Origin of the sequence: Thalassobacillus devorans (assembly GCF_011761345.1) — a bacterium.
GTDB classification, from domain to species: Bacteria; Bacillota; Bacilli; order Bacillales; family Halobacillaceae; genus Thalassobacillus; species Thalassobacillus devorans.
The window spans coordinates 1-115343 of the sequence record NZ_JAASRY010000004.1 but is presented as its reverse complement, the minus strand read 5'-3'; the positions used below and the strand labels follow the sequence as shown (position 1 = coordinate 115343).

At 41.3% G+C, this 115343-nt stretch carries 114 protein-coding genes, 7 tRNA genes and 2 riboswitches (1 of these 123 running past the window's edge); of the genes, 93 read left to right on the top strand and 28 right to left on the bottom strand.

Annotated features, from left to right (window positions below; translation table 11 throughout):
- Positions 1-209, top strand: partial view of a hypothetical protein gene (locus FHS45_RS13725; RefSeq protein WP_062446768.1) — the 3' portion only. The gene continues 199 nt to the left of window position 1, outside the view; only the last 209 of its 408 coding nucleotides appear in the window; the start codon falls outside the window, past its left edge; it ends in the stop codon at positions 207-209.
- A gap of 38 nt (positions 210-247) precedes the next feature.
- On the opposite strand, the gene ispG is transcribed toward FHS45_RS13725, so the two are convergent.
- The gene (gene ispG / locus FHS45_RS13720) at positions 248-1342 is read right to left on the bottom strand and encodes a flavodoxin-dependent (E)-4-hydroxy-3-methylbut-2-enyl-diphosphate synthase (RefSeq protein ID WP_062446766.1); all 1095 of its coding nucleotides are present in this window, start codon (positions 1340-1342) and stop codon (positions 248-250) included.
- Positions 1343-1528: 186 nt separating this feature from the next.
- On the bottom strand, positions 1529-1900 hold the full coding sequence (locus FHS45_RS13715; protein ID WP_062446763.1) for a type IV pilus assembly protein FimV: 372 nt from the start codon (positions 1898-1900) through the stop codon (positions 1529-1531).
- Between the two features lie 125 nt (positions 1901-2025).
- Between FHS45_RS13715 and FHS45_RS13710 the strand changes: the two genes are divergently transcribed.
- Positions 2026-2670: an NfeD family protein gene (locus FHS45_RS13710; protein ID WP_062446760.1), complete on the top strand. Its 645-nt coding sequence runs from the start codon at positions 2026-2028 to the stop codon at positions 2668-2670.
- A gap of 24 nt (positions 2671-2694) precedes the next feature.
- Here the strand turns inward: FHS45_RS13710 and FHS45_RS13705 are convergent, their stop codons facing one another.
- On the bottom strand, positions 2695-3186 hold the full coding sequence (locus FHS45_RS13705; RefSeq protein WP_062446757.1) for a DUF1189 family protein: 492 nt from the start codon (positions 3184-3186) through the stop codon (positions 2695-2697).
- Between the two features lie 194 nt (positions 3187-3380).
- On the opposite strand from FHS45_RS13705, the gene FHS45_RS13700 reads away from it, so the two are divergent.
- The 16 genes from FHS45_RS13700 (at position 3381) to phoU (ending at position 15782) form a co-directional block, all read left to right on the top strand.
- Complete coding sequence (locus tag FHS45_RS13700; RefSeq protein ID WP_062446755.1) at positions 3381-5015, top strand: Na/Pi cotransporter family protein; 1635 nt, start codon at positions 3381-3383, stop codon at positions 5013-5015.
- Positions 5016-5369: 354 nt separating this feature from the next.
- Positions 5370-5441 (top strand) — tRNA-Asn (locus FHS45_RS13695).
- An 8-nt stretch (positions 5442-5449) separates the two neighbouring features.
- Positions 5450-5526, top strand: a tRNA-Met gene (locus FHS45_RS13690).
- A gap of 29 nt (positions 5527-5555) precedes the next feature.
- Positions 5556-5631 (top strand) — tRNA-His (locus FHS45_RS13685).
- Between the two features lie 3 nt (positions 5632-5634).
- A tRNA-Ile gene (locus FHS45_RS13680) sits at positions 5635-5711 on the top strand.
- Positions 5712-5720: 9 nt separating this feature from the next.
- Positions 5721-5813 (top strand) — tRNA-Ser (locus tag FHS45_RS13675).
- Between the two features lie 66 nt (positions 5814-5879).
- A tRNA-Phe gene (locus FHS45_RS13670) sits at positions 5880-5952 on the top strand.
- A 248-nt stretch (positions 5953-6200) separates the two neighbouring features.
- Positions 6201-6812: a superoxide dismutase gene (locus FHS45_RS13665; protein WP_062446753.1), complete on the top strand. Its 612-nt coding sequence runs from the start codon at positions 6201-6203 to the stop codon at positions 6810-6812.
- Between the two features lie 101 nt (positions 6813-6913).
- Positions 6914-8191 carry an MFS transporter gene (locus FHS45_RS13660; protein ID WP_062446750.1) on the top strand — a complete coding sequence of 426 codons (1278 nt, stop codon included), beginning with the start codon at positions 6914-6916 and terminating at the stop codon, positions 8189-8191.
- An 81-nt stretch (positions 8192-8272) separates the two neighbouring features.
- A complete protein-coding gene (locus FHS45_RS13655) occupies positions 8273-10420 on the top strand; it encodes a peptidoglycan D,D-transpeptidase FtsI family protein (protein WP_062446748.1) in 2148 nt (715 codons plus the stop codon).
- 155 nt (positions 10421-10575) lie between these two features.
- Entirely contained in the window at positions 10576-11481 is a 906-nt protein-coding gene (locus FHS45_RS13650; protein WP_062446746.1) for a phosphate ABC transporter substrate-binding protein PstS family protein, read from the top strand.
- 134 nt (positions 11482-11615) lie between these two features.
- Positions 11616-12536 carry a phosphate ABC transporter permease subunit PstC gene (pstC, locus tag FHS45_RS13645; protein ID WP_062446744.1) on the top strand — a complete coding sequence of 307 codons (921 nt, stop codon included), beginning with the start codon at positions 11616-11618 and terminating at the stop codon, positions 12534-12536.
- A complete protein-coding gene (gene pstA / locus FHS45_RS13640) occupies positions 12536-13423 on the top strand; it encodes a phosphate ABC transporter permease PstA (RefSeq protein WP_062446742.1) in 888 nt (295 codons plus the stop codon). The genes pstC and pstA overlap by 1 nt, the downstream gene beginning before the upstream one ends.
- Positions 13424-13443: 20 nt before the next feature.
- Positions 13444-14250, top strand: coding sequence for a phosphate ABC transporter ATP-binding protein PstB (pstB, locus tag FHS45_RS13635; protein WP_181949551.1), 807 nt, complete (start codon positions 13444-13446; stop codon positions 14248-14250).
- Positions 14251-14335: 85 nt separating this feature from the next.
- Entirely contained in the window at positions 14336-15094 is a 759-nt protein-coding gene (pstB, locus tag FHS45_RS13630; protein WP_062446739.1) for a phosphate ABC transporter ATP-binding protein PstB, read from the top strand.
- A 28-nt stretch (positions 15095-15122) separates the two neighbouring features.
- Positions 15123-15782, top strand: coding sequence for a phosphate signaling complex protein PhoU (phoU, locus tag FHS45_RS13625; RefSeq protein ID WP_062446736.1), 660 nt, complete (start codon positions 15123-15125; stop codon positions 15780-15782).
- Positions 15783-15865: 83 nt separating this feature from the next.
- Here the strand turns inward: phoU and FHS45_RS13620 are convergent, their stop codons facing one another.
- Together FHS45_RS13620 and FHS45_RS13615 are read right to left on the bottom strand one after the other, a co-directional pair.
- Positions 15866-16339: a hypothetical protein gene (locus FHS45_RS13620; protein WP_062446734.1), complete on the bottom strand. Its 474-nt coding sequence runs from the start codon at positions 16337-16339 to the stop codon at positions 15866-15868.
- Positions 16336-16647 carry a hypothetical protein gene (locus FHS45_RS13615; protein WP_062446732.1) on the bottom strand — a complete coding sequence of 104 codons (312 nt, stop codon included), beginning with the start codon at positions 16645-16647 and terminating at the stop codon, positions 16336-16338. Before FHS45_RS13615 ends, FHS45_RS13620 begins: the two co-directional genes overlap by 4 nt.
- 184 nt (positions 16648-16831) lie before the next feature.
- On the opposite strand from FHS45_RS13615, the gene rpmG reads away from it, so the two are divergent.
- From rpmG to FHS45_RS13585, 6 genes are all read left to right on the top strand, one after another.
- Positions 16832-16981 carry a 50S ribosomal protein L33 gene (gene rpmG, locus FHS45_RS13610; protein WP_028783218.1) on the top strand — a complete coding sequence of 50 codons (150 nt, stop codon included), beginning with the start codon at positions 16832-16834 and terminating at the stop codon, positions 16979-16981.
- A 445-nt stretch (positions 16982-17426) separates the two neighbouring features.
- Positions 17427-17984: a 5-formyltetrahydrofolate cyclo-ligase gene (locus FHS45_RS13605; RefSeq protein WP_062446730.1), complete on the top strand. Its 558-nt coding sequence runs from the start codon at positions 17427-17429 to the stop codon at positions 17982-17984.
- Positions 17985-18019: 35 nt separating this feature from the next.
- Positions 18020-19030, top strand: a complete 1011-nt coding sequence (locus tag FHS45_RS13600; protein ID WP_062446728.1) for a ThiF family adenylyltransferase — start codon at positions 18020-18022, stop codon at positions 19028-19030.
- Between the two features lie 104 nt (positions 19031-19134).
- Positions 19135-20103 (top strand): L-lactate dehydrogenase, encoded by a 969-nt coding sequence (locus tag FHS45_RS13595; RefSeq protein WP_148350149.1) that lies wholly within the window; start codon positions 19135-19137, stop codon positions 20101-20103.
- A gap of 52 nt (positions 20104-20155) precedes the next feature.
- Complete coding sequence (locus FHS45_RS13590; protein ID WP_157620209.1) at positions 20156-20332, top strand: hypothetical protein; 177 nt, start codon at positions 20156-20158, stop codon at positions 20330-20332.
- Between the two features lie 216 nt (positions 20333-20548).
- Positions 20549-22099, top strand: coding sequence for a rhomboid family intramembrane serine protease (locus tag FHS45_RS13585; RefSeq protein ID WP_062446724.1), 1551 nt, complete (start codon positions 20549-20551; stop codon positions 22097-22099).
- Here the strand turns inward: FHS45_RS13585 and FHS45_RS13580 are convergent.
- Entirely contained in the window at positions 22084-22959 is an 876-nt protein-coding gene (locus FHS45_RS13580) for a hypothetical protein (protein WP_062446721.1), read from the bottom strand. The genes FHS45_RS13585 and FHS45_RS13580 overlap by 16 nt on opposite strands.
- 85 nt (positions 22960-23044) lie before the next feature.
- Between FHS45_RS13580 and FHS45_RS13575 the strand changes: the two genes are divergently transcribed.
- The 8 genes from FHS45_RS13575 (at position 23045) to FHS45_RS13540 (ending at position 31651) form a co-directional block, all read left to right on the top strand.
- Positions 23045-24094: a M42 family metallopeptidase gene (locus FHS45_RS13575; RefSeq protein WP_062446718.1), complete on the top strand. Its 1050-nt coding sequence runs from the start codon at positions 23045-23047 to the stop codon at positions 24092-24094.
- A 60-nt stretch (positions 24095-24154) separates the two neighbouring features.
- The gene (locus tag FHS45_RS13570; RefSeq protein ID WP_062446715.1) at positions 24155-25609 is read left to right on the top strand and encodes a spore germination protein; all 1455 of its coding nucleotides are present in this window, start codon (positions 24155-24157) and stop codon (positions 25607-25609) included.
- A gap of 75 nt (positions 25610-25684) precedes the next feature.
- Positions 25685-25897 carry a YqgQ family protein gene (locus FHS45_RS13565; protein WP_062446713.1) on the top strand — a complete coding sequence of 71 codons (213 nt, stop codon included), beginning with the start codon at positions 25685-25687 and terminating at the stop codon, positions 25895-25897.
- Position 25898: 1 nt separating this feature from the next.
- Complete coding sequence (locus FHS45_RS13560) at positions 25899-26858, top strand: ROK family glucokinase (RefSeq protein WP_062446712.1); 960 nt, start codon at positions 25899-25901, stop codon at positions 26856-26858.
- Positions 26859-27164: 306 nt separating this feature from the next.
- The gene (locus FHS45_RS13555) at positions 27165-29087 is read left to right on the top strand and encodes an LTA synthase family protein (RefSeq protein ID WP_062446710.1); all 1923 of its coding nucleotides are present in this window, start codon (positions 27165-27167) and stop codon (positions 29085-29087) included.
- Between the two features lie 99 nt (positions 29088-29186).
- On the top strand, positions 29187-30059 hold the full coding sequence (locus FHS45_RS13550) for a M14 family metallopeptidase (RefSeq protein WP_062446708.1): 873 nt from the start codon (positions 29187-29189) through the stop codon (positions 30057-30059).
- A 123-nt stretch (positions 30060-30182) separates the two neighbouring features.
- The gene (locus tag FHS45_RS13545; protein ID WP_229717883.1) at positions 30183-30851 is read left to right on the top strand and encodes an ABC transporter ATP-binding protein; all 669 of its coding nucleotides are present in this window, start codon (positions 30183-30185) and stop codon (positions 30849-30851) included.
- A gap of 11 nt (positions 30852-30862) precedes the next feature.
- Positions 30863-31651, top strand: coding sequence for an ABC transporter permease (locus FHS45_RS13540; RefSeq protein WP_062446705.1), 789 nt, complete (start codon positions 30863-30865; stop codon positions 31649-31651).
- A 46-nt stretch (positions 31652-31697) separates the two neighbouring features.
- Here the strand turns inward: FHS45_RS13540 and FHS45_RS13535 are convergent, their stop codons facing one another.
- Complete coding sequence (locus tag FHS45_RS13535) at positions 31698-31862, bottom strand: DUF2759 domain-containing protein (RefSeq protein WP_082412085.1); 165 nt, start codon at positions 31860-31862, stop codon at positions 31698-31700.
- A gap of 172 nt (positions 31863-32034) precedes the next feature.
- Between FHS45_RS13535 and FHS45_RS13530 the strand changes: the two genes are divergently transcribed.
- Positions 32035-32661: an MBL fold metallo-hydrolase gene (locus FHS45_RS13530; protein ID WP_062446703.1), complete on the top strand. Its 627-nt coding sequence runs from the start codon at positions 32035-32037 to the stop codon at positions 32659-32661.
- A 157-nt stretch (positions 32662-32818) separates the two neighbouring features.
- Entirely contained in the window at positions 32819-33904 is a 1086-nt protein-coding gene (locus FHS45_RS13525; protein ID WP_062446700.1) for an SAM-dependent methyltransferase, read from the top strand.
- Between the two features lie 46 nt (positions 33905-33950).
- Here FHS45_RS13525 and FHS45_RS13520 read toward each other — a convergent pair whose 3' ends face one another.
- From FHS45_RS13520 to comGA, 10 genes are all read right to left on the bottom strand, one after another.
- Positions 33951-34190 carry a DUF2626 domain-containing protein gene (locus FHS45_RS13520; protein ID WP_062446698.1) on the bottom strand — a complete coding sequence of 80 codons (240 nt, stop codon included), beginning with the start codon at positions 34188-34190 and terminating at the stop codon, positions 33951-33953.
- An 88-nt stretch (positions 34191-34278) separates the two neighbouring features.
- Complete coding sequence (locus FHS45_RS13515; RefSeq protein ID WP_166761418.1) at positions 34279-34959, bottom strand: helix-turn-helix transcriptional regulator; 681 nt, start codon at positions 34957-34959, stop codon at positions 34279-34281.
- A 294-nt stretch (positions 34960-35253) separates the two neighbouring features.
- A tRNA-Gln gene (locus FHS45_RS13510) sits at positions 35254-35325 on the bottom strand.
- A 68-nt stretch (positions 35326-35393) separates the two neighbouring features.
- Entirely contained in the window at positions 35394-35699 is a 306-nt protein-coding gene (locus tag FHS45_RS13505) for a hypothetical protein (RefSeq protein WP_166761417.1), read from the bottom strand.
- A gap of 37 nt (positions 35700-35736) precedes the next feature.
- A complete protein-coding gene (locus FHS45_RS13500) occupies positions 35737-36162 on the bottom strand; it encodes a competence type IV pilus minor pilin ComGF (RefSeq protein WP_062446694.1) in 426 nt (141 codons plus the stop codon).
- On the bottom strand, positions 36143-36475 hold the full coding sequence (locus FHS45_RS13495) for a hypothetical protein (protein ID WP_062446692.1): 333 nt from the start codon (positions 36473-36475) through the stop codon (positions 36143-36145). Before FHS45_RS13495 ends, FHS45_RS13500 begins: the two co-directional genes overlap by 20 nt.
- Positions 36465-36902, bottom strand: coding sequence for a competence type IV pilus minor pilin ComGD (comGD, locus tag FHS45_RS13490; protein ID WP_062446690.1), 438 nt, complete (start codon positions 36900-36902; stop codon positions 36465-36467). Before comGD ends, FHS45_RS13495 begins: the two co-directional genes overlap by 11 nt.
- A gap of 9 nt (positions 36903-36911) precedes the next feature.
- Positions 36912-37223, bottom strand: coding sequence for a competence type IV pilus major pilin ComGC (gene comGC / locus FHS45_RS13485; RefSeq protein WP_062446688.1), 312 nt, complete (start codon positions 37221-37223; stop codon positions 36912-36914).
- Positions 37224-37239: 16 nt separating this feature from the next.
- Positions 37240-38298, bottom strand: coding sequence for a competence type IV pilus assembly protein ComGB (gene comGB / locus FHS45_RS13480; RefSeq protein WP_062446685.1), 1059 nt, complete (start codon positions 38296-38298; stop codon positions 37240-37242).
- Positions 38261-39265 carry a competence type IV pilus ATPase ComGA gene (gene comGA / locus FHS45_RS13475; protein ID WP_062446683.1) on the bottom strand — a complete coding sequence of 335 codons (1005 nt, stop codon included), beginning with the start codon at positions 39263-39265 and terminating at the stop codon, positions 38261-38263. The genes comGB and comGA overlap by 38 nt, the downstream gene beginning before the upstream one ends.
- 104 nt (positions 39266-39369) lie before the next feature.
- Between comGA and FHS45_RS13470 the strand changes: the two genes are divergently transcribed.
- Complete coding sequence (locus FHS45_RS13470) at positions 39370-39861, top strand: shikimate kinase (RefSeq protein ID WP_062446681.1); 492 nt, start codon at positions 39370-39372, stop codon at positions 39859-39861.
- A 51-nt stretch (positions 39862-39912) separates the two neighbouring features.
- Positions 39913-40086 carry a YqzE family protein gene (locus FHS45_RS13465; protein ID WP_082412084.1) on the top strand — a complete coding sequence of 58 codons (174 nt, stop codon included), beginning with the start codon at positions 39913-39915 and terminating at the stop codon, positions 40084-40086.
- Between the two features lie 24 nt (positions 40087-40110).
- Here FHS45_RS13465 and FHS45_RS13460 read toward each other — a convergent pair whose 3' ends face one another.
- Positions 40111-40917 (bottom strand): YqhG family protein, encoded by an 807-nt coding sequence (locus FHS45_RS13460; protein ID WP_062446679.1) that lies wholly within the window; start codon positions 40915-40917, stop codon positions 40111-40113.
- Positions 40914-42557, bottom strand: a complete 1644-nt coding sequence (locus tag FHS45_RS13455) for a DEAD/DEAH box helicase (protein ID WP_062446677.1) — start codon at positions 42555-42557, stop codon at positions 40914-40916. Before FHS45_RS13455 ends, FHS45_RS13460 begins: the two co-directional genes overlap by 4 nt.
- 164 nt (positions 42558-42721) lie before the next feature.
- A riboswitch (glycine riboswitch) is annotated at positions 42722-42812 on the top strand.
- A 281-nt stretch (positions 42813-43093) separates the two neighbouring features.
- Here FHS45_RS13455 and gcvT point away from each other — a divergent pair.
- The 3 genes from gcvT to gcvPB are packed head-to-tail and all read left to right on the top strand — an operon-like array spanning position 43094 to position 47028.
- Entirely contained in the window at positions 43094-44197 is a 1104-nt protein-coding gene (gcvT, locus tag FHS45_RS13450) for a glycine cleavage system aminomethyltransferase GcvT (protein WP_062446675.1), read from the top strand.
- A 25-nt stretch (positions 44198-44222) separates the two neighbouring features.
- Positions 44223-45572 carry an aminomethyl-transferring glycine dehydrogenase subunit GcvPA gene (gcvPA, locus tag FHS45_RS13445; RefSeq protein ID WP_062446673.1) on the top strand — a complete coding sequence of 450 codons (1350 nt, stop codon included), beginning with the start codon at positions 44223-44225 and terminating at the stop codon, positions 45570-45572.
- Positions 45565-47028 (top strand): aminomethyl-transferring glycine dehydrogenase subunit GcvPB, encoded by a 1464-nt coding sequence (gene gcvPB / locus FHS45_RS13440; protein ID WP_062446671.1) that lies wholly within the window; start codon positions 45565-45567, stop codon positions 47026-47028. The genes gcvPA and gcvPB overlap by 8 nt, the downstream gene beginning before the upstream one ends.
- Positions 47029-47094: 66 nt before the next feature.
- On the opposite strand, the gene FHS45_RS13435 is transcribed toward gcvPB, so the two are convergent.
- Positions 47095-47466 carry a rhodanese-like domain-containing protein gene (locus FHS45_RS13435; RefSeq protein ID WP_062446668.1) on the bottom strand — a complete coding sequence of 124 codons (372 nt, stop codon included), beginning with the start codon at positions 47464-47466 and terminating at the stop codon, positions 47095-47097.
- A gap of 676 nt (positions 47467-48142) precedes the next feature.
- On the opposite strand from FHS45_RS13435, the gene FHS45_RS13430 reads away from it, so the two are divergent.
- The 3 genes from FHS45_RS13430 (at position 48143) to FHS45_RS13420 (ending at position 52321) form a co-directional block, all read left to right on the top strand.
- Positions 48143-50710, top strand: coding sequence for a vitamin B12-dependent ribonucleotide reductase (locus FHS45_RS13430; protein WP_062446665.1), 2568 nt, complete (start codon positions 48143-48145; stop codon positions 50708-50710).
- A 174-nt stretch (positions 50711-50884) separates the two neighbouring features.
- A complete protein-coding gene (gene mntR, locus FHS45_RS13425; protein ID WP_062446661.1) occupies positions 50885-51313 on the top strand; it encodes a transcriptional regulator MntR in 429 nt (142 codons plus the stop codon).
- A gap of 117 nt (positions 51314-51430) precedes the next feature.
- Positions 51431-52321 (top strand): patatin-like phospholipase family protein, encoded by an 891-nt coding sequence (locus FHS45_RS13420; RefSeq protein WP_062446659.1) that lies wholly within the window; start codon positions 51431-51433, stop codon positions 52319-52321.
- Between the two features lie 16 nt (positions 52322-52337).
- Here FHS45_RS13420 and FHS45_RS13415 read toward each other — a convergent pair whose 3' ends face one another.
- Together FHS45_RS13415 and FHS45_RS13410 are read right to left on the bottom strand one after the other, a co-directional pair.
- Positions 52338-52733 carry an SA1362 family protein gene (locus FHS45_RS13415; RefSeq protein WP_062446656.1) on the bottom strand — a complete coding sequence of 132 codons (396 nt, stop codon included), beginning with the start codon at positions 52731-52733 and terminating at the stop codon, positions 52338-52340.
- A 33-nt stretch (positions 52734-52766) separates the two neighbouring features.
- The gene (locus FHS45_RS13410; protein ID WP_062446654.1) at positions 52767-53711 is read right to left on the bottom strand and encodes a DUF1385 domain-containing protein; all 945 of its coding nucleotides are present in this window, start codon (positions 53709-53711) and stop codon (positions 52767-52769) included.
- A gap of 147 nt (positions 53712-53858) precedes the next feature.
- Between FHS45_RS13410 and FHS45_RS13405 the strand changes: the two genes are divergently transcribed.
- From FHS45_RS13405 to FHS45_RS13270, 28 genes are all read left to right on the top strand, one after another.
- Entirely contained in the window at positions 53859-54368 is a 510-nt protein-coding gene (locus FHS45_RS13405; RefSeq protein WP_062446650.1) for a YqhR family membrane protein, read from the top strand.
- A 72-nt stretch (positions 54369-54440) separates the two neighbouring features.
- Positions 54441-54884: a type II 3-dehydroquinate dehydratase gene (aroQ, locus tag FHS45_RS13400; RefSeq protein WP_062446648.1), complete on the top strand. Its 444-nt coding sequence runs from the start codon at positions 54441-54443 to the stop codon at positions 54882-54884.
- Between the two features lie 2 nt (positions 54885-54886).
- On the top strand, positions 54887-55948 hold the full coding sequence (locus tag FHS45_RS13395; protein WP_062446646.1) for a M24 family metallopeptidase: 1062 nt from the start codon (positions 54887-54889) through the stop codon (positions 55946-55948).
- Between the two features lie 29 nt (positions 55949-55977).
- A complete protein-coding gene (gene efp, locus FHS45_RS13390; protein WP_062446644.1) occupies positions 55978-56535 on the top strand; it encodes an elongation factor P in 558 nt (185 codons plus the stop codon).
- A gap of 343 nt (positions 56536-56878) precedes the next feature.
- Entirely contained in the window at positions 56879-57847 is a 969-nt protein-coding gene (gene spoIIIAA, locus FHS45_RS13385) for a stage III sporulation protein AA (protein WP_166761416.1), read from the top strand.
- The gene (spoIIIAB, locus tag FHS45_RS13380; protein WP_062446638.1) at positions 57792-58304 is read left to right on the top strand and encodes a stage III sporulation protein SpoIIIAB; all 513 of its coding nucleotides are present in this window, start codon (positions 57792-57794) and stop codon (positions 58302-58304) included. The genes spoIIIAA and spoIIIAB overlap by 56 nt, the downstream gene beginning before the upstream one ends.
- Before the next feature lie 17 nt (positions 58305-58321).
- Positions 58322-58528: a stage III sporulation protein AC gene (gene spoIIIAC / locus FHS45_RS13375; RefSeq protein WP_028783177.1), complete on the top strand. Its 207-nt coding sequence runs from the start codon at positions 58322-58324 to the stop codon at positions 58526-58528.
- Between the two features lie 6 nt (positions 58529-58534).
- On the top strand, positions 58535-58924 hold the full coding sequence (spoIIIAD, locus tag FHS45_RS13370; protein WP_062446637.1) for a stage III sporulation protein AD: 390 nt from the start codon (positions 58535-58537) through the stop codon (positions 58922-58924).
- A gap of 26 nt (positions 58925-58950) precedes the next feature.
- A complete protein-coding gene (spoIIIAE, locus tag FHS45_RS13365) occupies positions 58951-60117 on the top strand; it encodes a stage III sporulation protein AE (protein ID WP_062446636.1) in 1167 nt (388 codons plus the stop codon).
- Between the two features lie 12 nt (positions 60118-60129).
- Positions 60130-60735: a stage III sporulation protein AF gene (spoIIIAF, locus tag FHS45_RS13360; protein WP_062446634.1), complete on the top strand. Its 606-nt coding sequence runs from the start codon at positions 60130-60132 to the stop codon at positions 60733-60735.
- Positions 60728-61348: a stage III sporulation protein AG gene (gene spoIIIAG / locus FHS45_RS13355; RefSeq protein ID WP_062446632.1), complete on the top strand. Its 621-nt coding sequence runs from the start codon at positions 60728-60730 to the stop codon at positions 61346-61348. The genes spoIIIAF and spoIIIAG overlap by 8 nt, the downstream gene beginning before the upstream one ends.
- 15 nt (positions 61349-61363) lie before the next feature.
- Complete coding sequence (locus FHS45_RS13350) at positions 61364-61912, top strand: SpoIIIAH-like family protein (RefSeq protein ID WP_062446630.1); 549 nt, start codon at positions 61364-61366, stop codon at positions 61910-61912.
- A 239-nt stretch (positions 61913-62151) separates the two neighbouring features.
- Complete coding sequence (gene accB / locus FHS45_RS13345; protein ID WP_062446628.1) at positions 62152-62664, top strand: acetyl-CoA carboxylase biotin carboxyl carrier protein; 513 nt, start codon at positions 62152-62154, stop codon at positions 62662-62664.
- 13 nt (positions 62665-62677) lie between these two features.
- A complete protein-coding gene (accC, locus tag FHS45_RS13340; RefSeq protein ID WP_062446626.1) occupies positions 62678-64033 on the top strand; it encodes an acetyl-CoA carboxylase biotin carboxylase subunit in 1356 nt (451 codons plus the stop codon).
- 19 nt (positions 64034-64052) lie between these two features.
- On the top strand, positions 64053-64451 hold the full coding sequence (locus FHS45_RS13335) for an Asp23/Gls24 family envelope stress response protein (protein ID WP_062446623.1): 399 nt from the start codon (positions 64053-64055) through the stop codon (positions 64449-64451).
- A gap of 761 nt (positions 64452-65212) precedes the next feature.
- The gene (nusB, locus tag FHS45_RS13330; RefSeq protein ID WP_062446621.1) at positions 65213-65593 is read left to right on the top strand and encodes a transcription antitermination factor NusB; all 381 of its coding nucleotides are present in this window, start codon (positions 65213-65215) and stop codon (positions 65591-65593) included.
- A 20-nt stretch (positions 65594-65613) separates the two neighbouring features.
- Positions 65614-66468, top strand: coding sequence for a bifunctional methylenetetrahydrofolate dehydrogenase/methenyltetrahydrofolate cyclohydrolase FolD (gene folD / locus FHS45_RS13325; protein ID WP_062446619.1), 855 nt, complete (start codon positions 65614-65616; stop codon positions 66466-66468).
- A 14-nt stretch (positions 66469-66482) separates the two neighbouring features.
- Positions 66483-67832, top strand: coding sequence for an exodeoxyribonuclease VII large subunit (gene xseA / locus FHS45_RS13320; protein WP_062446617.1), 1350 nt, complete (start codon positions 66483-66485; stop codon positions 67830-67832).
- Positions 67825-68061 (top strand): exodeoxyribonuclease VII small subunit, encoded by a 237-nt coding sequence (locus FHS45_RS13315; RefSeq protein ID WP_062446610.1) that lies wholly within the window; start codon positions 67825-67827, stop codon positions 68059-68061. Before xseA ends, FHS45_RS13315 begins: the two co-directional genes overlap by 8 nt.
- Positions 68061-68945, top strand: a complete 885-nt coding sequence (locus FHS45_RS13310; protein ID WP_062446609.1) for a polyprenyl synthetase family protein — start codon at positions 68061-68063, stop codon at positions 68943-68945. Before FHS45_RS13315 ends, FHS45_RS13310 begins: the two co-directional genes overlap by 1 nt.
- 699 nt (positions 68946-69644) lie before the next feature.
- Positions 69645-70244, top strand: coding sequence for a hypothetical protein (locus FHS45_RS13305; protein ID WP_062446608.1), 600 nt, complete (start codon positions 69645-69647; stop codon positions 70242-70244).
- Positions 70245-70264: 20 nt separating this feature from the next.
- The gene (gene dxs, locus FHS45_RS13300) at positions 70265-72157 is read left to right on the top strand and encodes a 1-deoxy-D-xylulose-5-phosphate synthase (protein WP_062446607.1); all 1893 of its coding nucleotides are present in this window, start codon (positions 70265-70267) and stop codon (positions 72155-72157) included.
- Between the two features lie 4 nt (positions 72158-72161).
- Positions 72162-72986 carry a TlyA family RNA methyltransferase gene (locus FHS45_RS13295; RefSeq protein WP_062446606.1) on the top strand — a complete coding sequence of 275 codons (825 nt, stop codon included), beginning with the start codon at positions 72162-72164 and terminating at the stop codon, positions 72984-72986.
- Between the two features lie 158 nt (positions 72987-73144).
- Complete coding sequence (gene ahrC / locus FHS45_RS13290) at positions 73145-73594, top strand: transcriptional regulator AhrC/ArgR (protein ID WP_062447998.1); 450 nt, start codon at positions 73145-73147, stop codon at positions 73592-73594.
- Positions 73595-73661: 67 nt separating this feature from the next.
- Complete coding sequence (gene recN / locus FHS45_RS13285) at positions 73662-75404, top strand: DNA repair protein RecN (RefSeq protein WP_062446605.1); 1743 nt, start codon at positions 73662-73664, stop codon at positions 75402-75404.
- Positions 75405-75564: 160 nt separating this feature from the next.
- Complete coding sequence (spoIVB, locus tag FHS45_RS13280; RefSeq protein WP_371872040.1) at positions 75565-76857, top strand: SpoIVB peptidase; 1293 nt, start codon at positions 75565-75567, stop codon at positions 76855-76857.
- A gap of 293 nt (positions 76858-77150) precedes the next feature.
- On the top strand, positions 77151-77930 hold the full coding sequence (gene spo0A, locus FHS45_RS13275; RefSeq protein ID WP_062446604.1) for a sporulation transcription factor Spo0A: 780 nt from the start codon (positions 77151-77153) through the stop codon (positions 77928-77930).
- 296 nt (positions 77931-78226) lie between these two features.
- Positions 78227-79573 (top strand): aspartate kinase, encoded by a 1347-nt coding sequence (locus FHS45_RS13270; RefSeq protein WP_062446598.1) that lies wholly within the window; start codon positions 78227-78229, stop codon positions 79571-79573.
- Between the two features lie 42 nt (positions 79574-79615).
- Here FHS45_RS13270 and FHS45_RS13265 read toward each other — a convergent pair whose 3' ends face one another.
- From FHS45_RS13265 to FHS45_RS13255, 3 genes are all read right to left on the bottom strand, one after another.
- Positions 79616-80383 carry a 3'-5' exonuclease gene (locus FHS45_RS13265; RefSeq protein ID WP_062446596.1) on the bottom strand — a complete coding sequence of 256 codons (768 nt, stop codon included), beginning with the start codon at positions 80381-80383 and terminating at the stop codon, positions 79616-79618.
- Positions 80383-82293 (bottom strand): DUF294 nucleotidyltransferase-like domain-containing protein, encoded by a 1911-nt coding sequence (locus FHS45_RS13260; RefSeq protein WP_062446594.1) that lies wholly within the window; start codon positions 82291-82293, stop codon positions 80383-80385. Before FHS45_RS13260 ends, FHS45_RS13265 begins: the two co-directional genes overlap by 1 nt.
- A 209-nt stretch (positions 82294-82502) precedes the next feature.
- Positions 82503-82727, bottom strand: coding sequence for a DUF2627 domain-containing protein (locus FHS45_RS13255; protein ID WP_062446592.1), 225 nt, complete (start codon positions 82725-82727; stop codon positions 82503-82505).
- A 158-nt stretch (positions 82728-82885) separates the two neighbouring features.
- On the opposite strand from FHS45_RS13255, the gene FHS45_RS13250 reads away from it, so the two are divergent.
- The 8 genes from FHS45_RS13250 to FHS45_RS13215 all read left to right on the top strand — a co-directional run bounded on the left by FHS45_RS13250 (position 82886) and on the right by FHS45_RS13215 (position 92975).
- The gene (locus tag FHS45_RS13250; RefSeq protein WP_062446590.1) at positions 82886-84955 is read left to right on the top strand and encodes a sigma-54 interaction domain-containing protein; all 2070 of its coding nucleotides are present in this window, start codon (positions 82886-82888) and stop codon (positions 84953-84955) included.
- Between the two features lie 108 nt (positions 84956-85063).
- Positions 85064-85969 carry a phosphate butyryltransferase gene (yqiS, locus tag FHS45_RS13245; protein WP_062446588.1) on the top strand — a complete coding sequence of 302 codons (906 nt, stop codon included), beginning with the start codon at positions 85064-85066 and terminating at the stop codon, positions 85967-85969.
- A gap of 12 nt (positions 85970-85981) precedes the next feature.
- Complete coding sequence (gene bcd / locus FHS45_RS13240; RefSeq protein ID WP_062446587.1) at positions 85982-87076, top strand: branched-chain amino acid dehydrogenase; 1095 nt, start codon at positions 85982-85984, stop codon at positions 87074-87076.
- Positions 87077-87106: 30 nt separating this feature from the next.
- Entirely contained in the window at positions 87107-88195 is a 1089-nt protein-coding gene (gene buk / locus FHS45_RS13235; RefSeq protein WP_062446586.1) for a butyrate kinase, read from the top strand.
- A gap of 15 nt (positions 88196-88210) precedes the next feature.
- The gene (lpdA, locus tag FHS45_RS13230) at positions 88211-89632 is read left to right on the top strand and encodes a dihydrolipoyl dehydrogenase (RefSeq protein WP_062446585.1); all 1422 of its coding nucleotides are present in this window, start codon (positions 88211-88213) and stop codon (positions 89630-89632) included.
- Between the two features lie 18 nt (positions 89633-89650).
- Positions 89651-90643 carry a thiamine pyrophosphate-dependent dehydrogenase E1 component subunit alpha gene (locus FHS45_RS13225; protein ID WP_062446584.1) on the top strand — a complete coding sequence of 331 codons (993 nt, stop codon included), beginning with the start codon at positions 89651-89653 and terminating at the stop codon, positions 90641-90643.
- Positions 90644-90656: 13 nt separating this feature from the next.
- A complete protein-coding gene (locus FHS45_RS13220) occupies positions 90657-91640 on the top strand; it encodes an alpha-ketoacid dehydrogenase subunit beta (RefSeq protein ID WP_062446583.1) in 984 nt (327 codons plus the stop codon).
- A gap of 18 nt (positions 91641-91658) precedes the next feature.
- The gene (locus FHS45_RS13215; protein WP_062446582.1) at positions 91659-92975 is read left to right on the top strand and encodes a dihydrolipoamide acetyltransferase family protein; all 1317 of its coding nucleotides are present in this window, start codon (positions 91659-91661) and stop codon (positions 92973-92975) included.
- 240 nt (positions 92976-93215) lie between these two features.
- Here the strand turns inward: FHS45_RS13215 and FHS45_RS13210 are convergent, their stop codons facing one another.
- Positions 93216-94268, bottom strand: a complete 1053-nt coding sequence (locus FHS45_RS13210) for a homocysteine S-methyltransferase family protein (protein WP_062446581.1) — start codon at positions 94266-94268, stop codon at positions 93216-93218.
- Positions 94269-94695: 427 nt separating this feature from the next.
- Positions 94696-94806, bottom strand: a riboswitch (SAM riboswitch).
- A 163-nt stretch (positions 94807-94969) separates the two neighbouring features.
- Here FHS45_RS13210 and FHS45_RS13205 point away from each other — a divergent pair.
- The 6 genes from FHS45_RS13205 (at position 94970) to FHS45_RS13180 (ending at position 101259) form a co-directional block, all read left to right on the top strand.
- Positions 94970-95407, top strand: coding sequence for a BrxA/BrxB family bacilliredoxin (locus tag FHS45_RS13205; RefSeq protein ID WP_166761427.1), 438 nt, complete (start codon positions 94970-94972; stop codon positions 95405-95407).
- A 260-nt stretch (positions 95408-95667) separates the two neighbouring features.
- The gene (locus FHS45_RS13200) at positions 95668-96585 is read left to right on the top strand and encodes a proline dehydrogenase family protein (RefSeq protein WP_062447991.1); all 918 of its coding nucleotides are present in this window, start codon (positions 95668-95670) and stop codon (positions 96583-96585) included.
- A gap of 34 nt (positions 96586-96619) precedes the next feature.
- The gene (gene pruA / locus FHS45_RS13195) at positions 96620-98167 is read left to right on the top strand and encodes an L-glutamate gamma-semialdehyde dehydrogenase (protein WP_062446577.1); all 1548 of its coding nucleotides are present in this window, start codon (positions 96620-96622) and stop codon (positions 98165-98167) included.
- 202 nt (positions 98168-98369) lie between these two features.
- The gene (locus FHS45_RS13190; protein WP_229717879.1) at positions 98370-99653 is read left to right on the top strand and encodes a PucR family transcriptional regulator; all 1284 of its coding nucleotides are present in this window, start codon (positions 98370-98372) and stop codon (positions 99651-99653) included.
- A gap of 94 nt (positions 99654-99747) precedes the next feature.
- On the top strand, positions 99748-100701 hold the full coding sequence (locus FHS45_RS13185) for an aromatic acid exporter family protein (RefSeq protein WP_062446575.1): 954 nt from the start codon (positions 99748-99750) through the stop codon (positions 100699-100701).
- A gap of 45 nt (positions 100702-100746) precedes the next feature.
- Positions 100747-101259, top strand: coding sequence for a L,D-transpeptidase (locus tag FHS45_RS13180; RefSeq protein ID WP_062446573.1), 513 nt, complete (start codon positions 100747-100749; stop codon positions 101257-101259).
- A 56-nt stretch (positions 101260-101315) separates the two neighbouring features.
- Here FHS45_RS13180 and prli42 read toward each other — a convergent pair whose 3' ends face one another.
- Positions 101316-101426 (bottom strand): stressosome-associated protein Prli42, encoded by a 111-nt coding sequence (gene prli42 / locus FHS45_RS13175; RefSeq protein ID WP_229717878.1) that lies wholly within the window; start codon positions 101424-101426, stop codon positions 101316-101318.
- A 239-nt stretch (positions 101427-101665) separates the two neighbouring features.
- Between prli42 and FHS45_RS13170 the strand changes: the two genes are divergently transcribed.
- The 6 genes from FHS45_RS13170 (at position 101666) to FHS45_RS13145 (ending at position 108844) form a co-directional block, all read left to right on the top strand.
- Positions 101666-103330, top strand: coding sequence for an acyl-CoA mutase large subunit family protein (locus FHS45_RS13170; protein ID WP_062446571.1), 1665 nt, complete (start codon positions 101666-101668; stop codon positions 103328-103330).
- Between the two features lie 15 nt (positions 103331-103345).
- Positions 103346-104167: a methylmalonyl-CoA epimerase gene (gene mce, locus FHS45_RS13165; RefSeq protein ID WP_062446569.1), complete on the top strand. Its 822-nt coding sequence runs from the start codon at positions 103346-103348 to the stop codon at positions 104165-104167.
- A 6-nt stretch (positions 104168-104173) separates the two neighbouring features.
- Entirely contained in the window at positions 104174-105721 is a 1548-nt protein-coding gene (locus tag FHS45_RS13160; RefSeq protein WP_062446566.1) for an acyl-CoA carboxylase subunit beta, read from the top strand.
- A 96-nt stretch (positions 105722-105817) separates the two neighbouring features.
- The gene (locus FHS45_RS13155; protein ID WP_062446564.1) at positions 105818-106945 is read left to right on the top strand and encodes a M20/M25/M40 family metallo-hydrolase; all 1128 of its coding nucleotides are present in this window, start codon (positions 105818-105820) and stop codon (positions 106943-106945) included.
- Between the two features lie 158 nt (positions 106946-107103).
- Complete coding sequence (locus tag FHS45_RS13150; protein WP_062446562.1) at positions 107104-108357, top strand: DNA polymerase IV; 1254 nt, start codon at positions 107104-107106, stop codon at positions 108355-108357.
- Positions 108358-108517: 160 nt separating this feature from the next.
- Positions 108518-108844 (top strand): CHY zinc finger protein, encoded by a 327-nt coding sequence (locus tag FHS45_RS13145; RefSeq protein ID WP_062446560.1) that lies wholly within the window; start codon positions 108518-108520, stop codon positions 108842-108844.
- 116 nt (positions 108845-108960) lie between these two features.
- Here FHS45_RS13145 and ppc read toward each other — a convergent pair whose 3' ends face one another.
- The gene (gene ppc / locus FHS45_RS13140) at positions 108961-111720 is read right to left on the bottom strand and encodes a phosphoenolpyruvate carboxylase (RefSeq protein ID WP_062446558.1); all 2760 of its coding nucleotides are present in this window, start codon (positions 111718-111720) and stop codon (positions 108961-108963) included.
- Positions 111721-112026: 306 nt separating this feature from the next.
- Between ppc and FHS45_RS13135 the strand changes: the two genes are divergently transcribed.
- From FHS45_RS13135 to FHS45_RS13125, 3 genes are read left to right on the top strand one after another with little or no spacing between them, the layout of a single operon-like run.
- Positions 112027-112416 (top strand): GntR family transcriptional regulator, encoded by a 390-nt coding sequence (locus FHS45_RS13135; protein WP_062446556.1) that lies wholly within the window; start codon positions 112027-112029, stop codon positions 112414-112416.
- Positions 112409-113308 (top strand): ABC transporter ATP-binding protein, encoded by a 900-nt coding sequence (locus tag FHS45_RS13130; RefSeq protein WP_062446554.1) that lies wholly within the window; start codon positions 112409-112411, stop codon positions 113306-113308. Before FHS45_RS13135 ends, FHS45_RS13130 begins: the two co-directional genes overlap by 8 nt.
- Entirely contained in the window at positions 113286-115220 is a 1935-nt protein-coding gene (locus FHS45_RS13125; protein WP_062446552.1) for a DUF6449 domain-containing protein, read from the top strand. The genes FHS45_RS13130 and FHS45_RS13125 overlap by 23 nt, the downstream gene beginning before the upstream one ends.
- Positions 115221-115343 lie beyond the last annotated feature (123 nt).

Sequence of the window (115343 nt, the reverse complement as noted above, 5' to 3'; positions counted from 1 at the left end):
AAATGCAAACAGAAGTGAAATCCGGTATGGGCTGGTTAGCATTAATCCTTGCTGGATTGTCTCTATTTTTTGCTCCCATCCTTTTAGGAGGAGCAGGGATTGTACTTGGTTTCATCTCCAGAAAACGAGGGGCAGAAACCTTGGGAAATACAGCTATCTTCATTGGTGTGGCGTCCATCCTCTTGTCCCTGTTCTTCAGCCCGTTTTAGTATAATAAAAAAAGTGAGCCCGTTTGGGCTCACTTTTTTTATGCTTCCTGTTTTTGCTTTTTGTAATGTTCTTCCGCTAGTTTATCGACTTCTTTTTTCAATTCTTCAACCATAATATCCTCTGGTACTTTTCGGATGATTTCGCCATGACGGAACAATAATCCTTCTCCTCGCGCACCGGCAATACCAATATCCGCTTCACGTGCTTCACCAGGTCCATTGACTGCGCAGCCTAATACAGCTACTTTTATAGGGGCTTTAATGGTTTGAATATATTCTTCAACTTCATTTGCAATGGAAATCAAATCAATTTCAATCCGTCCGCAAGTAGGACAGGAAATAAGAGTAGCTGCATTAGCAGCAAGGCCAAATGATTTGAGCAGTTCACGACCGACCTTCACTTCTTCTACAGGGTCCGCACTAAGAGAAATTCGTAGTGTACTGCCAATACCTTTGCTTAAAATAGCTCCTAAACCTGCAGCACTTTTGACAGTGCCGGCAAATTGCGTGCCGGATTCTGTGATTCCTAAGTGGAGTGGATATTTGATCGCTTCCGCAGCTTTCGTGTATGCTTCGATTGCCAACTGAACATCGGATGCTTTTAGAGAAACGATGATGTCATGAAAATCAAGGTCTTCAAGAATCTTGATATGATGTAAGGCACTTTCCACCATTCCATCAGCGGTTGGATAGCCATATTTCTTCAAAATATGCTTCTCTAAGGAACCAGCATTGACCCCAATTCGAATAGGGATTCCTTTTCTCTTAGCAGCATTTACTACGGCTTCCACCTTTTCCCTGCGACCGATATTACCAGGGTTGATTCGGATTTTATCTGCTCCACCCTCAATGGCTTTTAAGGCCATTTTATAATCAAAGTGAATGTCGACAACAAGAGGGATGTTAATGCGTTTTTTAATTTCCGGGATGGCGTCAGCAGCTCGATCATCCGGACATGCAACCCTTACAACTTGACAGCCGGCTTCTTCCAGGCGATGTATTTCATTTACGGTAGCCTCTACATCATGCGTTTTGGTGGTGGTCATGGATTGTACTACTACCTGGTCTGATCCACCAATTATCAAATCGCCGACTCTGACTGGCCGGGTATCTTTTCTATGCGTAATTGCCATAAGTGAAACGCTCCTTTGTTTGTTCACATTGAAGAGTAATCCTCTATCCTTCAAGAAAGTTTACCTTTATCAATGGAATTAAGTCAAAGACTTTCGTAGTAATCTACCGGCGACAAGCCGGATTACTATAACACCATCCTTTATTATAAGGCCTAAAGTTTAAAATGAGAAGTAAGATTACTTAGATTATCTTTCTGCCTGTTCATTTTCGTATAAGGGAAAGTAATAAACTTTATCGATAGAGAGAGAAGAAGGCTCAGTCCCCGGATTCAATTGTTGAAAGTCATGAAGCATATCTTCTATAGAATGGTGATAGTCCCCGTTGTGGAGCTGTTCCATAATAGAAAGGACCGTATCGCCAGTTTTCACCTTCACTGGCACTTGCTGTTCGTAACGGAGCGGTGGATCGAGAATTTCAGCTTGTGAAGGCGGAGGGGGCTCAATACTTGCAGGCTTTTTTTCGGTTTCAGGTCGCACTATTGTTGTGCCAACAGTCAAGTCTTTGTATAAACTAACTAAAAGCAGTAAGATAAAGATAAATAAACCGAACTTTTTCATACAACAGGCCACCCCCAAAGAAGATATATATGTACTATTCGCCTTTGAATAAAAAGTTTCCTTGTTTGAAACAAAATTAAAGTTGGTTCGTATATATCTATATAGTATGGAGAGGGCGTGATGAAGTGGGAATTTTACAATATGATTGGGTCAGCTTTGTTATTACATTCTTAGGGACCTTATTTTTGATTGGGGAGTTGCTTGTCAATGCACGTGGAATCTTTGGAATTGTAGGTTTAGGGTTCATCACCGTTTATTTTTATTCCTTTCTTTCCCCAAGCATGTTTATTATTATGATGTTCATTTACCTGATTGGTCTTATTTTGATTATTATAGATGGCAAACTTATTAATGATGGGACCTTGGCTACCATCGGTGGGGTTTGTATGATCATTGCTGTCGGTTTCAGCTCTCCTAACTGGGTGGCCGGACTGTACGGAATAATAGGGGTAATATTGGGTTCTGCAAGCTCCTTGTTTTTCTTAAAAGCATTTAAGCGTAGAGATATGTGGTCCAAAATAACCTTAATTGACCAGTTATCAACAGAAGCAGGCTATAATACAATGAATGAAACGTATCGCAACCTGCTGAATGAGGAAGGGATTGCACAGACGGATATGCGTCCGGTTGGCACCATAAATATAGACGGGAAAAATTATAGTGCCGTTTCTAATGGACAGTGGATAGAACGTGGAGCTTCTATTATTGTGGAAGCCGTCGATGGTACGAAAATTTTAGTAGCAAAGAAAATAAATGAAGAGAAAACATAATGACCCGCCTTTTCCATAGGCGGGTCATTTCATGTTCGGCAGATAACGCATACTTACAAAAAGAAGAACAATGCTGGCAAGGAAATATAACCATGCGATTTGGGATGCGGACCATATAAAAGATTCGATCATGACTAATAGAAGGGTCGGTGCTGTAATTGCAAGGGTGCTCATATTCCACAGCTGCTTGAAATCTGTCCGTTTATTTACAACTGTTTTGTAAATCAGTCCGATACCTGCCAATATACTTGCAGTACAGAATAATAAGAAAGAAATCAGTAAATAGATAAAAGGCAGGAAGATGATAGTAAAAACCCCGCCGGAGATTCCTTTCATGATACTTCCTGACTCACCCCCAAAGAGTGTTGTCAATAACATACTGATGAGTACAGGAAAAAGTACGATTAAACTGAGAAAAAACAGATAGCCAATTGCCTTTCCTATTGGTTGGAATCGAAAAGCACTGACCAGTTTGAAATGATAACAGCTTTTTATAAGTAGTTGGGTTTTACTCATGAACCATTCTCCTTTATACCTTCTAATAGTAAATCAGCTATTCAAAGAGGACAAGAAAATTATAAGTTCCCGTTTGTAAATTTAATGTTAAATTTCGTGTATTCCCTTTACAAATGTTTCGCAGGTCATTAATAATGGTAGAGGTGTTTTAAAGAGAAACAAAACTTTGGATGAAAAGAAGGGGTGGACAACCGTTGGAAATCGATGTTCAACAAATGATATTTGAATTTATCGGCGGTCTGGGAATATTCTTGTTTGGTCTGAAATACATGGGAGACGGTCTGCAAAAATCCGCAGGTGATCGATTGAGAGATTTACTCGATCGCTTTACCTCCAATCCATTTATGGGGGTTCTTGCAGGTATTGTAGTAACCATTCTTATTCAGACAAGTACAGGTACAACTGTACTTACTATAGGACTGGTTAATGCTGGTTTCATGACATTCAGGCAGGCGATTGGTGTTATTATGGGTGCCAATATCGGTACAACTGCAACTGCTTTTATTATTGGATTGGAAATTAAAGCATATGCTCTACCGATTGTGGCATTAGGAGCCATTTTATTATTCTTTTTCAAAAATAAACGTATCTCCTATATTGGACAATCAGTATTTGGGTTTGGTGCGTTATTCTTAGGTCTTGACATTATGGAAGGTGGAATGAAGCCACTTCGTTCCATGGAAGTATTCCAGGAGTTAACTGTAAGCATGAGTGAAAATGCAATTCTTGGTGTTGTTATTGGTACTGTCTTTACGGTGATTGTCCAAAGCTCAAGTGCAACGATTGGTGTATTACAGGGTTTATTTGCTCAAGGGGCAATGGACTTAAATGCAGCTTTACCAGTATTGTTCGGGGATAATATTGGTACAACCATCACTGCTGTACTTGCTTCTATCGGTGCTAGTATCGCAGCGAAACGTGCAGCAATGATCCACGTTATTTTCAATGTTGTAGGTACGACCATATTCTTAATAATTCTACCGTTATTTGAGATGTATGTTCGTTATTTAAGGGATGTTTTATCTTTAAATCCAGAGATGACGATTGCGTTTGCCCATGGTTCATTTAACATTACGAATACAATTCTGCAGTTCCCGTTGATTGCTGTTCTAGCATGGATAGTTGTTAAATTGATTCCTGGTGATGACACTGTGATGGATTTCAAACCACAGCATCTTGATCCAATCTTTATAGATCAGTCACCTTCTTTAGCACTTGACCAAGCGAAAGAAGAGGTCTTGAAAATGGGTGAATTATCATATAAAGGGCTGGAAGAGACAAGCAATTACTTGAATAATCAGAAGCCAAAACATGCAGAGGTAGCACTTCAGCTTGAAGATGCGCTGAATAATCTGGATAGAAAGATAACAGATTATCTTGTGCAGTTATCTGTTGCACCATTAACTGATGAAGATAGCCGGAAGCATTCCGCCCTTCTAGATTCAGTCAGAGATTATGAACGAATCGGGGACCATTTTGAAAACATTGTTGAATTAATTGATTATAAAATTTCGAATAAAGTTGATTTGACGGGTCAGGCACAAGAAGATCTTAATGAAATGTTCAACTTGACGGCTATAACTGTTAAACAGGCAACCAAAGCCTTAGAAACTATGGATCGTGAAGAAGCTTTAGCAGTTGTGCAAAAAGAGGATCAAATTGACCAGATGGAAAGAAACTACCGTAAGAAGCACATCCTGCGTTTGAATGAAGGTTTATGTACTGGACAAGCAGGTATTGTGTTTGTTGATATTATCAGTAACCTGGAGCGTATTGGAGATCACGCAGTAAATATCGCCGAGGAAGTTTTGGGTGAAGAGGACCAATAAGACAAGCAGCGCGCCTTCGGGCGCGCTTTTATCTTTAAAAAAGCCCTTGAAAGCATGAGAGGAACGTGCTATATTATTTCTGTTGCTTTTAAATCCAGCATATTTTCTTGGTTGACACCCATAAGAATACATGATATATTATATTTCGTCGCTTCCACAAAGCAAGCCACTTTCATAATCCTATTGGAAGCAATACATACTTTATTCCACCGTAGCGAAGCCGTGAACTTGTTTCTTCTCTGGAGGCTTTGCGAGGAGTTCAACACAACTTATTAGGTAACGAGTATTAAGATAAGGGTTGAACAACGAGCATAAAAACTTGGTTATTATCCAATGAAATACTATTGACATTATTCCACCGTAGCTCAGTGGTAGAGCAATCGGCTGTTAACCGATTGGTCGTAGGTTCGAATCCTACCGGTGGAGCCTTCAATGTCGGCGTAGCTCAGCTGGCGAGAGCGTACGGTTCATACCCGTAAGGTCGGGGGTTCGATCCCCTCCGCCGACACCATACATATTAAAACTATATACATTCACATGGCGGTCGTGGCGAAGTGGTTAACGCACCGGATTGTGGTTCCGGCATACGTGGGTTCGATCCCCACCGGTCGCCCCATGTGGACCCTTAGCTCAGCTGGTTAGAGCTATCGGCTCATAACCGATCGGTCGCAGGTTCGAATCCTGCAGGGTCCACCATTTTTTTGCGGAGGAGTACCCAAGTCTGGCTGAAGGGAGCGGTCTTGAAAACCGCCAGGGGCTTCACGGCCCGCGGGGGTTCGAATCCCTCCTCCTCCGCCATTTTTTAATAAGTGGAAAAAAACCGTCAGTGCACTGATTATCAATTAACTGAATAATAACCATTATGGCTTGGTAGCTCAGTCGGTAGAGCAACGGACTGAAAATCCGTGTGTCGGCGGTTCGATTCCGTCCCAAGCCACTTTCTGGAATTGACTACAAATGCTGCTGTAAACGCAGCATTTTTTTATACCTTTCGAAGGGAGATATGTTTGAATAGGCTTCGTTTAGGTAACATTATATATGCAGCGTGTATATAAAAGATAAATAAGAATATGCATAATATTTGCAACACTTCAGATGCTTTGGTACATTTGCAATAGAGGCTTAAAAGTAGTAATACTGCTTACAAGCACTTATGTACATATTCTAAAAAGGAGGAATTTCATTATGGCTAAATTTGAACTACCTGAACTACCTTACGCTTATGACGCACTAGAACCACACATCGACAAGGAAACAATGAACATCCACCACACGAAACACCATAACACCTATGTTACGAAGTTGAACAATGCATTGGAAGGTCACCAGGATTTAGAAAGTAAATCCTTGGAAGATCTCATTGGCAACCTGGATGCTGTACCTGAAGACATTCGTACTGCTGTTCGTAACAATGGCGGTGGACATTCAAACCACACTTTATTCTGGCAAATCATGTCTCCAAACGGTGGTGGAGAGCCATCAGGAGATCTAGCTAACGCTATTAACGAAAAGTTTGGAAGCTTCGAATCCTTTAAAGAAGAATTCGAAAAAACAGCAACAGGTCGTTTTGGTTCTGGTTGGGCATGGTTAGTCGTTAATAACGGCAACCTTGAACTCACTGATACGTTGAACCAGGATTCCCCGATTATGGAAGGTAAAACTCCTGTATTAGGATTGGACGTATGGGAGCATGCGTACTATCTTAAGTATCAAAACAAGCGTCCTGATTATGCAAAAGCATTCTGGAACGTAGTTAATTGGGAAGAGGTTTCTAAACGCTACGAAGAAGCAAAATAATGATAAAACTAAGCGCGGGCCAAGGGTCCGCGCTTTTTTCATGTGCATATCTCCACTCTGTTTGCAGACACTAAGGACTGACAGTAAAGGAGATTGGAGATATGAAAAAATTATTACATTCCCTCTTAGGGCCGACAGAAGTGAATAAAGACTTACTGCTATTGCTGTTGATAGGCGGACTTTACTCGTTAGGAATATTTTTGTCGAATACTTTTGTAAACGTTTATCTTTGGAAACAATCCAGTGAATATACTGCTATCGCAATGTATAACTTAAGCATCTATATACTGCAGCCGGTGACTTTCATCATTGCTGGAAAATTTGCGAAAAAGGTAGACCGTGTAGTTGTTTTACGTGCAGGGGTTATTTTTTTATCCTTGTTCTTTTTGACGGTCTTGATCGTAGGCGAAAAAGCTGCCAGCTTTAATATATTGCTTGGCGGTTTATTGGGCATTGGTTATGGATTTTACTGGCTTGCTTTTAATGTACTTACCTTTGAAATTACGGAACCGGATACCCGCGATTTTTTTAATGGTTTCCTTGGTTTGCTTCAGTCATTTGGCGGTATGGTTGGCCCCATATTAGCCGGGCTGATTATTGCCAATATGGCTGCATTTACGGGGTACACGGTGATCTTCACCATTTCATTTGTTTTGTTTATTTGTGCAGTTGTTACCAGTTTCTTTCTGCAACGTCGAAAAGCCAAAGGTAACTTTTCTTTTCAACGAATTTTCCAGGAGAGAAAAAGTAATAAAAATTGGGGAAAGATATTACACGCTCATGTATTCCAAGGGCTGAGGGAAGGGACTTTTTTATTTGTCATTTCCATTTGGGTTTATATCGCTACCCAAAGTGAGCTTTCTTTAGGAATGTTTAACCTTGTATATTCCGGAAGTGCATTTGTCCTTTATTTTCTGGCAACCAAGTGGATAAAACCGCGAATGAGGAAATGGGCAATATTCGCAGGAGGGGTTTCCTTATACCTTGCCCTTTCAATATTATTGATTAATGTCAATTTCACTACATTGTTGATTTACGCGGCTGTGATCGGAATTTCCTATCCGATTCTATATGTGCCTTATATTTCGCTGACTTATGATGTGATCGGAAAATCTTGGAAAGCAGCGGAGATGCGGATTGAATATATTGTGGTGCGTGAATTGTTCTTAAATGCCGGAAGGGTAGCTTCGATTCTTATATTTCTACTTGGGATAACTTTGTTTTCTCCCGAACGAGCGATTCCTTTCATCTTGCTTCTGGTAGGGTCTGGACATTTCTGGATCTACTTTTTCGTAAAAGGGATTGATCTTAGAAAAGAAGAAGAGTCAGAAAGTGCGTATGTTACTGATACAACTATGACAACAAGTAAAAACCCATAATTATCCCTATTGGCAACTATTTTAATATGGTGGAAAATGTTATAATAGTTGGGTGAATTTTGATAGGTAAGGGGGAGGACGATGGGGAAAAACAAAAAGAAAAAATCGCATCTTCCTTTAAGAATGAATATTTTATTCTTTGTGATTTTTTTACTATTCGCTTCGTTGATACTTCAGTTGGGCGTGGTTCAAATTTTATATGGAGAAGATGCTCAGGAAGAAATCAACCGAACAGAAAATACAACGATTCATACACCGGTGCCGAGAGGGAAAATGTTTGACCGTTATGGTCGTGTGATTGTTGATAATGAACCACTTTACTCGATTACTTATACCCCTCCTAAAGGGGTACAACCGATGGACCGACTTGCGCTTGCAGAAGATTTGGCAGAGTTTATCAGTATGGGGGATGAGGAAGAATTAAAAAAAATTGTCCGTGAACGTGACTTGAAAGAATATTTTTACCTGCTGAATGAAGAAGAAGTCAGAGAGCGGGTCTCACAAGAAGAAACAGAAGATTTATCTGGGGGAGAAGAATACCAGCTTATGCTGGATCGGATCACAGAAGAAGAAATAGATTCTATCCCATTCGAAAAATACCAGTTGATCGCAATAAAGAAAGAACTCGATCAAGCTTCTGCTTTGGCTCCTCATATAATTAAAAATGAAGATATAACCATTGAAGAATATGCATCAGTGGCGGAGCACCTGAATCAGCTTCCTGGAATAAACGTAACATCAGACTGGAACAGGAAGTATCCGTATGAAGGCACCTTCCGTAATTATATTGGAAGTATCACTAATGCTGAACAGGGGATTCCGAGAGCGAACCAGGATTATTATTTATCCCTTGATTATAGTCGTAATGACCGTGTTGGAAAAAGCGGCCTGGAAGAAAAGTATGAAAGTATATTAAGAGGATCAAAAGAAAAAATTCGTTATGAAACCGATAAGAGAAATAACATTGTAAATACCGAGGTGGTCAGAGAGGGGTCACGTGGTGATGATCTTGTTCTATCGATTGATATAGAACTCCAGCAGCAGGTGGATGAGATCGTAAAGAAGCGGTTGAAAGAAGAGATCGCCCGTCAACCTTATAAAAATCGGTTTCTCGAAGATGCTATGGTTGTTATGATGGATCCTAATACAGGTGAGGTTCTGGCGGTATCTGGAATGTACTACAACCGGGACAGGGAATCCGGTGAACCTGAAGTGGTCGATCATTCCTATAAAGCTATCCAGGCCCAGCATTTACCAGGGTCCACTGTGAAAGGCGCAACCGTTTTGATGGCACTGCAGGAAGGTGTCATGAAACCTGGGGAAACAATCTATGACAGGACACTGCGGATTAAAGGAACAAAAGATAAAAGTTCTTATAGGAATCTAGGGCCGGTAAGTGATGTTACTGCATTACAAAAATCTTCAAACGTCTATATGTTTTTGGCTGGGATTCGTATTGGTGGAGATACTTATATACCAAATGAACCGCTTGGGTTCAAGTCAGGGACATATGAAAAGTTTCTTTATTACTTCAACCAGTTCGGACTTGGTGTATCGACGGGGATTGACATGCCTTCAGAAGCTGTAGGAGTAGTAGGGCAAAACCCGGGGCCTGGTACTCAAATTGACTTGTTGATTGGTCAATATAACTCTTATACCACCATGCAGCTTGCACAATATGTCTCCACTATAGCGAATGATGGTTACCGGGTACGTCCACACCTGGTGAAAGAGATTCGTGAGCCATCAAATGACACGGAGCAACTGGGTCCGGTCAGAGAAAATATTAATACGACTGTATTGAATCGCATCGAAATGGACCAGGAATACATTGATCGTGTGAAGTTAGGTTTTCAATATGTCTTTCAAAAACAAGGTGGAACAGCATATGGGTCATATAACGATGTAGATTATAGTCCTGCCGGTAAAACAGGTACAGCAGAAAACATCGTAGTAGAAGAGGGTATTAATGGAGAAAAAGAACTTATCGATACTGAAAACTTGACGATGGTCGGTTATGCTCCTCATGACAATCCGGAAGTTGCTTTTTCAGTAGTAGTGCCCAATGTCGGCAAAGGTGTCAGTTCATCTATAAACAAAGACATTACAAAAGACATCCTCGATGCTTATTTCGAACTGAAAAAAGAACGCAGCGAGAAAGGGATAGAAGATGTTAATGAGAATCTCAATGAAGAAGAAGCTGAGGTGTCTGACAATTACGAAGAGTAATACCTAAATGGTATTGCTCTTTTTTTTGCGGCAAAATTTTATGATTTACACAATCTTTACAACAGCTTCATTCCAGTTTAAAAGTCTCGCTTTATTATTGAACATGTAGTTGGCCAAGCCAACCAAAAATAACAACCGATGTAGGGGGAAAAGAAATGAAGACTTTCAAGGTATTTGGATTACTATTTACACTAGTACTAATGATTGGGGTTCTCGCAGCCTGTGGAGGTTCTGGCGAAAATAACGAGCAAGCAGGAGGAGATTCCGGTGAATCATCCGGTTCTATCATTGTAGGCGGTTCAAGCGCTATGCAGCCTTTGATAGGAGCTGCTGCAGAACAATTCATGTCTGAAAACCCTGAGGTACAAATTGAAGTTCAGGGTGGAGGAAGCGGTACAGGCTTGAGTGAAGTAGCTTCCGGAAACTTTGACATCGGTAATGCTGACTATTTTGCTGAATCAAAAGATGATATTCCAGCTGATGAACTGGTCGATCATAAAGTTGCGGTAGTTGGAATGACTGCTGCCGTTCATCCGGAAGCAGGAGTAGATAACCTGTCAAAAGAAGACTTAAAAAAGGTTTTCACCGGGGAAGTTAAAAACTGGTCAGAAGTTGGCGGAAATGATCAAGAAATCACCCTTGTAAATCGTCCAGATGGTTCTGGCACCCGGGCTACGTTCAATGAGTTCGGTCTTGATGGAAAAACACCTGCAGAAGGAATTACAGAAGACTCTTCTAACCGAGTGAAACAAATAGTTGCAGATACACCAGGAGCTATCGGCTACTTGGCGTTCTCCTACTTTGATGATGAAGGAACAGTAACGCCGTTATCCATTGATGGTGTGGAGCCTAGTGACGAAAATGTGCAAACTGGAGAATTCCCTATTTGGGCTTACCAGCACAGCTATACCAAAGGTGAACCAGAAGGACTTACCAAAGAGTTCCTCGATTATATGATGAGTGAGGATATTCAAAATAATCTTGTGCCTGCACAAGGGTATATTCCAGCTACAGAAATGAAAGTGGAACGCGACGCTGAAGGAAACGAGACAGACAAATAAATAAAAGTATTTATTTTATAAGGGGATCCTAAGGGTTGATTAAGGGCATGGATTGCGAAAGGGAAAGTACGATCTTTCCTGAAAAGCAGAATGCCCGATCAACCCCTTTCCCGTGATTTTAGGAGGTTTATGTTATGTCCAAAGCCCAGAATAATGAGGCAGTGACGCATAGATTATTGAAAAAAAACCGTTCTTCGGCAAAAAGAAATGAAAGAACGGGTAAGATAATAGTTTTTACTAGTGCAGCAATAATTATTGCAGCGACCATAGCAATAACCCTATTCCTCGGTTATAAGGGGCTAAAAACATTTTTTGTGTTTGATATAGATATTTGGAACTTCCTGACTAGTACAACTTGGGATGGAACGTCCGAGAGTGGAGCATTTTCTTTCATTTTCGGTTCCTTCGCGGTAACTTTTCTGGCGGCATTATTTGCAGCGCCGATTGGAATAGGCAGTGCTATATTTATGACGGAGATTGCAAAAAAGTGGGGGCAAAAGGTATTACAGCCTGTAATTGAAATATTGGTAGGAATTCCATCTGTAGTATATGGACTTATTGGTGTCACTGTCATTGTCCCTTTGATAAGGAATCATATCGGGGGATTAGGATTTAGTTTATTGGCAGGAATGATCGTCGTTGGCGTTATGATCCTGCCAACGATCACTAGTATATCTGCAGATGCAATCAAAGCTATTCCAATTGATATCAAGGATGCAGCTTATGGCCTTGGTGCGACAAGGTGGCAAACTATTTACAAAGTAATTATCCCGGCAGCACTTCCGTCATTGATGACTGCCATCGTATTTGGAATGGCCAGAGCTTTTGGGGAGGCATTGGCAATCCAAATGGTCATCGGTAATGTAAAAGGACTTCCTGATTCTATTACCGATCAAGCAGCGACCTTGACTTCTATTATTACACTGGACATGCCCCATACCACGTATGGAAGTGTCCATAACAGTCTGTTGTGGTCACTAGGTCTTATACTGCTGGTTATGTCCTATGTGTTCATCATTATTATCCGAGTCGTATCCTCAAGGAGGAAAATATAATGAACAGGCGTATTACCAATAAATTAGCTACTATAGTTTTTGTTTTATGTGCAGCAATCATGAGCATCACCCTTGTTTATCTACTGGGATATATATTGACGAGTGGGCTATCCTATGTGGATATGGATTTTTTGACTTCCAATTCTAGTTCTTTTCAAGAAGGAGGAGGAATAAAAAATCAGCTATGGAACTCCTTCTATATACTTGTAGTAACGATGATTTTTTCTGTTCCACTTGGTGTGCTCGGTGGTATTTATCTAGCTGAATATGCTAAACCTGGCAAACTTACTAATGTCATACGAACCAGCGTTGAGGTACTTTCTTCTTTGCCATCTATCGTGGTAGGGATGTTTGGTTTGTTGGTATTTGTACAATACGCCGGGCTGGGCTATTCGATAATTGCCGGAGCCCTCGCTCTGACGGTATTCAATTTGCCAATTATCGTTAGGGTTACAGAAGACTCATTACGAGCAATTCCTGTAAAACAAAAGAATGCCAGTCTGGCTTTAGGGATCACCCATTGGCATACGGTTAAAACAGTATTAGTACCTGCGGCATTTCCGGGCATTCTTACCGGTGTGCTTCTTTCAGCAGGTCGAGTTTTTGGTGAAGCTGCAGCTTTGTTATTTACTGCAGGTTTATCGACACGTAACCTTGACTTCGGAACTTGGGATCCGTTTGATTCTACTTCACCATTGAACCCATTCCGTTCTGCTGAGACGTTATCTGTTCATATCTGGAAGGTGAATTCCCAGGGAATCATGCCCGATCTTGATGCAATTGCAAATGGGTCGGCCGCTGTCTTGATTATATTTGTATTGATTTTCAATGTTACCGCTCGCGTAATTGGAAATATGATATTCAATAAAATCACCGGGTCAAAATAAGGATGGTGAAAAGAATGGACATGGTCGAAAATAATATGAAAACGAAGCCATTAGATAAGAGCAAAGAAATTAACTCAGTCCCCTTGCTTCAATTAGATGAATTAAGCGTATATTATGGCGAAAACCACGCTGTTAAAAATGTCTCTATGCCAATTGAAGAAAACAAGGTCACAGCTTTTATAGGGCCATCAGGCTGTGGGAAATCGACTTTACTTCGTACTATCAATCGTATGAACGACCAAATTAGCATTGCCCGTTATGAAGGCAATATTGAATATGAGGGATTAAACTTATTAGAAAAAAATATTGATGTGGTTGCCTTAAGAAAAGAGATAGGTATGGTCTTTCAAGAACCAAATCCTTTTCCTAAACCAATCAAGGAGAATATCACACATGCTTTGAAATTCATGGGAATGAAGAAAAAGGACATGGAAGAAGTTGTTGAAAATTCTCTAAAACAAGCGGCTATTTGGGACGAGGTCAAAGACAGGCTTAAAAGTTCTGCTTTATCGTTATCTGGGGGACAGCAGCAAAGGTTATGTATTGCCAGAGCTTTGGCATTGAAGCCGAGGGTATTGTTATTGGATGAACCAACCTCGGCATTGGATCCTATATCCAGTGCAAAAGTAGAGGACCTGATCATCGAATTGAAAAAGCATTACACGATCGTAATTGTAACGCACAATATGGAACAGGCAGCTAGAATTTCTGATAATACAGCCTTTATGTATAATGGGGATCTTGTAGAATTTGGAAACACATCCCAATTGTTCACTAATCCAAAAGAAAAAAGAACAGAGGACTATATTTCAGGGAAGTTCAGCTGATTCAGTCCCACATTCTACGTCCCGGAAGTTTTAATTATATAATACCCTTTTTGTAAAAGGGAATGGTGTAAAGGAATGAAATAGCATGGACAAGTATTCTTATGAAGTTGAAAATATGAATTTGTGGTATGGAGAACACCAGGCTTTATATGAAATCAATATGAAAATTCCTAAAAACAAAGTTACAGCGATAATTGGTCCTTCTGGTTGTGGAAAATCCACCTTTCTTAAGGGTTTAAATAGAATGGTAGAGATGGTACCTGGAGTCAAGGTAGCTGGAAAAATCAAGTATAATGGAGAAGACATTCTCAACCCGAACTACCATCCAGAGGAACTACGTACAAAAGTCGGGATGGTTTTCCAGCACCCCAACCCTTTTCCGAAGTCTATTTATGAAAATGTGGCTTTTGGGGCTAAAATTCAAGGTATCCGGAATAAGTCTAAATTAGAGGGTTTGGTTGAGAAAAGTCTAAAACGTGCTGCAATTTGGGATGAAGTCAAAGATCGTTTGAACACGAGCGCAACCGGATTATCGGGTGGTCAACAACAGCGTATATGTATCGCTCGGGCAATTGCAAATGAACCTGATGTCATATTAATGGATGAACCTACTTCTGCACTTGATCCGATCTCCACGCTTAGAGTGGAAGAATTAATTCAACAGTTAAAAGAGCATTATACCATTATTATCGTAACTCATAACATGCAGCAGGCTTCTAGAGTATCTGACAAAACTGCCTTCTTCTTAAATGGTGAATTGGTTGAGTTTGATGACACGGATCGTATCTTTTCTAATCCTGGTGATAAACGTACAGAAGATTATATCTCAGGCAGGTTCGGTTGATTATAATTTGGAAGGGGAATATTTAACTATGCCTACTCGTGGACATTTTTCAGAGGAATTGAAAGACTTGAAAGCTGATATCAGGACGTTAGCCGAAGATACTAAACATGCCTTGCAAAAAGCAATAACAGCTTTGCATAACAGCGATGTTAAACAAGCGCATCAAATTATTGAAGAAGATAAAAGAATCGATAAAAAAGAGGAAGAAATCAATGAAAGAGTAATGATATTGATCGCCAAACAGCAGCCGGTGGCTACTGATCTCCGTAGATTAATTATCGCCATTAAAATTACAACTGACCTGGAAAGAATGGCTGATCATGCCAAGAATATATCTAAAGCCACGATTCATTTAGGTGAAGATCACCCTATTTCCATTCACCCCTCTATAAAAGAAATGGCAGAAGTGGCATTTGATATGGTAGATATCGCCAACAAAGCATATGAACATGAGGATATATCTTTTGCCCATAAGCTTTCTGAAATGGATGATATCGTGGATAAAAAGTACGGGGAAATGATCAAAGAATTGCTGGAGTTAACTGCCAATAATCCCGACCAAATCCAATATTTAATGCAGATGGCTTTTTCAGCTCGTTACATTGAACGTTTTGCTGACCATATCACTAACATTGGGGAAGAAATATTCTTTCTTATTAAAGGGAGATCTTATGATTTGAATGAATAACAAAGAGAAGGGCTGTATCTCATTGATACAACCCTTTTTTCTGGCTTGAATCTTCATGCTCTTTCAACAGAGCGATAGGCACTTCAGTTCGAAGTTATAAGTTTAGCTATTTCCTGGTAGGTCATTTCAGAATCAAGCTTGAATTGTCCGATCTGAAGGTTGCGGCTGTAACCTGCTTCATCTAAGTATTGTTTGAAATTCACCTTACTTATAATCAAGCCTTCTCCTACCAAAAATTCTGCAATGGTTTCTGAGTTCATCCCTGGCTCGATTTCAAGAGTAGTACTGGTAACTATATTGTCTTTAGGGGCGGAGTCCACCCTTTCATCATTAGTTAGGGGTGCTTGCTTCTTCTCTTTCAGTCCAAGCTCGTATTGGTTGTACAGCATTTCCTCTAATTCTGTTTCTTCTATTAATATGTGGCCTTCTTTAGGTACATCTTCAGTTTCTTCCTGTAAAGATTTTGCCTCGGGAAATCCGACAAAGTGCATGACTAGAAAATATACTAATGAAGATGCAAGTAAGCCAAGCGAAAAACCTCTTACCGTATTTTTCATGCCTTTCGCCTCGCAGAGCTTAGCTGGTTTAGATTCTTTAGGGGAGGATGGTCTGCTAATCCGTTCTTTGTGTTGTCACTTTGCAAAGGGTTTTCTTTTAGTGGCTCGTTTTCTTTAGCCGGCAGGGAGATGAGTAACTCTTCCTCTAAAATATTCACCTTTCGTTTTAATTTATAGCTTTCCTGTAGAGATGTAATCGATATTTGTTCCACCTCGTCTTCCAGTTGCTTCAAGCGATCATTCATAAAAAACGAAGCCAAGAATAAAAATAGACCGGTAATAGTTATGGTTATGAAGGCAATTATCATGTCGTTCACTCCTATGTAAGATACAGTTACATTTATATCACATACATCCAAGTTTTTCTACATGATCATTTAATACATTAATTTAATGGGAATGCTTGAAACGCCAAAGTAGTTCTGCTATTATAAATAAGTCTGATATTATCAAGTAGAGATATGAAACGAGATAGGATATGGAGGGATAAACATGCGTGTAAATATTACACTTGCTTGCACTGAAACTGGTGATCGCAATTATATTACAACTAAAAACAAGCGTACAAATCCGGAGCGCCTGGAGCTGAAAAAGTATAGCCCACGTCTTCGTAAATATACGCTTCATCGTGAAACTAAGTAAGCAGTAGGATATTTGATCCTACTGTTTTTTTATACCTAGGTCTGTTAAATCTCACGTGATGATTTTCAGCTAAAGCTCCCTTTAATTGAAGAATGAGGAAAGAGCGAGTTCTATTCACTATCAACTAAGGGATGTAGGACGCTGACTCAGGAAATACGTGGGTCCGTTAAGCCTCTTGATAGTTGGGTGGCGGGAAACGGTGAGACTCCCGTGGGAGAAGGATCCAGACGAGACCCCGCAGGGAGTGAAACGACCGAGGAGGCTCGGCGGCTCCCCCACAGGAAAGCGAACCGTTTCCCAGCCGCCCTTACTCCGGATTTGGTAACGGACCCCAGCTATCTCGAAATCAAGTCTTCGACTTTTCGGCCCTATTGTTGAATAAGCTTCTTGGAAGTCAAACCGGGTTATTACATACTTTAAATAGTTCCAGGTTAGGAGTGATCATATGGATAAAGTCCAATTAAGGGCGAGAGGTAAGCAAATAATGGCCAGTCTATCTAAGGAAGAAAAAGTATTGATTGAGCAGAAACTGGTAGATCAGCTCCTGCAATCGCATTTATATCAACAAGCAGATACCATAGGTATTACGATTTCTCAAAAGAATGAATGGAATACATCAGCTGTTATTGAAAAGTCCTGGGAACTAGGAAAAATCGTTGCTGTACCGAAATGTGATCCCAGACCACACCATTTACACTTTTATAAATTAGATGATTTCAATCAATTGGAAACAGTTTTTTACGGTTTGCAAGAGCCCAATCCGGATTTATGTGAACCTATAAAAAAGAGTGCCATTGACTTAATTATCGTACCTGGATTGTTGTTTGATATCCGCGGGTATAGGATTGGATATGGCGGTGGCTATTATGATCGTTATTTATCGGACTACCAGGGAAAGACGGTAGCTCTGGCTTCCAATGCGCAGCTTGTCGAGGCGCTTCCATATGAAGCATATGATATTCCGGTTGATCATTTGATAACCGAGGACGGTTTTGTGTATTAACAAGGGTAATCGCCTTTATGGTAGGAGGGAAGCGCATGCATAGTCGTTATTCAAGACAAATATTATTTCCGCCAATTGGAGAAAAGGGTCAGGGCCTTATTAGCAGGAAATCGGTCTTGATTGTAGGTGCCGGCGCCCTTGGTACAGTAGTCAGCAATCACCTTGTCAGGGCCGGTGTGGGTTTTATACGGATCGTAGACAGAGATTTTGTTGAGTTTAGCAACCTTCAGCGTCAAATGCTTTACACCCAAAAGGACGCGGAGGATATGCTGCCGAAAGCTGTAGCTGCTGAACATAGACTGAAAGACATCAATTCGGAAATATCAGTGGAAGGAATAGTAACAGATGTTACCGCTGATAACATTGAAAAATTGATGGAAGGCATCGACGTAGTAATAGATGGAACTGATAATTTTTCCACACGGTACCTTCTGAATGATGCTTGCTTTAAACTTGGAATTCCGTATGCATACGGAGGTGCTGTCAGCTCGAGAGGGATGACAGCATTGTTCATCCCAGGGAAGACACCATGTTTAAGGTGTGTTGTCCCGGATGGTGCAGGCAGTGGCCAGACTTGTGATACAGTAGGGGTCATTGCTCCGGTGGTTGATATGGTATCTTCTCACCAGGTGGTAGAAGTGATGAAATATTTAACGGACAACAAAAATGCTCTGAGAGGAGATTTATTAACGTTTGACATTTGGCAGAATCAGCAATTTTCCATGAAGCTGAAAAAACCGGCAACGGATTGTTCGACGTGTCAAACTAATAAATATCCTTATCTTCGTTCCGATGGTGATGAAGATTATAGCATTCTTTGCGGAAGGGATTCTGTACAGATTCACAAACAATCAGAGCTGGATTTACAGCTGTGGAACCAACGTCTCGCCTCCATTGCTAAAGTCAAAAAAACACCTTTCCTTTTGAAAGCTGAGTTAGATAGCGGTGAAACTCTAGTACTGTTTCCAGATGGACGGGTCTTGATACAAGGGGTGGAGGAAGTGTCTAGAGCAAAAACTCTATATGATCGGTTAATCGGCTCTTGAAGTTACTAAAGTTGTCATGATTTCAAACGCTTTCATTGATTGCAGAGTATGTGAAATGGTGTACAATCTAAAGTGTAAGGTTAGTTAACGAGGGGAGTGCTGAAATAATGGAAAGAGTAAATCGTGTTGCATTGATCGGGACAGGATTTGTCGGTTCGAGTTATGCTTTTGCTTTATTGAATCAAGGAGTAGCGGATGAGTTGGTAATGATTGATTTAAATAAAGATAAATCTGAAGGGGATGCTATGGATCTTAATCATGGAGTTCCATTTGCACCTGGCAGTAAAAAGATTTGGTTCGGGGATTATCAGGATTGCAAAGATGCTGACTTGGTGGTCATTACAGCTGGAGCGAACCAAAAGCCAGGGGAAACCAGACTGGATTTAGTAGAAAAGAACAGTAACATTTTCAAAGAAATAGTTACTGCTGTCATGAATAGCGGTTTCGATGGGATCTTCCTAGTAGCAACCAATCCTGTCGATATCCTGACGTATATGACTTGGAAATTTTCCGGATTGCCATCTCATCGGGTTATAGGTTCAGGAACGATATTGGATACAGCCAGGCTTCGCTACCTGTTAAGCGATTACTTTGATGTCGATGCGCGAAATATCCATGCCTATATCATGGGAGAGCACGGTGACTCTGAATTACCAGTTTGGAGCCATGCTAATATTGGAGGCAGATCTGTATTTGATCGCATCCATGACCGCCCAGACCAATACAAGGTAGAAGATCTTGATGATATTTTCGTCAATGTCCGTGACGCTGCTTACCACATTATTCAACGCAAAGGCGCAACATACTACGGCATTGCGATGGGACTGGTGAGGCTCACAAAAGCTATATTGCACAATGAAAACTCTATCCTTACAGTTTCAGCCTATTTAGAAGGGGAATACGGCGAAGAAGACCTGTATATAGGTGTTCCTGCCATTGTTAACCGGACAGGAATCCGGGAAGTACTTCACTTGAATTTAGATAACGAGGAGAAGGAAAACTTTAAAAAATCAGCTGCTGTTCTAAGAGAGACCATGGATCCTTTGGTTGATAAGTTTTTCGAGAATAAATAAGTTCTTTTGTGAAAACATAAAGGTATCCAATTGATTTTGAAGGGGTGTCTTTATGAGAGCTGTCGTTTCTACCATCATCGGTTTTTCCATATTACTGTTATTGTTGAAATATCGTTTTAAACTGATCAATCAACTGCTTGCTATTCAATTGATCAGAAAATTGGTCACCATTTTCCTCATTAATATCCCTGGTGTGAGAGAACGAATGTTTCGAGCCTCATCTTTATAAATATTAGGAAGGAAAGAATGCAGGGTCTGTAGCCGCCGAGCAATACCGGCGCTTCAGACTCTTTTTATATTCCTATGTAAGTTCATTTTGATTTTATAATTCTTCACTCTATCTTTGTTACCTTTTAATGGTTGGAAAAATTTTTTAAGAATATAATCGTTGGATTTCTACCATATTCTAGACCATGATATGATAAAAGGAGGAAGGAGCCGGGCTATGTTTATTGAGGAAGAATTTTATTTTTGGCAGCTAACTCATGACTTGGTGGTCAACCAGGGGTTTGATATCCTCCATGTCAATGAAATGACCAGTGAAGTGTGGCTGGAAAAACAAATAAATCGTAAAAATCATATAGTTAGGCTGTATCGCTCCCAATTTGATTGGTCGAACCATATAAAAAAAGACATTGCTCGTATCAACCAGCATATTCAGAAGAATAAGCATATGTTTGTGGGAAAGGAAATAAATGTCCACGCTGTTTATATTTCAGAATATAGTCCTGTTGATGAGTGGGATGGTCTGGTCCGCCCATTGAAAGTAAAAGGGAAGAAAGACATGTACCTGACAGTGCATTATTTAGATCGGGCTGAGCGAGAGATAAAGCTTGGCAAATTATATGAAGCGTTGCAGCTTGCTCCGTTACCTCAACAGCCTGAACCCATAAATACAGATATTCATGAATTAGAGGCAGAGGTCGAACACCTGAAACAGGAGATATTATTTCAGCGGGACAAAAGTAGAAAAGAACAAGAAAAATTGTTCGATTATGGGAAACCTTTCATGACACGTGTACTTTTAGTTATCAACATTGCTGTATTTCTATATATAGAGATGAATGGACAAAGTACTTCAGTAATGAATTTAATTGAATATGGTGCTAAATATAATCCCGCTATTATCGAAGGGGAATGGTGGAGGATTGTGACTTCTATGTTCATCCACATCGGGATGCTGCACCTATTTATGAACATGCTTGCTTTGTATTACTTAGGTATGGCAGTAGAAAAAATATATGGTACGGTCCGTTTTACTTTCATATATTTATTAGCTGGAATTTTCGGTGGCGTTACCAGTTTTGCATTAAATCCTCAAGTTGCAGCAGGAGCATCAGGAGCTATATTTGGGTTGTTCGGTGCATTGCTATTTTTCGGCATCAAGCACAAACGCATTTTTTTCCGAACGATGGGGCGCAACTTGTTATTTATTATTGGTTTGAATGTCGTCCTGGGGCTATCGGTGCCTCAAATTGATAATGGAGCTCATATGGGCGGATTGGCAGGAGGTTTTATTGCCAGCGCAATCGTGAACCTGCCAAAAAACCGCCAGCCCTTATGGCAAATTATAGCGGTGGCAGGTTATGTGGCAGCCCTTATATCATTAGCACTTTATGGCTTTATACAGGCAGATAATCAACACCATACAGCGGTGGATGTAGAGATGTCGAATTCTATGCTGGTAGAAAACAGATTTGATGAAAGCATTACCTATACAACACAAGCTTTAGAAAAGGACGGCGACTACACTTCCTATTTACTTTTCAATAGGGCCGTTGCCTATTACGAAACCGGCGAAATCGACAAAGCCCAGTCTGACTTGGAGCAAGTGGTTGAGCTAGAGCCTGATATGGCAGAAGCACACTATAACCTGGCATTGATTTATCGTAATAAAGGCGTTAATGAGAATGCTATAGCCCATGCAAAAAAGGCGAAGGACCTTCGTCCTTCCAATGAAGACTTTGAAGATTTGTACAATCAATTAAATGAATAATATTGAATCAACTGTTCCTTTCTTCCTTGGTCATCTTCAAAAAGAACTAGTAAATGGTCAGCTTTTTTGGAAAATAGAATCAAAGGGATATAACTTTGAATCGGATGCCCTGTTGATTTTTCATCTGTGATTCCAAGCACGTAATTTTTATAGAGCCCTTCCCAGAGCTGGCCAAGAATTCTTGTTGTATCCTCTTTTGATACACCTGGAATCGTTTGATTCTCATATTTATATAAGTCAGTCAATGGGACAGCCTCATATTCTTCTCTCGGGATATTAAAGTGTGCGATCAACTCGTCCCATTGGTAATCCAGTTGCTGTTGGATAGAATGGTTAATGGTTTTAGTCCATTCTTTATCTTCTTCCGTTTCGGGGGTATGAAAGCTCTCCAACGGTGTGTGCGGGGAGTCTACGACATATAATTGATCATAGGAAAGTGTTTGGATGCTTTTGATTACATCTTCCGGGTAATGGATTTCCCCATGGTGAAAAGTAATTGCCTGGTAAAGGCTTGTATCTTCGCCGTGAAGATCAGAAGACTGTTCGATTTTCTGTCCATTCTCCCGCCATTTGTTCAGAATACCTTTCAATTGGCCATTCACATATAATAACGACAAGTCCTGTCTTAAATACATCGGCTCATTACTTTCTGATATGCTTTCCCATTTTACTTCGTATTCGTCAGCATCCTTTTCAGATTCAAAACTTAATCGAGTCTCTGCTTTCAGAAAATTTTTCGTTTCATCGATGGGGAAATACTTGATGACGTTTTCTGTATCAGTTCGGAAAGATTGGTATAACATTACAACCAGAAGGAATATTGCCAGTACCATTATTGTTGCCCATACATATTTCTTCATATGCTCGTCCCCTTTTTAATCAGACGCCTTTTTACATGTTATATGAGTGAAAAAAACATTTATGCTACTGAATGGAGGAATAATGATGCAAAAAAATATTAATCATATGGTGAACTATTTGAAGGAACTGGTTAGCATTCCAAGTCCATCCGGGGATACGGAAGAAATTATCCGTTTCTGTGAAAATTTATTGAAGATGCATCAAAAGGTAGAAATGACAACTACCAATAAAGGAGCATTGCTTGCAACGATTAGAGGAAATAATGATCAAAAGCAACGGGTTTTGACCGCACATTTGGATACATTGGGAGCAATGGTGAAAGAAATAAAATCCGATGGGAAAATTCGTTTATCAATGATCGGCGGGTTTAAATGGAATAGTGTAGAAGGTGAGTATTGTACGATACATACGATGGAGAATGAAAGTTATACAGGTACTATACTGATGCATCAGGCCTCTGTCCATGTTTACCAGGGTGTGGAAAAAGAGAAACGTGATGAGCAGAATATCGAAGTAAGACTGGATGAACAAGTGGGCAGTAAAGAAGAGGTTGAAGCTTTGGGTATCAATGTAGGGGATTTCATATCCTTTGATCCGCGTTATCAATACACAGATAGTGGCTACATAAAGTCCCGTCATTTAGATGATAAAGCGAGTGCCGCAATTTTACTGCATATGATTGAAGAGATTTCAGAAAATGAATTAGAAATTCCCTATACTACCCATTTCTTCTTTTCCAATAATGAAGAAATCGGTTATGGTGCCAATGCAAGTATCCCGCAGCAAACGGTAGAATACATTGCCGTTGATATGGGGGCAATCGGTGACGGGCAGACTTCAACAGAGCATGATGTGTCTATTTGTGCAAAAGATTCAAGCGGTCCCTACCACCTTGGATTAAAAAAACAGCTGGTCCGCCTTGCAAATAGTAATAAAATCGCTTTTCAAGTGGATATCTATCCTTATTACGGTTCAGATGCTTCCGCCGCAATACGGGCCGGATTTGATATTAAACATGGACTGGTAGGTCCGGGAATTGATGCCTCTCACTCTTTTGAAAGAACGCATACCGATTCGTTATGGCACACGTATCAATTACTGATGGCCTATATACAAGCACCCATGATTAAATGATGAATCATTCTTCTTTGTTAGTACAAACTACCATTATCAGCTGTTGATAAGGGTGGTTGGATGAAAGAGAAACAGCAGTTATTTTCGGAGTATAAGAAAAATATAGACTATCTGCATGATTACTTGGGGATTGAAAAGAGCTTTGATCTTATTCAACTGGATGTACATTATGCCGAACGAAACATGTCGTTATTTATGGTGGACGGCTTTGTTAAGGATGAAATTCTTAACCGTCTCATGGAGTTTTTAGCCGAGCTGGAAAGCGAACATTTAGACCCGGAGCCACTAGAAAACCTTTTAAAACGTTACATTCCGTATGTAGAACTGGAACAGACGGATGATTTGAACGATGCTGGTGATAAAGTGTTGGCGGGTCCTACCGCTTTGGTGGTCGAAGGGTTGGACGTTGTTTTACTGATTGACGCCAGAACCTATCCTGTTCGAGGACCGGAGGAGCCGGATTTGGAACGGGTGACTCGTGGTTCAAGGGACGGATTTGTAGAAACGATTGTATTTAATACAGCATTGACGAGACGCAGGGTAAGAGATCGCAGTCTCCGGATGGAATATATGCAGATTGGCCGACGATCACAGACAGATATCTGTTTATGTTATATAGAAGATATAGCAGATGACAGCCGGGTGGAGTACTTAAAGTCTATTTTGGACAAAATCGATACCGATGCGCTACCAATGGCAGAAAAGACGGTTGAGGAATTTTTAAGTGGAGAACATTGGAACCCCTATCCGAAAATCAGGTATACCGAACGCCCTGATACTGCTGCGGCACACTTATATGAGGGACATGTGTTAATCATGATCGACGGTTCACCTAGCGTGATGATAACGCCTGCCACTTATTGGCATCATTTGCAGCATGCAGAAGAATATCGCCAGAAGCCAGTCGTAGGGGCTTATCTACGATTTGTCCGCTTTTTTGCTGTGCTTGCATCTATTTTTATTTTACCGCTTTATTATTTGTTTTCGATATCACCAGACATGCTTCCTGAAGCATGGAGTTTTATTGGCCCAGCAGAAGCGGCTGCCATTCCACTGATCGCCCAGTTTTTAGTAGCAGAGTTTGGTATTGACATGTTGAAAATGGCGGCTATTCATACCCCTTCTTCGCTAGCTACGGCTTTGGGGTTGGTAGCAGCCATACTGATTGGCCAGGTGGCAGTCGAGGTTGGCTTATTTACTAATGAAGTTGTCCTTTACCTTGCGATAGCAGCAATCGGAACCTTTACTACTCCGAGTTATGAATTGAGTTTAGCTAACCGGATGGTAAGAATCGCTTTATTAGTAGTTACAGCATTATTTGGATTGGCAGGGTATGTAATAGGGATCACGGTGTGGTTATTGAACCTTGTGCGGATGAACACATTTAAAACCCCATATTTCTGGCCATTTTTGCCTTTTAATGCAAGGGCAATGCGAGATGTGTTAATTCGATCACCAATTCCGTTGAAAAACCGCCGCCCTGCCTTTTTGCACCCGAAAGACCCGGACAGATAAAATTGTCCGGGTCTTTTCGTTAGCCGATATTTCAATTCTAACAACTGATTGATATAATACATACAGGTGATGACGATGAAAACAATTTATGACATTCAACAACTGCTGAAAAAATTTGGCACCTTCATTTATATAGGGGATCGATTAGCTGATTTAGAGTTGATGGAGGAAGAAATAAAAGAACTCCATCAGTCCCAGTGTATGACCAATGAGGATTACCAAATGGCAATTTTATTGCTAAGAAGTGAAGCGGCCCGGGAACGGGATAGACAAAAAGGGAGAGAATAATATGCAAAAGTACTACATAGGAGCAGATATCGGCGGGACAACTATAAAAATGGCTGTGATCACAGAACAAGGCAGCATTCATGATAAATGGGAAATACCCACCAACCATGAAGATAACGGTGAACGTATTCCAGAAGAAATAACTGTTTCATTAAAAGAAAAATTACCCCAGTTGAACATCCGGATGAGCCAGGTACTAGGTTTAGGTGCGGGTGCCCCTGGCTTTGTCGATACGGAGATGGGCTTTGTTTATCAAACAGTGAATATCGGCTGGAAGGACTTTGATCTGGCTAAAATATTGAATAAAAAAACAGGTCTGCCTATTTTCGTCGATAATGATGCGAACCTGGCAGCATTAGGAGAAAAATGGAAAGGCTCCGGTGAAGATGCTGATAATTTAATAGCTGTTACACTGGGGACAGGTGTTGGCGGTGGCATCGTTGCTAATGGTACTGTTATAAATGGAGCTAACGGTACTGGTGGAGAAATCGGCCACATAACTGTAATACCATCAGGCGGGGCAAGCTGCAACTGTGGTAAAACGGGCTGCCTGGAAACAATTGCTTCCGCAACGGGGATTGTCAGACTTGCAAAAGAAGCTATAAAAAGAAACCCTGATTCTATATTAAGCAATTATTTCTCACCTGACGATCCTTTGACTGCAAAAGAAGTTTTTGACGCGGCAGCAGAAGGTGATAAGGAAGCGAAAGAAGTTTTGGCCTATGTAACAGATATACTAGGCATGACAATTGCGAATCTTGCAATTGCCTGCAATCCCTCCAAAATAGTCATTGGCGGCGGTGTTTCCAAGGCGGGAGAGAAATTACTCATTCCTTTGAGGGAAACTTTTGATAAGTATGCGTTACCTCGTACAAGCGAAGCTTGTGAATTTGCTATAGCCGAGCTCGGAAATGACGCAGGTGTCATCGGCGGTGCATTTCTAGTTAAACAAAATATATAATGATGGCATCTAAGAACAGGGCTGTAAAAAAGGCAGTCCTGTTTTTACATGTAATACCATATATGGCCATTGCTTTTCTGTATGGTATCGATTATAATTTTCTTTTAGCCAGATATGATGTAGACATTCATGTAAAGCGTTTGTAACCGAACGGTAAAAAATAAATGAAACTTTTCTGGTACAATAGTCGTCATATTAAGAGATAGGTTTAATATGAATGATAAATGGATATTGTAAAATACAGGTGTGTTTCGTGTGAAGCTTATGTAAACATGAAAGACCTGGAAGGTTGAGGAGGATATAACCATGCAAGCATCAAAATTCAAAATACCTTTATTTATAATTGCTACTGTATTATTTGGCTTGAAGACATATATCGTTTATAAATATATGTTTAACCTCTCTATTGAAAATACAATGCAGGAATTGATTCTGTTTTTGAACCCATTTGTAAGTGCTTATCTGGTTTTTGCCATAAGTGTATGGCTTAAGCCTAGAAGACAGATGAAATATTTGCGGTGGACGATGGTTATCGGTACATTGGTCCTTTACCTGAATCTAGTATTCTATCGTAACTTTACTGATTTCATTACTATCCCGGTGCTATTCCAGGGTAACAATGCCGCTGATTTAGGAGGCAGTTTGCTTTCACTGATGCACGTGCCAGATATTTTCTTGTTTCTGGATATAGCTATCGTTTGGTTTTTGAGTAAGCGCACTACACGATTTGCTGTTGATTTTCCAAAGGCAGGGAAGATTGCAGCAACGGCTGTTACTTTTCTATTGTTGACAGCCAATGTCGTTTTGGCTGAAATGGAACGGCCAATGTTGTTCGTTCGTGCTTTCGACCGCGAATATTTAGTGAAAAACATCGGAATTTTCAACTACCATGCATACGATGCAACAATGACTACCAAGACAAAAGCACAGCGTGTATTAGCTGATGGCAGCGAAGTGAAAGAAATCGAAACGTATATGCGTGAAAATACAAGTAATGATGAAAAGACTGACCTTTTCGGTATTGCTAAAGACAAAAACGTTATATTTGTATCAGTAGAATCAATGCAGAATTTTGTGTTGGATGAAGAAGTTAACGGAAAAGAAATCACTCCTTTTATGAATGACTTAAAAGAGAGCAAGGATACGATCTTCTTCCCTAACTTTTATCACCAGACAGCACAGGGGAAAACATCTGATTCGGAATTTCTCGTAGAAAACAGCATGTATCCTCTTCCTAGAGGGGCTGTATATTTCACTCATGCCAGTAATGAATATAATTCCTTACCGGAAATCTTGAATGAAGAAGATTACTATACTTCTGTATATCATGCCAACAACAAGAGTTTCTGGAACCGTGATTCCATGTATGGCAATATTGGTTATGATAAGTTTTTTGATGAGCAGTCTTTTGAAGAGAATGAAGAGAATTCATTTGGTTGGGGACTGGAAGATAAGGCGTTCTTTGAACAATCGATTAAGTATCTAAAAGAACAGGATCAGCCTTTCTACAGCAAGTTTATTACCTTGACGCACCACTTCCCGTTTGAGTTACCGGAAGACAAGGCTAATATCGATAAGTATGATTCGAACTCCAGGACACTAAATAATTATATGCCGACAGCCCGGTATACAGATGAATCATTAGAGGATTTCTTCCAGCAGCTGAAGGATGCCGGTTTATATGAAGATTCCATCATTGTGTTAATGGGTGACCACTATGGTATCAGCGACTTCCACAATAAAGCGATGAGTCAATTCCAGGGGAAAGAAATAGATGGCTATCAGCATGTGCAGAACCAGCGTGTACCATTTATGATTCATATCCCTGGATATGACAAAGGGAAGCAATATGATAAAATCACTGGTCAAATTGATGTGAAGCCAACACTATTGCACCTGATGGGAATCGACGAAGGAAACGACCTATCGTTTGGCACTAACATGTTCGCTGAAGATCGCAAAGACTTTATAGCCATGCGTGATGGAAGCTTTGTTACGGACGAATATGTTTACAAAAGCGAAGTATGTTACGATCGGGAAACAGGCGAACCAATTGAGGAGACAGCAGAAGAATCACCTTGCGCACCTTTCCAGGAAAAAGTAGAGAAAGAGCTTGGATACTCTGACAGTCTTATCTATGGTGACCTGCTTCGCTTCTACAACTTCGATGATGGCAAACATCAAACGAAAGAAGAAGTAGAAGAATTGGAAAAGTCAGCAGATCAATAAATTTGAATCAGTATAATTTTGATGAAAAAGGCACCCATTGGGGTGTCTTTTTTTATAATGAAGTAAGCAGTCAGTAAATAAAAGGGAGAGAATAGGGGAATGGAAATATATGATTCTGATATGCTTTACAATGATTTAGCTCATTTTAAGTACATTGAATCAGTAACTTTAGAAATTATTGGCGAGACAGTTTTAAAGAAGCCGATCTATTCCGTCACAGTTGGAGAGGGACCTTTTTTAGTGCATTGGAATGCTGGTTTTCATGGTAATGAGTGGATAACATCCAAAGTTATAGTGGATATCCTCGGTGAAATGGTGGAAGCTCTGGAAGAAGAAAGAGAACTGGAAGGCTTTGAGTTGAGGACGATCTTTGATCAAATCACCCTGCAGGTCGTTCCTATGGTTAATATGGATGGTGTGGACTTGGCGATTCATGGCTTGGAAAAGGCGGGAGGGTATACCGATCTTGTTCTTAATTGTAACCAGATCAATAAAACCTTCACTTCATGGAAAGCAAATATCCGGGGAGTAGATTTGAATAAACAGTTTCCTGCCGGTTGGGAGGTTGAGAAGGAACGTAAGCCTGCGCAGCCATCATTCAGAGATTTTCCAGGCTATGCTCCTCTTACGGAGCCTGAGGCAAAGGCAATGGCTGACCTGCTAAAAAACAATGATATAGAAAGAGTCTTAGGTTTTCATTCCCAGGGTGAGGTCATTTACTATGGGTATCAAAATAAACAGCCGATGAATTCACAGAGGGTTGTCGAAGATTTTCAAAGGGCAAGTGGATATGAACCGATTTGTACCGTTGATAGCCATGCCGGAATGAAAGATTGGTTTATTGACAACTATAGAAAGGAAGGATATACGATAGAAGTAGGAAAAGGAATCAATCCCCTGCCGCTATCACAATATACATCTATCTTGAATAAAGTTCGACCGATTGTTTTGCTATCTCTATTACCCAGCTAAGCATTATCTTCTATTATCATGTTTGCACAAAGAAACAATCGGCCATAAAAGCATGAAGATGGATAACCTTATTAATGGAAAGTTGGTGAAAAAGTGGAACATCCTGTTTTTCAATTCCAAAATGTGAGTGATGATATCCTCCATAATATGAATTTCGAAATCAGCACTAATGAAAAAGTTATCTTGTTTGGACCTTCCGGAGCGGGAAAAAGTTCTTTATTGTTTTTGTTCAACCGATTAAGAGATCCTAAGCAAGGAGATATCAATTACTATGGCAAACCGGTAACGGAATATGAAATTTCACAGTTGCGACGGAAAGTCGGTCTGCTGTTACAATCCCCGAATTTATTTCCAGGTACAGTATTAGATAATTTAAAGTATGGGCCTTCATTATGCGGCGAATGGAATCCAGATGATGCTAAAAAGCTGCTGGAATATGTTCAACTTCCAGAGAGTTATTTAAATCGAAATGTAGACCAGCTATCTGGTGGGGAACAACAACGTGTTTCCCTGGGCCGTACATTGGCCAACTCCCCTGATGTACTGTTATTAGATGAGCCTACAAGCGCGTTAGATTATCGCACCGCAGAAGAAATAGAAGAAGTATTGGAAAGACTGATCGAGGAGCATCAGTTGACAATGATTATGGTCACCCATGATTTGAAACAAGCTAAAAGGCTTGGTGAAAGAGGGTTATTCCTCATGGATGGCGAGCTTAAAGAGGATGGTGACATCGAATCCATGCTGACAGAACCGGAGACAGAAGAGTTGAAAGAATTCATACAAGATTAGGAGAATGATATATGGAACCGGAAATATCTAATCAATCGTTACTGTTTTTGGTTATTTTTGTACTTGTGCCATTGACACTATCTTATTTTTATCAACTGGGCATGAGCAAAGACATTCTTTGGTCTTCTATACGTGGGACGGTGCAACTGTTTGCGATCGGCTACATATTGACTTTCCTCTTTGACCTGAATCCGTTTATGGGTATTCCATTGATGTTGTCTATTATGATTATCATAGCCACCTTCCATGCATGGAATAAAGGAAAAGAGCTGCCTCATGCTTTCCTGGTGATTTTACTTGGATTAATAATAGTAGAAGTAAGTGTATTAACGCTTTGGCTGGCTTTTGATATGGTAGCGTTTACCCCGTCTGAAGTAATTCCAATGAGTGGAATGGTCATAGGGAACAGTATGGTGGCAATGGGGCTTGCGCTGGAGCGGATGAAAAGTGAATTCACGGAAAACAGTGGTCGCTTAATGGCGGCCCTGTCCCTTGGAGCGAAGCCGAGCCAGGCTTCTCACTTAATTGTGACAAAAACACTCAACGCAGCTTTGATTCCGAATGTTGATCGTCTGAAAACAATCGGGCTCGTACAGCTGCCTGGCATGATGACTGGGTTGATTCTCGGGGGTGTCGCTCCGGTAATGGCCATTAAATATCAGCTTGTTATTTCCTTAAGTATTTTTTCTTCCGTTTCATTAAGTGCTATGTTTGTAACCATGGCAATGTACCGTTATTTCTTTAATAAAAATGATCAGTTATTGGAAAATGAAGAGGAACTTCGCAATCAGCAAAAATAAAACGAAAAAACCTTGCCACTAAATAGTGACAAGGTTTTGTGTTATCTTATCCAAATAACCGTACGTAAATCGTCATGACAGAGAACCAGCCGAAAATTAATGCTGAAGCTCCTGCAAACATTACTGCAAAGAAATTTTTCGTTTTCAATTCGCGGAATACGGCAAGTACGCAAAGAATTGCGACTAGTAAAAGAATGATAGCTGTTACCAAACTCAGCACCCCCTAAACCCTTCACTGTGTAGTATCCATAGCTTAACGTTGGATGTTATAATGGCTATGTAAAAACCTTTTCATTCCTCATACATTTTATAGTATGGAGTAGAATTTGTCGAGTTATTCTATAAGAATTTTAATAAAACATTGCAAAGGAGTCAATAGGCTTATGGAAATTGTGCAAATGCCCCTTGGCCCGCTTGGGACGAATTGCTATATCGTATCTAATGACGAAAAGGATTGTCTGATTGTTGATCCAGGTGGAGATAGCAGGCAATTGATTGATTACCTCACCAAACGTCATTTAAAACCTGTTGCTATCGTTTTGACGCACGCTCATTTTGATCATATAGGCGCGGTTGATGAGGTAAGGGATCAATTCAATATCCCTGTGTATGTACACAAGGAGGAAGCTGACTGGTTGTCAGACCCTCAGTTAAATGGATCAGCTTTTTTTCAAATGGGATCTGTCGCAGCTCGGAGAGCAGAAAGAATGATCGAAACAGGTGAAAGGGAAATCGATTCTTTCAAGTTTGAGGTGAGACATACGCCAGGACACTCTCCAGGAAGCGTGTCGCTGGTTTTTGAAGAGGAAGGATTCGTCATAGCAGGTGATGCATTATTTCAGCGTGGTATCGGTCGTACGGACCTTCCTGGCGGAGATATGAATACTTTGCTTAATAGTATTAAAAATCAATTGTTTACACTTCCGGAAGGTTTGAAAGTTTATCCTGGTCATGGTCCAGCTACTACAATTGGTGAAGAAAAACGGGAGAACCCATTCGTGGGCCTTTAAAAAGGGCAAAAAAAGATCCTTCTTGAAAAATCAAGAAGGATCTTAGGGGGGATGTGCTCTGCTCTTTTGTTGGTTAGGGATAAAAGTTAAGCTACTATAAGTAATTATAAACGATATTATCACTATGTCAATAGTGTAAATTACAAAGGGGAAGGTAATGAAAGACATTTTAAGAGCATTAATAAAAGACCACCCGAAACAATCGATTGGGTATGATACATTCATTGAATACTCGCTCTACCATGAGGAATACGGTTATTATCAAAAAGATGGGGAGAAGGTAGGAAAGGAAGGTGATTTCTACACCTCCAGTATGATCCATAATGTTTTTGCCCATATATTTGCTGATTATTTTTATAACACAAGCAGCAGGCTGAACATGCCATTAGCCATTTGTGAAATTGGCGGGGGAGATGGGACATTTGCCCGTGAGGTGATTAATCGCCTAAGCCAGACAACTAAAGATTTTACCTATCATCTGATTGAGAAAAGCCCCTATCATCGTGAAAAAATTAAGGAAGGAACAGACACCGCCCATTTATTTTTATATCGTCATTTAGATGAATTCAAAGCCAGAAACCCTTATTTCGAGGGGATCATCTTCTCCAATGAGTGGCTGGATGCTCAGCCCGTAAAAGTGGTGGAGATAAAGGATGGTATACCGTTGGAAATCCGAATTGAACTGGATGAAAATGAGGACTTTATAGAAACATCCTATCCATTGACTGAGGCATTAGCTGATTTTGTAAAGACTTACAATCTTCCTTTAAGAGAAGAAGGTCAACGCATGGAAATTCCTGGCTATATGGTAACATTTGCAAAGGAACTGGACAGCATGTTAAATAAGGGAGTTATTGTGACAGTAGATTATGGTTATAGGAATGCGGAGTGGCAACATCCTGCTCGAAAAAAGGGGAGCCTTAGAGGGTATTATCAGCACCGGCTTATCGATGATGTGCTTCAGTCACCTGGGATGATGGATATAACTCATCACCTGCACTGGGATGTGTGGAAAGAAATCGGAAGGAAAATGGGATGGGAAGACGGTTTCATTCTTAAACAAAATGAGTTCCTCCTTAAATCAGGAATTATGGATGAGCTGATTACCCATACCAATCCTGATCCATTTTCGGAAGAAAGTAAAAAAAATCGTGCTATTCGTACTTTGATAACAGGAGAGGGGTTTAGTGAAGCTTTCGATGTGGTTATACAAGCTAAAAAAGTGTCTATTCCCGCTCTATAAAGAACCAGAAAAAAATCTGTTATCCGGTTAAGGATAACAGATTTTTTTAGTGGAAGCCTGGTTGTAAAATGAAAGTGGTGTAATACGTAAACCCAATCATAAATACTGTCAGGTAGGCGCCGAATATGTACATATACATACGTTCTGACAGTTTTAAGTAGCTTACTGTAAGGAAAAAAGCCGTTTGAACTAAGAATAATAAAGCCGATTCATTCATGTCGCCCACATAAAACATGACGGTAAAGATACCAGTCCAAAAGGCAAGCACGCGGAACATACGATCCATGCTTTTCCCCCTCCTTTTCTTCGATGAAACTATCATAGATATTATAAACGACTACTTAAAGAATGTAAAATGAATCATCGGAAAATTGTCAGATTTGTGCTTTGTATAAACAGTTTGCACAACCATCCATCATATTATGCTCTTCTTTTAACACAATATCCTGGAACATCGCTTCAAACATACCTTTTAGAAAATGACTATGCATATCACATACCAGTTGTTTCTGATAAGAGGCTACTTCCTTGAAAGGACAGTTGTTTACAGTAAAAACGATTGTATCATCTGTCTGGTGGTGGAACTCCGGAAAGAGCCCGGTCATTTCAGCTGCAGCTTTTAAAACTTCTAATTTTCCAGCACGATTTAAATGGCTTGCATGCGAAGCTTCCCTTTCCACCATTTCTTTACCAAATTTTTTCCCGGTTGTATAAAGTGCTTCCTGTCCGGCTTCCCCCATACCTGCAAAAGCCTCAAAAGCGATTTGAGCCAGTAATTGATAATCCCTGAAAGGGAAATGTAATTGGACTACTTCCTTGGAAAGATTATAGACTCTGCTTGGTCTTCCGCCGCGTCCTGTTTTCTTAGTGTGTGAATGAAGCATATTGACATCTTCCAATTTTGATAAATGGAGACGTGCAACATTCGGATGAATTTCAAAAGCCTCTGCGATATCCTGGACGGTAACCTCTGCATTTTTTTTTACTATAAACTCATAAATATGAAAGCGGGTCGGATCACTTAACACGTTAGTAATTTTCAAGGTCTGTTCCATGGACAGTCACCCCTTGTAATAGGTTTGCTCTCATTATAATATAAACAACATGCATTGTTATCAAAAGGGAAAGAATGTTAAAAAACGTACACAAATTGAAAATATAAAAAAACCTTTCTTGTTCAAATTACTTTGATCATAAGGAGTATTGTGCCATTTTGGGAGAATGCAGGGCGGGGGGAGGGCAAAGACTTAAAGTGATGACCCGTCACGAATGGAAAGATAATAAAACAGCAAAAAAGAAAAATGCTTCCGAACAGTTAACCTATTCGAAGGCATTTTCCTATGATATAGCTGGGCTAGCTGGATTCGAACCAACGAATGACGGAATCAAAATCCGCTGCCTTACCACTTGGCTATAGCCCATTAATGCTGATGTGGTCTTAGTTTGTTCCTGTGATTAAAATTTATACACGATTATTTAGTAAAATTCATTATATTTTTGTCTCATATCTTCGGTTTAAATTTTTTCTTGTTCCATCTTTAGTCAGGATCGATAGTTGAAGAAAGTAGGTTCGTTCTTCTATCCGTACATACGTAATAATAACTTCTCCATCCGGAAAAAAGTACGTGGTTTCGCCGTTTTCCGGTGGTTCCTGATGTTGCTTCATCTCATGTCCAAACTTTTCCAGACCAGACTGGAATAAGGTATCGATGACGATTTTTTTAACATGCAAGTCAGTATTATATTGATGGTTTTGATATAAGTGAATGGAGGCTGAGGTAACCGTCAGAAACATTAAAGCCAGCAAGAAAACAATAGGATATATAAACCCGTTATGGGGAGGAGAATGAATAAGCTTGCAGGATCTTTTCATATTCAACCCTTCCTTGATCAGTGATTTTTATAACGAGCAGATTATTATTTACAAAGAATTGCACATCCATGACCCCTGTTATTAAAGTTTCATGGCCACGTCCTCCAACCTGTCTTCGGATAGTGGTTCCGTATTTCTCAATACTGATGATTTCATCATCTGGTGACTGGAATGTGACTTGAGTGGCCGTTACGGTCTTCAAGTCATTGTAAGATAATTCATCTGATAGGAAGTGGAAAAGTTGATGAATGCTAAGCTCCTGGTTATGGTTGTCGATGGACAGTAGTTGAAAGGTAGGAGAGAGAAGGGCAGTAAGTAAGGAAAAAATCAACAGACTGATGATTGTTTCTGCAAGCGTATAGCCGTTATGTCTCCCGGTACCCATAAAGACAAACACTTTCCCTCTTATTTTGTTTACTTATCCAAGTGGCACACCCTTTTAAAAGCTCTCCATGCGATTTGAATGTTATCTCAATTACTGTAAATTCTTTAAGACTGTAACTCTTATCAATTATAGGAGATTCATTTACTTCCCTTACTAATTCATTATGGAGAATAGATACTGCCTTTCTTTTATCAGCAAGATCCGCCTCCTCTAAATTTACTTTCATCAGAATCGGGAGGGAGCTTAGTAATATCATAAGCAACAAGCCAAAAGCGAATATTACTTCTACCAAAGTAAAGCCATTATATTTCATACATATAGCACCTGCTTTTTCCAAAGGGGAAAACTACCCTGTAGGATTTGCTGTTCGTTTTTATACGCATACTGCCTGGACTATAAATAGTTCCATCAGAGGAAAAACGAACAGGCACTTTCAATGTTTGCAGTTCTAGCTTAATGGTATCGGGAATGGAACGCTCCAAAACTTTCCGCTCGGTTTTTGTTTCTAATAAAAAATATTTTTGTTGTGAGGGAAGGATCATCAGATCATAGAACGCCTGATTTGTCATCGATAGCTGTTGGGTAAGTAGCACGTCATCTTCGAATTGTTGATAAAACGTTTGAAAAGTAAGAGCATCGACAGTTTTACTATGGAAGGGGACTGCAATAGCTATTACAACACTGAGGGTTAATAAAACAATTACCGTTTCAATTAAGGTGTAACCGTTTCGAGTTGACATAATTATATTCTAGCTACCTGCAGTTGTGGTTACTTTACCATTGACCACTTCAAGGGTTTCTCCGTTAGGACATTTGGTTTGTGATTCTGTTAAGTATTCTCCTCCAACTAATGCAGAAACATCTGAAGGGAGTTCACTGTTCGCTATATAATAAGACTGAACTTGTGCTTCTGCCAGTTTAACCAGAGCTTCGCATCCTTTATCGCGTACCATCGAGTTATTATTACTGACATTGGGTATTGTAATGATTAATAACACGGAAATTATGAGCAGTACAATCAGCATTTCAATCAGCGTGAAGCCTTTTTCGTTTTTAAACATATGGTTTACTTCCTCTCTATAGTTGGTTCATCCATTGATACATTGGCAGCATGATCGATCCATAAATAAACAGAATAAAGACCGCAATGATGACGAAAAATATCGGCTGAATGAGTTCGAGTGCTTTGTTTAGTTTCTGTTTAGTCATTTCGGTAAGCATTTCGGCAAGCACTGCTAAATCCCTCGTCATTGTTGTGAGGTCTGCAGTTTTATGAAATATAGTGGTCAATTCTGCGCGAAACAAAGGGCATTGATGGATGGCCTGGGCAAGTGTTGCACCTTCTTCAAGCTGATGTAAGATGTGCAGGGAGTGGTGAGCGAGAAGGGGATAATGATTTTGACTGCTAATCACATGTAAAGCCTCTTTCATGGAGGTTCCGGTAGAAAGAATCGAGTGAAAATGGGTCGCAAATAAAAATGTAAGTTTGATCTTTTGATAATCCCTTATGAGAGGAATTTTTTCGAATAGTTTAATTTGGCTGTTGATAGAAAGTTTCTTGTGTTTAAACTTCCATAACAAAGCGAGGAAGATGAGAAGGAGCAGAAAGACTTTACTGGTACCAATGACAAAGCTGACCAAATTTACAGCAATCTGCAAGCCTATGCTTTCCTGGCCGGATCGGAACAAATCAAGCAACGCTGGAAAAATCGTCTGATCCATGACGACCAGCATAATAACCAAAAAGATACTTAAAAAGATTGGATATCGAATAACCTGTTTGAATTTATTGACATAGGTTCTATCTAATTGAAGCATTGTACTGCACTGATGGAAAACTTCATCAAGGTTGCTGTGAATTCTGGCAAAATATAAAAAGGAGACTACATTTTTGGAAAATCCTGATTTTTTTAGACAAACATCAATTGGTCTGCCATTTTTAAGTTCTTTGATTATTTCTGCAGTTATATCAGCAAAGCGTTCATCCCAGGTCACTATTTCAAGGGCTTCGAGCAAAGGATAGCCTTTGTTTAAAAGACGGCTCATTCTTTCTAAAAATTGTAATTGAAGCGGATAAGGTAAATTTTTGGTGGCGGGATTAGGAAAAAATTTCGTCAGGAAGGTATCCAAAGGCATATGCTTTTCTCCTTAAATGATCAAACGAATTAAAATAAGATTGGGGAGGGATTGTATGGTGATGAATCGTATAGTGCAGAAGATCTCCATCCAGAAGCTCCAGGATAGCCGCTCGTCTAGGCAGGTGGGCTGCAGCGGAGATTGGCACAAGCTGCTGAGAGGCGATAGAAATTAAAGTTTGTTCTAAATCAATGGTTTGAATCCCCATTTCTTTTAACCTCAATATTGTTCCGAGTGCATCTCTTGCATGCAAACTGGATAGGACAAGATGACCGGTGTGGGCAGCGTGAAAAGCAAAGTGTGCGGTTTGTTTGTCACGAATTTCTCCCACCATGATTAAATCTGGATCATGGCGCAATGCTGCCTTCAGGCCCGCATCATATGTTATTCCGGCACGTTCATTTACTTGGACCTGGATAATGTTTTCCATGTCTTTCTCGATCGGGTCTTCCAAAGTTATAGCCTGATAGGAATTTTCTTTTATTAGTGCCTGGATAAGTGCGTAAAGAGTAGTTGTCTTGCCGCTTCCCGTCGGTCCTGTGAATAAAATCATGCCACTTTGATGACCGAGCCATCGTTTAATACGTTGATATTGGGAGGGAAACAGGAACAGCTTGTCCAGGGAAAGGGAATCCGTCTGAGGAAGAATCCGGATAGCGAGACTCTCATTTGATTGAATAGGCAGCGTGGAGAGTCGTAAAGAGAAAAGATGTTCTTTGTTTCTAAAAGAAAGGGAACCATTTTGAGGTTTTTTAATTTCTCCAATATCCATCCCGGAGGAGAACTTGTAGTAGGAAAGTAATTTAGCGTAAACTTGGGTGGAGATGGCAGAATGGAAAATCCGTTTTCCGTGGATTCTAAAATGAATATCGACCTTTTGATGATAGGGGGAGAAATGAAGGTCAGAAGCAGTGGATTGGATAGCGGCAATCAGCAGCTGGTTGGATAGGTTGGCAGTTGCACTCACTTGAATTTATCACCTCGCTAATAATGTTTAGTTACATATTTCGACAAAAGACTTAAAATTCCTGCTTATATTCAAAAAATATTTACAAAGGGGAGAACAAATATATGAAGACTATTTATTTAATAGGGTTTATGGGGTGTGGAAAAACAACCGTTGCAGAAATATTATGTGAGAAACTCGATGTCACATTAATTGAAATGGACAGTTTAATTGAAAAAAAGGAAGGGAGAGCAATTAAAGAGATATTCGCTGAAAATGGAGAAGCATATTTTCGTAAATTGGAAACTGCTTTGCTTGAAGAGATACCTTTGGAAAATGTGGTGGTTTCCACCGGGGGAGGAGCTCCAATAAATCCGCTCAATCAAAAATTAATGCGACGGGGTACCGTGATTTTCCTTGATGCCAGCTTCCAGGTAATCCAGAAGAGGCTGTCACAAGATGAAAATCGTCCCTTATGGAAAGGAAAAGAGCAGGAAAAAGAGCGTCTTTTACAAGAGCGCTGGCCAATTTATCAGCAAGCTGCAGATATTACCATTGATGTCGAGGATAAGTCACCGGAACGCATTGCAGACGAGATTCTGAATGTATGGAAATAATTATTTCAGTTCATACTAACAATGATTAAATTTTCACTAAGGGTGAGCTGAATGTCCGGAAATGATTATGTTAAATATGTAACAGAAGAGTTCGTCCGCTATATGAATTTAACTAAAGAAGAAAAACATAACCGAAAAAGGCAAAAAATTAAGCAGCCAAAACGGAACAAGTGGTTTGGCATGTTGCCATTTGCCATGAAAATGCTTTTTAATCGCCATAAATAAGGCTGTCTCTCAATGGAGGCAGCCTTATATTATGATTTGATTGGTGGTAGCCTGGGTAAAATAGAACAACCCGCCATTAATAACATCTACGGTAACTTTGGGGGTAAACCTCCCTTTCAGCGCTTCGAGCTCTTGTTCCAGCAATTTTCTTTCTTCTTCATTCTCTTCCTTAAAAAAAGCAGAAAGCAACTGCTTTTCTTCGTGTAATGCTTCCATCGCCTGACTCGCCCAGGTACGATCCTGACTTTCAATATGCCGGTGAATGTAACTAACTATCCGCTGATAACCACTTGGAATCCGAATTAACGGCGTCATGGGAAAGGTGAAATCAGATATCGTGGTTTCTAACGGGTAATTTTCTATCCGTTCCATAAAAGAAGGCGCCATGGTTCCGTGTATAAGGTTGAGCCCTATTGATAAGAGTTCATCTTTTTTTTGCTTCCCGAAGTAACTGATTCTCAAGTTTGTAACCAGCCATGGTACCAAAGGGCTTTGTTGATCTGTAATTGTGACTGCTTCATAAAGCTTCGTAAACCGGCAGTTGTCTTGTAGAAAGCGGTATAACTGACGTAAACGCGGGGAACCGGAATGAATATACTCCCCTTTTTCTTCGCTAAGGTCAGGGTTGGTAATCAGCGTGAGTGACATGGGGTCTCCTTGCCGGCCCATCTTTTTGATGTAATGCCAGTAAAAAGGCCTGTTCATTAGTGCTTCGTCCATTTTGTCGGTCAATTGAATGACTAAGCGTCCGTTCTCATCTGAAAGGATAGGACAGTCATATTCATGGAAAAAACTTCTGATAAACTGTTCATGTGCGGCAGCTTCTTTCACGATGATGACCTCCGTTCTGTTTCAGAATGAGAAGAAATGACAGATGCCAGGTTGTTCAATTTTATTTTAGCTTCACCATAACTGGAGGACTCAGAATAAATCGCTTCGATTTCGTGGCCCAAATCTTTGATGTCCAAGTCTTCCAAAATATGATCCAATTCCCCAATGGCATTTTCGAATAAACTTATTTTATCGTATAACAAGTTCAAAATATGCTCTTCTATCGTATTTTTGATAGCGAAATTATAAATTTGCACATTCTTTTCTTGACCAAATCGGTGAATACGTCCAATTCGTTGTTCCAAACGCATCGGGTTCCATGGGAGATCATAATTGATCATGTTTCTACAAAATTGTAAGTTTATTCCTTCTCCAGCAGCTTCTGTCGCGATCATGACTTGTGCATGATCACGGAACAATTGCTTCATCCAGTCTTTTTTACTTCGTTTAAAGCCGCCACGAAATGGTACTGAAGATATCCCATGCTGCTGTAGGTACCATTGTAAGTAATATTGGCTGGCGCGATATTCAGTGAATACAATGAATTTTTCATCAGACTGCTCGATAATCTCCACCATACGTTTCGCTTTGGCGTGGTGGGGGAGTTGTTCTACCCCTGATATTAAATCATGTAAAGGACCGGTATTTTCAGGATCTCCTAATTTATCATACATTTGCTTGCTGGATAGGTAGCAGGCTTCCCTGGAAGAACAAAGTTCTTTTGCCAATGTAAGATATGTGAAAGAAGGATGGGTTCCCTTAATTGTTTCAAGTTTTTCGTAAACTTGTTGTTCCTCTTCCGAGAATTCGATCCACTCTGTCTTGACCATACGCTTTGTATCCGCAAGTCCTGTGTCTTGTCTGCGATTGCGGATCATTACCTTGCTGATCAATTTTTTCAAATGAACGTTTCCATCCAGATTACCCATTTTCTTTCCATATTCCTTTTTGAAGGAGGACAAATCTCCGAGATAGCCGGGCTTTAAAATCGATACTAAGTTGAATATATCGGTTATCCGGTTTTGTATAGGTGTAGCTGTTAACAATAAACAATACTTTTTCTGCAAAGCTTTGACGAACTGATAGTTTTTGGTAGCTGGATTTTTTAGTTTATGTGCTTCATCAATGATAATCAGGTCATAGGGTATGGACAGAATTTCACTATAATGAGGGTCTCTTTTCGCCATATCTATGGATGTAACCATAATATCAGCATCTTTCCAGGCGGGATTTTTCCGCGGAGCATATGCTTGGATGTGAAATTTTTCATGTAATTCTGTGACCCATTGATTAACAAGCGATGCCGGTGTAAGAATCAGTACCTTATTGACCATTCCACGAATCAAGTATTCTTTTAAAACCAATCCAGCTTCGATTGTTTTTCCCAAACCTACCTCATCTGCAAGTATAGCTCTACCCTGCATTTGATGAATAATTTCTTCCGCGGCTTCTTTTTGGTGGGGAAGAAAATCAATATGAGGCAGATGGCTTAAAGCTACCAGTCCTTCAAAATCGGGGACAGAAGAGGATTTCGCTGCCTGATAAGTAAGTTTGAACTGATTCCAACTGCTGATTGCATCAGGATTGGCCGCCTCTTTTGCTAACTGTTCCCCATATTTTTCGTCTAATAAGATTTCCATTCTATAGAAGCCTTCCTTTCCCTGTGCTCTGTTATCAGATAAAAGGTTCAAAATTATTTTTAAAACCTCATGGAGCATGTGATATAATGTTTGTGACAAAATGACAGATTTTTCACAGCTTTTATTGGTTAGTATGCCCAATTGAAAAATAAATACTACCGCGAATGACTACAGGGGGAGAGACTACGTTTGTAGCGCCGAAGGAGCAAACATATAGCATGTGAATCTCTCAGGCAAAAAGACCCCTGTGTGACGCACCTCTGGAGAGTGTTCAGATTAGTGAACCACCCAAGAAGCAAGCCAGGTTTGTCAAATGCATATGAATGCGTTTACAATTTCAGGTGAAACTTTCTGGTGAACGGACAGAGTATCCCATACATTGCCGTGGGATATCTGTCTGTTTTTTTATACTTTATGAAAGTTTATCTTTGTTAAAGGGTTAAAGTATAAGAAAACATTTAGACTTTCGCCATAAGTACTTGGAGACAAGTCAAGTTTTACTATTGTGATAATCAAACTAGTAGAGGAGTGTTCGTATGGCTGATTTGAAAAGGACGCCGTTGTTTCCAGAATATGAAAAGCATGGAGCAAAGACGATTGATTTTGGTGGATGGGATTTGCCTGTCCAATTCTCTGGAATCAAGGATGAACATGAAGCGACTCGAAACAAAGCAGGACTTTTTGATGTCTCTCATATGGGAGAAATTTTTGTGGAAGGACCCGAAAGTGAGAACTTCTTACAAAAAATGCTGACGAATGATGTTTCAAAGTTAGAACCTAAAAAAGCCCAATATACCATTATGTGCTACGAAAATGGTGGAACTGTCGATGACTTGATTGTTTATCAGCTGGAAAAGGATAAATATTTGCTAGTCGTCAATGCTGCAAATGTAGAAAAAGATTATCAGTGGCTGGAGGATCATTTGATTGATGGTGTTTCACTGAAGAATGAGTCTGATTCCTATGTTCAACTGGCTCTCCAAGGACCAGTTGCTGAAAAAGTATTGCAAAATCTGACTACGCTTGATTTATCAACAATCAGATTTTTCCGTTTTGAATTTCCTGTTTCTTTTGAAGGTGTAGCAGATGACGCTATTGTTTCAAGAACCGGGTATACCGGAGAAGATGGCTTTGAAATTTATATACCAAAAGAGTCAGGTCCGCTTCTCTGGCAGAAGATTATTCAGGCTGGTGAACCTGAAGGGGTCAAACCGATCGGCTTAGGAGCAAGAGACACGTTAAGGTTTGAAGCCAATCTTGCTTTATACGGCCAGGAGCTCTCTCCTGAGATTTCTCCACTTGAAGCGGGGGTAGGGTTTGCTGTCAAGTTGAAGAAAGAAGCAGACTTCCTTGGTAAAAAAGCCCTTTTGAAACAGAAGGAGAATGGCCTGGAACGGAAACTTGTTGGAATAGAAATGCTAGACAAAGGTATTCCTAGAACTGGATATAAAGTTTTATCCGGAGAGAATGAAATTGGATTTGTAACCACCGGTACACAATCCCCTACATTAGGGAAAAATGTTGGTCTGGCTTTGCTGAATGTAGACTATACCGAAGTCGGGACTGTGGTAGAGGTGCAGGTCAGAAAGAGAAGATTGAAGGCGGAAGTTGTAAAGACACCATTTTATAAACGCGGATAATACAAACAGGGCAGGGGGATTTATCATGGAGTTTCGTTATTTACCGATGACGGAAAAAGATAAACAGGAAATGTTAGATACGATAGGAATCAGGAAAACAGAGGAGCTATTTGAAGATATCCCTGAAAAAGTAAGGTTCAAAGGGGAATTAGGTATCAAGCCTCCTTCAAATGAGTATAACCTTACCAAGGAATTGACCGAATTGGCTAATAGGAATGTCAATTTGAAGTCACACACTTCCTTTCTCGGAGCGGGGGTCTATGATCACTATATTCCGTCGATTGTAGACCATGTGATTTCCCGGTCAGAATTCTATACCGCATATACGCCTTATCAACCGGAGATTTCGCAAGGCGAATTACAGGCAATCTTCGAGTTTCAGACTATGATTTGTGAGCTGACAGCAATGGATGTCGCAAACTCCTCCATGTATGACGGCGGGACTGCACTGGCAGAAGCGGTAAACCTGAGTGCTGGTACAACCAGAAAGAAAAAAGTGATTGTATCAAGTACGGTTCATCCGGAATCACGTGCTGTCATTCAATCCTATGCAAACGGTCCTGGAGTGGAAATTATTGAAATCGGTCATGAAAATGGGGTAACAGATTTAAAAGCATTGGAAGCTGAACTTGATGAAAATACTGCTGGTGTAGTGCTTCAATATCCGAACTTTTTTGGTCAAATCGAACCGTTGGCAGAAGTTAGAGAGTTATTGGATACCCAAAAGAAAGCGATGATGATTGTTTCCAGCAACCCACTCGCATTAGGTTACATGACCCCACCTGGTGAATTCGGGGCGGATATCGTCGTCGGTGATGCCCAGGTATTTGGAATCCCGGCACAATATGGCGGGCCTCACTGCGGTTATTTTGCCACTACGAAGAAATTGATGCGCAAAGTACCTGGCCGCCTGGTAGGGCAAACAAAAGATGAGCAGGGACGAAGAGGGTTTGTGTTGACTTTACAAGCCAGGGAACAACATATTCGTCGTGATAAAGCGACATCCAACATCTGTTCCAACCAGGCTTTGAATGCTCTTGCGTCCTCGGTTGCCATGTCCTCGTTAGGTAAACAGGGAGTTAAAAAAATGGCATGGACCAATATTCAGAAGACCGCATATATGAAGAAAGCATTAGAAAACAATGGAGTGAATGTCGCGTATACAGGTCCGTTTTTCAACGAATTGGTCATAAATTTAGGAACCGATGTCCAGAAAGCAAACAAAAAACTACTGGAAAAAGGATTTATCGGGGGCTATGATCTGGGTGCAAGCTATAGCAAGTTAGCAGGACACATGCTGATCGCGGTGACAGAGATTCGGACAAAAGATGAAATCGATAACTTCGCGCAGGAATTGGGGGATATAAATGGCTAATCAAGATTTTCCACTCATATTTGAACACAGCCAAGAAAGTCGCACAGGATTCAGTCTACCGGAAATGGACGTTCCTGAAGTAGATTTAACCGATATGTTTGACGAGAGTTATATCCGTGAGACGGAAGCAGATTTGCCGGAAGTAAGTGAATTGCAGATCATGCGGCATTATACTGCTTTGTCTACCCGCAACCACGGAGTAGACTCTGGCTTCTATCCGCTTGGTTCTTGTACGATGAAATATAATCCGAAAGTGAATGAAGATATCGCGCGATTGACTGGTTTTAGTCATATTCATCCTTACCAGGCTGAAGAAACCGTCCAGGGTGCATTAGAGCTGATGTACGATTTACAAACAATCCTGGCTGAAATTACTGGCATGCACACAGTAACCTTACAGCCTGCGGCAGGGGCACATGGGGAATGGACAGGTCTTATGATGATTCGTGCCTTCCATGAAGCAAATGGTGATTTTGGCCGCACGAAGGTAATCGTACCTGACTCTGCCCATGGGACGAATCCTGCCTCCGCTACCGTTGCTGGTTTCGAGGCGGTGACAGTGAAGTCTGATGATCGTGGTCTTGTTGACTTGGAGGATTTGAAACGCGTCGTCGGCGAAGATACAGCAGCACTGATGCTGACTAATCCGAACACGCTTGGCCTATTCGAAGAACATATATTGGAAATGGCAGAGATTATCCATGATGCAGGTGGAAAGCTCTATTATGATGGGGCCAATCTTAACGCTATTCTTGGTTATGCTCGTCCTGGAGACATGGGATTCGATGTTGTGCACTTGAACCTTCATAAGACATTCACCGGCCCACACGGCGGGGGAGGTCCTGGTTCTGGACCTGTAGGCGTAACAGAAGAATTTGCTGCCTATTTACCTAAGCCGGTTTTAATTAAAAGGGGAGAACAATTCGGTTTTGATTACGATCGTCCTAAATCAATTGGCCGTGTGAAGCCGTACTATGGTAATTTCGGTATTAACGTTCGTGCTTATACTTATATTCGTACCATGGGAGCGGAAGGGCTGAAGAAAGTAAGCGAATATGCTGTATTGAATGCAAACTATATGATGAGACGTCTGGAGAAGGAATATGACTTGCCGTTTAATCAGCATTGTAAACATGAATTTGTATTATCAGGAAAGAGCCAGAAGAAATTAGGGGTTCGAACTCTGGATATTGCAAAGCGTCTGTTAGACTTTGGATACCATCCGCCAACTATCTACTTCCCGTTAAATGTGGAAGAAGCGTTGATGGTAGAGCCAACGGAAACGGAATCGAAAGAAACTCTCGACGCATTCGTTGATGCAATGATCCAGATTTCTAATGAAGCGAAAGAGGATCCTGAAATTGTGCAGGAAGCACCTCATACGACCGTGGTGAGTCGTATGGACGAGACTACAGCAGCAAGAAAGCCTGTTCTTCGTTATAACAAAGATAGCTGATAAAAAGAACAACAAAAAAGCATCCAAACAGGATGCTTTTTTGTTATGAGAAACATGAGATTCATATTAACCTTTTTTAATTTTTCCGCCCCAGTGCTTGAATCCGCCTTTTAGCTGATTCAAATCGCGATATCCTTTTTTATGAAGAATTGCAGCTGCTCGGGCAGAACGTGAGCCACTTTGACAATACATGTAAACTGGCTGATCTTTACGCAGTTCGGTTAGGCGGTGATTCAGTTGGGATAAAGGAATGTTACGTGCTCCAAGAATGTGACCGCCTTTGAATTCCTTCGGTTCCCTGACATCAATGAGTTGCGCTTTCCTGTAGCCTTGTCTGAATTCATCTTCAGTCAATGTTGTCAGGATTTTACGTGTTTTGAAAAATCTATATAGCCCAAATCCAATTAATACGATGAGCGTAATGATTAATAATTCCATTTGGTTCCTACCCCCATTTGTCTATTCCCTTATCTATTATATGGATGTTTGACCAACTTTTCAAAGAGTTTTTATAGAAAAGCTCTGTTAATTCTCAGAGCCGATTTTACAATTAAAGATTCCTTTAAATGAAGACTCAGTTTCGAGATATGTTGTTTCCGTTACGGTAGTAACGGTTTGGAGGTCAGGGTAATTACTCGCTTTCCATGGGCATACGGTGAGCTTCCTCGGGCTTAAAGCCCTGCGGGATCTCACCATGTACTATTCTCCCATCGAAGTCTCGCAATTTCCCGGCCCTTTAATTGAATAGACCTTTTATGGTAAATTAACAACAATGTTTAACAGAGACTAACAAAATTATGTATCATCACGAAGTAAGGTTGTGGTGAAAAATGTCATATCTTGCAAATGATAAAAAAGTTTACCTGCGAGGAAAAAGGGCATATTAACTTATTTTATCTCTGGTTCTCTATCTTTTTCGCATGTTTTTAAGATTGACAAAAACAAACCTCTTCGTTCTAAACACAATATCTGGTGTTATTTTTAAAAAAAGAACACAATATATTGATTAAGATTCTTTTTATGTGGTATGTTACTTGTAGAATAAAATAAACAGACAACAAGAAGAATACCATCATTTCGTTATAAAATAAATAGATAAGGGAGAGGTTCATTGATGCCAACTACTGCTGAATCTCATACAAACATTGACGTAGAGCGGTTGAATAAAGATATTCGACAATTCCCTCAGGTTCATGAGATTGAATCGGATATGAAAATTACACATAAAGGCGTATCGCGTCTTGTCATGCTGGATCGATACGCCTTTAAAGATACAGAAAGATTGACTTTAGGCGAAGGGGATTTTGTGGTACTAACAGTGAAGGAAGATCCGAATTTCCCTGCACGTGGTCTGGGGTTCATTGAATCGATTGACTGGGAAGCGAAAAGGGCGAAAGTCAAGGTTGAACAGGAATTTGTTCATGTACTGGACAATGAGGAAGAACGCGAAACAGGGATAATAACACGGAATATGGATACGATTGATAAGCCGTTGGAAATATTTTACGAACAAATTGCTATGCGTAATGCAACCGGATTGGCGGAGGTAGAAACAGATCCGGAGAAAAAGCATACCTGGTATCAGGAATTTTATAATGAACTCTCTGAATTGAATTTTGTACCGGCAGGCCGAGTCCTCTATGGAGCGGGTGCCAATACTGATGTTACTTACTTCAACTGCTACGTCATGCCGTTTGTACAGGATTCCAGAGAAGGAATATCTGATCATCGAAAGCAAGTGATGGAAATCATGTCCCGTGGAGGTGGCGTCGGAACGAATGGATCGACATTACGGCCGCGTAACGCCTTGGCGAGAGGCGTAAATGGGAAGTCCTCTGGTTCCGTATCCTGGCTGGATGATATTGCCAAGCTAACCCACCTGGTCGAGCAGGGCGGATCAAGAAGAGGGGCTCAGATGATTATGCTTGCGGACTGGCATCCGGATGTTCTGGAATTCATTATTTCGAAGATGCAGAACCCCCGGATTCTCCGTTTCTTGATTGAGAACACGGAAGATGGACAAATTAAGCGATTAGCTCAGGAAAAACTGAAGTTCACTCCTTTAACAGAAACAGAGCGTGATATGTATCAAAGTGTTGTGAACTATAAAAACATGCCGGGCTATGGCGGTTTTACAGAACAGGCTATTAGGGAAGCGGAAGAAAAGCTGTTGACCGGAGGGACTTATACCGTTCATAACCCGGATTTCCTTACAGGAGCCAATATTTCCGTCTGCATCACTAAAGAATTTATGGAAGCAGTAGAGAATGACGAAGATTACCATCTTCGTTTCCCGGATGTGGAAAATTACACTCCTCAGGAAATGGATGAATATAATGCTGAATGGCATAAAGTTGGCGACGTACGGGAATGGAAAGCCAAAGGATACGACGTTCGTACGTACAGGAAAATCAAAGCAAAAGAACTGTGGAATTTGATTAACATCTGTGCCACTTATTCGGCAGAGCCTGGCATCTTCTTTATTGATAATGCTAACGAAAAAACGAATGCTACTGCCTATGGACAAAAAGTAGTTGCAACCAACCCTTGCGGTGAACAGCCTCTTGCTCCTTATTCTGTTTGTAACCTTGCTGCCGTCAATCTGGCAGCGATGGCGGACAAAGAGAATAAAAAAGTCAATTACGATAAATTGAAGAAGACAGTAGAAACCGGCGTGCGGATGCAGGATAATGTCATCGATGCGACGCCTTACTTCCTGGAAGAGAACCGTAAGCAGGCGCTTGGTGAGCGTCGTGTCGGTCTGGGTGTCATGGGGCTTCATGACCTGCTAATCTACTGTGAAACGGAATATGGTTCAAAAGAAGGCAACAAACTGGTGGATGAAATTTTTGAAACGATTGCCACCACTGCCTATCGTGTTTCTATTGAGCTGGCGAAAGAAAAAGGGAGCTTTCCTTATTTGATAGGAGATACCGATAAGGAAACGGAAGAATTACGCCAGCAGTTTATCGATACAGGGTATATGAAACAAATGCCAGAGGATATTCGGAAAGCAATTCTTGACCATGGCATCCGCAACTCCCACCTGTTGACTGTAGCGCCTACTGGCAGTACAGGTACGATGGTAGGAGTTTCAACAGGACTTGAGCCGTATTTCTCTTTTTCTTACTACAGAAGTGGACGATTAGGTAAGTTCATAGAGGTGAAAGCGGACATCGTCCAGGAATACTTGGATCACCATCCTGAGCAGGATCCTGACCACCTGCCTGATTGGTTTGTAACTGCGATGGGGTTATCGCCGGAAGCCCATGCGGATACCCAATGTGTGATCCAGCGCTGGGTCGACAGTTCTATCTCTAAAACTGTCAATGCTCCAAAAGGTTATTCTGTCGAGCAGGTGGAAAGTGTGTACCAGCGTCTGTATCGTGGAGGCGCCAAAGGTGGAACGGTTTATGTCGATGGCAGCCGTGATTCACAGGTACTGACGCTTAAAGCCGAAGAAAATGATTTTGAGGGCGAACAGACAGAATTTGAATTTGAAGAAGATAAAAAACCTCGGGTAGTATTAATGGATACCGTACAGGAATTAACAAAAACGGATGTAACGATTGGTTCAGAAGTTGGAAACACTTGTCCGGTATGCCGTAAAGGAAAAGTGGAAGATATTGGCGGTTGTAATACTTGCACGAATTGTAATGCCCAGTTAAAGTGTGGGTTATAATTTAAGTAATGAACCCTGCGGCAATTCAGCTGCAGGGTTTTGCTATTCGAATAAATAAACCGGGCGAAAAGACTTTCCGATGGTTATTCTGATAGGGTCTTTCTTGTCACTTTTTAGAAATTAGTGTATGATTTTTATTATACATATCCAGATAGGCAGTATTGGGGGATTAGCATGCCGACACCGAGTATGGAGGACTATATTGAACAAATATATATGCTGATAGAGGAGAAGGGATATGCACGGGTCTCTGATATTGCAGAAGCGTTGAGTGTCCACCCTTCCTCTGTAACAAAAATGGTACAGAAATTGGATAGGGACCAATACCTGAATTATGAAAAATACCGGGGTCTTGTTTTAACGGCGAAAGGTAAAAAGATAGGAAAGCGTCTCGTTTACCGGCATGAATTGTTGGAACAATTCCTCGAAATCATCGGTGTGGATGATGAAAATATCTATGAAGATGTTGAAGGCATCGAACACCATTTAAGCTGGAACTCCATCGATCGTATAGGTGACCTGGTGCAGTATTTTGAAGAAGATGAAACAAGAATTAAAGGGCTGCGGCAAGTACAAGAAAATAATGAAAAAGAAACCACATAAAACCAAGCAGTAAAGACGTACCTTGAAGAAAGGGCGTCTTTTTTTCGTGATTTTTCGGTTCTATACGAGCCTGTAACTCCTTATATATGAAACAAATGGCCTCTAAGGAGGGGACCTATGAAAATCGATGGTGTTTTTTCAGGGGGCGGGGTAAAAGCTCTTGCCTTTGTGGGAGCGTTGCAGGTGGTGGAAAATAGAGGTTATACCTTTCAAAGGATGGCTGGAACCTCTGCGGGAGCAATCACCGCCAGTCTGCTTGCAGCAGGATATCGTGTCAATGAACTTGAAGCTGTCCTCAGAGAATTAGATTTTGAAACATTCGTCGACCCTCCTTTGGTGGACCGGCTTATCCCTTTTACCAAATGGTTGTTATTGTATTTTCGCATGGGTTTATATAAAGGGGATCGGCTTGAACGTTGGTTATATGACCGTCTTGCGGCTAAGGGTATCTATACGTTTCGTGATCTGCCTGATGGAAAACTGAAGATCATTTGTTCTGACTTGACCCTTGGGAGGATATTGGTTGTACCTGATGACTTAGAGACCTACTATAATATTGACCCTTACCAATTTCCAATAGCGAAAGCCGTAAGGATGAGTGCGGGACTTCCCTATTTTTTTAGTCCAGTCAAATTACAAGGCAAGGGAAACGTCAAATCTATCGTAGTAGACGGTGGATTGCTTAGCAATTTCCCGATTTGGTCACTGGAAAATCGTGATGGCAAGCGGATCAGACCTATACTGGGAATGAAACTTAGCAATCCACCCAACCAGCTGCCGGAAAGGAAAATCAATAATTCAATCGAAATGTTCCATGCGCTTTTTTCTACTATGAAGCAAGCGCACGATGCGCGGTATATTTCCAAATCTAAGAGTGCAGATATTCTCTTTATTCCAGTAACTACAATAGATACAACTGATTTTCACTTGAATGAGAACCAAAAAGATGAGTTGATTCAAATTGGAAGAGAGCATGCGGAAATTTTTATGGGAAAATGGAGAAAATAAAAAATCGAGCTTCATCTTAGGATGAGGCTCGATTTTTTTTCTTGTTTTTATTGCCTTCGATAACTCGCAGGTGTGCAGCACTTGTTTTTCGTTTCTTTTTATTCAGGACAGGGGATGGATTGAAGGTAGATTTTCCAGTAGGTTTTGTACTACTTTCATTCCCTTTGTACTTCTTTTTCGACTGCTTGACAGCTTGTTTGTATTTTTTCATTTCATCTGATGACCCACCTCTTCTTTTCATCAGAAAATGATTAAGCACGAAGTAAAGAACTGCTGCGACACCTACCATAATCAACAGGTTTGTCAAAAGACCCATGGCATCTGTCGCCAGTTTCATTACCAGACCAACGACTGCAAGCCCAATCAAAATATAAATGACAGGAGTCATACGACTGCGTGGCATGATTTTCATGTGCCTCCCTTCCATTTTCAAATCGTTAAGAGATCACCCTACTATCTGTATACCACCTTTTCGGTCATTTTCATCATTTTCAAGCACTTTTTTAAAAGAATGTAATGCAACTTCCACTTGATCGTCTTTTGGTTCCTTGGTTGTCAGGAGCTGCAGCCACAGTCCTGGGTAACCTAATACCTTTAAAAGGGGAACGTTTCTTACTTTATTCGTTAGTTGTAAAACTTCAAAGGAAAGCCCAATAACGATCGGTATGAGAAAGATCCGGTTAACGATCCTCCACCACAGTGGATCTGTGGCAACAAACATATAAACAAACATCCCAACGATAACTGTAAATAAAATAAAGCTGGATCCACAACGGTAATGCAGACGTGATTGCTTTTGTACTCCTTCTACGGTCAGTGGGGCCCCATTTTCATACGCATTAATTACTTTATGTTCAGCCCCATGATACTGGAATACTCTCTTAATAATGGGTGTCATGGAAATGAAGTAGATATAAGCCAGTAATAAAATGAGTTTGAATAGGCTTTCCAATGCGACCTGGCCGAACCTTCCAGAGATGACAGGTTCAAAGAAGTCAGCTACTAAAGCAGGAGTAACCGTGAAAATAAGTTTTCCAAAGAAAAAAGATAATACACCAATGGCCCCCACACCTAAAATCATAGCTAATTTAGAAGACTCTTCTTCTTTTTCGATCTGCTCGTCATCATCTGGGTGTACATCGTATCTTTCAGTAGAAAAGTTTAAATGTTTGGTTCCATTTGCGCTTGCTTGAATGAGAGAAACGAGACCTCTTAATAATGGGATCTTTTTTAAACGATTTGCTATTTTAGATTCTTTCCGTTCCAGCTCAAAATATTCAATACTTTTATCTTTTCTACGTATGGCAGTTACATAGCTTTTTTTACCGGCGAACATAACGCCTTCTACTACAGCCTGCCCGCCGTATGCTGTTGCTTTTTTTTCGGACATAGTACACCAACCTTACGTTGTAATTTACCTCTTATCTTATATTTTACAGCAAATCCCATAGTATCACTAGCCCCTTTTCTTCATATGAGCCCTGTTTAAGAATTATTTGATGCTAAAGGGAGAAACTAGCAGATGGAGGTGTTGAAGATGGATAAGACACAATTAGAACAAAACCAACAGGAAAAACCAATAAGTATCTTGAATAAATCTTTACTGACCGGATTTGTCGGCGGAATGGTATGGAGTATATTCGGGGCACTCTCTTACTATTTTAATTTTACGGAAGTATCGCCTGCTTCATTCTTAATTCGTTCATTCTGGCAGACTGGCTGGACAAGTTCCTTTTTAGGGGAAGTACTGGGAGTCATTGGTGTTAGCCTGATATCCATAGCAGGTGCCCTTGTTTATTACCTAGCTTTGAAAAAAACAAATGGTATTATGCCTGGCGTATTGTACGGGGGAGCCGTGTGGGGGATCATATTTTATTTATTGAACCCAATTTTTGCAGCTGTTCCTGCTCTTCCGGATATGACAAGCGATACGATTATCACAACGATTTGCTTATTTGTTTTATACGGTGCCTTTATCGGGTATTCCATATCATATGAATATCATGATCTTAATCAGCCAGCTGATGGTGATGCTTCAGGGAAATGATTATTACTAGCCTATGGAAGTATGATAAGATTGATTTGTGTGAATATTCTATGAAGCAATGGAGAGATCATGATGAAACGCTTGCTGGTTTTAAATGGACCAAACTTAAATTTATTAGGAAAAAGAGAGCCGGGTATATACGGGCATGGCACACTGGATGATGCTGTAAAGCTGGCAAGAGAAACTGCTACTGAAAAGGGAATCGAAGTGGATGAATATCAATCGAACCATGAAGGTGAGCTGATCGATGCCATTCAACAGGCAGAAGGAAAATATGAAGGTATAATTTTTAACCCTGCGGCATATACGCATACGAGCATTGGCTTGCGGGATGCTATCAGTGCTATAGAAGTTCCTGTAGTGGAAGTTCATATTTCAAATGTCCATCAGCGGGAATCATTCCGGCATCATTCGATGCTGGCCCCAGTCTGCCAGGGGCAAATCGTCGGATTCGGCCTCCTTGGTTATCGCCTGGCTGCGTTAGCATTAATAGAAAGTCTCGAAGGGAGAAGATAAATATGGATAAGATGAGGGGAATTAGACAAAGCATACAAGACATGGACTTGGACGCCATATTAGTAACGAGTGATAAAAACAGACGGTACCTGACCAATTTCACCGGAACTGCCGGGGCAGTACTAATCACAGCGGAAGCTGCGTTGCTCATTACGGATTTTCGTTACACGAAACAGGCTGAGGAACAGGCGAAAGGTTATGAAATAGTGGAACATAAGCAGTCATTAGTCGACGAGATTGCTGCCCAGGTCGACCGATTAGGAGTGAAGACTGCCGGTTTCGAACAAGACTTACTTACATATGGCAGTCATCGTCAGTACGAAGAGAAGTTAGGCGCTGAGCTCGTACCTACCTCTGGTCTGGTGGAAAAGTTGAGGTTGATAAAGACAGATGAAGAGATTAATATATTAAAGGATGCTGTTAAAATCGCAGATGACGCTTTCGATCACATCCTTTCTTACATTAAACCCGGTATAAGAGAAATTGATGTGGCCAATGAACTTGAATTCTTTATGCGTAAGCAAGGAGCCACTTCCTCAAGTTTTGACATCATCGTAGCTTCTGGAGAAAGATCTGCTTATCCTCACGGTGTAGCTTCGGAGAAAGAGATCCAGTCTGGAGAACTTGTCACCTTGGATTTCGGGGCATTATATAAAGGTTACTGTTCTGATATCACCCGAACAGTTGCTGTAGGGCAGATCAGTGATGAGCTGAAGGAAATTTATGATACCGTACTAGAAGCGCAGTTACGCGGTATGAAAGGGTTAGCTGCTGGAATTACAGGCAAAGAAGCAGATGACCTGACACGTGATTATATTAAAGAAAAGGGTTACGGTGAATATTTTGGTCATTCTACAGGGCATGGATTAGGATTGGATGTTCATGAAGGTCCTGGTTTGTCACCTCGCAGCGACAAAGTTTTGGAAGCTGGAATGGTAGTCACAGTAGAACCTGGCATCTATGTGCCGGGAGTAGGCGGTTGCAGAATTGAAGATGATGCTCTTGTTACGGAAACAGGTAATGAGCGTCTGAGCCAATCACCTAAAGAATTAATTACGTTGTAAAGAGAACGCAGGGAAAAGGAGAGATTTTAATGATTTCAGTAAATGATTTTAAAACCGGTTTGACCATTGAAGTAGACGGAGAGATCTGGTCTGTTGTTGAATTCCAGCATGTCAAGCCTGGTAAAGGTGCTGCATTTGTAAGGTCAAAACTTCGTAATTTAAGGAATGGGAATATCCAGGAGAAAACATTCCGGGGTGGAGAAAAAGTAGAGCGTGCCCATATTGAAACGAATAAAATGCAATACTTGTATTCATCCGGCGGCGCCCATACTTTCATGGATAGTCATACCTATGAGCAACTCGAATTACAAACAAATCAAATCGAACGTGAACTTAAATTCCTGAAAGAGAATATGGAAGTAAGTATCCAAACCTATCAAGGAGAAGTTATCGGTATCGAGTTGCCAAATAATGTGGAACTTGAAGTTACAGAAACCGAGCCAGGTGTCAAAGGCGATACAGCAAGCGGTGGCACAAAACCAGCGACAGTCGAAACAGGACTCGTCGTACAAGTACCATTTTTCGTAAATGAAGGAGACACACTGATTATCAATACTTCTGACGGAAAATATGTTTCACGAGGCTAAATATAATAGTAGAGCTGTCCCTTAAGTCTGCAATAGACTTTCCGGGGCAGCTTTTTTTGTCAAAACCAGGCAGGCCGGAATTGAATGGCCTCTTGCTATTTCCCATTGCTAAGGAAATGTAAAGAGTTTCAGGGCCTGAAATTGTGCTGCATTCAAAGCAGCGTTTTCCATATTAACGAGCACACTAAAAGAGCACCAATCATGTACTGGTGTTCTTTTAGTTTGCTCGTTAATAGTTTACTGAACATAATCTTTCCGCTTCTGAGATAGTCATATACCATCTCGTGGTGCATACATTTACATTAAAGAGCTGGTAGATGGGGTGGTCTTGTTGAGAGAGATTGTGAATTTATTTCCTCCCGTTATGCAGAAGGCGCTTGAGGAAGCGGTGGACTGGAATACAGTTCATGAAATAAGGGTCAGAGTTGGACAGCCACTGGAGGTAGTCTACTACCAGGATTATACATGGCTAGAACATTTGGTTCCTACAGAAACGGAAAAAAATCATATTCTTAATCAAGTCAGTCAGTTTTCTCTTTATAGATTGGAAGATGAGTTGCGAGAGGGTTTTATCACAGTAAATGGGGGCCATCGGATCGGACTGGCAGGTAAAGTCAACACGAGCAATGGTGCTGTACAGGCTATCCGTTATATTTCTTCCTTTAATATTCGGATTGCAAGAGAAAAGCGTGGGGCTGCCCAGGGACTGATGGGTCGCCTTGTTCATAAAGGTAATTATTGCAATACGTTGATTATAGGGGCTCCACAGACTGGAAAAACAACTTTGTTACGGGATATTACCTGCCATATCAGTACTGGATGGAAAGGAGTCGCAGCAAAAAAAGTTGCTGTTATTGATGAGAGATCGGAAATAGGGGCCAGTATCCATGGGGTTCCTCAACTTGATTTAGGACGGCGGACGGATATTATGGATGCTTGTCCCAAATCAGAAGGAATGATGATGATGATCCGATCCATGTCGCCAGACGTATTGGTAGTCGATGAAATCGGACATCAACGGGATGTAGATGCTATTCAAGAAGCAATCAACGCCGGCGTAACTTTATATTGTACTGTGCATGGAAATAACTTAAAAGAACTACGAAAACGTCCTTCAATAAAACAGTTGCTGGACCAGCATGTTTTCAAACGGTTTGTCCTTTTACAGAAAAGCGGCAGTGGCAATCCAGCAGGCAGAGCGATGATTTTGGATGAAAGAGAGAACATCATGGATGTGACTGCAGGAGGGAATGCGCATGAAGTGGATAGGAGCCCTGTTATTACTAGCCGCCACCACATGGGTAGGGTTTGAGGTTGCACGCAAATTCAAACAGCGACCTAGACAAATTAAGCAATGGAAGCACGCCTTACAGATATTGGAATCAGAAATGGTTTATGGGCAGACCCCGCTCCTGGAGGCATGTTCCTATCTTTCTAAGCAGCTGCAGGAACCAATCTCCTGGTTTTTTCGGGAAGTAGCGTCAAACAAGCACAAAGGTGGGGTAGACTTCAGCCAGGTATGGACGGAAGAACTTGATCGTCATTGGGTCTACACTTCGCTAGGAGAAAATGAAAAGGAAATACTCAAACAATTTGGGCAGACGCTTGGACAACAGGATCTTATACATCAAAGAAAACAAGTACAGTTAGCATTAAGCCATCTGGACAGAGAGTTGGAAGAGGCTCTGAGTATTTATCATCAATACAACAAAACTGTCAAGGGACTAGGGTTCTTGACAGGATTACTTATCGTATTGTTACTCATCTAAGGAGGAGGCCGAAGATCGTGATCCAAGATGCAACGGTTTTATTTCAAATTGCAGGAATAGGAATTATCGTAGCAATGATTCATAGCATATTAAAGCAAATGGGAAAAGAAGAAATTGCCCAAGTGGTTACCCTTGTCGGATTCATCATCGTTCTTTTTATCGTTCTGAATGGACTAGCTGATTTGTTCCAGCAAATCAAATCGGTATTTTTATTTCAAGGATAATTTGTAATGGATATCTTACAAATTGTGGGGATTGGAATTGTATCCAGTATATTGATATTGCTTTTAAAAGAACAAAAATCATCTTTAGCCTTCATGCTTGCTATCTTCACTGGGCTGATCATATTCCTGGCTCTCATCCAGCAAATCTCTCATATCTTTAAGTTGATTGATTATATGGCGGGAAAAGCGAACATCCATGGGGTGTATGTCGAGACAATCTTAAAAATAATCGGTATTGCTTATATTGCGGAATTCGGCGCTCATTTGACAAAGGACGCAGGGTTGTCTTCTATCGCTTCAAAAATTGAGTTAGCAGGAAAGGTATTCATTCTGCTCTTATCCATTCCAATTCTGACGGCTTTAATTGAAGCGATATTAGGGTTCTTCCCTGGATAATGATGATAGAAGGGGGATGGGCATAAATGAAATGGCCCTCCTTAGTTTTTTTAATAGTGATAGGAATATTGCTAGCACCTGACCCAATAGCTGCCGAGCCAAGTCAGCCGACTGGTCCCGAGCCACTGATGGAAAATATAGACTTTGGAGAATTAAATGAATATTGGAGTTCTATTGTCCGGGAGTATGGGGGCTATTTACCTGAATTGAAACAGATGAATATAAAGGATTTTGCCAAACAATCTTCTGAGTTGACGGTCATGGATTGGTTGAACGGGTTCCTTAAATATCTTTTTCATGAGCTGATTGCGAACGGGAAATTGCTGGGAAGTTTGATTTTTCTGACTTTGTTCATAACGGTCCTGCATACATTACAAAGTGCTTTTGAACAAACTGCTGTTAGCAAAGTCGCCTATATGATCGTTTACCTTGTGCTGATTATGCTTGCGCTAAACAGTTTTCATTTGGCGGTTTCTTATACCAGTGATGCTATCGATGCTATGAGTGGATTCATTATCGGGCTTTTACCATTGTTGCTTGGCATAATGGCAACGTTCGGACACTTAGTGTCTTTATCATTTTTTCATCCTATTATAATCTTTCTTATTCAGATAAGTGGTGTCCTTATATCGAAGGTGGTTTTACCGCTCTTTTACTTGTCAGCTCTCCTGTTAATGACAAGTTCATTGACAGACAAATATAAAGTGGATCAGCTGGCTCAACTGTTAAGAAATATTGGCCTTGGGCTAATCGGAACTTTCCTGACGATATTTTTAGGTGTTATTTCTGTACAGGGGGCAGCCACGGCCATACAGGATGGAGTGGCGATGAAAACGGCGAGGTTCGTTACAGGTAATTTTGTTCCTGTAATCGGCAGGCTGTTCACGGATGCAACAGATACAGTATTGGGCGCTTCTTTATTATTGAAAAACACAATCGGTTTGGCGGGTGTAATCATAGTGATTGGACTAGCTTTATTTCCAGCTCTAAAAGTACTGGCAATTGCGCTCACTTTTAAAATTGCAGCTGCAGTCCTTCAGCCAATAGGGAACGGGCCGGTAGTAACAAGTATTTCTATTATCAGCAAACATATCTTATATATATTTGCTTGTTTACTTACTGTTACCTTTATGTTCTTCCTGTTAATTGCCATATTAGTGGCATCCAGTAACTTGACCATGATGGTTCGATAAGGAGGAAAAACCGTGGCATTCATTATTCAATGGGTGACGGAAATAGTTATTTTTTTATTGCTGGCAATGGTGATCGATTTCCTGCTTCCTTCTGGACAAATGCAAAAGTATGCCAGGTTGGCTATTTCTCTCATACTCGTCTTAATTTTCCTCAATCCATTGTTCCGATTATTCAACACGGATGTAAACCAGTTGATTCAAACACAGGCTCAAACATTCTCGACCGAGATAGTGAAAGAAGAAGCGTTAAAAAAATCAGTTGAAACAAAGAAAAGTGAAATACAAGCCACACAGGATGCATATATATTAGAACAAATGGTTGTCCAAATGAAATCTCACGCAGAAGAAAGGCTTGCCCAGGACTTCACCGCTGAAATAATGGATATTACCTTCCTGTTCAAAGATGAAGTGAAAGACCTGGAACATCTGGAAACTGTCCAGGTGTCTTTGAAAGAGGCTGAAACAGTGGAATCCATTGAGCACATTGATATTGACTTAGACAAACCTGCGGAAGAAAAGGACGAGCAGACTAATGAAGCAATCGTAACTTATTTAGCAGAACTTTGGCAGTTGGACCAAGACAGAATCACGATTCAATGGGAGGGTGCAAATGAGTAAATGGCAGGAGATTTTTTCCTTCTTAAAAAAAGATGACGGTAAAAAGCTCAATAAAAGAGGCTATATCGTCCTAGTCGGATTGATTGGTCTTTTGCTGTTAATGGTTGGGAACATTTTTCAAAAATCTTCCCCGGACCCAATTGATTTGTCCACACAGCCAGATCCGGGCGCTGCTGCAGAAACTGCTGTTCACAACGCCGATACAGAAGAAGGGATCAAGGATCTTGAAAAAAGCTATGAAAAACAGCTCACACCGTTAATAGAAAATATAAAGGGAGTGAGTGAGGTAGAAGTAATGATCAACCTTGAAGCAACCAAAGAAAAGGTTTACGACAAAAACCTTATTATTGGAAAGCAGACCACTGAAGAATCAGATAAAAACGGTGGGGAGAGGAGTATCGAAGATTATTCCCGGGAGCAGCAGCTGGTGTTGGTAAGGCAAGGCGATCAGGAGCTTCCATTATTGATACAAACAAAAAAACCTAATGTCAAAGGGGTGTTGGTGGTAGCAAAAGGTGTAGATCATATGCAAGTAAAGCAATGGGTAGTCGAAGCAGTCTCAAGAGTGATGGATGTACCGAGTCATAGAGTATCGGTCATGCCTAAAAATTAATAAGGGGGAAGAGTAATGGTTAAAAAGCAAACCGTTTGGTTATTGACAATGTTGAGTCTGATGATTGTGTTGAGTGTTTATTATATGACGGCACCAGAAGGCGATGAAATGGCGTTCATCAATGATGAGGAATGGAACCAGAACGAATCAGGAGATGACATGGCAGCTGATGCAAATAATGAAGAGGGCACAATTATCAGCCAAATGTCAGCGGAAGAGATGTTTGCTGCCATCCGTATGCAAAAGCAAGATGCAAGAGACAAACAGCATGAGCAATTATCTGATATCGTAGCCTCCAGTGATTATAGCGCAGATGAAAAAAATGATGCTTTACAGGAAATGCAACAGTTACAGGAACTACAAACAAAAGAGTCGATTCTAGAAACGACCATTCAGGCAAATGCTCAGTATGATGATGTCTTGGTTCGAGTGGAAGAGGATGTCATTAATGTAACCGTCAAAGCAAATGAACTTTCTAAAAAAGAAACAAACAATATCATTAAAATGGCAGTCGATGAGTTTGGTGAAAAACCAGTCAGGGTAAAATTCCAACCATCTAACTAAATAAAAAAGATCTCTCTCAGAGAGGTCTTTTTTATTTGTGGGGTGAAACGAGATGGTAAATCAGGACAAATGGGGTTCCAGTTCTTAATTCAAATGAAGGTTGGGAACAGTAATAGTTAACTAAATGGAAAACGCTTTTGTACAAAGTTGAAGTTTCTACTGCTTTTATCGTAGAATGTTATAAGGAGTTATTAATACCTGTTATTAAATCCGTAATAAAAAAACAAGGGGTGCCATCTATGTTGAAGGTTCAAGAAATCCGAGAATTAATTAGATTAATTGATGATTCTAAAATCGATGAATTCTGTTTTGAAACAAACGGAACAAAAGTAACCATGAAAAAACAAGGCGGACAAGTTGTCAGCCAGCAACTGCAAGAACCTGTGCAAGCTGCGGCTCCTGTTCAAGAAGAAAAGCAGCCACAACCAGAGCCGGTAAAAGAAAAAACAGAACAAAAACCTGCGCAGGAAGAGAACAAGCAAGAAGCACCAGCAGCTTCCCAGTCAGATTATGATGCAGAGGTTACCTCACCGATGGTCGGAACCTTCTATACTGCTTCCTCACCAGATAGTGATCCATATGTAAGAGTTGGCGATAAGGTAAAACCTGACTCTGTGGTGTGTATTGTAGAAGCGATGAAATTATTTAATGAAATCGAAGCGGAAGTATCCGGAGAAATCGTAGAAATATTGGCAGAAGATGGAGAACTAGTCGAATACGGACAGCCACTTTTCCGGGTTAAGACCGTTTAATGGGGGTAGCTGTATGATTAAAAAGTTGTTGATTGCCAATAGAGGTGAAATTGCAGTTCGTATCATAAGGGCTTGTAAAGAAATGGGCATTGAAACAGTGGCGATTTATTCAGAAGCTGATAAAGAAGCCTTGCACGTTCAGCTTGCAGATGAAGCTTATTGCATCGGCCCGACACTGAGTAAAGACAGTTACTTAAATTATACAAATATTATGAGCCTGGCCAAGTTGACAGATGTAGATGCCATACACCCGGGGTACGGTTTTCTCTCTGAAAATGCAGAGTTTGCGGAGATGTGCGAAGAATGTAATGTGACCTTTGTGGGGCCATCTGCATATGCTATTTCAAAAATGGGCACAAAAGATGTTGCTCGTGAAACGATGAAAGAAGCAGGTGTACCTGTAGTTCCAGGGTCCGAAGGGATTATTGCAGATGAGGACGACGGGCTGAAAGTTGCAGAGGAGATTGGTTATCCTGTTATCATAAAAGCAACTGCTGGCGGTGGCGGTAAAGGTATCCGTGTTGCCCGTGACCAGGATGAATTGGTTAAAGGGATCCGGGTCACTCAAAATGAAGCAGAAAAAGCTTTTGGAAATCCTGGAGTTTATATCGAAAAATTCATTGAAGATTTCCGCCATGTGGAAATTCAAGTATTAGCTGATAATTTCGGTAATGCAATTCATTTAGGAGAACGGGATTGTTCAATTCAACGTCGTTTACAGAAGTTGATTGAAGAAACTCCGTCCCCTGCCATCACTTCGGAAATCAGGGCGGATATGGGTGAAGCAGCTGTAAGAGCCGCGCTGGCTGTTGATTATTCGGGAGCAGGGACTGTTGAATTTATATTTGACCAGGAGCAGAATACTTACTACTTCATGGAAATGAATACACGTATTCAGGTAGAACATCCAGTCACTGAGATGGTCACTGGAGTGGATTTGATCAAAGAACAAATCAAAGTAGCCTCAAATGAGAAGCTTGAATACGCTCAGGAAGATATAACATTTGAAGGATGGGCGCTGGAGTGCCGAATTAATGCAGAGGATCCATTCAAAGATTTTATGCCTTCACCTGGGAGAATAGAAATGTACCTGCCGCCAGGAGGTTTGGGGGTAAGAGTGGATTCTGCAGCTTACCAAGGTTACATGATTCCTCCATACTATGATTCCATGATTGCTAAATTGATCACTTATGGAAGAACAAGAGAAGAAGCTATCAACCGGATGAGCCGGGCGTTGGATGAGTTTGTTGTCGATGGCATCAAAACCACTATCCCATTTCATCAGCGAATGATGAAACATCCTGTTTTTGTCGGCGGAGACTTCAACACAAAATTTTTAGAGAAATATACTATAATGAAAGATGAATAGTGGGGAAGGAGTGAACGGAATGAGTGAACAGCGCTTATTGAATGTAAGCAGTGATTCTTCACTAGGAAATGTTGAGATTGCCCCGGAAGTCATAGAGGTCATTGCGGGGATTGCTGCTTCTGAAGTAGCAGGGGTAGCATCCATGCGTGGAAACTTTGCTTCAGGGGTTGTAGAACGGTTAGGGAAGAAAAATCATGGGAAAGGTGTCAAAGTCGAGCTGGAAGATGACGGAATAAGCATTGACGTGTTTGTCGTTATGGACTATGGCATTGCGATCCCGGCTGCAGCTCAAAAAATTCAGGACAATATCCGCCAGGCTTTAATAAACATGACGGCATTAGAAATAAATGAAATCAATATCCATGTCGTTGGTGTTCAAATGGAACTGAAAGAAGACGAAGTAGTAGAAGAACAATAAAATAAACGTCATAGGTCTCTCTAGCTGAGATCTATGGCTTTTTTAATTTATAAGTCCTGTTAAAGCAACGCATTGATTTTCCATTTAAGCTCCCTTTTACTGATGACTCAGTTTCGAGACTTTTGATTGCGATTATTGTGGCGGGGAAAACGGATCGCTTTCCGTGGGCATGTGGTGAGCTTCCTCAGGCTTCGCCTTGCGGGATCTCACCGCTCATGTTCATCCCACTGGAGTCTCACCGTTTTCCCAGCCACCAAACGTTCGTTAGTTTCTCGAAACTTCGATCAAAATAGAGGGCTTTTGGAGCAGAAAATACGGTCAACTTACCATTGTAATAGGATTCTCATCACAAAATATGTCTGGACTTTCAAAACACGATTTCGAATATCTTATATGGCAAGGGCGTGGGGGAGCGGGGAGACTCCTACGGGAAAAGAGTTCCAGGTGAGACCCCGCAGAGCGTTAGCTCGAGGAGGCTCAACGAACTCCCGTGGAAAGCGACTCGTTCCCCACGCCTCGCTCCTCCAACCAATATCTTGAAATCAAGTCTTCGACTTTTCGGCCTTTAGTTGAATAAGCATCTTATGAAATAATGACTGCGTTTTTGCCCCCAAAATTCAATATAGGGATATGAAAAGGGATTCATTAAAATGAATCTTCTGAATGCAGGCCAGGTGTGGGTTTAATATAGCTTTTCGAGTGATAAAATGTTATCATGCATACGGATATAACGTTAAAGAGGATTTAAAGGAGATTAAAACATGAAACGACACCTAGCTCGCGAGAAAGCTTTTCAAGTATTATTTCAAGTTGACGTCAATGATATCGATATGGAAGAGGCAATCGAACATGTATTAGAAGAAACAAAGAGTGATGCATTTATGGAGCAATTGATTCATGGTGTTTTTGCTCAGAAGCAAGTACTGGATGAAAAAATTTCAAATCACCTGGAAAATTGGACGATAAAGCGTCTTCCACTAGTGGAAAAAACTCTATTGCGAATGGCAGTGTATGAAATGGATTTTGTGGAGGACGTTCCTGCGCAGGTAGCAATCAATGAAGCAGTGGAATTGGCGAAAGTCTTCGGAGACGAGAAATCCGGGAAGTTCGTCAATGGTGTATTATCTAAAATGACCAAATAAATGTAGAGGGGTTGTTTCGTGTGGGTGCAAATATCATATATGGAAAAGAATTGGCAGCAGAGCTTCGCGAAGAAATGAAGCAGGAAGTAGCAGAGTTAAAAACCAAAAATATTGTACCAGGATTGACAGTCATCATTCTCGGGGAAGATCCAGCATCACTTTCCTATGTAAGAGGAAAGCAAAAGGCATCGGAAAAGGTTGGCATGGAATCTAACTTGATTGAAATGCCTGAAACAACTTCTGAACAAGAATTATTAGATTTAATCGCAGAGCAAAATGCTGAGGAATCTGTGCATGGCATTCTCGTTCAACTGCCGTTACCAGCACATATATCGGAGCAGAAAGTGATTGAAGCGATTGATCCGGCAAAAGATGTAGATGGCTTTCATCCGATAAATGTCGGAAGAATGATGACAGGGCAGGATACCTTTTATCCTTGTACACCATATGGGATATTAGTAATTTTGAAAAAGGCGGAAATCGACATAAAAGGAAAGCATGTAGTAGTGGTTGGGCGCAGTAACCTCGTGGGTAAACCCGTTGGTCAACTGTTATTGAATGAACACGCAACCGTTACCTATTGCCATTCTAAAACTCCTGATTTGGGTTATCATACAAAACAAGCTGATATAGTTATTGTTGCGGCAGGAAAAGCTGGTCTCGTTACTGGTAAGCATATTAAAGAAGGTGCGGTCGTTATTGATGTAGGTGTCAACCGGGTAGATGGAAAACTAGTAGGTGACGTCGACTTTGACTCCGTTGAGCCAATTGCCTCCCATCTTACTCCAGTGCCAAAAGGTGTTGGGCCGATGACAATTACCATGTTATTACATAACACGATTAAAGCTGCTAAAAAAATTTATAATGTCATATAAAAGGAGCTTTTCACGTGGACGATCGCTATTTAACAGTTACAGCTCTTACAAAATATATCAAGCGTAAATTTTCATCAGATCCTCATTTGAAGGAAGTATGGCTGCGTGGAGAAATTTCAAACTTCAAACATCATAGCAGGGGACATATGTACCTTTCCTTAAAGGATGATAAAGCGAGACTACAGGCTGTGATGTTTGCGGGGAATAATCGATTTCTAAAATTCACTCCGGAAAATGGGATGAATGTCCTCGTTAGAGGAGAAATCGGAGTATATGAACCGATGGGTCAATATCAGTTGTATATCCACGAAATGGAACCTGATGGAATAGGAGCATTGTATCTCGCTTTTGAACAACTGAAAGAAAAGCTTGAAAAAGAAGGTCTGTTTGAACCAGCCACGAAAAAACAGCTGCCTGTCTATCCGAAGCATATCGGCATTATCACCTCCCCTACAGGAGCCGCCATCCGGGATATTTTAACCACCATAAATCGAAGATATCCGGTGGTGAAACGATCAGTATTGCCAGTGTTAGTGCAAGGAGAAAGAGCGAAGGATTCCATAGTCAAGGCTATTGAATATGCTAACCGTATAGGGGCATTCGATGTCTTGATTGTCGGCAGGGGCGGAGGATCAATTGAGGATTTATGGAGTTTTAATGAGGAGGCGGTTGCTCGTGCAATTGCTGAATCTCATATCCCTGTCATTTCAGCTGTAGGGCATGAAACGGATTATACTATCAGTGATTTTGTGGCAGATATTCGTGCGGCTACACCAACCGGCGCAGCGGAATTAGCGGTGCCATCACAAGTGGAGCTAAATCAAAGAATCATGGTATTGAATCAGCGGCTTCACCGTGCTTTGCAAAATGAACATACAGCAGCATGGAAGCGGTTGGACCGCCTTAAGCGCTCTTATGCTTTTAAATACCCGGCACAACTGACGCGTCAAAAAGAACAACAACTTGACCGGTTGATTGATTCATTGAACAAGCGTATGGAAACACACCAAAAGCAAAAATTAGATACCTTAAAGCATATTAATACCAGGCTGCATCAGCATCATCCTGAAAGACAAGTAAAACAAACGAAGGAACGGATCGAACTACTGAGTCAGCGTTTAAACCGGGAGATAGGCATACAATTGAATGAGAAGCAAAAACAGTTTAATAATTTACTGGAAAAAATGACCCTTTTGAATCCACTGGACATAATGAAAAGAGGGTATGCTATTCCTTTCAATGAAAGTGGAAATGTAATTAGGGGAGTAGAATCGGTTCAGCCTGGAGAAGCCATCCAATTAAAACTTCAAAATGGAAGTTTGGACTGTCAGGTTTGGGGGATTGAGGAGGATGAATATGAGTGAAAACTATAAAGAGCTGAGCTTTGAAGAAGCGATTGAGCAACTCGAGTCTCTAGTAGAAAAACTTGAAGAAGGCGATGTCCCTTTGGAAAAGGCGATCAATTATTATCAAGAAGGAATGAAACTTTCGAAAACATGCAGTGAAAAATTGAATCGCGTGGAACAGCAAATGCAGCAGATCATGAATGAACATGGCGAATTCGAACCGTTTTCGGTGCAGGAGGAAGAATAGTGGATCAGTCACTTTCTTTTTATTTAGAACAACACCAGGCTCTCATCAATGATTATCTGGAAGATTATATTACCAATAAACCAATCCTGTCCAGCTTAAAAACCTCCATGCTATACTCTATCCGGGCCGGTGGTAAACGGCTGCGTCCAATTTTAATGATGGCTGCCTGTGAAGCCTTTGGCGGTAAGAAGAAGGACGTTCTCCCTGTAGCGGCGGCTCTGGAAATGATTCATACTTATTCTTTGATACATGATGACCTGCCGGCTATGGATGATGATGATTTACGTCGAGGACAGCCGACCAATCACAAAAAATTCGATGAAGCGACAGCTATTCTAGCTGGAGATGCTTTGTTGACTTTAAGTTTCCAAACTATCATGGAAGCGGAAGGTCTATCTGATATACAGAAGGTACACCTGGTGAAAAAGCTTTCGATAGCAAGCGGTGCCCTTGGAATGGTAGCAGGCCAATTGATGGATATGGAAAGCGAAGGCAAAGAAATTCCACTGGAAAACCTGGAGCAGATTCATCACTTGAAAACTGGAAGGCTGATCAGTTACGCTTTAATGTCCGGGGCTTACATTGGAGGAGCAAATGAAAGTCAGCTACAATCTCTCGTAGAAACCGCTGACTTATTAGGAATTATTTTTCAAATCCAGGATGATATTCTTGATGTCAGTGGTAACGCAGCTAAACTTGGTAAACCAGTGGGCAGTGATACTATTAATAACAAAAGTACTTATCCAGGTATACTTGGAATAGAAGGTTCCCTTAAAACTAAAAACCTCTATGTGAATCGGGCAAAAACTTCCCTTAGAGAGGCTGAGGTGGGGAATACGATGCTTTTCACCTTGATCGATCACCTTAGCGACAGAGATCATTAAAAGTATTGTTTAATTGAGGAAGTCTGACGTTTATGGTATATTATTAAGTACATAAGGGATGGTGCAGTATTCTAGTCAGCCCTCCGTTCCTGAAGGCGGGCCTAAAAATCCGCCAAAGGGCATATCGATGAAGTTCCTTGTGTTGGCTTGAGGCGCCCAGCCTTGGGTCGATGCTGGGAGTTAAGGTAGTGGGGCGATCCACAAAGGCATGTGGGCGTTGACCCCGCTTCCGCGGAGGCCCATATCTGTGGTGGTTTCTTAGCCGGAAACCACGATGGAATGGGGTATGAACCTGCTTCATATGGAGGAATTCTGTATGAGCAGCGTAGCCTGCCTTGAGTGGACTTGAGGGGATTATGGAATTAAAGATGCATTAAAATGGATGGCCACCATTTTATGCAGCCTTTTCGCCATATGAAATCAAGCCTGCAAAAGAGGCTAAGGAACGGTCAAAGGCTGTTGAGGAAATCTCCTAGACTGTTTGCCAAGACACACAATAGGAATTATAGTGCGGACTAAGTGGTAATCCAGTCCGACTTTCGGAGACGGAGTCGATCCGGGTTTAAAGGGGAACCGCCAGAATGGTGACATTCGGCACCTGGATGGGAAAACCTACTGGACCTAAGCTGCAATTTTTACCTATTGGGTGACCATTCCTTTTCTTACATAAAATAATTACCAAACTGATAGAGGTTATAAATGGATAATCAATTAAAAAAATCATTAAGATTCAGTATAAGTATCGCCGTTATCACATTTGTGTTAGCGGCTATTTTTTCAGTGATTTCTTCTTCGGTACTGAGCGGTGTAATCTGGTATATAGGGTTAGTTATCGTTTTCCTTATAGTGCTGGTTGGTGTTATATTTGATATGTTAGGAATTGCAGCAACTGCTGCCTCAGAACCGCCATTCCATGCAATGGCTGCAGAAAAAGTTCCTGGAGCCAAACAAGCGATCCTCATTGTCCGAAATGCCGACCGGTTCGCGAGCTTCTGTAATGACGTTATAGGAGATATTTCCGGTATCGTTAGTGGGACGGCCTCTGCTATTGTGGTCATCCAGCTGGCCAATTCATTTGGTCATTCGGAAGGATCTACGTTGCAAATAACTATTTCTGTTATTATGACTAGTATAGTTGCAGCACTGACTGTCGGCGGTAAAGCTATCGGCAAGTTTTTAGCTATTCACTCTTCTACGAAAATTATCTTTTTTGCTGCAAGAGTGATCGCATGGATTGAAAATAAATTGAAAATAAATATCGTATCGAAACCAGCCGAGGCTTCCAGAAAAACACGTTAATAAAGATAGGAGGTCCATTTATGGATCTAAAAACAATTCAAGATCCTTCGTTTGTAAGGGATCTATCCAACGAAGACTTGAAACAGCTAGCCTCAAACATCAGAACTTTTTTAATTGAAAACCTTTCAAAAACAGGCGGTCACCTTGGAGCCAATCTTGGTGTCGTGGAATTGACACTAGCGCTTCACAAGGTTTACGAGAGTCCAAAAGACCGGTTTATTTTTGATGTTGGTCATCAATCATACATTCACAAAATATTGACTGGCCGTGCAGGTCAGTTTGATACATTAAGGCAATATAAAGGATTATGCGGTTTCCCAAAACGGTGTGAGAGCGAGCACGATCTTTGGGAAACAGGTCATAGTTCCACCTCCCTCTCAGCAGCAATGGGAATGGCAATTGCCAGGGATGTAAAAGATGAAAAACATGCTATCCTGCCAATCATCGGGGACGGAGCATTAACTGGCGGTATGGCTCTTGAAGCATTGAATCATATTGGCCATGAAAAAAAGAACATCACAGTGATTCTCAATGATAATGAAATGTCCATTGCTAAAAATGTTGGAGCGCTTCATAACGCTTTAGGACGAATGAGGAGTGCAGGGAAGTACAACCGGGCGAAAGATGATCTGGAATGGTTACTTAAAAAAATTCCTGCTGTCGGTGGAAGGCTTGCCCAGGCTGCCGAACGTCTTAAAGATAGTATGAAGTATTTTGTTGTGCCTGGCATGTTTTTCGAAGAACTTGGATTTACGTATTATGGTCCAGTGGATGGTCATGATTTTAACGATTTATTAGAAAACCTTAATTATGCCAAAAAGACGGAAGGACCAGTAATCGTACATGTTATGACGCAAAAGGGGAAAGGTTATCATCCTGCAGAGTCTGACCAAACAGACAAATGGCATGGGGTCGGGCCGTATAAAATCGATTCAGGAGAGAAAATCAAACCTGACGCCGCCCCGCCTGCATGGAGTTCTGTTATAACAGAAGCGCTGCGCCGTGAGGCAAGAAGCGATGAACGAATAGTTGCCATTACACCAGCGATGATCCTTGGCTCTAAATTAGAAAAATTCGGTGAAGAATTTCCTGATCGCTTATTTGATGTTGGAATTGCAGAGCAGCATGCAACCACAGTGGCGGCAGGTTTGGCTACACAGGGGATGAAGCCATTCCTGGCGATTTATTCCACTTTCTTACAACGTGCTTATGACCAGGTAGTGCACGATGTTTGCCGGCAAAAACTCAATGTTGTTTTCGGTATCGATCGGGCCGGACTTGTAGGAGCTGATGGGGAAACGCATCAGGGTGTATTCGATATAGCTTTTCTCAGAAGTCTGCCAAATATGACCTTGATGATGCCTAGAGATGAGAACGAAGCTCAGCATATGGTTCATACAGCAATGAACCATGAAGGCGGGCCAATTGGCATTCGTTATCCGCGAGGTAATGCGAAAGGAGTTCAAGTTGATCCGGAACATAAATTGATTGATATTGGCAGCTGGGAAGTACTTCAGGAGGGCTCAGATGCCGTCATTCTTACATTCGGGACAACTATTGAAATGGCTTTGGAAGCAAGTGAAGAACTTAAAAAGCAAGGGATTTCAGTAAGGGTTGTCAATGCAAGGTTCATCAAACCTTTGGATGAGACAATGCTGCATGATATTATGCAGGCAGACATGCCAATTCTTACAATCGAAGAGGCCGTGTTAAAAGGTGGTTTCGGTTCAAGCATCCTTGAATTCGCTGAAGAAAACTTATATAGAAATCAAGTGATTAAACGTATGGGGATTCCTGATCGGTTCATTGAACACGGAAAAGTTCCGGAATTACTGAAAGAAATTGACCTTACCAAAGAAGCTGCCGTTTCAAATTTAAAAGAAATGACACCAAGTAAACGAAAAAGGGCTTGAACATATGGCAAAGAAACTACGACTGGATATATTACTCGTCGAAAGAGGCATAATAGAAACAAGAGAAAAAGCTAAACGAACCATAATGGCCGGGCTTGTGTATTCAGAAAATGCTCGTCTGGATAAGCCTGGTATGAAAGTGGAGGAAGATATTCCATTACATGTGAAAGGAAAGCTGATTCCCTATGTCAGCCGCGGTGGATTGAAACTTGAAAAGGCAATCAAGCAGTTTGATTTGGCTTTAAAAGATAAAATTATGATTGATATAGGTTCTTCAACAGGTGGTTTTACAGATTGCGGGCTGCAAAATGGTGTGAAGCACAGTTACGCCATTGATGTTGGATACAATCAGCTGGATTGGAAACTAAGAAACGATCCGCGTGTATATGTAATGGAACGCACCAATTTCCGTTATGTAACCCCAGAGGACTTAGAACACGGGCTTCCTGACTTTGCGTCTATCGATGTGTCATTCATTTCACTTCGTTTAATTTTGCCAGTGTTGAAAAACCTGTTGAAAGATGAAAGTGATATCGTGGCATTGATAAAACCTCAGTTTGAAGCCGGAAGAGAACAAGTAGGGAAAAAAGGGATTGTCCGCGATGCAAAGGTTCATGAAGAAGTGATCAAGAGGATTCTTGATTTTGCTGAAGAGCAGGGTTACATTTTTACGAACCTCTCGTTCTCCCCAATTACGGGAGGAGACGGAAACATTGAGTTTTTAGCGCATTTTCGTTGGAAATCCAATAAGGAAGGTTATCGCAGCTCCGATGTCGAAATAAGTAATATTGTGAAAGAAGCACATGAGACACATCGGAAGCATGCGTAGTAATGGAGAGGGCTGCCTTGATGTGTAGCCCTCCTTTTTATACTTTAAAAACCTCGATTTGGTTAAAAGAAATAATTGAGGCTATACGCTATCAGGACTTGTTGATCATCCAAGCTTGTCAAAACAGGTCCGAGGGGCTCAGATTGGAGGAAACTAACGTGAATAAAGGTCAACGTCATATAAAAATACGTGAATTGATTACTAATAATGATATTGAAACACAGGACGAACTTGTCGATCGTTTAAAGAGCCTGGGATACAACGTTACACAGGCTACGGTTTCCAGAGATATTAAAGAATTACATCTTGTTAAAGTACCAATGATTGATGGTCGTTATAAATACAGTCTTCCAGCAGACCAACGTTTCAATCCTTTAGAGAAACTTCGTCGGCTCATGATGGATGCTTTTGTAAGTATTGACCGGGCTGGTCATTTTATTATTTTAAAAACATTGCCTGGTAACGCCAACGCGGTCGGCGCTTTGATTGATAATCTGGACTGGGAAGAAATCATGGGAACGATATGTGGGGATGATACTTGTTTGATTATATGCAGAAGTGAAGAACAGACCCGGTTGATTTCTGATCAATTATTAGAAATGCTGTAAAAAGAAGGGACTACAACCTGGACATTCTTAAATATCTTTGAAATGGGGAAACTGAGGTGGCTCTACAATGTTAATGGAACTTTCAATTCGTGATTTTGCAATCATTGATCAAATTTCTGTGAATTTCAGGAATGGATTGACTGTATTGACAGGAGAAACCGGTGCAGGTAAGTCGATTATCATCGATGCGATTCAGTTACTGGCTGGCGGTCGTGGTTCGGTAGAGTTTGTACGGCATGGCAGTAAGAAAGCTGAGATTGAAGGTTTGTTTTCAATTGAAGGGTACCATCCTGTCTATGATAAAGGCGAAGAATTCGGGGTAGAAATCGAAGAAGATGGCATGGTGGTACTGCACCGCACCATTACTTCTCAGGGAAAGAGCATTTGCCGTATCAATGGAAAACTGGTAACGTTAGCGATACTTCGCGAATTCGGTAAAACGCTGATTGACATTCACAGCCAGCATGAAACACAGTCATTGATGGACGCAGAGCGTCACATCGAACTCCTGGATTTGTACGCCCATAAAGAAATTATCCCTGCAAAGGATGAATATAGGAAGTTGTATGCTAAATTTCAAACCTTGCAGAAGCGGTACAGAGAGTTAAATGATAATGAACAGGAAATGGCGCAGCGTCTTGATTTATTAGAATTCCAATGGAATGAACTTCAAGCTGCAGAGCTCCAGCCAAATGAGGATGTTTTATTGACAGAAGAACGTAACCGTCTGGTCAATTATGAAAAAATATACGCAGGCATTCATGGAGCATACCAGGCTCTTTATGGCGAACAAAAAGGATTGGACTGGGTCTCTCATGCTCTTAACGCGTTGGAGGGCGCCCAGGATTATGATGAACAGATAAAAAAAATGACCGAAGAAATGTCTAATCATTATTATTTAATGGAAGAAATGACATTTCAGCTCAGTTCTCAGCTTGAACAACTGGAATTTGATCCAGAACGGCTCGATGTCATTGAAAGTCGTTTGAATGAAATCAATCGCTTGAAGAAAAAATATGGAGAAAGCGTTGAAGAGATTCTTGAATATAGTTCCCGCATAGAAGAAGAGATGGAAGAAATAAAGAACAAGGACTCTCATTTGGCAAAACTGGAAAGCGATATTAAAGATGTTGGCCAGGATGCAGCGTTAGAAGCAAAGCATCTTCAAGATATCAGGATGAAAGCTTCAAAAGAACTTGCTATTGCTATCCAGCAGGAATTAAAAGGGCTTTACCTTGATAAGGCTGCTTTCTCTGTTGATATTCAAACGAAAAAAGGCCAGCAGGAGGATCCTCTTTTTGAGGGAAAGAATGTCAAACTACTCCCCAATGGGTTTGATATAGTGAAATTTTTAATTACTACCAATCCTGGCGAACCAATGAAGGAGATCCATAAAGTAGCCTCGGGTGGGGAGTTGTCTCGGGTAATGCTGGCATTAAAGAAAATATTCTCCAAACATCAGGGAGTGACTAGTGTCATTTTTGATGAAGTTGATACAGGAGTCAGTGGCAGGGTTGCTCAAGCGATAGCGGAGAAAATATATGGAATCTCTGAAGGTTCCCAGGTGCTTTGTATATCTCATCTTCCTCAAGTGGCGTCTATGGCTGATACACATTTACAAATTGAAAAGCATGTTACTGGAGAACGTACCGCCACATCTGTCCATGAACTGGAGGAGAAAGAAAAAGTGGAGGAAATCAGCAGAATGATTACTGGCGCTGAATTAACAGAAACGACAAAAGAACATGCCAGAGAATTATTGGAATTAGCAGCCAGGTATAAGGTGGGAGATCACTCAACATCACACTGAATCCAGTGTGATGTTGTCATTTATTATGGGAGAATTTAAACTTTTTATCCATGGATTAGCAACAGATTTGTTTCAGGAATAGTTCCCTCTTTTTTCTGAAGTTGTGTGTGTTTAAAATACTCCTCCTTAGACCACATTAAAAGTAAACCATTCGATTGCGATGGTGTGGGTTAGAGGCGAGGAGTTGGAACATTTGAAATATAAGCAACAGATGAGAAAAGCAGCTGGATTAATCCTTTTGCTCACCATGATTGTATTACCGTTTCTAAGCCCTGTACAACAATATTTATCCATTCCTACAGAATGGACCACCTTTCAAGAACAAGGCATCTCCAGTGTGCCAGCTATAAAAGAAATCGATGAGGCTGAAGGTTCTTCTCTACATGCTCTTCAATCGAGTGACGGTATCACATCATCCGACGAATTTTTCTACAATGTTGCAGGATTCCCCTTGAAAAAAATCAATGTGGACTATCTTGATGACTTTAAAGTTATACCTGGAGGACAATCGATTGGTGTTAAACTGCATACAAAAGGAGTGTTAGTTGTAGGACACCATCAAGTCAAGACTGACTCTGAACAGGTATCGCCAGGAGAAAAAGCAGGAATACAAGTCGGCGACATTTTATTGAAGATCAACGGTGAAGAGTTAGAAGAAATGGCTGACATGGCTCCAATAGTAAAAACAGCAGGTGAAGATGATAAAGACCTGAAGCTGACCGTTAAACGTGGGGAGGAAGTATTTGATACTAACCTTACACCCACTTATGACGTGAAAGATCAGAAATATCGTATTGGTCTTTATATCCGCGATTCAGCCGCAGGAATTGGAACCATGACATTTTATGACCCTGCTTCTAAAAAATATGGAGCACTAGGGCATGTCATTTCGGATATGGATACGCAAAAACCTATCGAAATTCATGATGGTACGATTGTAAGGTCTAATGTCACTTCCATTCAAAAAGGAAGTGAAGGCGTACCAGGTGAAAAAAGGGCAGAGTTTTCCGCGGAGAGAAATCGTATCGGAGAAATCACCAAAAACAGCCCATTTGGTATTTTTGGTAAATTGGATGATAGCATAACTAACGGTGTCAATGACCAGCCCCTTCCGATTGCATTGTCCCATGAAGTAAAGGAAGGCCCTGCTAAGATTTTGACAGTCGTTAAAGGTGAAGAAGTACAGGAGTTTGATGTGGAGGTAGTTAGTACAGTTCCACAAAAACAACCTGCTACAAAAGGGATGGTTGTTAAAATAACCGATCCGGAATTACTGAAGGAGACGGGTGGAATCGTTCAAGGGATGAGCGGAAGCCCAATTATACAGAATGGAAAACTTATAGGGGCAGTGACGCATGTATTTGTCAATGACCCGACTTCAGGTTATGGTGTTCATATTGAATGGATGCTGCAAGAAGCAGGTATAGATATTTATAAAGATCAAGCAAGTTGAAGCCGTAGTTACTACGGCTTTTTTTATGTGAAGGAACTGTTTCCTTGCAAAAAAAACATTCCTCTATTGGAAAAAATATGTTATTATGTTAACAGTAAAGATTTTTCGACAAAGCTGGTATTTTCTTATGCACTTATTGTAGAATATAATCGAAAAATAAAGAAAAGAAGAGTAAATGGAAGCATTTTAAAAATAAATAAATTTTTCTCACTAAATTAAAAGGATTATCTGCACGATTGTCGAATACATTACTTGGAAACACAGGCGGAAACTACAAGGAGGAATTAAATAAAATGGAAAAAATCAAAATTGGTTTGGCAGACGATAATCGTGAGTTGATCAAGTTGCTGGAGGACTATTTTGAGGATATTAAGGATGTTGAAGTAGTCGGCACTTCATATAATGGAAAAGAATGTCTTGAGATGCTGAAAGAAACTACGCCTGATGTACTGGTACTGGATATTATTATGCCGCATATGGATGGACTAGCTGTTCTGAGCCAATTGAAGCAGTTGGAATTAAAGAAAAAACCTAGTGTAATCATGCTCACTGCTTTTGGACAAGAGGAAGTAACGAAAAAAGCGGTGGATTTAGGCGCATCTTATTTCATGCTGAAACCATTTGACCTTGATTCCCTGACTGATCAGATCCGTCAAATCCATGGTTCTAATGATCCTATCAGTAAAGCGATCGGAACAAGCTCTAAAGCTGGCCAGAAGCCTGACCTTAATACAAGCATTACTCATATTATCCATGAGATTGGAGTACCTGCTCATATTAAAGGCTACATGTATTTACGTGAAGCAATCTCGATGGTGTATAATGATATCGAACTATTGGGATCGATCACTAAAGTATTGTATCCGGACATCGCAAAAAAATATCAGACCACTGCATCCCGGGTAGAACGTGCCATTCGCCATGCCATTGAAGTAGCATGGAACAGAGGTAATGTCGAATCTATTTCTTCTTTATTTGGCTATACCATTTCAAATACTAAAGCAAAGCCTACGAACTCCGAATTCATTGCAATGGTAGCCGACCGCCTTCGTCTGGAACATAAAGCGAGTTAATTAAGGTAAATACGTTTGCTTAAAGAAGATAAAGCTTCCCACACCCATTAAGAGGGTAAGGGAAGCTTTTTTTCATCCACTTCGACTTTCCAAAAGAGTTGATTTATTCGATATAAACCCGATATAAGGTAGTAAGGTTATTGTATAGACGTGGCTGTAATTGTCTGCGTAATGAATTTTTCATGGTATTTTATAAAAAATCAGAATTCTCCCTACAAATAATGGAGAACCAAGTATATCTATGTTACAATTTTAAATTATTAATCACTTTATCAAAGTAGCAGGGAGATGTAATAATGAAAGTAGTAAAATTTGGGGGAAGCTCTGTAGCAAATGCAACCCAACTAAGAAAAGTTGCAAATATTATGTTAGATGACACAGAAAGAAAAGTGGTGGTAGTATCTGCACCTGGGAAAAGGTTCAGTGATGATGTCAAAATGACTGATTTACTAATTGAACTTGCTGGTAAGGTAACAGGCAAAGAAGATCATGATGCAGCTTTTTCTGCTGTCATGGATCGTTTCCGTGAAATCATCCAGGAATTGGAGCTCTCGGAGGATTTGACTGAAACGATTCAAAAGAACATCGAATATATCATCAATACACATGAATCTGCAGAATGGACCTTAGATGCCCTCAAGTCCTGTGGAGAGGATGGTTCTGCACAAATTCTCAGCGCGTACTTACAGTCAAAAGATGTAGAAGCTTCCTACGTGAATCCAAAGGATGCCGGCATCATTGTAAGTGATGAACCTGGGCAGGCGCAGGTGCTGGATGAAAGCCTGGAACAACTGTATAAGCTTCGGGAACGTAAGGGTATTCTTGTCATTCCGGGATTTTTCGGGTACAGCAAAGCTGACAGATTGGTGACTTTTCCAAGGGGAGGTTCCGATATCACCGGATCTATTGTAGCGGCAGGAGTAAAAGCTGATTTATATGAAAACTTCACGGATGTGGATTCGGTCTATTGTGTAAATCCAACGATTGTTTCTAACCCTAAACAAATAACTTCCTTGACTTATAAGGAAATGCGTGAGCTTTCCTATGCAGGCTTTTCTGTTTTTCATGATGAAGCTTTGATTCCGGCGTTTAAAGCGAAGATTCCTGTTTGTATTAAGAACACCAATAATCCCCAAGCGCCAGGAACCATGATTGTTTCAGAAAACGAAGCAGGTTATGGACGTGTTACAGGGATAGCCAGCGATAAAGGATTCTTGACACTTTATGTAAGTAAATATTTAATGAACAGGGAAATCGGGTTTGGTCGTCGACTATTGCAAATTTTAGAAGATGAAGGAATTTCCTTTGAACACGCTCCGTCTGGAATTGATGATATGTCTGTCATTTTACGTGAAGACCAGCTCCCTGTAGACCAGGAAGAACAGGTCATTGCAAGAATTAAAAATGAATTGAATGTAGATATGGTGAACATCGAGCGGAATATGGCAATGGTCATGCTTGTTGGAGAAGGTATGAATAACACTATAGGTCTGGCAAGTCAGGCTACCCGTGCTTTCCGTGAAGCAGATGTTAATATCGAAATGATCAACCAAGGTTCATCAGAAGTATCAATGATGTTTGGCGTTTATGAAGAAGGCATGGAACGTGTAGTACAATACTTATATGAAGAATTCTTTGAATAAAGATTAAAAAAGCAGCCAGGAATTTTGGCTGCTTTTTTCTGATCAGCTTGAACTGAATAGTAAGGAACCCTTTTTTTTGGATGGATCGAGGGATTCCAATTGTTTTTGTAAATAATAATAATCCTTTGCCCCTGATTCTATAGCCCCTTTTAATAATTGCTCAAACAACTCTGCAGTCATTATCGCATCATTCAATGCATGGTGACGTTCCATCTGTTCAATATCAAAGTATCTTAACAAGGGATCCAACTGGTGGCGTATTTCAGGAAGCAGCCATTGGGCAACTAATTGGGAATCGATCACGGGAGGATTAAAATCAGGAAGCTGCCAGCGCTTTAACATTGCCCGCAGAAAACGCATATCAAACTTTGCAGGATGGGCAACTAAAATGGAATTATTACTAAACGATAAAAAACGGTCAAACCCTTCAATGAAAGAGGCTCCATTCTTTAATTGAGTGCGTGTCAGCCCGGTCAGGTCCAAGGTGTGCCTGCGTACTGGACGAATCGGCCTTATGATTTGATGAAACTTTTTTATATGGCAGGATTGCAGGCCTTCAATTTGGATGGCACCAATAGATATAATCTCATGACCTATCTCCGGGAGGAAGCCGGTGGTTTCTAAATCGAAAATTGTATAAGTTGCTTTATCCAGCGGCTGGTGAAGTAACTCGCCTGGAGACTGGTAATTCTCAAGTTCCCGATATAACTTATGATAAGCATTCTGCCTCCGGTATGGGCGGATTTTATAGGAATAAATCGGTTTTTCAAAGAACAGATATTTAAGTATTTGCAGGTCGATAGGTAGCATTAAACCACCCGATTCCTGTTATAACTTAATTCCAGTACTTGCTGCAGACGTTTAGCTATAATCAAGGCATCACGAAGCAGCCTTTTTTCATCTTTTTTGAGGCGGGCCAGGTTCAACTCATTAGTTAACGGCAGGTTTTCGTCTAACTGGCGCAAATTTTCCTGTAATCGGAAGGTAAGAAGGCGATGAAAAGCTAATTTAGCGTTTTCGGCATCCCTAGGGTGGAATCGTTCTTGTTCGGTGAGTGCTGTCAGCCTTTTTACCGTATTTATTTCATCAATCCCGTACTTAATAGAATAAATTCGAATAGCATTAACAATCTGCATTATCGCAGATTTCTTTAAATTTAATCCTCTTTTTTTGCCAATCCCGGTGATCCTGCCGAATGGCTGAATCGGGACTCTGAAGCGTAATGTATCCTTCATTAATAACTGATGAAGATTTAAGGAACGTTGGATTCTTTTCACTACAAATTCCCGAAGTTCATAGGCGAGGGAATAGTCACCGAATACCGGCCGAAAATCGACAAAGATAGTAAAATCCCTTATTTCCTCTCCATCCATTTTTTCGATCCATTCATTTATACTTTTATACCATTCCTCTGTAGATTTCCTCCATTTTTCTTCTTTTGCCATAATTCCTCCGGTGCATAAGGGAAAGCCGCAATAATCAAGCATGTGATTAATCTTTTCGCCCAATCGTTTAAAATAGTCCTCGATTTTTTCAGCGGTTTGCAGGTGTTTATAATCTGCCAGTATCAGGCCGTTGTCTTGATCTGTACTGAAAGCTTGTTCTTTTCTGCCCAAACTCCCCATCACTATAAAGCAATAGTTTATTGGAGGAGCGCCATACCCTTCTTTTACCATCTCTTCCTCAGCAATCTGGATGATTTGCTTATGGATACGTTCATTATAGTTGGAAATTAATTCTGTGATGTCATAGGCATACATGCTCTCACCGACCAGGCTGGCAACGAATTGTTGAAAGCGTTCATTATTGCTGGGAGATAACGTTTTTAGCTCCTCCACACTGGTGGCATTTGAAATCCTGTAAGTCAAATCGAAATATACAGAGTTTTGAATCGTAAAGAAAGAGGACTGCCTCAATACTCCAGCAATGGTATCCCGGTGCAGGACCGGAATTAGATCCGTGGGGTGATGCTTCAAGTAACTTAGTGCATCATAAATAAAAGACTGTGAAGCAATGGCGAATGATTCTTCGGTCGCATATGCTTTTACCGGTCTGGTATGTCCATTTTCAAAATAAGCCTTTAGGATTTCTGAATAACCAAGCATTCCGAGCATAGTCTGACGGTCTTCACTTACGATCAAAGCTTCTACTTTTTCTTCCTGGATAATCCTGGCTGCTTGTTCCACCGTTTTTTCTGGGTGAATGAACGTGGGTGGCTCCATAAAGGTATCGGCACGCTTTTTAAACAATTCTTTCTCATCATTTTCATCAGATGTAGAACTTTTATATTTAATCTCATTATAGAGCGATTTCATCATATTGCTGATTTCATCGACGACTACTTTTGAGAAGTGAGTATTGTTGGACATGACATCAAAAAATTTTGATTTATCAAAACGTAGTGTCTTAGTGGCTTCGAGTGCCTGTACAGAAAATTTCATCTCACCGCTTGTCAGCATCATCATGACGCCTACGAGGTCTCCAGGGTAAAAAAAGTTGACGGACAGCTGCTGGCCATTCGAACGGTGCATAATATTCTTCGCAAGTCCTGATAATATAAATTGCACCTCTATTGTATCTTCTTCTTGATCTTCATGGATAATGAATTCATTTTTATTATATTCATTCATGGAAGCATTGCCGAAAATTTCATTGAATTCTTCAGCTGTTAACAAGTTGAAGGGATACTGTTCTTTGAACATATCCTGGTAACTTTCCATCTAAAAACTCCTTCTTGATATTCTTAGTAGTCTTAGTATAGCAAATTAGGTTCAACAAATGCTTGCCACGCCGTTTAAGAGTTATTTAATAATAGGGCCGAAAAGTCGAAGACTTGATTCCGAGATGTTTGCCTGCATAACGGTCCGGTCCTTTACTGGAATTGCAACAATGAGTTTTAACAATAAAAAAAGAGCTTTTTAGCCCTTTTTTAAAATTTCCCATTCGTATTTTTCCTTTTACTATCCCGGTGACGAATAAATCCGGCTATAAATCCTATACCGCCTAATATAAATAAAACTCCGAATATGAACTGGATAGAAATATGAAAAAAGATAGGATGCATAATACCAAATAACGTGTCCCGGATTAGTTTAATTCCTAAAGTGGCAATAATACCCGGAATCAGCATAATTAATAAAGCTATCAATCGCATTGCGCTTTATCTCCCTTTAATATCAATAATTTATTGCAAAACCTTTCACTGATTTTTAGTATAGCAAACAAGCTTTTTTCTGAAAACATTTTTATCTTGCTAATAAATGCAGGTTAGATTATGATGAAAGTACGCAAAAAATTGCAGGAAGTGGTACAGTGAAGCGAGTACTAATTGTAGGAGCGGGAAAAGGCGGCACTGCTTTATTAAAGTTGCTGAAAGCGACCAATAAAATGGAGATAGTCGCTATTGTAGATATTAATGACCAGGCGGATGGCTTGCGTCTGGCTGCCGAACTCGACATTCAGACGGGTTCAGAGTGGAAGCAATGGATACATAAAGACATTGATATAGTCATCGAAGCTACTGGGGATGAGAAGACATTTGAAGCTATCCTTTCCAGAAGAAAAGGGAAAACGGTAGTGATCCCAGGGGCGGTAGCCTATATCACCGCAGAACTTTTAGAAGAAAAAGAAACGTTATTGACTGAATTGAAAACGCAAACAATTAATCAGGAACTGATATTAAACAGTATTCATGATGGAATGATAGTGATAGATGAAGAGGAAAACGTTACGTTCATGAACCGTAGTGCTGCGAAGATTTTAGGGATGGATAAAAAAGATGCGCTTATGCGGAAAGTGGATGAGATCATAACATCCACCAGGCTTCCTCATATCATGAAAACGCGCCGGAAAGAGGTCAACCAAAAACTTATATTGGAAAACGGCAAAAAGGTGATTACCACAAGGATTCCTATTATAAATAGTGCTGGTGAAGTAATGGGCGCCTTTGCTGTTTTTAAAGATATTACAGAAGTGGTGGATCTGGCGGAAGAAATAACGGATCTCAAGGAAGTAAAAACGATGCTGGAAGCGATTATCCAATCTTCCGATGAGGCAATCACGGTCGTTGATGAAGATGGAAAGGGATTGATGATTAATCCTGCCTACACCAGAATTACAGGGCTTACGGAAAAAGAAATTGTAGGGAAGCCGGCAACTGTGGATATTTATGAAGGCGAGAGTATGCACATGAAGGTGCTTCAGACGAGGAGACCTGTTCGGGGTGTAAGAATGAAAGTCGGTCCTGCTAAAAAGGATGTCATTGTCAATGTTGCACCAGTAATCGTTGATGGAAAGCTGAAGGGGAGTGTCGGTGTCCTGCATGACGTGACTGAAATCAAGTCACTGACCAGTGAGCTGAAACGGGCAAGGCAGATTATCAGGAAGCTGGAAGCGAAATATACCTTTGATGACATTATTGGCACTTCGCAAGAAATGACGCTTGCATTAGAACAAGCGAAGGTGGGAGCGAAAACGCCTGCCACGGTTCTTTTAAGAGGAGAATCTGGTACAGGAAAAGAACTTTTTGCTCACGCCATCCATAATGAGAGCGGCAGAAGGCATAATAAGTTTATCCGGGTCAATTGTGCAGCTATTGCAGAGTCACTCTTGGAAAGCGAGTTATTCGGTTACGAAGAAGGTGCCTTCTCAGGGGCCAAACGAGGCGGTAAAAAAGGTCTATTTGAAGAAGCGCATAATGGCAGTATCTTCTTGGATGAAATAGGGGAGCTATCACTTCAAATGCAAGCAAAATTACTCCGTGTCCTGCAGGAAAAAGAAATCGTACGGGTCGGTGGAACTAAGCCGGTTCCGGTGGATGTGCGGATTATAGCAGCCACACATGTCAATTTAGAGAAAGCGATCATGAACAAGAGCTTTCGGGAAGACCTCTACTACCGACTTAATCGACTGCCTATTTATATTCCTCCATTAAGGGAGAGGATTGAAGATATCCCGTTATTGATTGAGTATTTGATACAGAAATTGAACGAAAATTATGGGCGCAACGTTAAAAGGCTGGACGATGAGGCATTAGAAAAGCTCAAAGGTTATAACTGGCCGGGGAATGTTAGAGAACTGGAAAATATTATAGGAAGAGCAATGATTTACATGGAGAACTATGAAGAAGTCATTCAACTTTCTCATATCCCGCCTTTAAAGCATACGGCTCCAGAAACAAAGAGGCAAAAAGATGCCGGACAAGTATGGCTGGGGGAAACATTGCAGGTAGCTGTGGATGCCTACGAACGAAAACTGTTGGCAGAAGCTTATCAGGCACACAATTATAATAAAACACAGACAGCAAAGGCGCTGGGAATATCGATTAGAAATCTCTATTATAAACTTGATAAATACAATTTAGACAAAAATAGCATGCAATAAATTGCATATATGATAGTCTTTGCATGTGTGGAAGACAAATGCGGAAGCGTTTTCATTGATTGGAAGTTTGGCATGATATTTGCATGTAAATAGTGAAGAGGTGAGAGTTTGCGTACTTTAGAAACATTACTCAAACAATTGGATAACAACGCTTTAAAAACGGTTGCCGTAGCTCAAGCGGCAGATCGGGAAGTACTGAAAGCTGTCAACAAAGCAATAGAAAACAATCTCTGTCGTTTTTTACTGGTTGGGGAACAAAAAGAAGTTGAGAGGCTTGCAGGAGAGGTTGGACTAACTTTAAATCATCCTTCTATCGAAGTTTTGGACTCCAACCAGAAAGAGGTGGCAGCTGTTGCGGTGAATGCAGTAAAAACAGGCCGGGCACAAGTAGTTATGAAAGGTAACATTTCTACAAAAGAGATATTGAAGGCGGTACTTCACAAAGAATATGGACTCCGTACAGGGAATGTATTATCCCATGTGGCCCTATTTGAAATACCTAACCAGGATAGACTGATATTCCTGACGGATTCTGCGATGAACATTGCCCCTTCTTTGGAAGAAAAGGCACAAATCATTGAAAATACAGTTTCAGTGGCGAGGAGTTTAGGAATTGAGCAACCGAAAGTAGCAGTCCTGGCTGCGGTTGAAGTAGTGAATCCTTCCATGACTGCAACAATGGATGGGGCGCTGCTTACCCAGATGGCGAAAAGGGGCCAGCTGAAAAATTGCCAGGTGGATGGACCACTTGCATTTGACAATGCAGTGAGCATAAAAGCCGCTGAGCAGAAGGGGATCATCTCCCCTGTTGCTGGAAAAGCAGATGTACTGGTAGCTCCAGCTATTGAAACAGCTAATGCGTTATATAAATCTTTTATGTATTTTGCCAATGCGAAAGTCGCCGGAATTATAAGCGGGGCTGCAGCGCCGATTGTTCTCACCTCTAGGGCTGATTCAGCAGAGAGTAAAATATATTCCCTCGCACTTGCTTTACTATCATCTGATAAACATTAGGAGGAATACGAGATGGAAATTTTCACTTATATGAAAGAATATGACTATGAGCAATTGGTATTTTGTCAGGACGAAACTTCTGGTTTGAGGGCGATCATTGCTATTCATGATACAACGTTAGGCCCTGCTCTGGGTGGGACCAGAATGTGGACGTATGATTCAGAAGATGCGGCTATTGAAGATGCCCTTCGTCTTGCCAAAGGTATGACCTATAAAAATGCAGCTGCCGGCTTGAACCTTGGGGGCGGTAAGACCGTTATTATCGGTGATCCTAAAAAAGATAAGAACGAAGAAATGTTCCGTGCTTTTGGACGATATATTCAGGGACTTAATGGCCGTTACATTACAGCTGAAGATGTAGGGACTACAGTGCAGGACATGGATTTAATTCATGAAGAAACAGATTATGTGACCGGAATTTCACCAGCATTTGGTTCTTCAGGAAATCCTTCTCCTGTGACCGCTTATGGTGTATATCGCGGAATGAAAGCTGCTGCTAAAGAAGGATTTGGAACAGATTCACTAGAGGGAAAAACAATAGCAGTACAGGGTGTAGGAAATGTCGCTTATAACCTTTGCCGACATCTTCATGAAGAAGGCGCAAGTTTAATCGTAACAGATATCAACAAAGAAGCTGTTCAGCGGGCTGTCGAGAACTTTGGCGCCAAAGCGGTTGATCCTGAGGAAATATATGGCGTTGACTGTGATATTTATGCGCCATGTGCTCTGGGTGCAACAATCAATGATGAAACAATTCCACAATTGAAGGCTAAAGTTATCGCTGGAGCGGCTAACAACCAGCTGAAAGACACTTCACATGGTGATATTCTCCATGAAAAAGGGGTCGTTTATACGCCTGATTACGTCATCAATGCCGGAGGAGTAATTAATGTTGCCGACGAGTTGAATGGTTATAATAAAGAGCGGGCGATGAAGCGGGTAGAAACAATTTATGACAATGTATCCAAAGTGTTCGAAATATCCAAGCGGGACAATATTCCGACATATGCAGCTGCAGACAAAATGGCTGAAGAACGTATTCAGCGCATGCGTCATTCAAGAAGCCAGTTTTTGCAAAATGGACACCATATTCTCAGCAGAAGATAAACAGCGAAGGTTGATCGGAGGTTTAAGGCAGTGCAGCAAGCTCACAGAATACTTGTTATTAATCCAGGTTCGACATCTACAAAAATCGGAGTCTTTGAAGAAGAAACTTGTATTTTTGAAAAAACAATCCGCCACACGACTGAAGAGGTGGCGGGTTTCTCGAGAATCATTGAGCAATATGAGTTTCGGAAACAAGTGATATTAGATGAACTGGATAAAGAAGGAATTAATATCAGTAAATTAAGTGCCGTGTGTGGTCGTGGCGGGCTGTTACGACCTATTGAAGGAGGAACGTATGAAGTCAATGATGCAATGCTTGAGGATTTAAAAGCCGGCTATAATGGGGAGCACGCCTCTAATTTAGGTGGCATCATTGCGAATGAAATTGCGCAAGGGCTTAACATACCAGCGTTTATTGTGGATCCGGTGGTCGTCGATGAACTACAGGAGATTGCAAGGATTTCAGGGGTTCCTGAAATTCCAAGAAAAAGCATCTTCCACGCATTGAACCAAAAAGCCGTAGCTAGAAGAGCAGCAAGTGACTTGAGGCAAATTTATAAAGAATCCCGCCTGATCGTGACCCATATGGGCGGAGGTATTACAGTAGGGGCACATAAAAATGGCAGGGTCGTCGATGTGAACAATGGTCTGCATGGCGACGGCCCATTTTCGCCGGAGCGTGCAGGGACAGTACCCGCTGGTGATCTCGTCTCCATGTGTTTTTCGGGTCAGTATTACCGGGATGAAATTATGAAGAAGCTAGTCGGTAAAGGCGGATTGATGGCTTATTTAGAAAGCAACGACGCGGTAGAAATAGAAAAGCGTATGGAACAAGGCGATAAAAAAGCCGCATTGATTTATGATGCGATGGCCTATCAAATAGCAAAAGAAATTGGGTCAATGAGCACGGTATTGGAAGGGAAAGTCGATGCTATAGTGCTGACTGGGGGTCTGGCGTACGGAAAAGGCTTTGTTGAGCAAATATCAGAAAGGGTCAAGTGGATTGCTGATATCCTGGTTTATCCTGGCGAGAATGAGCTGGAAGCTCTGAATGCTGGCACATTACGCGTGCTTCGTCAAGAAGAACTGCCAAAACAGTATCCAAATTTCACAGAATAGAAAGGAGAGTCAACCATGGCTCAAGATTATGATTTAGTCATACTGGGCGGAGGTACTGGTGGGTATGTTTCAGCAATCAGAGCCTCTCAGCTTGGTTTGAAAACAGCAGTAGTCGAGAAGGGGAAAATGGGCGGGACCTGCCTGCATAAAGGCTGTATCCCTTCTAAAGCACTGCTCAGAAGCGCTGAAGTATATAGGCAGACAAAAGAAGCGGACGAATATGGAATTATCACTGACCAGCCAAAAATCAACTTTGATCGTGTTCAGAAGAGAAAACAATCGATCGTGGATACCTTACATAATGGGGTAGAAGGCCTGATGAAAAAGGGTAAAATCGATGTTTATGAGGGTTTTGGCAGAATTTTAGGTCCTTCGATTTTTTCTCCGATGCCGGGCACCATCTCGGTGGAGATGAATAACGGGGAAGAAAATGAAATGCTGATTCCCAAAAATGTTTTAATTGCTACCGGTTCTAAACCCAAAACCTTGCCAGGTCTTGATATAGATGGCGAATATGTGATGACTTCCGATGAAGCGCTTGAAATGAAAGAACTTCCAAAGTCGATCATCATTATTGGGGGAGGAGTCATTGGTATAGAATGGGCTTCCATGCTTGCTGATTTTGGGGTAGAAGTGACTCTCATCGAATATCTACCACAAATCCTGCCTACTGAAGATCAAGAAATAGCAAAGGAAATGCAACGTTTGATGAAGAAGAAAGGCATCAAAGTTGTAACTGGTGCAAAGGTGCTTCCTGAAACACTGAAAAAAGACGGCAACGTGGTAATCCAGGCTGAAGTTAAAGAAAAGCAGGAGACTTACGAGGCTGATAAATTATTAGTTTCTGTTGGCCGTTCGGCTAATGTGACTAATATTGGGCTGGAAAACACGGATATCAAAGTCGAAAATGGGTTCATTGAAACGAATGATTATTACCAGACCAAAGAAAGCCACATCTATGCCATCGGTGATGTTATTGGAGGCCTTCAGCTTGCCCATGTCGCCTCACATGAAGGAATAACAGCTGTCGAGCATATGGCAGAGAAAAAGCCGCACAAGTTGAAAGCCGAAGAAATACCGACATGTATCTATTCTAATCCTGAAGTTGCCAGTGTTGGATTGACGGAGCAACAAGCCAAAGAAGCTGGTTATGAAATCAAAAAAGGGAAGTTTTCCTTCAAAGCAATTGGTAAAGCGTTAGTGTTCGGTGAGTCGGATGGTTTTGTCAAAATTATTGCTGATAAAGAAACAGATGATTTATTAGGAGTCCATATGATCGGGCCGCACGTAACTGATATGATTTCGGAAGCCGGTCTCGCCAAAGTTCTTGATGCGACTCCATGGGAGATTGCTGAATCCATCCATCCGCACCCGACACTATCAGAAGCAATCGGGGAAGCGGCGATGGCAGTAGATGGTAAACAAATTCACGGATAATGTAAAGGAGGGGTTGAAATGGCTGAAAATCGCCATGAAAAACTTGGATTAACGGATGAACAAGTATTAGACATGTACCGGACGATGCTTACGGCTAGAAAAGTTGACGAAAGAATGTGGCTATTGAACAGAGCAGGAAAGATTCCATTTGTCATTTCCTGCCAGGGGCAGGAGGCAGCCCAGGTTGGGGCAGCCTATGCGCTTGACAGGGACAAAGATTATGTCCTTCCATATTATCGGGATATGGGGGTTGTTCTTGCTTTTGGCATGACCGTGCAAGAGTTAATGCTTTCCGGATTTGCTAAAGCGGAAGATCCTAACTCAGGAAGCCGTCAAATGCCTGGACATTTTGGCCAAAAGAAGAACCGAATTGTCACTGGTTCCTCTCCAGTAACCACCCAGGTCCCCCATGCTGTTGGTATCGCGCTTGCTGGAAAAATGGAGAAAAAGGATTTCGTTTCCTTCGTTACCTTTGGAGAAGGTTCTTCAAATCAGGGTGATTTCCATGAAGGAGCAAACTTTGCCGGGGTTCACAAACTTCCTGTTATCTTTATGGTAGAAAATAATAAATACGCTATTTCTATTCCCGTTGAACGTCAACTCGCCTGCGAAAAAGTATCCGACCGTGCTATTGGATATGGGATGCCTGGTTATACGGTGGACGGGAATGATCCACTGGAGGTTTATGAAGTAGTCAAGCAAGCAGCCAAACGCGGCCGTAGTGGAGAAGGTCCCACGCTAATTGAAGCAGTTTCTTATCGCCTGACTGCCCATTCCAGTGATGATGATGACCGTACGTATCGTGAAAAAGAAGAAGTAGAGGAAGCGCGCAAGAAAGATTCCATCATTACATTCGGCAATTACTTGCGTGGCCTGGGCATTTTGACTGAAGACCTTGAAAAGGAAATGAACGAGGAGATCACTAAGTTAGTCAATGAGGCGACAGATTATGCGGAGAACGCACCATATGCTGAACCGGAATCTGCGTTGAAACACGTATACGAAGAGTAAGGAGGGGACGACAATGCCAGTAATTTCTTATATCCAAGCAGTGACACAAGCGTTGCGTGAAGAAATGCAGCGTGACGAGAAAGTGTTTGTTTTAGGGGAAGACGTAGGGAAACGCGGCGGTGTATTCCGCGCTACAGATGGGTTATATGATGAATTTGGCGGAGACCGGGTACTCGATACTCCACTAGCTGAGTCCGCAATCGCAGGAGTCGGAATTGGTGCTGCTATGTACGGAATGCGGCCCGTAGCTGAAATGCAGTTTGCTGATTTCATCATGCCTGCGGTCAATCAGATAATCTCTGAAGCGGCTAAAATCCGCTACCGTTCCAATAATGACTGGAGCTGCCCAATTACTATCCGTGCTCCTTATGGAGGCGGGGTTCATGGGGCTTTATACCATTCTCAATCAGTTGAGGCTGTATTTGCCAGCCAGCCAGGCTTGAAAATCGTTATGCCTTCCACTCCATATGACGTGAAAGGGTTATTAAAAGCTGCAGTTCGTGATCCTGATCCTGTGCTGTTTTTTGAACACAAACGGGCGTACCGTCTAATTAAGGGAGAGGTTCCGGAAGATGATTACACACTTCCGATTGGTAAGGCGGATGTAAAACGTGATGGTTCTGATATTACCGTAATTACATACGGTTTAGCGGTCCATTTTGCATTACAGGCAGCTGAGAAGCTTGCGGAAGATGGAATAGATGCACATATCCTCGATTTGCGTACCGTTTATCCATTAGATAAAGATGCGATTATTGAAGCGGCATCGAAAACAGGGAAGGTCCTGCTGGTTTCAGAAGATAACAAAGAAGGCGGCATCATTAGCGAAGTATCTGCTGTCATTAGTGAGAATTGTTTATTCGACCTGGATGCACCTGTTCAGCGGCTTGCTGGACCAGATGTTCCGGCCATGCCTTATTCACCGACAATGGAGAAATATTTCATGATCAATCCAGATAAAGTTGAAAAAGCCATGAGAGAGCTTGCTGAATTTTAATTTAAAGGAGGAGTCTCTGTGGGCGTTGAAAAAATAAAAATGCCACAATTGGGCGAAAGTGTCACCGAAGGCACAATCAGCACATGGCTGGTCCAAGTGGGAGATAAAGTTAATAAGTACGATCCGATTGCAGAAGTAATGACAGATAAAGTAAACGCAGAAGTACCATCATCCTATACAGGTGTAATCAAAGAATTAGTCGCACAGGAAGGCGATACCATTGCTGTTGGTGAATTGATGTGCTATATGGAAGTAGAAGGTAGCGGTTCAACAGAGGATACAGCCGAACAAGTTAAAGAGGAACCGGCCAAGGCAGATCCTGTAGCTGAAGAGAAATCCGCTCCTGTTACGAAGAATGAGAAGCAGAGTGAATCAGCTGAAAACGACAAACCGATGAAGAAGCGGTTTTCACCAGCAGTCATGCGTTTGGCTCAGGAGAACGATATCGATCTTGAGCAGGTAGAAGGTACTGGCAAAGGTGGCCGTATCACTCGTAAAGATGTCGAGCAAGTAATTGCTGGAGGCAGCACAAAGGATAAACAGCCGCAGGAACCTGCACAGGAAGCCGCGCCCCAAACATCTCAGCCGTCTCCGTCCCAGTCTGCGCCAGCTCCAGTTAATGTAAAAACGGAAGTTGGTGATAAAGAAATTCCGGTTACTGGCGTGAGAAAAGCAATTGCTCAGAATATGGTCAAATCTAAGACAGAAATACCTCACGCCTGGATGATGGTCGAAGTGGACGTTACTGGTTTAGTCGAGTACCGGAATACGATGAAAGATAAGTTCAAAGCAGAAGAAGGTTACAGTCTGACATTCTTTGCTTTCTTTGTCAAAGCAGTAGCCCAGGCGTTAAAAGAATACCCGCAATTGAACAGCACGTGGGCTGGTGATAAGATTATTCAGCGTAAAGCTATTAATTTAAATATTGCAGTTGCGAAAGAAGATCAATTGTTTGTACCAGTTATTAAGGATGCTGATGACAAGAGTATCAAAGGGATTGCGAAAGACATTACTGACCTTGCCATGAAAGCAAGAAATGGTAAGTTGACTTCTGCAGATATGGAAGGTGGCACGTTTACGGTCAATAATACCGGCTCTTTCGGCTCTGTACAGTCCATGGGTGTCATCAACCACCCACAGGCTGCGATCTTACAGGTGGAATCCATCGTGAAAAAGCCTGTTATCAAAGATGGAATGTTCGCTGCAAGAGATATGGTGAATCTATGTTTATCATTAGATCATCGTGTGCTTGATGGCTTAGTTGCCGGTAACTTCCTTGCACGTGTTAAAGAAATACTGGAAAATGTAACGAAAGATAATACACCAATTTATTAAGAACAAAAGCGCAAGCGCCTTGCTCACCCCCGACAAGCTTAAGCCAAGCCTCGCCGTGACGTTTTTTGTCACAGAGAGGATTGACTTAAGACCTCGAGGGGGTAGGTGCTGGAGCTGGAAGGAACCCACCGCATACATTTATTCACAAAAAGAAAATGCTATAATTTCCTGGACTATAAGAAAAACTCCCGTGCACCTAAGATGGTTACGGGAGTTTTTCTTATATGAAGAGGTCTCTTTCTATGCTTTTGTTTTATAGGAAGTGATATGAGATTGCAGGGATTTATCTGTTCCAAACATAAAATGCTTATCCATATTTGGGGAGTAAGTGGAATTGACGGCCACTCTCCCTACAGTTTCTGCGACTTCACGCAGCATACTTGGAGATGCCCCGCAGCATAACCCTAAGTAATTCACTCCAATATCATGGGCTTCCTTTGCCCAGGCAGCAAGTTCATACCGGTTGCAATAAAGAGGGTCTAGTGATGTTGGAAAGGTAGTCTCTGTCGGCAGAGTACAAGAGCATCCCCCATCTGGTAAATTGAAAAAAGTAGGGTGTTCTTCAGTGGTCCTGTATGGTATGGGGAGTGCGCCTACATAACCCTCAACATTTTTACGGATTTTCTCCATATAAGGCTGCATTGTAGCTGGTCCGCGGAAACAATTCATCCCTACTACTAAAGCTCCATGTTCCTTCAATAACTGACAGCCTTCCTCTACGGAATAGCCATCCCGTAATACATTCTCTCCCATTAATCCAAATGTAATGACAGCAGGGAGGCCTTGTCTTTTTATTTCTTCTAAAGCAATCTTTGCTTCCTCGTAATAATAGAAGGTTTCACCATTGACAAAGTCTACCCCCTCTTCTTTGCACCAGCGAACCATTTCGGAAAAAATAGCACGCACGTCTTCTTTTGAAGATGGGTCGTCGGGATTGAAAAGATTGGTGTTTGAAATATTGCCAGCCACTAATGCTTCTTCTTCGGGATGTTCCTTTGCTACTTCTTTGGCCAGTCTAATAGCCTGGCGGTTTAATGGCTCTAATAAATCTTCTTTGCCGATAATCCGCATTTTTTCCCGGTGGGCATTGTAAGTGAATGCTAAAACGACATCCGAACCTGCCAGCATATAATCTCGATAAGTTTGTTTAAGAGCTTGTGGATTATCCAAGGCGACTTCTGGAACGAATGAACCAGCTTGAAGGTATCCTCTACGTTCTAATTCAAATAGGTATCCTTCCCCGCAAATAACCGGACCTTCCTGCAATCGTTGTTCTAAACTTCTTTTTGTCATCGAATCATCCTCTCAGTTGTAGTTTTACTAAGCTCTGTTAAATCCCCGTGTTGCATTTACACTTATGCTCTCTTTTACTGAAGACTCAGTTCCAAGATAGTTGGGTCCGTTACCATGAAAAGAAAGAGATGGTCTGGTAAACGACTCGCTTTCCTGCGGGGGACCTGGCAAGCTTCCTCGGGCTAAAGCCCTGCGGGATGAGCATGACAGGTGAGACCCCGCAGAGCGTCAGCTCGAGGAGGCTCAGCGCATGTCCGCGGAAAGGGAGTCGTTCCCCACCGTACCGTTATTAAATTAAGTCTTCGACTTTTCGGCCCTTTAATTGAATGAGCCTCTTATTGTAAATGAATAACACTATTTAACAGAGCCAAAGATTAAAAAAACTTCCCTCTTTTGATAAGAAGAGGAAAGTTATGTATCCAAACCTCTCTTATCTTTCAGAACATGGTTTCTGTAGGAATTAGCACCTTTTCAAGCAGCTGCTTGAATGGTTGCCGGGCATCATCGGGCCTAATCCCTCCGCCACTCTTGATAAGAGTTGCTATGCAATTGTCCTGTATTATAAGTGGCGGAAATCAGAGATGTCAACTGTATTTTCAGAGAATTTTGTATAGAAAGCTTCTAGCAATAACTGATTGATTGAAAGCAACTGGAAATATTGATACTATTATCTAAGAAGATAATCTTGTTATAAAGGGGATATACGAATGGATTTCAATATTTATATGAACGATGTCGTCAACCAGGCTCGTAACGAAATCACCCAGGCTGGCTATAAAGAACTTACTACACCAGACGAAGTGGATGAAGCATTGAATCAAAAAGGAACTACATTGGTGATGATTAACTCTGTATGCGGGTGTGCCGGTGGTGTAGCACGTCCTGCAGCAGCACATTCTATCCATTACGATAAACGGCCAGACCACCTAGTCACAGTATTCGCAGGGCAGGATAAAGAAGCGACGGAACGTGCTCGCCAGCACTTTGTCGGATACCCGCCTTCTTCACCTTCTTTTGCTTTTTTGAAGGACGGAGAAATCGTTACAATGGTCGAGCGTCATGATATCGAAGGATTTGAACCAATGGAAGTCATTGGAAAGCTCCAAAACATATTTGAAGAGCATTGTGAAGAAATATAAGGTTTGAAGTAAAAAAATCCGGTTACAAGGTTAGTGCCTTGTAACCGGATTTTTTTGCGTTGAAAAGGACACTTCCATATATCTCAGTTGTGATTGTGTTTAAACCACAAAACCGAAGGGAGATGTTTGTGAGCGGCACACCTTGTCTAAAAGCCGTCATAATCGTTACAATTTTCTTAACAGATAAATAATTAGGTTAGGGTTGCAAGGAATAGGGAAACATCTTCTTTACGTAAGTGAAGCGAAGGGATGTGATGGTAGTGGAGGCCATTAGTAAGAACTTTTTCTTGTTTTTATCGAATAACCGGCTGCTGGATAAATTAGCAAAAAAGTGGGGGCCAAAATTTGGAGCCGATAAAATAGTCGGTGGAGAAACATTTGACCAGGCCGTACCATTGATTAAGCGTTTGAATCAGCAAGGTCTTCAAGTGACCGTAGACCATTTGGGAGAATTTATAAATTCCGAACCAGAATCAAGAAACCGTTCTCAAGAATGTATGGAAACCATTCGTACAATCGCTGAACATCAACTAGGTTCTGAAGTTTCATTAAAACTTACCTCCCTTGGTCTTGATATCAGCGAAGAACTGGTTATCGAAAACATGGAGCAAATACTTGATACAGCCGAGAAGCACGGGGTAGTTGTAACCATAGACATGGAAGACTCATCACGTTGTGAACGTACCCTGGAAATCTACAAACGATTAAAAACAAAATACCAGAACCTTGGTACAGTCATTCAATCCTATTTGTACCGCTCAGATTGTGATATAGATGAGCTCGATGAATACGATCCTTATTTGAGATTAGTAAAAGGGGCATATAAAGAATCTGGAAAAGTTGCTTTTCCGGCTAAAGAAAAGGTAGATGCCAATTTGAAGCATCTGATTAAGAAAAATCTTTTGAATGGCAATTATACGGCTATCGCCAGCCATGATGATCAAATCATCAATTACACGAAAGAGCTGGCAGCAGAACAGCGGATACCAACCGATCAATTTGAATTCCAAATGTTATATGGGATGAGGAATCAGACACAACTTGACCTTGCTAAGGAGGGCTATACCGTAAGAGTATATTTGCCTTATGGAGATGATTGGTATGGTTATTTTATGAGAAGGATGGCTGAACGACCAGCGAATATCGCCTTTGCAATTAAAGGTGTTTTCAGTAAATAAATGATAAATAATTTTCTTGAAAGGGGTTTTATAAATGGTAACAGCTTATCGTCATGAACCATTCACAGATTTTACGATTGAGGAGAATAAGCAGGCATTTGAAGCTGCATTGAAGCAAGTGAAAGATGAACTGGGCAAAGACTATGACCTTGTTGTGAATGGAGAGCGTATTCACACGGAAGAAAAAATTGTTTCTACGAACCCTGCTGATACAAAGCAGGTGGTAGGAAATGTTTCTAAAGCTAACCAGGAGACTGCTGAGCAAGCAATTCAATCAGCAGCAGAAGCATTCAAGAGCTGGAAAAAGTGGGATGCTGCATCCAGAGCTGAGATTCTTTTCCGTGCTGCTAATATCGTGCGCAAGCGTAAGCATGAATTTTCTGCTTACCTTGTATATGAAGTAGGTAAACCATGGAAGGAAGCAGATGCGGATACGGCAGAAGCGATTGATTTCCTCGAATATTACGGTCGTCAAATGCTTGAACTAAAAGATGGAAAGCCTGTCAATAGCCGTGATGGGGAGCATAACCGTTATGTTTATACGCCGATTGGTGTAAGTGTAGTCATTCCACCATGGAACTTAGCCTTTGCTATTATGGCTGGTACTACAATCGCCCCAATTGTTACAGGAAATACGGTGGTAATGAAGCCTGCCAGTAACAGTCCAGTTATTGCAGCAAAATTTGTAGAAGTCCTGGAAGAAGCCGGATTGCCTAAAGGTGTATTGAACTTTGTTCCTGGAAGTGGCGGGGAAGTTGGTGACTACCTTGTCGATCATCCTAAAACAGCATTAATATCTTTTACTGGTTCCCGGGAAGTTGGCACACGTATATTTAAACGGGCAGCTGAAATTCAGCCTGGCCAGCAGCAACTAAAACAAGTGATTGCTGAAATGGGTGGTAAAGATACAGTGGTAGTCGATAACGAAGCAAATCTTGATACAGCAGTAGAAGCTATTATCGTTTCAGCATTCGGTTTTTCCGGTCAAAAGTGTTCTTCCGGCTCCCGTGCCGTTGTCCATGAAGATGTCTATGATGAAGTGTTAGAACGCGTGAAAAAGCGGACAGAAGAGCTCACTGTCGGTAATGCTTCGGAGGAAAATGTGTATATGGGACCGGTTGTCGACCAGGGAGCCTATGACAAAATCCTGGGATATATCGAAATTGGAAAAGAAGAAGGCCGATTGGTAACTGGAGGTAAAGGAGATGATTCCACAGGTTATTTCATCGAACCAACGGTATTCGCCGACCTTGATCCAAACTCCCGGATGCAGCAAGAGGAGATCTTCGGACCAGTCGTCTGCTTCACGAAAGCCAAAGACTTCGATGAAGCGATTGATATTGCAAATAATACTGAATACGGCTTGACCGGTGCTGTGATATCAAATAATCGCGCTCATCTTGATCAGGCTGCTGCAGATTTCCATGTCGGCAACCTGTATTTCAACCGGAATTGTACAGGAGCTATCGTCGGGTACCAGCCTTTCGGAGGTTTCAATATGTCCGGTACCGATTCCAAAGCAGGAGGACCAGATTACTTGGCCCTGCACATGAATCCAAAAACTATTTCAGAAAAATATTAAGTATCAATTAAAAGCAGCACTCCCAGGAAGGGGGTGCTGCTTTTTTTTGGAAAATTTGAAATGTCTTCTAAAGATCATGACTTTCAAGTGGTTCTTCTTTCGGTTTCCACTTGAAATTCGATATAATTAGCAGTAACTTATTTTTACGTACCCCGGAGACCTCCAAAAATTGGGGGAGCGGGTGGCATGGAGGAGGGTAGACATGACTATGGATGTAAAAGATATGATTTATCGGACAGATGATATTCATAGAGTGACCGAACTGATCAGCTCAAAATTGAACAAGCCAGTCATTATTGAGAATAAAAACTTTGAGCTGGTATCCTATAGTGCTTCCATGGATGAGTTCGATCAGACACAGCAAAAGACAATCCTTTCTAAGAAATGTCCGATTTTTATCATCGACCGTTTGAAAAAGGAAGGGATTGTCCAGCGTCTTGAGAAACAGCCGACGCCTATCAGAGTTCAACCGATTGAAGAACTTGGTTTTTATCAAAGAATCGTCATCGCTGCTAAACACCTGGGACAAACGATGGGATATATATGGGTGCAGGAATCGGAAACACTGCTTAAGGACGAGGAGCTTGATTTTTTACAAGAAATCAATCCCCATTTAGGTAAGCTTGTTTATGACGCATATGCCAAAGTTAATGCCAAAGAAGGCCGACGTGAGGAATTACTGTGGAACTTGCTTCAGCATGAGTATGGCAGTGAAAATCAATTGCGTAACGAAGCGACTTTAGCAAAACTGCAATTGCCGGAACGTTTTTCCGTATTGGTGTTCGCTATTTCTGACCCCGGTGAAAATTATCGGTTAGATTATTTAGAAAAAGTAGTGGAAAGTTTCTACCTCAGGAGAAAATTATATTTATTGAAATCTGACTATCAAATAGTGTTGATTGTCCAAGGAGAAACGGACAAAGAGTTTTCTTCAAGAAATCTGGCACGTGAATTCATCAGTGAAGTAAGAGATATTGCAGGCCACAAGGTTTTTTATCGTTTTTTGATTGGCCTGGGGAAGGAATATACGTCACTGATTCAGATGAGAAAGAGTTTTCTTGAAGCTTTGGAAGTTATTGAAACGGCTAATTTTATTACTCCACGTCCGGAAACGATGCCTAGGGAATTTTCTAAATTAGGGGTCTATCGTTATCTGGCAGCTTTGTATGAAAAGAATAGCTCAGAAGATTATTTTAGTGAGGACTTGCTGCGATTGATGAAAAAGGATAGGGAAAGCCAGACCGACCTGCTGAAGACTCTGGAAGTTTACCTTGCTAACAACGGGAAGGGCAAACAGACGGCAAATGATTTGTATATTCATCCCAATACACTTAATTATCGGATCAAACAAATACTGGAATTGACGAATATCGATTTTAATGACTTCAATATGAAAAGTTACCTATATACAGAATTGTTGCTTTTGAATAACGTCCCGGCCTACTATCAAAGATATAAGGAAGCAGCAGAAAGAGGAGGCAGCTGAAACTTTCATTAAAGGGACGGCTGCCTTTTCAGGATATAGGAAGTCATGTTATGATTTTAAAATATTTTAGTACAACTAGGAAGAGGAGCCATCTATTGTGAAAATCGGTTATCGCACGATAAAAACAGCTATCGGTACACCGGTTGCTATTTGGATTGCCCAATTGATGAGCCTGGAAAACTTTGCATCTGCCGGAATTCTGACCATTTTATGTATACAAGTAACCAGAAAACGTTCGATATTATCGGCATGGCACAGGTTTGCTGCCTGTATAATTGCCATGGTTTATTCTTATGTATTTTTTGAGGCGTTAGGATATAATCCTATTGCAATTGGTCTAATGCTTTTCTTGTTTATTCCTACCACTGTGAAATTAAAGGTTTCTCCTGGAATAGTGACCAGTTCAGTTATTATTCTTCATCTTTATGGTTCGAAAAATATCGATTTATCGGTAATCGCAAACGAATTTATGTTAATTGTCGTCGGGATCGGAACCGCTTTGATTTTGAACCTGTATATGCCGAGTTTAGATAATAAGCTTTATGAATATCAGGAAAAGATTGAGCGAAACTTTTCTATTATCCTAAAAGAATTAGCCACGTACCTTCGTGAAGGGGACAATGACTGGTCCGGCAAAGAATTGACCGAAACAGCGGAACTCCTGGAAGCGTCTAAATCGATGGCATTCCGGGATGTGGAAAATCATTTACTTCGTTCTCATAATCAGCATTATCATTATTTTAATATGCGAGTGAAACAATTTGAGTTGTTGGAGAGAATGCTGCCGCTGGTAAGCAGTGTGTCTGGTTCTTATAAGCATTCGATTAAGATAGCTGCTTTCTTTGATGAACTGGCAGAAGCTGTTCATCCTGGAAATACCGCAGTCATTTACTTGAGACAGATCCAGGAGTTAAGGAAAGAGTTCCGGGAAGATCAATTACCGGAATCCAGGCAGGAATTTGAAGTGAGGGCAAGTCTGTTTAATTTACTTAATGAAATCGAACAGTATTTGATTATTAAACGTTCTTTTAAAAAGAGTGACGTATAGAAGGCGGAGCAGAGAGGGGATGCTAAGCAAAAAGGAGAAATCACCATGCAAACGCTTCTTATCTTTCTTCTGTTAGCTTTCTCTCCTCCTTATCATCCGGAAGTTACCGACCCATTCATCATTGTCAGTAAAGAAACGAACCAGCTTGCTTTTTTTGACAACGGCAAGCTGGAAAAGGTTTATCGGGTTGCTACCGGGGCAACACAAGACCTTACACCTGCGGGATTATTTACGGTTACTGTAAAAGCTAAAGATCCCTATTACCGTAAAAAGGATATACCAGGAGGGGACCCTAAAAACCCGTTAGGCTCAAGATGGATCGGCTTTGATGCTAAGGGGACTGATGGCCGGATTTACGGTATACATGGTACGAATCAGCCTTCTTCGATCGGGGAAAATGTCTCCCAGGGTTGTATCCGTTCGAATAATAACGAGGTAGAACAACTGTATGAACAGGTGCCAATCGGGGCGAAAATTTTGATAGTAGAAAATGATCGGGACTTTTTAAGTCTCTACGAGGATTATGTAAGACAGGAAATGAAGAAAAGACTTCAATAAAAAAGCGGAGTTTGCCAGGGCAAGCTCCGCTTTTTTTCAATTTAAACTACATTTTATTAAAGAAACATTCCTGCCCCTGCTAATAGAGATGACAGTACCATAGATAAAATCATGATATAAATAACTATTTTCATCCGGCGTTCACGTTTTGACTGTTTTCTAGCCAAGGTTGTTACCTCCTTTATACATCCTCGGGATGTCCGAAAATACCCCGGACACACGTTAACTGTATTTTACATGTTATTGGGGGATTGGACAAGACCGGAAAAGTATTTCAAAATAGAATTATGAAATCTTTCAAAAATTTGAAAAATCATGGCATTGTTTCAGGTTTTTTGGTGAAAAGAGGTCTGATTTTTTGGTAAGCTAGTAAGGAAGATATTCAGGGAGAGGGAGGGTCAATTGAATGAGTGATCAATCAAAGTATCAACAACAAAAGCAACAGTGGGAAACGGACGTGGATAAAACCACCCAACGATTCCCTGAGCGTAAAGAAAACTTTGTTACAAGCTCTGAAATTCCAGTAGAACGAATTTATACACCGGAGGATGCTTCTTCCGTGTCTTCGTATGAAGAAAATTTAGGCTTTCCGGGGCAATACCCTTATACACGTGGTATCCAGCCGACCATGTATCGAAGCAGATACTGGACAATGCGTCAATACGCAGGGTTTGGTTCTGCGGAAGAGACAAATAAACGTTTTCGATATTTATTAGAACAAGGGCAGACGGGATTGTCCGTAGCATTCGACCTGCCAACACAAATCGGTTATGATTCCGATGACCCGATGGCAGAAGGAGAAGTTGGTAAAGTTGGTGTGGCAATTGATTCTTTAAAGGACATGGAGAAGCTTTTTGATCAAATTCCTCTTGATAAAGTCAGCACGTCCATGACGATCAATGCTCCGGCCTCCATTTTACTCTGCATGTACATAGCGGTAGGAGAAAAGCAGGGAGTACCGATGGAGAAGCTGACCGGAACCATCCAGAATGATATTCTAAAGGAATATATTGCTCGTGGGACATACATTTTTCCGCCAAAACCATCCATGCGTCTGATTACAAATATATTCGGCTATTGCCAGACAAACGTGCCAAAGTTCAACACCATCAGTATTTCCGGCTATCATATCCGGGAAGCGGGATCTACTGCAGTGCAGGAAGTCGCTTTTACAATTGCGAATGGCATGGCTTATGTAGATGCTGCTATTGAATCTGGCTTGGAAGTAGACCAGTTTGCACCAAGACTTGCGTTTTTCTTCAATGCTCACAATCAATTCTTTGAAGAAGTAGCGAAATATAGAGCGGCACGACGTATTTGGGCGAAAATCATGAAAGAGCATTACAAAGCAGAAAATCCGAAAAGCTGGAAGCTTCGTTTCCATACCCAAACTGGTGGATCTACATTGACTGCACAACAGCCGGATAACAATATTGTTCGGGTTACATTGCAAGCGCTTGCAGCAGTTATGGGAGGAACGCAAAGCCTCCATACGAATTCCAGGGATGAGGCGTTGGCTTTACCTACGGAAGATTCTGCCCGAATTGCGCTCCGTACTCAGCAGATCCTCGCTAATGAAAGTGGGGTAGCCGATACGATTGATCCATTAGGCGGTTCCTACTATGTTGAATCCTTGACAGACAAAATCGAAGCAGAGGTCAACGATTACCTGGAGCGAATCAAGAAACTGGGCGGGGCCGTGCAGGCGGTCGAAGACGGTTATATGCAGCGGGAAATCCATCAATCAGCATACGAGGCACAAAAGCGAATTGAATCAAAAGAAGATATTATCGTGGGGATGAATGATTTCCGTATTGATGAAGAAATCAATCCTGATTTGCTTCGAGTAGACGAAGCGTTAGAAGCAAGACAAATCGAACAGACAAAAAATATAAGAGAATCAAGAGATCAGCAGCTGATCGAAGATTGCCTGCAGAATTTGAAGCAGGCAGCACAGAATGCGAATGAAAATTTGATGCCATATATCCTTGAAGCGGTTAAAGCATATGCTACCGTCGGAGAAATCGCCAATGTATTACGAGAGGAATTTGGCGAATATACGGGGATGTAAAAGGGGGAAACGGACATGAAAAAACAAATACGCGCATTGATAGCTAAACCAGGTTTGGACGGCCATGATCGTGGAGCTTTAATCATTGCACAGGCATTGAGAGATCATGGGATGGAAGTAATCTACACAGGATTGAGACAGTCACCAATCCAAATCGCACAAGCTGCCATCCAGGAGGATGTCGACGTAGTAGGTTTATCATCTTTATCCGGTGCACATAAATCGCTGTTTCCAAAAGTAGTGCAGGCTTTGAAAGATAAAGGAGCAGAAGATATCCCGGTCATCGGTGGAGGAGTGATTCCTGCTGAAGACATTGCTTACTTAGAGGAACAGGGAGTGGCAAAAATATTCACTAGCGGCACGCCGACGGAAGCTATCGCAAATTATATAGAAAAACTGGTCGATCCCGACGCTGGACTGATTACTCCTCCTGAGAAAATCGCCCACATCGGGATAGCAGTCAAGCAACTGGAAGCAGCCCTTCCTTTTTATCAGGATGTGCTTGGTCTGAAGCTGGAAAATGTGGAGGAAGTAGCTTCGGAGCAGGTGCGCGTTGCTTTTCTTAAAATTGGAGAGACCAGACTGGAATTACTGGAGCCGTTAAGTGAAGAATCGCCTATCCAGAAACACATAGAAAAGCGTGGGGAAGGCATCCATCACATTGCACTGGAAGTGGATGATATCCACGAACGACTGGAACAATATAGGGAAAGTGGTGTTGCATTGATTCATGAAACGCCAAAAACAGGAGCGCATAACAGTCAAATCGCCTTCCTTCATCCAAAAGCTGGAAACGGCGTCTTATATGAATTGTGTCAGCATAGTGAGAAGGAGTGATACATCATGGATATTTACGATAAAATAAATGAACTTTATGATAAACGCCGTCAGACAGAACTTGGCGGTGGTGACGAGAGAATTGAAAAGCAGCATGCCAAAGGAAAAATGACAGCAAGAGAGCGAATCGATTACATGCTGGATGAGGGAACATTCATTGAATTGAACCCATTTATGGAACATCGCGGAGACAGCTTCGGTATGAATGGGCAGTCGGCACCAGGAGAGGGTGTTGTGACAGGTTTTGGTAAAATTGATGGGAGAGAAGTTTACTTATTCGCCCAGGACTTTACTGTCTTCGGCGGGGCTTTAGGTGAAATGCATGCGAAAAAAATTGCTGCCGTCATGGACTTAGCAGTTAAAAATGGTACACCATTTATTGGATTAAATGATTCCGGGGGCGCTCGCATCCAGGAGGGGGTTTCATCCCTTGATGGCTATGGCCATGTTTTTTATCGAAATTCCATATACTCTGGGGTTATACCTCAAATTTCAGTAATAATGGGTCCATGTGCTGGCGGAGCTGTGTATTCTCCGGCTATCACAGATTTTGTGATCATGGTGGAAGAAACGTCCCAGATGTTCATTACCGGACCAAAGGTCATTGAAACTGTCACAGGTGAGAAAATTTCATCGGAAGACCTTGGTGGTGCTTATGTGCATAACTCGAAGAGCGGAAACGCCCACTTAAAAACACAGGATGAAGAATCAGCACTTGATGCTGTCCGTCAGCTGGTGAGTTACCTCCCAGCTAACAATGAAGAGAAACCTCCAGTACGAGAGATGGAGGAGAAAGATGACTACCTTCCTGATTTGACAGACAAGATACCATTCGATCCGATCCGGCCTTACGATGTACGTGTGGTTATCGACGAAGTAGTCGATCCTGATTCATTTTTTGAAATTCATAAAGACTTTGCTAAGAACATCGTCGTGGGCTTCGCAAGACTTAAAGGCAAGACGGTTGGCCTTGTGTGCAATCAGCCGAAGTACATGGCCGGTGGTCTCGATATTGACTCCAGTGATAAAGCGGCAAGGTTTATTCGATTCTGTGATTCTTTCAATATACCAATCATTACGTTTGAAGATGTCACCGGTTTCTTCCCGGGAATCAAGCAGGAGCATGGAGGCATCATTCGTCACGGAGCAAAAATTTTGTATGCCTATTCAGAGGCGACAGTACCAAAGCTCACGGTTATTACAAGAAAAGCTTATGGTGGGGCATATGTAGCACTGAATAGTAAATCCATCGGTGCAGACCTGGTCTATGCATGGCCGAATGCTGAAATTGCCGTAATGGGACCTGAAGGTGCGGCCAATATCATTTTCGCTAAAGAAATAAAAGAAAGTAATAACCCGGAAGAAACACGCCAGAAAAAAATCAGCGAGTACCGGGAACGTTTTGCTAACCCTTATGTGGCAGCTTCCCTGGGCATGGTTGATGATGTCATCGATCCTCGAGAGACCCGGAGCACTTTGATCAAAGCACTGGATATGCTGAAAAATAAAAAGGAAGAACGACCGAAAAAGAAACACGGCAATATTCCTCTCTAAAGATGCCGGCAGCCTGAAACTGCCTTCGTTGACAGTTTCAGGCTGTTCCGCTAACGTAATAATTGGACCGTCTGATACGTAAAGGAGGACATACGAATGGCAGCTGTAAATAAAGAGCGTCTGATTGAGGAGTTCCTGGAGCTGGTGCAGGTTGATTCTGAGACGAAAGACGAAGCGAAAATTGCAGAAGTATTGAAAAAGAAATTCACGGAGCTTGGTCTGGAAGTGCTGGAAGATGATGCGCGGAGCCAGACAGAGCACGATGCCAACAATTTGATTTGTAACCTGAAAGGGACAAAGGAAGGCGTCGATACAATTTATTTTACCTCCCATATGGATACCGTAGTTCCAGGGAATGGAGTCAAGCCCTCGATTGAAGATGGCTATATCGTAACTGATGGAACTACCATTCTGGGTGCGGATGATAAAGCAGGCCTTGCAGCTATGCTGGAAGCCATCCGTGTACTGAAGGAAAAAGATATCGAACATGGGGACATCCAGTTTGTCATTACTGTTGGGGAGGAAAGCGGCTTAGTCGGTGCCAAGGCACTTGATGCTTCCCTATTAAAAGCTAAATATGGCTACGCCATCGACAGTGACGGAAAGGTCGGCAACATTATCGTTGCTGCTCCGACACAAGCAAAAATTAATGCGATCGTCAAAGGCAAGACAGCGCATGCCGGCGTTGCTCCAGAAAAGGGTGTTTCTGCGATAACGCTTGCTGCTAAAGCAATCGCCAAAATGCCGCTTGGCCGGATTGACGACGAGACGACGGCAAATATCGGCCGCTTTGAAGGCGGGAAGCAGACGAATATCGTTTGCGATCATGTGGAAATTTTAGCAGAAGCACGCTCACTGGTTCCGGAAAAAATGGAAGCTCAAGTGGAGAAAATGAAAGAAGCATTCCATAACACTGCCAAGGAAATGGGCGGTGAAGTAGATGTCGAGGTCACCGTCATGTACCCTGGCTTTAAACACCAGGCTGGTGACAAGGTCGTTGAAGTTGCTCGCAGTGCTGCCAAAAATATTGGCCGTGAAAGTGAACTGCTGCAAAGTGGCGGCGGAAGTGATGCAAATATCATTGCCGGGCATGGCATTCCGACAGTAAACCTCGCAGTAGGGTATGAAGAGATTCATACAACTAATGAACGCATGCCAGTAGCTGAACTCGAAAAAGTTGCTGAGTTTGTCACTGCAATCATTCAGGAAGCAGCCGAAGCATAAATGAACAAATCGATCATGCTTAACAAGCATGGTCGATTTTTTAGTTTCTGCCGACCCGGGACATCCAGATTCTGGGGGACCTGGGGTGTGTCTCGAATTATGTTGCTTACCCGTGCTATAATAGAAGAACAAAAGTTCGTAAAGAAGGAAGGATCCCCATGTCTTCTAGATGGTACCCGAAAAATGGCAGGGTCATTTTTCATGTCGATATGAATAGTTTCTATGCTTCTGTTGAGATGGCATTCGACCCCACCTTGAAGGGGAAACCTTTGGCTATCGCAGGAAACCCGGAAGAACGAAAGGGGATTGTCGTAACCAGCAGCTACGAAGCAAGGAAGCACGGTGTAAAAACGACGATGCCGTTATGGGAAGCCAAACGGCATTGTCCTGATTTGATCGTGATGCGCCCGAACTTCGACCGGTATCGTACGGCGTCTAAAGAAATGTTTAAAATACTGGCAGATGTCACAGAGATTATCCAGCCGGTATCGATCGATGAAGGGTATATGGATATCACAGCCTGCGAACATCTTGGTTCTCCATTGGAAATAGCTGATCGAATCCAACAGCGGATTTCTGATGAACTCGACCTCCCATGCAGTATCGGTATCGCACCAAATAAGTTTCTGGCTAAGATGGCTTCGGATATGAAAAAGCCGATGGGCATCACCGTTTTGCGAAAACGTGACCTGTCGAAGAAATTATGGCCGCTACCGATTGAAGAAATGTATGGCGTCGGCGATAAAACAGCTGCAAAACTTCGCAATTATAACATTGAAACCATTGGTGATCTTGCTAATTATGATGTATTTAAACTGAAACAATTATTGGGGATTAATGGCGAGCGGTTGAGAAACCGTGCTAATGGACAAGACAACCGTCCTGTGGATCCAGAAGCCGTACATGAATTCAAAAGTATCGGAACTTCAACCACTCTGTCCCAGGATACCACCGATGATATGGAGATCCGCCAGGTGTTGAGGAAACTTGCAAATAAAGTGGCTGCCCGTATGAGTGGAAAAAAAGTACTGGCGAGAAATGTCCAGTTGATGATCCGTTATCACGACTGGAAAAACATCACAAGAAGCAGACAAATGAATGATTATATCCATACCTCGGATGATCTGTTTCATATTGCTTCCAGGCTATTTGATGAACATTGGAACCAGGAACCTGTCCGGCTGTTAGGAATAACTGCAGGAGATTTGGCCGAACAGAAAGAAGTGACCCAACAACTGGACATATTCAGCTACGAGCAGTACGCAGAAAAAGAAAAGCTCTATAAAACCATCGATGAGCTGACGGAGCGTTATGGCAAAAACCCTTTTCAGGACCTGACGGCTGCAAGCGATCGCTCACATAAAGTCAGTACCAGCTTTCAAAAAGACTTTTTAGACGACTATAAAAAATAACGGCATCCAGACCCTTTCAGGTACTGGATGTTATTATTTAGCCGGAAATTTATCTTCTTTGAAGGAAATCATTAGATAGGAAACGAATAATCAGTTGTTAGTGGAATTATAGAAAAGATTACATAAAAAAGTAGGAGAGTAAAAAGGAGGGAAAGGCATCATGGAGTCCAGCAATAAGAAAGTTAAAGGGGTACAGGTAGATCCTTACACGCGTTGCCAACACTATCATAGTGACATAGATATCATTGCCATCAAATTTTATTGCTGCAAAGAATATTACGCTTGCTATTATTGCCATAAGGAAAAGGCGAATCACCGGGAGGAAAAATGGCCACGGGAACTTTGGAATGAGCAGGCAATTCTCTGTGGGAATTGCGACCATGAATTGACTATCAATGAATATATAGAAGCTTCTGAATGTCCGTCATGCAGGCACCGTTTTAATGAAAAGTGCAGTAACCATTATCCATTATATTTTGATTTTTAAGTAAAGCGTACATTAGGTTCAACCGGAAAGATAGGAACATTAAAAAGCAGTTGGCGAAAATTGCCAACTGCTTTTCTCGTGGTTTATTATTTCTTGCAATATGCGCATAGTCTTAATCAGCCAGTGTTGCGAAGTCCGGCAGCAACACCACTGATAGTAAGGAGGACTTCTGTTAGCAGACTTTCTTCTCTGCTATCGGTTTCTCTTAACTCTTTGATCAATTCTACCTGTAGGAAATTCAATGGATCAACGTAAGGATTACGTAATCTTACAGAATCCTGGATCGTCACTTGTTTATCCAATAATTCCTTGTCCCCGCTGATCTTTAACAGGATATCTTTCGTTCTATTATATTCATCAACAATCTCACTATAGATCCGTTCACCAAGGTCTTTATCTTTAACAAGCGATTTGTAGTGATTTGCTGTCTGAAGATCCGCTTTCATCAAAGCCATCTGCAGGTTATCGATGGTGGAGCGGAAGAAAGGCCAATGTTCATACATTTGCTGCAATGTCTCCAGGTGACTGCTGCTTTGTTCTGCATAGGAAGTCAGCCCGGAACCGGCTGCATACCAGGCCGGAAGCAGCTGGCGGTTCTGTGTCCAGGAAAATACCCACGGAATCGCACGTAGATTCTCAAATTTAGAGCTGTCTTTCCGTTTCATCGGTCTGGATCCGATATTCAGTTCACTGATTTCTTTCAATGGTGTTGCCTCATTGAAGTAAGTGAGGAAGTCTTTGTCGCCAAATACTAGAGATTGATATTTTTTCAGGGAAACCTCCGATATTTCTTCCATGGCTTTTTCCCATGTAGCTTCTCGGTGATGTCCTTGTTCTGATTCTTTCGATACATGGGCAGCTCCTTCAACGAGGGTAGATGCTGCCTGCTCCAGGCTTCGATAAGCGATATCGCGGATAAGGTAGCGGGAAGACAATACCTCACCTTGTTCTGTAATTTTTACACCATCTCCCAAGGTTTCCGCTGGCTGGGAAAGGATACTTCGATTCAATGGCCCGCCGCCGCGACCTAGTGATCCTCCACGACCATGGAAGAATTTAAGTCCAATGTTATATTCCCTGGCCATATCATGAATCTCCTGTTGTGCATTGTAAAGCTTCCAATTGGCAGTCAGTGTACCGCCATCTTTACTTCCATCGGAATAGCCTAACATGACTTCCTGATGGTTATTTCGCTCGCCTAAGTGTTTACGGTAGGCATCCATTTCAAATAAAGTTTTCAAAATTTCAGGTCCTGCTATCAAATCGTCCACTGTTTCCAGAAGAGGTGCGACATTGAGATTACTTTCCACTCTTCCATAGGGATGCAGACGGTAAATGCCGGCTTCTTTGGCAAGCACTAATACTTCCAGCAGGTCACTGGCTGCTTCTGTCATGCTTACAAGGTATACCTCGATGGCACGATCCCCGAATTCACGATGGGCTTCACGGATTAAATTGAAAACCCGCAGCATTTGTTGTGTTTCCTCTGAATAATCCTCATCCAACAAAGTGATCGGGCGTGGGTCTTCGAGGATTCCTTCCAGCGTTTTAATTTTTTCTTGTTCACTTAATGAAGCATAATCTTCGCAGATATTTACTTTCTGGAGTATCTCCGTTATGGCGGCTTCATGCTCGCCACTATGGTTCCTAATGTCGAGTGTCGCTAAATGAAAGCCGAACAGCTGAACCTGGCGTACCAGTTTACGAAGCATCTTTAATTCCCGCTGGTTTGGCTGATGACTGTTTACACTTCGTTGAATCATATACAGGTCGTCCAATAGCTGATCAGCAGAATCGTAGCCTAATTCTGATTTTCCGACATTGCGAAGCCTCTCTAAAATGATGGCAAATTTACGTCGGTATATTTCTTTTTCTACACGCCATTTTTTATTTGCACCAATAATGGCTTCTTCTTTTTCTACAGAGGTAAGCAGCTCATCAGTGACCGAAACAATTTTGGTCGAATGGCTGAACCGCTTCATTAATTCAACCAGTACTTCCTCATATTTATTGAGCACCAGCTCTCGATGTTTCTTCAAGGTATTCCAGGTAATATCAGGGGTTACGTTCGGGTTTCCGTCACGGTCTCCCCCAATCCATGAGCCGAAACGAAGGAAGTTAGGGATTTGCCACTCCTCGCCTGGATAGCTTTCTTCCAGCCTGTCTTCCAGTTCCTGATGGATGTCAGGAAGTACATCGAAAAGTGTTTCATCAAAGTAGTAAAGCCCATTTCTCACTTCATCCATTACTGTTGGTTTACGCTCTCGGAGCTCATCCGTCTGCCATAGAACTGTCACCTCATTCATTAAACTGTCCTGTAACTGTTCCCTTTCATGGGAAGTGAGTTGAGGGTTGTCCAATTGTTGCAAAATGGTAGCGATCCGTTTTTGGATTTCCAATACCGTCCGTTTTGTCGCTTCTGTCGGATGGGCCGTGATAATCAGTTCTAAGGATAATTGGTCGAGCACATCCTGAATTACGGAACTGGAAATTTCATTCTTGCGAAGTGACTCGACTGCACTCTCTAAGGAGAATGGTTGTATTCCATGATCTTCACGAAGCTGGTATTCGCGGCGCCGGCGTACGCGATGGTTCTGCTCAGCTATATTAACAAGATGGAAATAAATTGAGAATGCGCGGATGACTTGGGAGCGCATCGGAGGATGGAGGTTTTCGATTTCTTGTTTCAACTTTTGATAGGTTGCTTCATCCGGGTTGTTTCTCAGCTCTTTTGACATTTGGCGGATAGTTTCTACTTTATCGAACAATTCTTGACCGCCATGATGAATTAAAATGTCACCGAGCATATTACCCAGTTCACTTACGTCTCGACGTAAGGGGATAGTACTGTCATTGGATTGTCTTGTTGTTGTCATGATTTCACCTTCCTGTTTTTCTTTAAAAATTACTGGCCGAATTATGGCCGATGTATGTTTTCTTATGTTATCAGAATTTTTAGGATAGTCAAATCTATTAACTATAAAAATTTAACCAGACTAGTTTTGTTGAAGTTTTAAACTATCAAAATTTTTTAGGTTTCTCCACTGTTCTGCTTACTCATGGTAAATAATTTCATAAAAAGTAAAAAACTGCTTCTCAAATTCCATATTATCCTATATACTTTAACTGTACTAAGGATACTAATACAGTTAACACGGTTCATGGATCGGAGGGAGAAAGCCATGTTTGATTTGGATTTACGAAGCAGAAAGCCAATCTACGAACAGCTTGTCGAGAAATTCAAGGAATTAATTATTAAAGAGGTACTTCAGGCAGACGAGAAGCTTCCTTCGGTAAGAACATTGGCGAGGCAGATGACGATTAATCCAAATACGATTCAAAAAGCCTATCGCGAGCTGGAAACCCAAGGCTACATCTATTCGGTAAAAGGAAAAGGGAGCTTCGTACAGGTTTCCGATGACGCCGTTAATCAGGAGGAACTTATGAAGATAAAAGAAAAACTGACAGCGGATATTTCTGAAGCGTTGTATCTTGGCATGACACGGACAGAAATCGAACAGCTTATTAAAGAAGCAGAAGAATCGATAGGGGGGCAAAAGACAAATGATTGAATTACGGGGTGTAGAGAAATCTTTTCAAAACCAAAGGGTGCTTAATGATATTACATTACAGATTAAGACCGGTTCCATCTATGGTCTTCTCGGATCTAATGGGGCAGGGAAAACCACCCTGCTGAAAGTTATGGCTGGAATATTAAAGCAGGAGGAAGGCAGTGTACAGGTGAACGAGGCTCCCGTGTTTGAAAATCCTGAGGTGAAAAATAAAATGGTTTTTATCCCTGATCGGCTTTACTTTTTCCCTCATTACACGATTGAACAAATGTCAAAGTTTTATCAAAATATTTATTCTGGCTGGGACCAGCCAAGGTTCGAGGAATTAAAAAATATATTTGGCCTCGATATTAAAAAGAAAGTCAGTCAGTTTTCGAAAGGCATGCAAAGGCAGGTAGCGTTCTGGCTTGCTTTATCAGCTATGCCGGATATCCTGGTTCTCGATGAACCGTTTGACGGCTTGGATCCAGTTGTAAGGAAAAAGGTGAAAAATCTATTGATCCGGGATGTCGCAGAAAGGCAAATGACCATTGTGATATCCTCGCATAACTTAAGAGAAGTAGAAGACATCTGCGATTATGTAGGGATTATACATAATGGAGACATTCTTTTAGAAAAAGACCTCGATGACTTGAAAGCGGACATCCATAAAGTTCAGGCAGCTTTCAGAAATCACGTGCCTGCCAAATTGAAACAGGAATTGACACTCCTGCACGAAGAAAAGCGGGGAAGCGTCCGGTTATGGATCGTAAGGGGGAAGGAAGAGGTCATCACAGAGAAGGTTGGAGCTTATAATCCGGTAGTTTTTGATTTACTGCCGCTTACATTAGAAGAAATATTTATTTATGAAATGGGAGGTGTCGGCTACAATGTGGAAAACATCCTCGTTTAAAAAAGAAGTTACAAAACAGAACTTCCGTAGTGTGGGCTGGATCGGTATCGTATATTTGGCCGGTCTGCTATTCGCCCTTCCTATCAAGTTAATGATGGAAGTATCAAGCGACAGACCTTTAGGTGAATATTTCTATCAAAGAGGGTTATTTCAGGTTAATTTTGAAATCCAGCAGCTGTTGATGATCGTCCTGCCTGTGTTGTTAGGAGTGTTTTTATTTCGTTATCTTCATGTAAAAGAGTCCTCCGACTTTATACATAGCCTGCCATTAAAGCGGATGGAGCTTTACAATATTAATGTCTGGAATGGCCTGGTTATCTTAGTTTTACCCATTGTCATCACCACCTTAATCATTGCCATCATTACTGTCAGCTACGATTTAACTGGTATTTATGAGTGGAGGGACCTTTGGTATTGGGCGGGTGGCACACTGTGCTATACATTACTGCTGTTTTTTTCCACCGTGTTTGTCGGCATGTTGACCGGCATGTCAGCCGTTCAGGGTGTCCTGACTTATATTATGCTGCTTTTCCCGGCAGGTATCACCGTGCTTTTCTACTTCGTCCTTGACCAGTTTTTATATGGTTTTTCTACTAACTATTATATGGACAGCAGCATAGAGATGCTTTCACCACTCAGCGATTCATTAAACTTATTTAATGGGTCCTTACCAGCAAGCCGGTTTATTATTTATGCAAGTATCGCCGTATTTTTCTATGGCTTAGCATGGGTTATTTACAAACATAGAAAATTAGAAATGGCCGGGCAGGCAATCGTTTATAACGGCTTGAAACCATTGTTCAAATACGGATTGACCTTCTGTATGATGCTCGTAGGCGGATTATATTTTCAAAATCAGCCTTCCGGATGGGTGATTTTTGGGTATATAGTAGGTTCATTGATTGGATATACGATTGCTGAGATAGTATTGCAAAAAACATGGCGGGTCTTTGGTAAATGGAAAGGATACCTTGGCTTTGCCGTTGTCACGTTCCTTGTTTTTTTCATGCTAGAAGCAGATGTCACCGATTATGAAAAAGAAATACCTGAAGCGGGGAATGTGGAACGGGTATTTATAGGAGAAGGTTCATATACGTATAAAAACAAAAACGAGATGATGATGTCCGAATCGGGATACCTGACCAGCGCAGATAATATCGAGGCGATTCGCAGACTGCATCAGCAGATTGTGGAAGCCGGCCCGCCTAATGATAATGCTAACAGGAAGCGAAATATATTTCTTGTCTATGAGGAAAAAGGTCAGGAAAGTGTCATTAGAGAATATATAATCTCTGAAGACCAGCTTCAATCTGTACTGAAACCTATCTATGAATCAGAAGAATATAAACAGTTAAAATACCCGATCTTGCATGTGGACAGTGAAGATATCGATAATATCCGGTTTTATGTTCCCGGGAAAGAGGACGAGAACATTGTAATAACAGATGCTGATAAGATTACATCATTGGTGAATCAATTGAAACAGGATTTGAATGAAGAAACCTTTGATAAAAGGTTTCCCTTGATCGGAGACCAGGGTGAAGTCAGTTTCTCTTTAAGTGATGGAGGAGAAATTCATGTACCATTGAAACGTTCGTATGACCGATTTAATGACTGGCTTCAGGAGCAGCAAATGTACGAAGAGGTCATCCTGACAGCCGATGATATTTCAAAAGCCGTAATCATGTATGGAGAAGGGGATGAAAGTTCGATTTATAATCGATTCGAAAAAGCTGCTGCATCGAGCGACCATGTATGGACGGTAACGGATCCCGAAAAAGTCGAGATGCTACTGAATAGGAGCGGCCATGACAATCAAGGAAGTTATTTTGTTGCCCTTTACTACAAGGGAGGATATCCGGAAATGATCTATCGTATCCCGGAAGACTTTGTATCCCGACTCATCAAATAAAGAAAGAATGAGCGCTTAGCATGAGAAAAGGGGCTGTCCCATAAGTCTGTAACAGACTAATTGGGGCAGCTTTTTTCGTTTATTGTTGATATCGGAAAAGTGGGGCTGGGAAACGATTCCCTT

Bases quoted from the DNA above. Each gene is read 5' to 3' on its own strand.
- FHS45_RS13615 (WP_062446732.1), bottom strand. From the start codon at position 16,647: ATGATAATTGCCTTCATAACCATAACTATTACCGGTCTATTTTTATTC.
- FHS45_RS13155 (WP_062446564.1), top strand. From the start codon at position 105,818: ATGGCAGCTGTAAATAAAGAGCGTCTGATTGAGGAGTTCCTGGAGCTG.
- FHS45_RS13555 (WP_062446710.1), top strand. From the start codon at position 27,165: ATGCAAGCATCAAAATTCAAAATACCTTTATTTATAATTGCTACTGTA.
- FHS45_RS13540 (WP_062446705.1), top strand. From the start codon at position 30,863: ATGGAACCGGAAATATCTAATCAATCGTTACTGTTTTTGGTTATTTTT.
- FHS45_RS13420 (WP_062446659.1), top strand. From the start codon at position 51,431: ATGAAAATCGATGGTGTTTTTTCAGGGGGCGGGGTAAAAGCTCTTGCC.
- FHS45_RS13210 (WP_062446581.1), bottom strand. From the start codon at position 94,268: ATGACAAAAAGAAGTTTAGAACAACGATTGCAGGAAGGTCCGGTTATT.
- FHS45_RS13145 (WP_062446560.1), top strand. From the start codon at position 108,518: ATGGAGTCCAGCAATAAGAAAGTTAAAGGGGTACAGGTAGATCCTTAC.
- FHS45_RS13590 (WP_157620209.1), top strand. From the start codon at position 20,156: ATGAGAGCTGTCGTTTCTACCATCATCGGTTTTTCCATATTACTGTTA.
- FHS45_RS13505 (WP_166761417.1), bottom strand. From the start codon at position 35,699: ATGTTTCTGACGGTTACCTCAGCCTCCATTCACTTATATCAAAACCAT.
- FHS45_RS13570 (WP_062446715.1), top strand. From the start codon at position 24,155: ATGAAAGAGAAACAGCAGTTATTTTCGGAGTATAAGAAAAATATAGAC.
- FHS45_RS13220 (WP_062446583.1), top strand. From the start codon at position 90,657: ATGCCAGTAATTTCTTATATCCAAGCAGTGACACAAGCGTTGCGTGAA.
- FHS45_RS13255 (WP_062446592.1), bottom strand. From the start codon at position 82,727: ATGCGATTGATAGCTTTATTAATTATGCTGATTCCGGGTATTATTGCC.
- FHS45_RS13705 (WP_062446757.1), bottom strand. From the start codon at position 3,186: ATGAGTAAAACCCAACTACTTATAAAAAGCTGTTATCATTTCAAACTG.
- FHS45_RS13600 (WP_062446728.1), top strand. From the start codon at position 18,020: ATGCATAGTCGTTATTCAAGACAAATATTATTTCCGCCAATTGGAGAA.
- FHS45_RS13565 (WP_062446713.1), top strand. From the start codon at position 25,685: ATGAAAACAATTTATGACATTCAACAACTGCTGAAAAAATTTGGCACC.
- FHS45_RS13180 (WP_062446573.1), top strand. From the start codon at position 100,747: ATGCAAACGCTTCTTATCTTTCTTCTGTTAGCTTTCTCTCCTCCTTAT.
- FHS45_RS13265 (WP_062446596.1), bottom strand. From the start codon at position 80,383: ATGCTACCTATCGACCTGCAAATACTTAAATATCTGTTCTTTGAAAAA.
- gcvPB (WP_062446671.1), top strand. From the start codon at position 45,565: ATGGCTAATCAAGATTTTCCACTCATATTTGAACACAGCCAAGAAAGT.
- FHS45_RS13160 (WP_062446566.1), top strand. From the start codon at position 104,174: ATGGATATTTACGATAAAATAAATGAACTTTATGATAAACGCCGTCAG.
- FHS45_RS13605 (WP_062446730.1), top strand. From the start codon at position 17,427: ATGGATAAAGTCCAATTAAGGGCGAGAGGTAAGCAAATAATGGCCAGT.
- FHS45_RS13495 (WP_062446692.1), bottom strand. From the start codon at position 36,475: ATGAAATATAATGGCTTTACTTTGGTAGAAGTAATATTCGCTTTTGGC.
- FHS45_RS13655 (WP_062446748.1), top strand. From the start codon at position 8,273: ATGGGGAAAAACAAAAAGAAAAAATCGCATCTTCCTTTAAGAATGAAT.
- comGB (WP_062446685.1), bottom strand. From the start codon at position 38,298: ATGCCTTTGGATACCTTCCTGACGAAATTTTTTCCTAATCCCGCCACC.
- FHS45_RS13520 (WP_062446698.1), bottom strand. From the start codon at position 34,190: ATGGATCGTATGTTCCGCGTGCTTGCCTTTTGGACTGGTATCTTTACC.
- rpmG (WP_028783218.1), top strand. From the start codon at position 16,832: ATGCGTGTAAATATTACACTTGCTTGCACTGAAACTGGTGATCGCAAT.
- FHS45_RS13430 (WP_062446665.1), top strand. From the start codon at position 48,143: ATGCCAACTACTGCTGAATCTCATACAAACATTGACGTAGAGCGGTTG.
- comGC (WP_062446688.1), bottom strand. From the start codon at position 37,223: ATGTTTAAAAACGAAAAAGGCTTCACGCTGATTGAAATGCTGATTGTA.
- FHS45_RS13580 (WP_062446721.1), bottom strand. From the start codon at position 22,959: ATGAAGAAATATGTATGGGCAACAATAATGGTACTGGCAATATTCCTT.
- recN (WP_062446605.1), top strand. From the start codon at position 73,662: ATGTTAATGGAACTTTCAATTCGTGATTTTGCAATCATTGATCAAATT.
- nusB (WP_062446621.1), top strand. From the start codon at position 65,213: ATGAAACGACACCTAGCTCGCGAGAAAGCTTTTCAAGTATTATTTCAA.
- FHS45_RS13660 (WP_062446750.1), top strand. From the start codon at position 6,914: ATGAAAAAATTATTACATTCCCTCTTAGGGCCGACAGAAGTGAATAAA.
- ispG (WP_062446766.1), bottom strand. From the start codon at position 1,342: ATGGCAATTACGCATAGAAAAGATACCCGGCCAGTCAGAGTCGGCGAT.
- FHS45_RS13575 (WP_062446718.1), top strand. From the start codon at position 23,045: ATGCAAAAAAATATTAATCATATGGTGAACTATTTGAAGGAACTGGTT.
- FHS45_RS13435 (WP_062446668.1), bottom strand. From the start codon at position 47,466: ATGGAATTATTAATCATTACGCTCATCGTATTAATTGGATTTGGGCTA.
- dxs (WP_062446607.1), top strand. From the start codon at position 70,265: ATGGATCTAAAAACAATTCAAGATCCTTCGTTTGTAAGGGATCTATCC.
- FHS45_RS13190 (WP_229717879.1), top strand. From the start codon at position 98,370: ATGACTATGGATGTAAAAGATATGATTTATCGGACAGATGATATTCAT.
- FHS45_RS13515 (WP_166761418.1), bottom strand. From the start codon at position 34,959: ATGGAACAGACCTTGAAAATTACTAACGTGTTAAGTGATCCGACCCGC.
- FHS45_RS13585 (WP_062446724.1), top strand. From the start codon at position 20,549: ATGTTTATTGAGGAAGAATTTTATTTTTGGCAGCTAACTCATGACTTG.
- FHS45_RS13270 (WP_062446598.1), top strand. From the start codon at position 78,227: ATGAAAGTAGTAAAATTTGGGGGAAGCTCTGTAGCAAATGCAACCCAA.
- pstA (WP_062446742.1), top strand. From the start codon at position 12,536: ATGAACAGGCGTATTACCAATAAATTAGCTACTATAGTTTTTGTTTTA.
- aroQ (WP_062446648.1), top strand. From the start codon at position 54,441: ATGAAACGCTTGCTGGTTTTAAATGGACCAAACTTAAATTTATTAGGA.
- pstC (WP_062446744.1), top strand. From the start codon at position 11,616: ATGTCCAAAGCCCAGAATAATGAGGCAGTGACGCATAGATTATTGAAA.
- FHS45_RS13150 (WP_062446562.1), top strand. From the start codon at position 107,104: ATGTCTTCTAGATGGTACCCGAAAAATGGCAGGGTCATTTTTCATGTC.
- spoIVB (WP_371872040.1), top strand. From the start codon at position 75,565: ATGGTGTGGGTTAGAGGCGAGGAGTTGGAACATTTGAAATATAAGCAA.
- gcvPA (WP_062446673.1), top strand. From the start codon at position 44,223: ATGGAGTTTCGTTATTTACCGATGACGGAAAAAGATAAACAGGAAATG.
- mce (WP_062446569.1), top strand. From the start codon at position 103,346: ATGAAAAAACAAATACGCGCATTGATAGCTAAACCAGGTTTGGACGGC.
- pstB (WP_062446739.1), top strand. From the start codon at position 14,336: ATGGACAAGTATTCTTATGAAGTTGAAAATATGAATTTGTGGTATGGA.
- spoIIIAD (WP_062446637.1), top strand. From the start codon at position 58,535: ATGGATATCTTACAAATTGTGGGGATTGGAATTGTATCCAGTATATTG.
- FHS45_RS13130 (WP_062446554.1), top strand. From the start codon at position 112,409: ATGATTGAATTACGGGGTGTAGAGAAATCTTTTCAAAACCAAAGGGTG.
- phoU (WP_062446736.1), top strand. From the start codon at position 15,123: ATGCCTACTCGTGGACATTTTTCAGAGGAATTGAAAGACTTGAAAGCT.
- FHS45_RS13455 (WP_062446677.1), bottom strand. From the start codon at position 42,557: ATGGAAATCTTATTAGACGAAAAATATGGGGAACAGTTAGCAAAAGAG.
- FHS45_RS13415 (WP_062446656.1), bottom strand. From the start codon at position 52,733: ATGAAAATCATGCCACGCAGTCGTATGACTCCTGTCATTTATATTTTG.
- comGD (WP_062446690.1), bottom strand. From the start codon at position 36,902: ATGTCAACTCGAAACGGTTACACCTTAATTGAAACGGTAATTGTTTTA.
- FHS45_RS13295 (WP_062446606.1), top strand. From the start codon at position 72,162: ATGGCAAAGAAACTACGACTGGATATATTACTCGTCGAAAGAGGCATA.
- FHS45_RS13395 (WP_062446646.1), top strand. From the start codon at position 54,887: ATGGATAAGATGAGGGGAATTAGACAAAGCATACAAGACATGGACTTG.
- FHS45_RS13560 (WP_062446712.1), top strand. From the start codon at position 25,899: ATGCAAAAGTACTACATAGGAGCAGATATCGGCGGGACAACTATAAAA.
- spoIIIAG (WP_062446632.1), top strand. From the start codon at position 60,728: ATGAGTAAATGGCAGGAGATTTTTTCCTTCTTAAAAAAAGATGACGGT.
- FHS45_RS13470 (WP_062446681.1), top strand. From the start codon at position 39,370: ATGAAGACTATTTATTTAATAGGGTTTATGGGGTGTGGAAAAACAACC.
- efp (WP_062446644.1), top strand. From the start codon at position 55,978: ATGATTTCAGTAAATGATTTTAAAACCGGTTTGACCATTGAAGTAGAC.
- accB (WP_062446628.1), top strand. From the start codon at position 62,152: ATGTTGAAGGTTCAAGAAATCCGAGAATTAATTAGATTAATTGATGAT.
- FHS45_RS13530 (WP_062446703.1), top strand. From the start codon at position 32,035: ATGGAAATTGTGCAAATGCCCCTTGGCCCGCTTGGGACGAATTGCTAT.
- FHS45_RS13350 (WP_062446630.1), top strand. From the start codon at position 61,364: ATGGTTAAAAAGCAAACCGTTTGGTTATTGACAATGTTGAGTCTGATG.
- FHS45_RS13125 (WP_062446552.1), top strand. From the start codon at position 113,286: ATGTGGAAAACATCCTCGTTTAAAAAAGAAGTTACAAAACAGAACTTC.
- FHS45_RS13525 (WP_062446700.1), top strand. From the start codon at position 32,819: ATGAAAGACATTTTAAGAGCATTAATAAAAGACCACCCGAAACAATCG.
- spoIIIAE (WP_062446636.1), top strand. From the start codon at position 58,951: ATGAAATGGCCCTCCTTAGTTTTTTTAATAGTGATAGGAATATTGCTA.
- gcvT (WP_062446675.1), top strand. From the start codon at position 43,094: ATGGCTGATTTGAAAAGGACGCCGTTGTTTCCAGAATATGAAAAGCAT.
- FHS45_RS13465 (WP_082412084.1), top strand. From the start codon at position 39,913: ATGTCCGGAAATGATTATGTTAAATATGTAACAGAAGAGTTCGTCCGC.
- mntR (WP_062446661.1), top strand. From the start codon at position 50,885: ATGCCGACACCGAGTATGGAGGACTATATTGAACAAATATATATGCTG.
- accC (WP_062446626.1), top strand. From the start codon at position 62,678: ATGATTAAAAAGTTGTTGATTGCCAATAGAGGTGAAATTGCAGTTCGT.
- FHS45_RS13500 (WP_062446694.1), bottom strand. From the start codon at position 36,162: ATGGGTACCGGGAGACATAACGGCTATACGCTTGCAGAAACAATCATC.
- lpdA (WP_062446585.1), top strand. From the start codon at position 88,211: ATGGCTCAAGATTATGATTTAGTCATACTGGGCGGAGGTACTGGTGGG.
- spo0A (WP_062446604.1), top strand. From the start codon at position 77,151: ATGGAAAAAATCAAAATTGGTTTGGCAGACGATAATCGTGAGTTGATC.
- FHS45_RS13405 (WP_062446650.1), top strand. From the start codon at position 53,859: ATGGATAAGACACAATTAGAACAAAACCAACAGGAAAAACCAATAAGT.
- spoIIIAB (WP_062446638.1), top strand. From the start codon at position 57,792: ATGAAGTGGATAGGAGCCCTGTTATTACTAGCCGCCACCACATGGGTA.
- pruA (WP_062446577.1), top strand. From the start codon at position 96,620: ATGGTAACAGCTTATCGTCATGAACCATTCACAGATTTTACGATTGAG.
- FHS45_RS13715 (WP_062446763.1), bottom strand. From the start codon at position 1,900: ATGAAAAAGTTCGGTTTATTTATCTTTATCTTACTGCTTTTAGTTAGT.
- FHS45_RS13305 (WP_062446608.1), top strand. From the start codon at position 69,645: ATGGATAATCAATTAAAAAAATCATTAAGATTCAGTATAAGTATCGCC.
- FHS45_RS13550 (WP_062446708.1), top strand. From the start codon at position 29,187: ATGGAAATATATGATTCTGATATGCTTTACAATGATTTAGCTCATTTT.
- FHS45_RS13650 (WP_062446746.1), top strand. From the start codon at position 10,576: ATGAAGACTTTCAAGGTATTTGGATTACTATTTACACTAGTACTAATG.
- FHS45_RS13260 (WP_062446594.1), bottom strand. From the start codon at position 82,293: ATGGAAAGTTACCAGGATATGTTCAAAGAACAGTATCCCTTCAACTTG.
- FHS45_RS13225 (WP_062446584.1), top strand. From the start codon at position 89,651: ATGGCTGAAAATCGCCATGAAAAACTTGGATTAACGGATGAACAAGTA.
- FHS45_RS13665 (WP_062446753.1), top strand. From the start codon at position 6,201: ATGGCTAAATTTGAACTACCTGAACTACCTTACGCTTATGACGCACTA.
- FHS45_RS13335 (WP_062446623.1), top strand. From the start codon at position 64,053: ATGAGTGAACAGCGCTTATTGAATGTAAGCAGTGATTCTTCACTAGGA.
- ppc (WP_062446558.1), bottom strand. From the start codon at position 111,720: ATGACAACAACAAGACAATCCAATGACAGTACTATCCCCTTACGTCGA.
- bcd (WP_062446587.1), top strand. From the start codon at position 85,982: ATGGAAATTTTCACTTATATGAAAGAATATGACTATGAGCAATTGGTA.
- FHS45_RS13410 (WP_062446654.1), bottom strand. From the start codon at position 53,711: ATGTCCGAAAAAAAAGCAACAGCATACGGCGGGCAGGCTGTAGTAGAA.
- FHS45_RS13170 (WP_062446571.1), top strand. From the start codon at position 101,666: ATGAGTGATCAATCAAAGTATCAACAACAAAAGCAACAGTGGGAAACG.
- FHS45_RS13135 (WP_062446556.1), top strand. From the start codon at position 112,027: ATGTTTGATTTGGATTTACGAAGCAGAAAGCCAATCTACGAACAGCTT.
- pstB (WP_181949551.1), top strand. From the start codon at position 13,444: ATGGTCGAAAATAATATGAAAACGAAGCCATTAGATAAGAGCAAAGAA.
- FHS45_RS13620 (WP_062446734.1), bottom strand. From the start codon at position 16,339: ATGAAAAATACGGTAAGAGGTTTTTCGCTTGGCTTACTTGCATCTTCA.
- FHS45_RS13315 (WP_062446610.1), top strand. From the start codon at position 67,825: ATGAGTGAAAACTATAAAGAGCTGAGCTTTGAAGAAGCGATTGAGCAA.